Annotated in this window: 109 protein-coding genes and 1 other RNA gene (1 of these 110 running past the window's edge); 35 read left to right on the top strand and 75 right to left on the bottom strand. The window is 62.4% G+C overall.

The features are described from left to right. The 5 genes from QMX89_RS03315 to QMX89_RS03295 all read left to right on the top strand — a co-directional run. A protein-coding gene (locus tag QMX89_RS03315) for a GGDEF domain-containing phosphodiesterase (protein WP_282346813.1) crosses the window boundary here: on the top strand, positions 1-149 show its 3' end. Its footprint begins 1,921 nt before the window's first position; 149 of the gene's 2,070 nt are visible here — the last part of the coding sequence; its start codon lies off the left edge, out of view; it ends in the stop codon at positions 147-149. A 127-nt stretch (positions 150-276) separates the two neighbouring features. Further along, entirely contained in the window at positions 277-1,629 is a 1,353-nt protein-coding gene (locus QMX89_RS03310) for an imelysin family protein (protein WP_049860648.1), read from the top strand. A gap of 160 nt (positions 1,630-1,789) precedes the next feature. Next, the gene (locus QMX89_RS03305) at positions 1,790-3,217 is read left to right on the top strand and encodes a di-heme oxidoredictase family protein (RefSeq protein WP_282346807.1); all 1,428 of its coding nucleotides are present in this window, start codon (positions 1,790-1,792) and stop codon (positions 3,215-3,217) included. Positions 3,218-3,242: 25 nt separating this feature from the next. After that, the gene (locus QMX89_RS03300; protein WP_090356563.1) at positions 3,243-4,307 is read left to right on the top strand and encodes an imelysin family protein; all 1,065 of its coding nucleotides are present in this window, start codon (positions 3,243-3,245) and stop codon (positions 4,305-4,307) included. A 2-nt stretch (positions 4,308-4,309) separates the two neighbouring features. After that, a complete protein-coding gene (locus QMX89_RS03295) occupies positions 4,310-5,419 on the top strand; it encodes a DUF1513 domain-containing protein (RefSeq protein ID WP_282346804.1) in 1,110 nt (369 codons plus the stop codon). Between the two features lie 20 nt (positions 5,420-5,439). On the opposite strand, the gene QMX89_RS03290 is transcribed toward QMX89_RS03295, so the two are convergent. The 9 genes from QMX89_RS03290 to QMX89_RS03250 form a co-directional block, all read right to left on the bottom strand. After that, positions 5,440-5,667: a hypothetical protein gene (locus QMX89_RS03290; protein WP_049860644.1), complete on the bottom strand. Its 228-nt coding sequence runs from the start codon at positions 5,665-5,667 to the stop codon at positions 5,440-5,442. Continuing rightward, a complete protein-coding gene (locus QMX89_RS03285; RefSeq protein WP_236707130.1) occupies positions 5,667-6,368 on the bottom strand; it encodes a lipopolysaccharide kinase InaA family protein in 702 nt (233 codons plus the stop codon). The genes QMX89_RS03290 and QMX89_RS03285 overlap by 1 nt, the downstream gene beginning before the upstream one ends. A 20-nt stretch (positions 6,369-6,388) precedes the next feature. Next, a complete protein-coding gene (locus tag QMX89_RS03280; protein WP_049860642.1) occupies positions 6,389-7,069 on the bottom strand; it encodes a class I SAM-dependent methyltransferase in 681 nt (226 codons plus the stop codon). Between the two features lie 147 nt (positions 7,070-7,216). Further along, positions 7,217-8,506, bottom strand: a complete 1,290-nt coding sequence (locus QMX89_RS03275) for a HAMP domain-containing sensor histidine kinase (RefSeq protein WP_282346801.1) — start codon at positions 8,504-8,506, stop codon at positions 7,217-7,219. After that, positions 8,496-9,179, bottom strand: a complete 684-nt coding sequence (gene colR / locus QMX89_RS03270; protein ID WP_043186890.1) for a two-component system response regulator ColR — start codon at positions 9,177-9,179, stop codon at positions 8,496-8,498. The genes QMX89_RS03275 and colR overlap by 11 nt, the downstream gene beginning before the upstream one ends. 134 nt (positions 9,180-9,313) lie before the next feature. Continuing rightward, entirely contained in the window at positions 9,314-10,960 is a 1,647-nt protein-coding gene (groL, locus tag QMX89_RS03265) for a chaperonin GroEL (RefSeq protein ID WP_049860640.1), read from the bottom strand. 45 nt (positions 10,961-11,005) lie between these two features. After that, positions 11,006-11,299: a co-chaperone GroES gene (locus QMX89_RS03260; RefSeq protein WP_043186886.1), complete on the bottom strand. Its 294-nt coding sequence runs from the start codon at positions 11,297-11,299 to the stop codon at positions 11,006-11,008. Between the two features lie 248 nt (positions 11,300-11,547). Further along, positions 11,548-12,039 (bottom strand): FxsA family protein, encoded by a 492-nt coding sequence (locus tag QMX89_RS03255; RefSeq protein ID WP_282346797.1) that lies wholly within the window; start codon positions 12,037-12,039, stop codon positions 11,548-11,550. 156 nt (positions 12,040-12,195) lie between these two features. Continuing rightward, on the bottom strand, positions 12,196-13,203 hold the full coding sequence (locus QMX89_RS03250) for a DUF481 domain-containing protein (RefSeq protein WP_056845064.1): 1,008 nt from the start codon (positions 13,201-13,203) through the stop codon (positions 12,196-12,198). Between the two features lie 81 nt (positions 13,204-13,284). Between QMX89_RS03250 and QMX89_RS03245 the strand changes: the two genes are divergently transcribed. Both QMX89_RS03245 and QMX89_RS03240 read left to right on the top strand, forming a co-directional pair. After that, the gene (locus tag QMX89_RS03245; RefSeq protein ID WP_056845063.1) at positions 13,285-13,653 is read left to right on the top strand and encodes an MGMT family protein; all 369 of its coding nucleotides are present in this window, start codon (positions 13,285-13,287) and stop codon (positions 13,651-13,653) included. A gap of 41 nt (positions 13,654-13,694) precedes the next feature. Continuing rightward, complete coding sequence (locus QMX89_RS03240) at positions 13,695-15,233, top strand: AmpG family muropeptide MFS transporter (protein WP_056845062.1); 1,539 nt, start codon at positions 13,695-13,697, stop codon at positions 15,231-15,233. 56 nt (positions 15,234-15,289) lie between these two features. Here QMX89_RS03240 and QMX89_RS03235 read toward each other — a convergent pair whose 3' ends face one another. After that, positions 15,290-16,138, bottom strand: a complete 849-nt coding sequence (locus tag QMX89_RS03235) for a mechanosensitive ion channel family protein (protein WP_049860635.1) — start codon at positions 16,136-16,138, stop codon at positions 15,290-15,292. A 100-nt stretch (positions 16,139-16,238) separates the two neighbouring features. Then, positions 16,239-16,718, bottom strand: coding sequence for a YajQ family cyclic di-GMP-binding protein (locus QMX89_RS03230; RefSeq protein ID WP_049860634.1), 480 nt, complete (start codon positions 16,716-16,718; stop codon positions 16,239-16,241). A gap of 203 nt (positions 16,719-16,921) precedes the next feature. Here QMX89_RS03230 and QMX89_RS03225 point away from each other — a divergent pair, with 203 nt between their 5' ends. The 3 genes from QMX89_RS03225 (at position 16,922) to QMX89_RS03215 (ending at position 20,526) form a co-directional block, all read left to right on the top strand. Continuing rightward, the gene (locus QMX89_RS03225; protein ID WP_282346938.1) at positions 16,922-17,833 is read left to right on the top strand and encodes a putative 2-dehydropantoate 2-reductase; all 912 of its coding nucleotides are present in this window, start codon (positions 16,922-16,924) and stop codon (positions 17,831-17,833) included. A 105-nt stretch (positions 17,834-17,938) separates the two neighbouring features. After that, entirely contained in the window at positions 17,939-19,954 is a 2,016-nt protein-coding gene (locus QMX89_RS03220) for an ATP-binding protein (protein WP_049860632.1), read from the top strand. 2 nt (positions 19,955-19,956) lie between these two features. After that, entirely contained in the window at positions 19,957-20,526 is a 570-nt protein-coding gene (locus QMX89_RS03215; RefSeq protein WP_282346791.1) for a cob(I)yrinic acid a,c-diamide adenosyltransferase, read from the top strand. A 42-nt stretch (positions 20,527-20,568) separates the two neighbouring features. Here the strand turns inward: QMX89_RS03215 and QMX89_RS03210 are convergent, their stop codons facing one another. The 3 genes from QMX89_RS03210 to secA all read right to left on the bottom strand — a co-directional run bounded on the left by QMX89_RS03210 (position 20,569) and on the right by secA (position 25,682). Next, the gene (locus QMX89_RS03210; protein ID WP_282346789.1) at positions 20,569-21,510 is read right to left on the bottom strand and encodes a Nudix family hydrolase; all 942 of its coding nucleotides are present in this window, start codon (positions 21,508-21,510) and stop codon (positions 20,569-20,571) included. Positions 21,511-21,578: 68 nt separating this feature from the next. Continuing rightward, the gene (gene argJ, locus QMX89_RS03205) at positions 21,579-22,796 is read right to left on the bottom strand and encodes a bifunctional glutamate N-acetyltransferase/amino-acid acetyltransferase ArgJ (RefSeq protein ID WP_282346788.1); all 1,218 of its coding nucleotides are present in this window, start codon (positions 22,794-22,796) and stop codon (positions 21,579-21,581) included. A gap of 144 nt (positions 22,797-22,940) precedes the next feature. Then, on the bottom strand, positions 22,941-25,682 hold the full coding sequence (gene secA, locus QMX89_RS03200) for a preprotein translocase subunit SecA (RefSeq protein ID WP_090356544.1): 2,742 nt from the start codon (positions 25,680-25,682) through the stop codon (positions 22,941-22,943). A gap of 308 nt (positions 25,683-25,990) precedes the next feature. Between secA and QMX89_RS03195 the strand changes: the two genes are divergently transcribed. Next, positions 25,991-26,446, top strand: a complete 456-nt coding sequence (locus QMX89_RS03195; RefSeq protein ID WP_049860627.1) for a DciA family protein — start codon at positions 25,991-25,993, stop codon at positions 26,444-26,446. A gap of 110 nt (positions 26,447-26,556) precedes the next feature. On the opposite strand, the gene lpxC is transcribed toward QMX89_RS03195, so the two are convergent. From lpxC to rsmI, 18 genes are all read right to left on the bottom strand, one after another. Further along, positions 26,557-27,468: a UDP-3-O-acyl-N-acetylglucosamine deacetylase gene (gene lpxC / locus QMX89_RS03190; protein WP_049860626.1), complete on the bottom strand. Its 912-nt coding sequence runs from the start codon at positions 27,466-27,468 to the stop codon at positions 26,557-26,559. 112 nt (positions 27,469-27,580) lie between these two features. After that, complete coding sequence (gene ftsZ / locus QMX89_RS03185; RefSeq protein ID WP_122741486.1) at positions 27,581-28,774, bottom strand: cell division protein FtsZ; 1,194 nt, start codon at positions 28,772-28,774, stop codon at positions 27,581-27,583. 52 nt (positions 28,775-28,826) lie between these two features. Beyond that, complete coding sequence (ftsA, locus tag QMX89_RS03180; protein ID WP_043186854.1) at positions 28,827-30,083, bottom strand: cell division protein FtsA; 1,257 nt, start codon at positions 30,081-30,083, stop codon at positions 28,827-28,829. 14 nt (positions 30,084-30,097) lie between these two features. Further along, a complete protein-coding gene (locus QMX89_RS03175) occupies positions 30,098-30,967 on the bottom strand; it encodes a cell division protein FtsQ/DivIB (protein WP_122741485.1) in 870 nt (289 codons plus the stop codon). Between the two features lie 4 nt (positions 30,968-30,971). After that, on the bottom strand, positions 30,972-31,931 hold the full coding sequence (locus QMX89_RS03170; protein WP_056845054.1) for a D-alanine--D-alanine ligase: 960 nt from the start codon (positions 31,929-31,931) through the stop codon (positions 30,972-30,974). After that, a complete protein-coding gene (gene murC / locus QMX89_RS03165; RefSeq protein WP_049860622.1) occupies positions 31,928-33,373 on the bottom strand; it encodes a UDP-N-acetylmuramate--L-alanine ligase in 1,446 nt (481 codons plus the stop codon). The genes QMX89_RS03170 and murC overlap by 4 nt, the downstream gene beginning before the upstream one ends. Continuing rightward, complete coding sequence (gene murG / locus QMX89_RS03160) at positions 33,366-34,442, bottom strand: undecaprenyldiphospho-muramoylpentapeptide beta-N-acetylglucosaminyltransferase (RefSeq protein WP_282346765.1); 1,077 nt, start codon at positions 34,440-34,442, stop codon at positions 33,366-33,368. The genes murC and murG overlap by 8 nt, the downstream gene beginning before the upstream one ends. Continuing rightward, positions 34,432-35,643, bottom strand: coding sequence for a putative lipid II flippase FtsW (gene ftsW, locus QMX89_RS03155; RefSeq protein WP_177327964.1), 1,212 nt, complete (start codon positions 35,641-35,643; stop codon positions 34,432-34,434). The genes murG and ftsW overlap by 11 nt, the downstream gene beginning before the upstream one ends. Continuing rightward, positions 35,643-36,989 carry a UDP-N-acetylmuramoyl-L-alanine--D-glutamate ligase gene (gene murD / locus QMX89_RS03150; protein ID WP_282346763.1) on the bottom strand — a complete coding sequence of 449 codons (1,347 nt, stop codon included), beginning with the start codon at positions 36,987-36,989 and terminating at the stop codon, positions 35,643-35,645. The genes ftsW and murD overlap by 1 nt, the downstream gene beginning before the upstream one ends. 5 nt (positions 36,990-36,994) lie before the next feature. Then, the gene (gene mraY / locus QMX89_RS03145; protein ID WP_043186836.1) at positions 36,995-38,077 is read right to left on the bottom strand and encodes a phospho-N-acetylmuramoyl-pentapeptide-transferase; all 1,083 of its coding nucleotides are present in this window, start codon (positions 38,075-38,077) and stop codon (positions 36,995-36,997) included. Beyond that, entirely contained in the window at positions 38,077-39,444 is a 1,368-nt protein-coding gene (gene murF / locus QMX89_RS03140; protein ID WP_049860618.1) for a UDP-N-acetylmuramoyl-tripeptide--D-alanyl-D-alanine ligase, read from the bottom strand. The genes mraY and murF overlap by 1 nt, the downstream gene beginning before the upstream one ends. Next, entirely contained in the window at positions 39,437-40,900 is a 1,464-nt protein-coding gene (locus QMX89_RS03135) for a UDP-N-acetylmuramoyl-L-alanyl-D-glutamate--2,6-diaminopimelate ligase (RefSeq protein ID WP_282346762.1), read from the bottom strand. Before QMX89_RS03135 ends, murF begins: the two co-directional genes overlap by 8 nt. After that, the gene (locus QMX89_RS03130; protein ID WP_282346936.1) at positions 40,900-42,645 is read right to left on the bottom strand and encodes a penicillin-binding transpeptidase domain-containing protein; all 1,746 of its coding nucleotides are present in this window, start codon (positions 42,643-42,645) and stop codon (positions 40,900-40,902) included. Before QMX89_RS03130 ends, QMX89_RS03135 begins: the two co-directional genes overlap by 1 nt. Beyond that, positions 42,645-42,938: a cell division protein FtsL gene (ftsL, locus tag QMX89_RS03125; RefSeq protein ID WP_049860615.1), complete on the bottom strand. Its 294-nt coding sequence runs from the start codon at positions 42,936-42,938 to the stop codon at positions 42,645-42,647. The genes QMX89_RS03130 and ftsL overlap by 1 nt, the downstream gene beginning before the upstream one ends. Beyond that, positions 42,935-43,876, bottom strand: a complete 942-nt coding sequence (gene rsmH, locus QMX89_RS03120) for a 16S rRNA (cytosine(1402)-N(4))-methyltransferase RsmH (protein ID WP_282346934.1) — start codon at positions 43,874-43,876, stop codon at positions 42,935-42,937. The genes ftsL and rsmH overlap by 4 nt, the downstream gene beginning before the upstream one ends. A 2-nt stretch (positions 43,877-43,878) precedes the next feature. Continuing rightward, positions 43,879-44,334 (bottom strand): division/cell wall cluster transcriptional repressor MraZ, encoded by a 456-nt coding sequence (mraZ, locus tag QMX89_RS03115; protein ID WP_049860613.1) that lies wholly within the window; start codon positions 44,332-44,334, stop codon positions 43,879-43,881. Between the two features lie 324 nt (positions 44,335-44,658). Next, positions 44,659-45,031: RNase P RNA component class A (rnpB, locus tag QMX89_RS03110), an RNA gene on the bottom strand. A gap of 76 nt (positions 45,032-45,107) precedes the next feature. Beyond that, a complete protein-coding gene (gene rsmI, locus QMX89_RS03105) occupies positions 45,108-46,010 on the bottom strand; it encodes a 16S rRNA (cytidine(1402)-2'-O)-methyltransferase (RefSeq protein WP_082223640.1) in 903 nt (300 codons plus the stop codon). Positions 46,011-46,174: 164 nt separating this feature from the next. Between rsmI and QMX89_RS03100 the strand changes: the two genes are divergently transcribed. The 4 genes from QMX89_RS03100 (at position 46,175) to QMX89_RS03085 (ending at position 49,613) form a co-directional block, all read left to right on the top strand. Next, positions 46,175-47,950: a penicillin-binding protein activator gene (locus QMX89_RS03100; protein WP_282346753.1), complete on the top strand. Its 1,776-nt coding sequence runs from the start codon at positions 46,175-46,177 to the stop codon at positions 47,948-47,950. Further along, complete coding sequence (locus tag QMX89_RS03095) at positions 47,950-48,321, top strand: YraN family protein (protein ID WP_282346751.1); 372 nt, start codon at positions 47,950-47,952, stop codon at positions 48,319-48,321. The genes QMX89_RS03100 and QMX89_RS03095 overlap by 1 nt, the downstream gene beginning before the upstream one ends. Positions 48,322-48,444: 123 nt before the next feature. Then, complete coding sequence (locus QMX89_RS03090) at positions 48,445-49,038, top strand: phosphoheptose isomerase (protein ID WP_043186809.1); 594 nt, start codon at positions 48,445-48,447, stop codon at positions 49,036-49,038. Further along, entirely contained in the window at positions 49,035-49,613 is a 579-nt protein-coding gene (locus tag QMX89_RS03085; RefSeq protein ID WP_282346750.1) for a BON domain-containing protein, read from the top strand. The genes QMX89_RS03090 and QMX89_RS03085 overlap by 4 nt, the downstream gene beginning before the upstream one ends. Before the next feature lie 69 nt (positions 49,614-49,682). Here the strand turns inward: QMX89_RS03085 and QMX89_RS03080 are convergent, their stop codons facing one another. The 7 genes from QMX89_RS03080 to rplM all read right to left on the bottom strand — a co-directional run bounded on the left by QMX89_RS03080 (position 49,683) and on the right by rplM (position 54,363). Continuing rightward, on the bottom strand, positions 49,683-50,117 hold the full coding sequence (locus tag QMX89_RS03080; protein WP_049860609.1) for a ClpXP protease specificity-enhancing factor: 435 nt from the start codon (positions 50,115-50,117) through the stop codon (positions 49,683-49,685). 17 nt (positions 50,118-50,134) lie between these two features. Continuing rightward, the gene (locus tag QMX89_RS03075; RefSeq protein ID WP_049860608.1) at positions 50,135-50,752 is read right to left on the bottom strand and encodes a glutathione S-transferase N-terminal domain-containing protein; all 618 of its coding nucleotides are present in this window, start codon (positions 50,750-50,752) and stop codon (positions 50,135-50,137) included. 87 nt (positions 50,753-50,839) lie between these two features. Next, positions 50,840-51,577, bottom strand: coding sequence for a cytochrome c1 (locus QMX89_RS03070; RefSeq protein ID WP_282346745.1), 738 nt, complete (start codon positions 51,575-51,577; stop codon positions 50,840-50,842). Beyond that, a complete protein-coding gene (locus QMX89_RS03065) occupies positions 51,574-52,788 on the bottom strand; it encodes a cytochrome b N-terminal domain-containing protein (protein ID WP_282346743.1) in 1,215 nt (404 codons plus the stop codon). The genes QMX89_RS03070 and QMX89_RS03065 overlap by 4 nt, the downstream gene beginning before the upstream one ends. Next, positions 52,788-53,396 carry a ubiquinol-cytochrome c reductase iron-sulfur subunit gene (petA, locus tag QMX89_RS03060; protein ID WP_282346741.1) on the bottom strand — a complete coding sequence of 203 codons (609 nt, stop codon included), beginning with the start codon at positions 53,394-53,396 and terminating at the stop codon, positions 52,788-52,790. The genes QMX89_RS03065 and petA overlap by 1 nt, the downstream gene beginning before the upstream one ends. 131 nt (positions 53,397-53,527) lie before the next feature. Then, positions 53,528-53,920 (bottom strand): 30S ribosomal protein S9, encoded by a 393-nt coding sequence (gene rpsI / locus QMX89_RS03055; protein ID WP_049860604.1) that lies wholly within the window; start codon positions 53,918-53,920, stop codon positions 53,528-53,530. Between the two features lie 14 nt (positions 53,921-53,934). Continuing rightward, positions 53,935-54,363: a 50S ribosomal protein L13 gene (rplM, locus tag QMX89_RS03050; RefSeq protein ID WP_043186791.1), complete on the bottom strand. Its 429-nt coding sequence runs from the start codon at positions 54,361-54,363 to the stop codon at positions 53,935-53,937. Between the two features lie 250 nt (positions 54,364-54,613). On the opposite strand from rplM, the gene QMX89_RS03045 reads away from it, so the two are divergent. Both QMX89_RS03045 and QMX89_RS03040 read left to right on the top strand, forming a co-directional pair. Continuing rightward, positions 54,614-55,654 (top strand): NADP(H)-dependent aldo-keto reductase, encoded by a 1,041-nt coding sequence (locus QMX89_RS03045; protein WP_282346736.1) that lies wholly within the window; start codon positions 54,614-54,616, stop codon positions 55,652-55,654. 290 nt (positions 55,655-55,944) lie between these two features. Beyond that, positions 55,945-56,841, top strand: coding sequence for a GlxA family transcriptional regulator (locus QMX89_RS03040; protein ID WP_282346932.1), 897 nt, complete (start codon positions 55,945-55,947; stop codon positions 56,839-56,841). A gap of 126 nt (positions 56,842-56,967) precedes the next feature. Here QMX89_RS03040 and zapE read toward each other — a convergent pair whose 3' ends face one another. The 3 genes from zapE to QMX89_RS03025 form a co-directional block, all read right to left on the bottom strand. Then, positions 56,968-58,062 (bottom strand): cell division protein ZapE, encoded by a 1,095-nt coding sequence (gene zapE, locus QMX89_RS03035; RefSeq protein WP_049860601.1) that lies wholly within the window; start codon positions 58,060-58,062, stop codon positions 56,968-56,970. 85 nt (positions 58,063-58,147) lie between these two features. Further along, a complete protein-coding gene (locus QMX89_RS03030) occupies positions 58,148-59,497 on the bottom strand; it encodes a tryptophan--tRNA ligase (RefSeq protein WP_282346735.1) in 1,350 nt (449 codons plus the stop codon). A gap of 34 nt (positions 59,498-59,531) precedes the next feature. After that, a complete protein-coding gene (locus QMX89_RS03025; protein ID WP_282346734.1) occupies positions 59,532-60,161 on the bottom strand; it encodes an alpha/beta fold hydrolase in 630 nt (209 codons plus the stop codon). Between the two features lie 139 nt (positions 60,162-60,300). Between QMX89_RS03025 and QMX89_RS03020 the strand changes: the two genes are divergently transcribed. Further along, entirely contained in the window at positions 60,301-60,738 is a 438-nt protein-coding gene (locus tag QMX89_RS03020; RefSeq protein ID WP_049860598.1) for a DUF1043 family protein, read from the top strand. A gap of 107 nt (positions 60,739-60,845) precedes the next feature. On the opposite strand, the gene QMX89_RS03015 is transcribed toward QMX89_RS03020, so the two are convergent. From QMX89_RS03015 to QMX89_RS03000, 4 genes are all read right to left on the bottom strand, one after another. Next, positions 60,846-65,450 carry a hypothetical protein gene (locus QMX89_RS03015; protein WP_282346732.1) on the bottom strand — a complete coding sequence of 1,535 codons (4,605 nt, stop codon included), beginning with the start codon at positions 65,448-65,450 and terminating at the stop codon, positions 60,846-60,848. A 130-nt stretch (positions 65,451-65,580) separates the two neighbouring features. Then, the gene (cysN, locus tag QMX89_RS03010) at positions 65,581-67,479 is read right to left on the bottom strand and encodes a sulfate adenylyltransferase subunit CysN (protein WP_282346731.1); all 1,899 of its coding nucleotides are present in this window, start codon (positions 67,477-67,479) and stop codon (positions 65,581-65,583) included. 14 nt (positions 67,480-67,493) lie between these two features. Beyond that, positions 67,494-68,411, bottom strand: a complete 918-nt coding sequence (gene cysD, locus QMX89_RS03005) for a sulfate adenylyltransferase subunit CysD (RefSeq protein ID WP_056845033.1) — start codon at positions 68,409-68,411, stop codon at positions 67,494-67,496. A gap of 216 nt (positions 68,412-68,627) precedes the next feature. After that, positions 68,628-69,386, bottom strand: a complete 759-nt coding sequence (locus QMX89_RS03000) for a Nif3-like dinuclear metal center hexameric protein (protein WP_192065152.1) — start codon at positions 69,384-69,386, stop codon at positions 68,628-68,630. A gap of 114 nt (positions 69,387-69,500) precedes the next feature. Between QMX89_RS03000 and algW the strand changes: the two genes are divergently transcribed. Next, on the top strand, positions 69,501-70,664 hold the full coding sequence (algW, locus tag QMX89_RS02995) for a Do family serine endopeptidase AlgW (RefSeq protein WP_282346726.1): 1,164 nt from the start codon (positions 69,501-69,503) through the stop codon (positions 70,662-70,664). Between the two features lie 206 nt (positions 70,665-70,870). Here algW and QMX89_RS02990 read toward each other — a convergent pair whose 3' ends face one another. The 13 genes from QMX89_RS02990 to QMX89_RS02930 all read right to left on the bottom strand — a co-directional run bounded on the left by QMX89_RS02990 (position 70,871) and on the right by QMX89_RS02930 (position 81,908). Next, positions 70,871-71,779 (bottom strand): pyridoxal-phosphate dependent enzyme, encoded by a 909-nt coding sequence (locus QMX89_RS02990; RefSeq protein WP_282346725.1) that lies wholly within the window; start codon positions 71,777-71,779, stop codon positions 70,871-70,873. Continuing rightward, a complete protein-coding gene (locus QMX89_RS02985; RefSeq protein WP_282346724.1) occupies positions 71,776-72,969 on the bottom strand; it encodes an MFS transporter in 1,194 nt (397 codons plus the stop codon). The genes QMX89_RS02990 and QMX89_RS02985 overlap by 4 nt, the downstream gene beginning before the upstream one ends. A 63-nt stretch (positions 72,970-73,032) precedes the next feature. Beyond that, the gene (locus QMX89_RS02980; RefSeq protein WP_282346722.1) at positions 73,033-73,758 is read right to left on the bottom strand and encodes a serine O-acetyltransferase; all 726 of its coding nucleotides are present in this window, start codon (positions 73,756-73,758) and stop codon (positions 73,033-73,035) included. Between the two features lie 264 nt (positions 73,759-74,022). Further along, entirely contained in the window at positions 74,023-75,066 is a 1,044-nt protein-coding gene (gene hisC / locus QMX89_RS02975; RefSeq protein ID WP_282346720.1) for a histidinol-phosphate transaminase, read from the bottom strand. A 2-nt stretch (positions 75,067-75,068) separates the two neighbouring features. Beyond that, complete coding sequence (hisD, locus tag QMX89_RS02970) at positions 75,069-76,397, bottom strand: histidinol dehydrogenase (RefSeq protein ID WP_056845027.1); 1,329 nt, start codon at positions 76,395-76,397, stop codon at positions 75,069-75,071. A 125-nt stretch (positions 76,398-76,522) separates the two neighbouring features. Then, positions 76,523-77,158 carry an ATP phosphoribosyltransferase gene (gene hisG / locus QMX89_RS02965; protein ID WP_043186752.1) on the bottom strand — a complete coding sequence of 212 codons (636 nt, stop codon included), beginning with the start codon at positions 77,156-77,158 and terminating at the stop codon, positions 76,523-76,525. A 69-nt stretch (positions 77,159-77,227) separates the two neighbouring features. Further along, positions 77,228-78,493, bottom strand: a complete 1,266-nt coding sequence (gene murA / locus QMX89_RS02960; RefSeq protein ID WP_043186747.1) for a UDP-N-acetylglucosamine 1-carboxyvinyltransferase — start codon at positions 78,491-78,493, stop codon at positions 77,228-77,230. Between the two features lie 22 nt (positions 78,494-78,515). Next, complete coding sequence (locus tag QMX89_RS02955; RefSeq protein ID WP_043186744.1) at positions 78,516-78,755, bottom strand: BolA family protein; 240 nt, start codon at positions 78,753-78,755, stop codon at positions 78,516-78,518. A 113-nt stretch (positions 78,756-78,868) separates the two neighbouring features. Further along, a complete protein-coding gene (locus tag QMX89_RS02950; RefSeq protein WP_282346712.1) occupies positions 78,869-79,171 on the bottom strand; it encodes an STAS domain-containing protein in 303 nt (100 codons plus the stop codon). Further along, positions 79,171-79,824: an ABC transporter substrate-binding protein gene (locus QMX89_RS02945; RefSeq protein ID WP_049860589.1), complete on the bottom strand. Its 654-nt coding sequence runs from the start codon at positions 79,822-79,824 to the stop codon at positions 79,171-79,173. Before QMX89_RS02945 ends, QMX89_RS02950 begins: the two co-directional genes overlap by 1 nt. Before the next feature lie 10 nt (positions 79,825-79,834). Continuing rightward, complete coding sequence (gene mlaD / locus QMX89_RS02940; protein ID WP_049860588.1) at positions 79,835-80,302, bottom strand: outer membrane lipid asymmetry maintenance protein MlaD; 468 nt, start codon at positions 80,300-80,302, stop codon at positions 79,835-79,837. Continuing rightward, positions 80,302-81,099 carry a lipid asymmetry maintenance ABC transporter permease subunit MlaE gene (mlaE, locus tag QMX89_RS02935; RefSeq protein ID WP_049860587.1) on the bottom strand — a complete coding sequence of 266 codons (798 nt, stop codon included), beginning with the start codon at positions 81,097-81,099 and terminating at the stop codon, positions 80,302-80,304. Before mlaE ends, mlaD begins: the two co-directional genes overlap by 1 nt. After that, complete coding sequence (locus QMX89_RS02930) at positions 81,099-81,908, bottom strand: ATP-binding cassette domain-containing protein (RefSeq protein WP_049860586.1); 810 nt, start codon at positions 81,906-81,908, stop codon at positions 81,099-81,101. Before QMX89_RS02930 ends, mlaE begins: the two co-directional genes overlap by 1 nt. 234 nt (positions 81,909-82,142) lie before the next feature. Here QMX89_RS02930 and QMX89_RS02925 point away from each other — a divergent pair, with 234 nt between their 5' ends. The 10 genes from QMX89_RS02925 (at position 82,143) to QMX89_RS02880 (ending at position 89,179) form a co-directional block, all read left to right on the top strand. Further along, the gene (locus QMX89_RS02925; RefSeq protein WP_282346703.1) at positions 82,143-83,117 is read left to right on the top strand and encodes a KpsF/GutQ family sugar-phosphate isomerase; all 975 of its coding nucleotides are present in this window, start codon (positions 82,143-82,145) and stop codon (positions 83,115-83,117) included. Positions 83,118-83,134: 17 nt separating this feature from the next. Next, positions 83,135-83,671, top strand: coding sequence for an HAD family hydrolase (locus QMX89_RS02920; RefSeq protein ID WP_049860584.1), 537 nt, complete (start codon positions 83,135-83,137; stop codon positions 83,669-83,671). Positions 83,672-83,679: 8 nt separating this feature from the next. After that, positions 83,680-84,252, top strand: coding sequence for an LPS export ABC transporter periplasmic protein LptC (gene lptC, locus QMX89_RS02915; protein ID WP_049860583.1), 573 nt, complete (start codon positions 83,680-83,682; stop codon positions 84,250-84,252). Further along, positions 84,239-84,784 carry a lipopolysaccharide transport periplasmic protein LptA gene (gene lptA / locus QMX89_RS02910; protein WP_049860582.1) on the top strand — a complete coding sequence of 182 codons (546 nt, stop codon included), beginning with the start codon at positions 84,239-84,241 and terminating at the stop codon, positions 84,782-84,784. The genes lptC and lptA overlap by 14 nt, the downstream gene beginning before the upstream one ends. Further along, a complete protein-coding gene (gene lptB / locus QMX89_RS02905; RefSeq protein ID WP_049860581.1) occupies positions 84,784-85,509 on the top strand; it encodes an LPS export ABC transporter ATP-binding protein in 726 nt (241 codons plus the stop codon). Before lptA ends, lptB begins: the two co-directional genes overlap by 1 nt. A gap of 163 nt (positions 85,510-85,672) precedes the next feature. Continuing rightward, complete coding sequence (locus QMX89_RS02900) at positions 85,673-87,166, top strand: RNA polymerase factor sigma-54 (RefSeq protein WP_049860580.1); 1,494 nt, start codon at positions 85,673-85,675, stop codon at positions 87,164-87,166. A 78-nt stretch (positions 87,167-87,244) separates the two neighbouring features. After that, the gene (gene raiA / locus QMX89_RS02895; protein ID WP_049860579.1) at positions 87,245-87,553 is read left to right on the top strand and encodes a ribosome-associated translation inhibitor RaiA; all 309 of its coding nucleotides are present in this window, start codon (positions 87,245-87,247) and stop codon (positions 87,551-87,553) included. A gap of 12 nt (positions 87,554-87,565) precedes the next feature. Beyond that, positions 87,566-88,030 carry a PTS IIA-like nitrogen regulatory protein PtsN gene (gene ptsN, locus QMX89_RS02890; protein WP_049860578.1) on the top strand — a complete coding sequence of 155 codons (465 nt, stop codon included), beginning with the start codon at positions 87,566-87,568 and terminating at the stop codon, positions 88,028-88,030. 2 nt (positions 88,031-88,032) lie between these two features. Continuing rightward, positions 88,033-88,890 (top strand): RNase adapter RapZ, encoded by an 858-nt coding sequence (gene rapZ, locus QMX89_RS02885; RefSeq protein ID WP_049860577.1) that lies wholly within the window; start codon positions 88,033-88,035, stop codon positions 88,888-88,890. 16 nt (positions 88,891-88,906) lie between these two features. Continuing rightward, the gene (locus tag QMX89_RS02880) at positions 88,907-89,179 is read left to right on the top strand and encodes an HPr family phosphocarrier protein (protein WP_049860576.1); all 273 of its coding nucleotides are present in this window, start codon (positions 88,907-88,909) and stop codon (positions 89,177-89,179) included. A 70-nt stretch (positions 89,180-89,249) separates the two neighbouring features. Here QMX89_RS02880 and QMX89_RS02875 read toward each other — a convergent pair whose 3' ends face one another. The 6 genes from QMX89_RS02875 to pmbA all read right to left on the bottom strand — a co-directional run bounded on the left by QMX89_RS02875 (position 89,250) and on the right by pmbA (position 94,478). Beyond that, on the bottom strand, positions 89,250-90,143 hold the full coding sequence (locus QMX89_RS02875) for a ZIP family metal transporter (protein WP_049860575.1): 894 nt from the start codon (positions 90,141-90,143) through the stop codon (positions 89,250-89,252). Positions 90,144-90,151: 8 nt separating this feature from the next. Next, a complete protein-coding gene (locus QMX89_RS02870; RefSeq protein ID WP_049860574.1) occupies positions 90,152-90,763 on the bottom strand; it encodes a superoxide dismutase in 612 nt (203 codons plus the stop codon). Positions 90,764-90,765: 2 nt separating this feature from the next. Further along, positions 90,766-91,218 carry a hypothetical protein gene (locus QMX89_RS02865; RefSeq protein ID WP_049860573.1) on the bottom strand — a complete coding sequence of 151 codons (453 nt, stop codon included), beginning with the start codon at positions 91,216-91,218 and terminating at the stop codon, positions 90,766-90,768. A 30-nt stretch (positions 91,219-91,248) separates the two neighbouring features. Further along, on the bottom strand, positions 91,249-92,625 hold the full coding sequence (locus QMX89_RS02860; protein ID WP_282346683.1) for a class II fumarate hydratase: 1,377 nt from the start codon (positions 92,623-92,625) through the stop codon (positions 91,249-91,251). Continuing rightward, a complete protein-coding gene (locus QMX89_RS02855; RefSeq protein WP_282346682.1) occupies positions 92,618-93,013 on the bottom strand; it encodes a FagA protein in 396 nt (131 codons plus the stop codon). The genes QMX89_RS02860 and QMX89_RS02855 overlap by 8 nt, the downstream gene beginning before the upstream one ends. 118 nt (positions 93,014-93,131) lie before the next feature. Then, the gene (gene pmbA, locus QMX89_RS02850) at positions 93,132-94,478 is read right to left on the bottom strand and encodes a metalloprotease PmbA (RefSeq protein ID WP_282346681.1); all 1,347 of its coding nucleotides are present in this window, start codon (positions 94,476-94,478) and stop codon (positions 93,132-93,134) included. Between the two features lie 108 nt (positions 94,479-94,586). Between pmbA and yjgA the strand changes: the two genes are divergently transcribed. Next, positions 94,587-95,108: a ribosome biogenesis factor YjgA gene (gene yjgA, locus QMX89_RS02845; protein ID WP_049860569.1), complete on the top strand. Its 522-nt coding sequence runs from the start codon at positions 94,587-94,589 to the stop codon at positions 95,106-95,108. Positions 95,109-95,149: 41 nt separating this feature from the next. Here the strand turns inward: yjgA and tldD are convergent, their stop codons facing one another. The 7 genes from tldD to mreB form a co-directional block, all read right to left on the bottom strand. Further along, on the bottom strand, positions 95,150-96,592 hold the full coding sequence (gene tldD, locus QMX89_RS02840) for a metalloprotease TldD (RefSeq protein ID WP_049860568.1): 1,443 nt from the start codon (positions 96,590-96,592) through the stop codon (positions 95,150-95,152). A gap of 254 nt (positions 96,593-96,846) precedes the next feature. Then, positions 96,847-100,662 carry a YhdP family protein gene (locus tag QMX89_RS02835; protein WP_282346676.1) on the bottom strand — a complete coding sequence of 1,272 codons (3,816 nt, stop codon included), beginning with the start codon at positions 100,660-100,662 and terminating at the stop codon, positions 96,847-96,849. Positions 100,663-100,726: 64 nt separating this feature from the next. Next, entirely contained in the window at positions 100,727-102,184 is a 1,458-nt protein-coding gene (gene rng / locus QMX89_RS02830; RefSeq protein ID WP_049860566.1) for a ribonuclease G, read from the bottom strand. 61 nt (positions 102,185-102,245) lie between these two features. Continuing rightward, on the bottom strand, positions 102,246-102,833 hold the full coding sequence (locus tag QMX89_RS02825; RefSeq protein WP_049860565.1) for a nucleoside triphosphate pyrophosphatase: 588 nt from the start codon (positions 102,831-102,833) through the stop codon (positions 102,246-102,248). A 36-nt stretch (positions 102,834-102,869) separates the two neighbouring features. Beyond that, positions 102,870-103,358, bottom strand: coding sequence for a rod shape-determining protein MreD (gene mreD, locus QMX89_RS02820; protein ID WP_049860564.1), 489 nt, complete (start codon positions 103,356-103,358; stop codon positions 102,870-102,872). After that, a complete protein-coding gene (mreC, locus tag QMX89_RS02815) occupies positions 103,358-104,407 on the bottom strand; it encodes a rod shape-determining protein MreC (RefSeq protein ID WP_082223639.1) in 1,050 nt (349 codons plus the stop codon). The genes mreD and mreC overlap by 1 nt, the downstream gene beginning before the upstream one ends. A 136-nt stretch (positions 104,408-104,543) precedes the next feature. Further along, on the bottom strand, positions 104,544-105,581 hold the full coding sequence (gene mreB, locus QMX89_RS02810) for a rod shape-determining protein MreB (RefSeq protein WP_008371426.1): 1,038 nt from the start codon (positions 105,579-105,581) through the stop codon (positions 104,544-104,546). Positions 105,582-105,786: 205 nt separating this feature from the next. Here mreB and gatC point away from each other — a divergent pair, with 205 nt between their 5' ends. The 5 genes from gatC to QMX89_RS02785 all read left to right on the top strand — a co-directional run bounded on the left by gatC (position 105,787) and on the right by QMX89_RS02785 (position 110,580). After that, positions 105,787-106,074, top strand: coding sequence for an Asp-tRNA(Asn)/Glu-tRNA(Gln) amidotransferase subunit GatC (gatC, locus tag QMX89_RS02805; protein ID WP_122741448.1), 288 nt, complete (start codon positions 105,787-105,789; stop codon positions 106,072-106,074). 17 nt (positions 106,075-106,091) lie between these two features. Next, the gene (gene gatA / locus QMX89_RS02800; protein ID WP_282346652.1) at positions 106,092-107,543 is read left to right on the top strand and encodes an Asp-tRNA(Asn)/Glu-tRNA(Gln) amidotransferase subunit GatA; all 1,452 of its coding nucleotides are present in this window, start codon (positions 106,092-106,094) and stop codon (positions 107,541-107,543) included. Between the two features lie 11 nt (positions 107,544-107,554). Continuing rightward, on the top strand, positions 107,555-109,000 hold the full coding sequence (gene gatB, locus QMX89_RS02795; protein WP_192001296.1) for an Asp-tRNA(Asn)/Glu-tRNA(Gln) amidotransferase subunit GatB: 1,446 nt from the start codon (positions 107,555-107,557) through the stop codon (positions 108,998-109,000). 149 nt (positions 109,001-109,149) lie between these two features. Next, complete coding sequence (locus tag QMX89_RS02790) at positions 109,150-109,497, top strand: septal ring lytic transglycosylase RlpA family protein (protein ID WP_049860757.1); 348 nt, start codon at positions 109,150-109,152, stop codon at positions 109,495-109,497. A gap of 48 nt (positions 109,498-109,545) precedes the next feature. Continuing rightward, positions 109,546-110,580, top strand: a complete 1,035-nt coding sequence (locus tag QMX89_RS02785; RefSeq protein ID WP_282346642.1) for a calcium/sodium antiporter — start codon at positions 109,546-109,548, stop codon at positions 110,578-110,580. Positions 110,581-110,590: 10 nt separating this feature from the next. Here QMX89_RS02785 and QMX89_RS02780 read toward each other — a convergent pair whose 3' ends face one another. The 3 genes from QMX89_RS02780 to kdgD all read right to left on the bottom strand — a co-directional run bounded on the left by QMX89_RS02780 (position 110,591) and on the right by kdgD (position 114,039). Next, positions 110,591-111,943, bottom strand: a complete 1,353-nt coding sequence (locus QMX89_RS02780) for an amino acid permease (protein ID WP_049860559.1) — start codon at positions 111,941-111,943, stop codon at positions 110,591-110,593. A gap of 45 nt (positions 111,944-111,988) precedes the next feature. Beyond that, on the bottom strand, positions 111,989-112,930 hold the full coding sequence (locus QMX89_RS02775; RefSeq protein ID WP_049860558.1) for an AEC family transporter: 942 nt from the start codon (positions 112,928-112,930) through the stop codon (positions 111,989-111,991). A gap of 197 nt (positions 112,931-113,127) precedes the next feature. After that, complete coding sequence (kdgD, locus tag QMX89_RS02770; protein ID WP_056845005.1) at positions 113,128-114,039, bottom strand: 5-dehydro-4-deoxyglucarate dehydratase; 912 nt, start codon at positions 114,037-114,039, stop codon at positions 113,128-113,130. Positions 114,040-114,362 lie beyond the last annotated feature (323 nt).

Here is a 114,362-nt window from a genome sequence, read left to right as displayed (position 1 = left end):
AGCAGGAGGCCTATATCGTCGCCCAGGGTTGCCACGAAGGTCAGGGCTACCTCTACAGCAAGCCGCTGGCGGCGCGTGAGTTGACGGCCCTGCTCAAGCAATCGGAGCGCAGCCGTACCCACCTCACCTCGACGCCGTCGCAGAGTTAGCGCAACGCGTCAGCCTGAAGCTTTTTTCACATTAGCCCTTTACAGAAAATGCATATCTTTCGCATTATGGCGCAGTTTTGCGCGCCCTCCGCGCGCCCGCTCGCCACTCTTGACGCAGGATTTCGCCATGATTCGTACGCCCCTGGCCACCGCCAGTCTGCTGGCCATCGCCATCGCTCTTGCCGGCTGCGACAGCAAGGACAAGCAAACCACCACCGCCGCCCAGACCCCAGCCCCGGCCGCCTCCGCGCCGGCGGCCCCGGCTGCGGTGCCCACGGCTTCCGGCACCCTCGACGAGGCCGCGGCCAAGGCCGTGGTCGCCCACTACGCCGACATCGTGCACGCCACGTTCGAAGATGCCCTGACAACTGCTCAGGCATTGCAGAAAGCCGTCGACGCCTTCCTTGCCGCGCCCAGCGACGCCACCTTGAAAGCTGCGCGCGATGCCTGGGTTGCCTCGCGTCCTTCGTACCTGCAGACCGAGACCTTTCGTTTCGGCAATACCTTGATCGATGACTGGGAAGGTCAGGTCAACGCCTGGCCCCTGGACGAAGGCCTGATCGACTACACCGACAAGAGCTACGAGCACGCCCTGGGCAACCCCGGCGCTACCGCCAACATCATCGCCAACAAAATCATCCAGGTCGGTGAAGACAAGGTCGACGTCAGCGACATCACGCCCGAGAAGCTCGCCAGCCTGAACGAGCTCGGTGGTTCGGAAGCCAACGTCGCTACCGGCTACCACGCCATCGAATTCCTGCTCTGGGGCCAGGACCTCAACGGTACCGGCCCAGGCGCCGGCAACCGTCCAGCGTCCGACTACCTGGAAGGCGCCGGTGCCACCGGTGGCCACAACGACCGTCGTCGTGCCTACCTCAAGGCCGTTACCGACCTGCTGGTCAGCGACCTCGAAGAGATGCTCGCCAACTGGAAACCCAATGTCGCCGACAACTACCGCGCCACCCTGGTGGGCGAGCCGGTCGACAGCGGCCTGCGCAAGATGCTCTTCGGCATGGGCAGCCTGTCCCTCGGCGAATTGGCCGGCGAGCGCATGAAGGTCGCCCTGGAAGCCAACTCGCCGGAAGACGAGCACGACTGCTTCAGCGACAACACGCACAACTCGGCGTTCTACAACGCCAAGGGTATCCGCAACGTCTACCTGGGCGAGTACACCCGTACCGACGGCACCAAGCTGACCGGTGCAAGCCTGTCCTCGCTGGTGGCCAAGGCCGACCCGGCCACCGATACCGCGTTGAAGGCCGACCTGGCCGACACCGAAGCCAAGATGCAGGCCATCGTCGACCGCGCCAACAAGGGCGAGCACTTCGACCAACTGATCAGCAGCGATAACGCCGCCGGCCAGCAAGTGGTGCGCGATGCCATCGCCGCCCTGGTCAAGCAGACCGGCGCTATCGAGCAGGCCGCCGGCAAACTGGGTATTACCGATCTCAACCCGGACACCGCCGACCACGAGTTCTGATCGATCCGGGCTGCACCGACAGGCACTCGCGCGTCCGGTGCAGCCCGTTCACCCAAGGCTCGAAAGCCCGTACAGGCGAAGCGGGCGGCGAGTCCGCTGCCCGCCAGGCTTTCACAGCCCCATCGCCAACTATTCAACCGATTCCCACAGCTTCCAGACCATGCGCACAGCCCTGCCCTGCTTCGTCTCTCTGCTTCTGGCCTGCGGCCTGGGCGGGTGCGACGACGCCCCGCGCTTCACCCAGGCCGAACCTGGCGAAGCGAACAGCGCGGGCCAGGCCACGGTGCGCAAATTCGACGTCAACGCCTACTCCATGCCTTCGGCCAATCTGTCACCGGTCCGGCGCCTGGATTTCAGCGTGGGCAACAGTTTCTTCCGCAGCCCGTGGGTCATCGCGCCATCCACCACCACCGCGCGCGACGGCCTGGGGCCGCTGTTCAACACCAATGCCTGCCAGAACTGCCACATCAAGGACGGTCGCGGCCACCCGCCCGAGGACGACGCGCTGAGTGCCGTGTCGATGCTGGTACGCCTGTCGCTGCCCGACAGCCCGAACTACCTGCGCGAGATCGAGCGCCTGGGCGTGGTGCCCGAACCCGTCTATGGCACGCAATTGCAGGACATGGCCATCCCCGGTCACGCCCCTGAAGGCAAGGTGCGGGTGACCTACCAGAGCGTGCCGGTGCGCTTCAAGGACGGAACCCAGATCGAACTGCGCAAGCCGCAGTTGCAGATCAGCCAACTGGGCTACGGCGATCTGCATCCCGAGACACGCTTCTCCGCGCGGATCGCGCCACCGATGATCGGTCTGGGCCTGCTCGAAGCGATCAGCGAGCAGGACATCCTGGCCAATGCCCGCCACCAGGCCGAGAGCGCCGGCCCGATCAAGGGCCGACCCAATCAGGTATGGGACGATGCCCAGAACCGTACCGTGCTCGGCCGCTTCGGCTGGAAAGCCGGGCAGCCCAACCTGAATCAGCAGAATGTGCATGCCTTCTCCGGCGACATGGGGCTGACCACTTCGCTGCGTCCGTTCGATGAGTGCACGGCGGCGCAAACCGCCTGCCGCGGGGCGATCAATGGCAATGGCCCGGGCGGCGAACCCGAAGTCAGTGATAACATTCTGCGCCTGGTGCTGTTCTACACCCGCAACCTGGGCGTACCGGCGCGGCGCGACGTCGACTCCGCGCAGGTGCTGGCCGGCAAGAATCTGTTCTACCAGGCTGGCTGTCAGGGTTGCCATGTGGCGCAATACACGACGGCCAGCGACGCCGCGGAACCGGAGTTGCGCAACCAGACGATTCGCCCCTATACCGATCTGCTGCTGCACGACATGGGCCCCGGCCTTGCCGACGGACGCAGCGAGTTCAAGGCCGGCGCACAGGACTGGCGGACGCCGCCGCTGTGGGGCATCGGCTTGAGCGAAACGGTCAGCGGGCACAGCCAGTTCCTTCACGACGGCCGTGCGCGCAACCTGCTCGAAGCCGTGCTGTGGCATGGCGGCGAGGCCGAAGCGGCCAAACAGCAGGTATTGCAATTCGACGACCAGCAGCGCGCTGCGCTGCTGGCGTTCTTGAACTCTCTCTAGATGACTACACGTTTCAGGAGCCTACATGTTCCGTCCCAAGCTGCTCTTCACCGGCCTCGCCGCCCTGGCACTGGGCGCCTGCTCGCCCCAAGACCAGCAAGCCGTCACCAGCGCCGCCATCGCCAAGCAGGTCATCCTGCCGACCTACAGCCGTTGGGTAGAAGCCGATCGGCAACTGGCCGCCAGCGCCCTGGCGTTCTGCCAGGGCTCCCAGCCACTGGACGCCGCGCGCGCTGATTTCCTCAAGGCGCAAAAAGCCTGGGCCGAACTGCAACCCTTGCTGATCGGCCCGCTGGCTGAAGGCAACAAAGCCTGGTCGGTGCAGTTCTGGCCGGACAAGAAAAACCTGGTCGGGCGCCAGGTCGAGCAGCTCGCCAACGCCGAGCAACCCATCGATGCACAGAGCCTGGCCAAGGCCAGCGTGGTGGTGCAGGGCCTGTCGGCGTACGAGTACATCCTTTTCGACAGCAAGCCGGAAATTGCCGATGCCGCGCAGAAGGCTCGCTATTGCCCGCTGCTCACTGCCATCGGCGAGCACCAGAAAGCACTGGCCGAAGAGATTCTCGCCAGTTGGAACAGCGCCGACGGCATGCTTGCGCAGATGACCAAGTTTCCCAACCAGCGCTACGCCGATTCCCACGAGGCCATCGCCGACGTCCTGCGGGCCCAGGTCACCGCACTCGACACCCTGAAGAAGAAGCTCGGCGCGCCCATGGGCCGCCTCACCAAGGGCATCGCCCAACCCTACCAGGCCGAAGCCTGGCGAAGCGCCCAGTCGATACACAGCGTGCGTGCCAGTCTGGCGGCCGCGCAGACCGTCTGGGTCGGCGTCGACAACAAGGGCCTGCGCGGCCTGCTACCCAGCGACCAGAAAGCCTTGGCCGACAAGATCGATGCGGCCTACGCCACGTCCATGAAGCTGCTCGACAGCAACACGCGCAGCCTGGGCGACCTGCTTGGCGACGATGCTGGCAAACAGTTTCTCAACACCCTCTACGACAGCCTCAACGTGGTCCACCGCCTGCACGAAGGCGAGTTGGCCCGCGCCCTGAACATCCAGCTGGGCTTCAATGCCAACGACGGTGACTGACGATGATCGCACGCTCGGCGCAGAAGCTGACCCAAGTGCTGCTCAAGGCCCTGACTCTGGGCAATTGGACACTGTCCAGGCACGCACAGCGTGAACCGCTGTTGCTGTCGGCCCGGGACGATGCCGATGGCGGGCACTTCGCCGTGGGTTATCGGCTGGACGGCCGTGAGGTGTTCTCCACCCAGGTCGGCCAACGCTGTCATGACATCGTCGACCACCCGACTTTGCCGGTGGCCCTCTTCGTCGCGCGTCGTCCCGGCACTCAGAGTTACCTGATCGACCTGCGCGATGGGGCGCTGCTGCAAACCCTGGAATCGCGCCCTGACCGGCACTTCTATGGCCACGCCGTGATTCACAAGGACGGCGAATGGTTGTATGCCACCGAGAACGACACCACCGATCCAGGCCGTGGCGTGCTGGGTGTCTATCGCTTCGTCGACGGGCGCCTGGTGCACAGCGGCGAGTTGTCCACCCACGGTATCGGCCCGCATCAGGTGTCATGGATGACGGACGGCGAAACCCTAGTGGTGGCCAACGGTGGCATCCGCACCGAAGCCGAAAGCCGGGTCGAGATGAATCTGGACGCCATGCAGCCCAGCCTGGTGATGATGCGCCGCGATGGCTCGCTGCTGAGCAAGGAATGCCTGGAGCAGCCGATGAACAGCGTGCGGCATCTGGCGATCAGTGCCGACGATACCGTGTTCGCCTGTCAGCAGTTCATGGGCCCGAGCCACGAGAGCGCCCCGCTGCTGGCCGTCAAGCGACCGGGCCAGGCCTTTCAGGCCTTCCCTGTTTCGCTGGAACAATTGCAGTCGATGGGGCACTACACCGCCAGCGTCGCAGTACACAGCGAACTGCGCCTGGTGGCACTCACCGCGCCCAGGGCCAACCGTTTCTTCATCTGGGACATGGACAGCGGTGCGGTGAAGCACGACGGCACCTTGCCCGATTGCGCGGGCGTCGGTGCCGTGGAAGATGGTTTCGTGGTGACCTCGGGGCAAGGCCGCTGCCGCTACTACGACTGCCGCGCTCCACAGCTGGTGGGAGCGCCGCTGCAACTGCCGTCGGGGCTTTGGGACAATCACCTGTACCTGCACCTGAACGTGGCTTGAATGCAGGTGAGCTGGGTGCCTTACCCCTGAGTGCGTACGCCCTGGCTCAGGCCAAGCATGAACAGGATGAAATCCTTGTCCGGAGTGACGGCCATCTGCGCCTTCTGGGAGCGCGGCAACGGACAGTTGCCCTCGCCGTGGGCAGCGCTGAGGATGGCCGAGCGCGGTTGTTCCCACGCTGCTACCGCCGCGGTGGCCACGCCTAGCGCCGCCACCAGAAACAAACCTCGTGCGATTTCTAGTTTCATCACTGTAAACCTTTGATGGAGCTGCCGAATGCCGCCTCATAAAGGTAGATCAGCTTGCGCCAGTCCGGATCACTGAACGACGAATGGCGACGCAGCTGCTTCATGTCGTGTGAGGCCGCCTGCTGAGCGGTCATGCGTTGACGGCACTTCTCCAGGTCCAGCAGCGCCACTTCACCGCGCGCATTGCTACCTTCGCCCGTGACCCGGACGAATACGTGCTTGATGTAGATACAGCTGTGTTGCCAGCGTCCGCGGTGCATGCGCGCCAGGTTGGTCGCCAGGCTCTGCAGGACCTGTTCGTAGACTGCTTCGCCATGACGCTCGCGACCGCCGCCCTGCAACCAATGCTCGAACTCTTCGAAACCGTCCAGCGACTTCGTCACCAGCAGTGCTTGCCACTCGTTGTTCTCGTCGCGCTGGGTGCCACAGAAGATCATCTTCGGCACGTTGACGTCCAGTTGGTAGAGCGCGGTCAACGCATCGCGTTCGCGCAATACCGTGGGACGACCGAACGGGTGCAGCCAGCTGCGATAGATGTGTCCGACCTGACGTTTGACGTAGATCATCTGCCCGTCGGCCGCGAACAGGCGTTGCACGCCGCTTTCGCCGCCACGGCGCACGTTGGGCTCCTCCACCCACGCGCCCTGCTGCCGCCAGTAGTGATCGAAGCCGGCCTTGCCGCTTGCCGTGCCTGCCGTCATGCCCTCAACCGCCATCCTGCTTACCCCTTACGTAGAACATATACTCGCCACATGGCGTACATCGGCAAAAAGTCCAGGCGCTCCTGAATACGGAAACCGGCCTGGATGAACTCCGCTTCCACGGTTGCCGCAGGCAACACGAAGCGGTTCTGATACTCGTCCTGATCGTTGCGCAGACGTCGACGCTGTTCGGCCCGCTCACGCTTCCAGGCCTTGAAGTTGCCGTCGACCCACAGCGACAACACCACGCTGTCACGGGTTACCCGGTGAAACTGCCTGAGAATGGTCAGGCGGTGTTCGGCTTCACCGATGTGGTGCAGCAACCTCATGCAAAAGATGCTGTCTACCGAATTGTCCGGCAGCGCAATATCGAACGCCGAGGTCTGCAACGGCTGAACCCGCTCCACGATCTCCTTGGGTTGCGAGGCGCACGCCGTTTCGACCATCGCCGCCGAATTGTCCGCACCGATGATCACGCGGTTGTGCTTCTCGGCCAGCAGCGGCCAGAAGCGACCGGCACCACATGGCAGGTCCAGCACCAGGCCGGGCTCGCCGACCAGCGCGAGTGCCTTGCGCGCCAGTTGCTCGTCGCGCCTGTGTGACATGCGTCGAGCAAAACTGTTGCGGTGTTTATCAAAATATTTTTGCGCGTGGGCGCGGTCATACTTCTCGGAAAATTCCAACTTGACGGGATCGGACATGGGGCACGCCTCTAGGACAGATGGCGCACACCTTATTCATCCAACCGTCATGGCCAGGTCATGTCACTGTGAAAAATTTGTCAGAAATTTCCTAGGTGATACAGGATATTTCCTACAGTAATGGCACGCGGCAGTTGGAAGCAAGCATCAAGCCAATGCTTGTTTGCCCAATCCAAGTTCAATGGTGAAGCGACAGCCGTGCGGTTCGACAGGCTCCAACTGAACCTGCCAGCCCTGGTCTTCGCAGATGCGCTGAACCAGCGACAACCCCAGGCCCAGCCCCTCTCCGCGCTTTTCAGGGCCGCGCACGAACGGCTGGAACATGGCCTCTCGCTGAGCCTCGGGAATGCCCACGCCGCTGTCTTCCACATGGAAGCTGGTTGCGTCGAGCGTCAGGCGGATGAAGCCTTGGTCGGTGTAATGCAGCGCGTTGCGCAACAAGTTACCCATCACGGCGTGTAGAAAGGTACCGTTGTAGGTCTGCGCCAAAGGCGTTCCAGCAACGAACTCCAGGCTCAGGCCCTTCTTTTCGATCGCCGGTCGCCACTGCGTCATCAGGTCTTCGGCGACCTGCCCCAGGGTGGCTGGTGCCACGCGGCCGCTGTCATCGCGCTGAGCGCGCGCCAGCATCAGGAAAGTCTGCACCAGATCGCGCATGTCCTCGCAGGCCCGCGCGATGCGCTGTACCTGGGCGCGCGATCGCTCGGGCAGTGCCGGATTTTCCAGCAGCAGTTCGCAGGAACTGGCCAGTACCATCAGCGGCGTGCGCAATTCATGGCTGACGTCGCTGGTGAACAGGCGCTCGCGGGTCAGTGCATCGCGCAGGCGGCCAAGGGTGGCATCGAACGCCACGGCCAGCTCACCGACTTCGTCGGCCGTGTAGTCCGGCGCCAGGGGCGGCGCCATGCCGAGGATCTGATCACGATGGCGGACCTGACGCGCCAGGCGCACGACGGGCGCCATGACCTTGCGCGCCAGCACCCAGCCGAGAAAGATCGCCAGGGCCAGGCTGAGAACGAAACCCACCAGTACCACGGCGAACAGCACGCGCTCACGCTCTTCGAAATCGCTCTGGTCCTGCAACAGGGCGTAGCGACGCCCGTCGACCACCTGGATCATCGCGTGATAGGACAGCTTGTCGCGAAACACCTCGTGGAAGCCGACCGGCAAGTGTTTCACGTCCGGCGCCAGCTCGAATTCGCCGGGACCTCCATCGTAGTAGAACAACTGGTCGGGTTCGGGGCGGTGGCTCCAGTCGGCGCCGTTGTCCATCAGCAGCAGGCGCTGCAGGTCGCCGCCCAGGCCTGCGGAAATCAGCCGCTCCTCGACCAGGTGCACGGTGGCCACGATACCGACCGCGAAAGCGCCCGCCACCAGGGCGCTCATCAAGGCAAAGGCGATGATGATGCGTTGTGCGAGGCTCTGCTTAAACTCCATCGCGGCCTTCGGCGAGGCGGTAACCCACGCCATGCACGGTATGAAGCAGGGGCTTGTCGAACGGTTTGTCGATCACCTGCCGCAACTGGTGGACGTGACTGCGCAGGCTGTCGCTGTCGGGGCAGTCATCGCCCCACAGGGCTTCTTCCAGCACTTCGCGGCGCAGCACATGGGGGCTCTTCTGCATCAGCACGGCGAGCAGCTTGAGGCCCACCGGGTTGAGCTTGAGCAGGCGGCCCTCGCGGGTGACTTCCAGGGTGTCGAGGTCGTAGATCAGATCGCCGACCTGCAGCGAGCGACGACCACCGCCCTGGGCACGGCGCAGGACCGCTTCGATGCGCGCCGCCAACTCGGACAGCGCGAACGGCTTGAGCAGGTAGTCGTCGGCACCGGAACGAAAGCCCTGCAGGCGGTCATCGAGCTGATCGCGTGCAGTGAGCATGATCACCGGCGTATCGCGTCGGGCATCCTCGCGCAGGCGTTTGCACAGCGTATAGCCGTCGATGCCCGGGAGCATGATGTCGAGCACGATCAGGTCGTAATGTTCGGTGGCCGCCAGGTGCAGGCCGGACAGACCGTCCTGGGCGCAGTCGACGGTGTAGCCCTTCATACCCAGGTAATCGGCCAGGTTGGCCAGGATGTCGCGGTTGTCTTCAACCAATAGGATTCGCATGGGCAGATCTCCGAGTGCTGCTGTCGCCCCGACGGGGCTCGCGCAGCTTATAGGCTGGGCAGGCATAAAAAAACCCCGGCCATGACTGGCCGGGGTTTTTCTTACCTGTAAACAGGTAGAGCGCGAGGGCTCGCTTACATCATGCCGCCCATGCCACCCATGCCGCCCATGTCTGGCATGCCGCCGCCAGCTGCGCCTTCGGCTTTCGGCTTGTCAGCGATGGCTGCTTCGGTCGTCAGGATCAGACCACCGATGGAAGCTGCAGCCTGCAATGCCGAACGGGTCACCTTGGTAGGATCCAGGATACCCATTTCGATCATGTCGCCGTAGACGCCAGTTGCAGCATTGTAACCGTAGTTACCTGCGCCGTTCTTGACTTCGTTGACCACAACGCTTGGCTCGTCGCCGGAGTTGGCAGCGATCTGGCGCAGCGGTGCTTCGACTGCGCGACGCAGTACAGCGATACCGACGTTCTGGTCGGCGTTGTCGCCGGTCAGGTTGGTCAGCGCTTCCAGAGCACGGATCAGCGCAACGCCACCGCCAGGAACCACACCTTCTTCGACGGCTGCGCGGGTTGCGTGCAGGGCGTCTTCAACGCGGGCTTTCTTCTCTTTCATTTCAACTTCGGAACCAGCGCCTACCTTGATCACTGCAACGCCGCCAGACAGCTTGGCCAGACGTTCCTGCAGTTTTTCACGGTCGTAGTCCGAGGAAGTTTCGCCAATCTGCTGACGAATCTGGTTGATACGGGACTGGATGTCGCCTTCAACGCCAGCACCGTCAACGATGATGGTGTTTTCCTTGGAGATGGTCACGCGCTTGGCGCTGCCCAGGTTCTCCAGGGTGGCACTTTCCAGGCTCAGGCCGATCTCTTCGGAGATGACGGTGCCGCCGGTCAATACGGCGATGTCCTGCAGCATGGACTTGCGACGGTCACCGAAGCCAGGCGCCTTGACGGCAGCGACTTTGACGATACCGCGCATGTTGTTCACGACCAGAGTCGCCAGGGCTTCGCCTTCGACGTCTTCGGAAACGATCAGCAGCGGACGGCCGGCCTTGGCAACGGCTTCCAGCACCGGCAGCATTTCGCGGATGTTGGAGATTTTCTTGTCGACCAGCAGGATCAGCGGGCTGTCCAGCTCGGCAACCATGGTTTCCGGCTTGTTGACGAAGTACGGCGACAGGTAGCCACGGTCGAACTGCATGCCTTCTACGACCGACAGTTCGTTTTCCAGGCCAGTGCCTTCTTCAACGGTGATCACGCCTTCTTTACCGACTTTTTCCATGGCTTCGGCAATGATGTCGCCGATGGAGCTGTCGGAGTTGGCGGAGATGGTGCCGACCTGAGCGATAGCCTTGGTATCGGCACATGGTTTGGACAGGTTTTTCAGCTCAGCAACGACGGCGATGGTCGCTTTGTCGATGCCGCGCTTGAGGTCCATCGGGTTCATGCCTGCAGCGACGGCCTTGTAGCCTTCGTTGACAATGGCTTGAGCCAGAACGGTAGCGGTAGTGGTGCCGTCGCCTGCGTCATCGTTGGCACGGGAGGCAACGTCTTTGACCAGCTGCGCGCCCATGTTTTCGAAACGGTCTTCGAGCTCGATTTCCTTGGCAACGGAAACGCCGTCCTTGGTGATGGTCGGGGCGCCGAAGCTTTTCTCGATGATCACGTTACGGCCTTTCGGGCCCAGGGTCGCTTTTACCGCGTCAGCCAGGACGTTGACGCCAGTGAGCATTTTCTTGCGGGCGGAGTCGCCGAATTTAACTTCTTTAGCAGCCATGATCGATTTCCTTGAATACTGGGGAGTAACGGGCGTTCAGTGGTATCAGCCTTCGACGACGGCGAGGATTTCGTTCTCGCTCATCACCAGCAGGTCTTCACCGTCGACCTTGACGGTGTTGCTGCCCGAGTAAGGGCCGAAGACCACCTTGTCACCCACCTTGACGGCCAGCGCGCGGACTTCGCCGCTATCCAGGATCTTGCCGGTGCCCACTGCGACGATTTCGCCACGGTTGGGTTTTTCAGCGGCCGAACCTGGCAGAACGATACCGCCAGCGGTTTTGGACTCTTCTTCGCTGCGACGGATAACGACGCGGTCATGCAGAGGGCGAAGCTTCATTGTCGATCTCTCCTAATTATGGTTTTCATCGGCCGGTGTGTACCGGCGGCGTGGATCTTCCGGCGTAACCGGTCGCGTCTGGCAATGCAAGACGCGGAAACATGTGTGGCGCTGATGCCACAAACCTTGCGGTGACCCATACATGAGGTCGACGCGCGGGATTACAAGGGCCAGGGTTAAAAATTTCCATGCCGACGGCCAAAAGAAACGGCGCCCGAAGGCGCCGTCGACACGCTGCAAGGCATTTTTCAGCGATCGGTACGCCCTGTTTCGCGTCCGACCACTTCACCTTCGATGACCTCGCCTTCGATCACGTGGGCGCGATAGGCCTGGGTCGAACCACCCGAGGGTGGCATGTCATCGGCGAACGCGCGCTGGCGCATGGCCTGCGCCTGGGCCCGCTCACGCACCTTGCGGATCAGGAAATGCCGGGTAAAGGGCAGCAGGCACAGCACGCCGAACACATCGGTGATGAAGCCGGGCACGATCAGCAGGACACCGCCCATTGCGGTAACCAGGCCATTGAACATCTGCTCGGCAGGCAGCTCGCCCCGCTGCAGACTGGCGCGGGTGCGCAGAACCGTGGCCAGGCCGGCCACGCGCATCACCAATACACCCAGCACCGAGCCGGCAATGATGAGCAACAGCGCGGGGAAAAACCCGATTGCAGTGCTCAACTTGAAGAAGACGTACAGTTCCAATACGGGGAACAACAGGAACAGCAATAGAAAAGCGCGCATCAAATGGTTTCCTCTACGGAAGAATGCCTTCCAGTAGACCCTAGATGACGTCAATAAATCGTTAATTCAAGGCAGGGGCGAATCGATGGCACCGCACATGCCCGCAAAACCCGCGTCCCTCGCGGCCTGGCGGACATGTGTCGGCGTATTGCAAGGTTACCAGGCGACGCCGAAACCGGCCGTGTAACGGGTGCTGTCGAGGTCGGCGCCACTGGTGCCGCTGACCAGGTCCTTCTCGGCCTTGAGATTGAGCGATGCCCATTCGGTAACCTTGTAGCGCAGGCCCACTTCGGCATCCAGGCTGTAATCGGCCACGTTGCTGATCGGCTTGCCGAGTTCGCCGTTGGTGAAGAACTCCACCGTCTTGCCGATCAGGTAGCGGTTGTAGTCCCACTTCATGGCCACGGAATAGAAGTTGTCTTTGTCGCCGTCGGCGTATTGGAAGTCGGTGCGGTTGAACAGGCCGCCCAGCGAGAACGCCCCGAGCTCGTCATCCCAGAACTGGTAGCCAGGGCCGGTACCGATGGTGCGCTGGCGCTCCAGGTCTTCGATCTTGTCGCGCTTGTAATCCAGGCGCCCCTGCCAGAACCACTGATCGGTGAAGAAGCGGTCGAGGGAGTATTCCAAGGCGAAATTGTCGGTGGTGACAACGCTGTCCTGGGACTCGCGGTTGTACTCGCCCGAGCCGATGTGGCGCCACTTGCCGTGCCGGGCGGTGGTCTTGAAGGCGACGTTATAGTCGTCGGTATCGGTTTCGGCGCGCTTGTAGTCCAGGCCCATGTCGACATTGCCCTTGATCTGCAGGTCGGTGACCACGGGCTTGGGCTTGATGATCTGCTGGATGCTGGCCAGTTCGACGGTCTTGGGCGCCTCACCGTTCTGCAGGATGACCTTGCCATCCTCGGCGGCTTTGATCGACTTGGGTTTCTCGCCCATGTAGTCATCCTGCTTGACCAGAAGCTCTTGATCGCTCTCCATGGTCTTGATCTGTTTCCAGTCCAGCGGAATCGAGCCGCCGTATTCGGTCTTGATCATCAGCTTGCCACCGTCGAACACGGTAATCTTGCCGGAAATGCGGTCACCGTTTTTCAGCCAGACCGTATCGGCAAAGGTCGCGGTAGAAGTGGAAGCCAGGGCAAGGCACAGCAGGGTTCTAGGCAACATAGGCAGATTCTGGGGGCTCTGATGTGTAGGAAATGCGGCATTATTCGGTAGGACTAGATCCGAGCAAGGACAGACACCCAGATGACAGACGAGTTCAATTCTCAACTGCAGAATGACCCCGATCAGGCCGCGGCCATTCGCCGCACCGCGCTCTACACCGTGCTGGCCCAAGTGCCAGAAGGCAAAGTCGTGACCTATGGGCAGCTCGCCGAACTGGCCATGCTCGGTCGCGCGGCGCGCTGGGTCGGGCGAACCTTGAGCCAACTGCCGGACGGCACCCGTCTGCCCTGGCATCGCGTGGTCGCCGCCGGCGGGCGGCTGAGCCTTGAGGCGGGAACGTCCAGCGGCGCCGAACAACGGGCGCGCCTGCGCAGCGAAGGCGTACTGATCATGAAGAATCGCGTCGATATGGCACGCCATGGCTGGCGTCCAGAGCAAGCATGCGGTTAGAGTGCGCGCTTTGTTTCGCAAACTGAGGCAGATTCCAGCCCATGCCCCGTAAAACCTGGCGCGCCGCGCTCGCCGCTTATGCCAGCCCTTCCACCGTTGTGCTTCTGCTGCTCGGTTTCGCTGCCGGCCTGCCGTACATGCTGGTGTTCTCGACCCTCTCGGTGTGGTTGCGTGAAGCAGGCGTCGCCCGTGAAACCATCGGCTATGCCAGCCTCATCGGTCTGGCCTATGCCTTCAAATGGGTATGGTCGCCGCTGCTCGACCAATGGCGGTTGCCGCTGCTCGGCAAGCTGGGGCGGCGGCGCTCCTGGCTGGTGCTGGCACAGGCACTGGTGATTCTCGGTCTGGTGGGCATGAGTTTCTGCGATCCGCAAAAGCATCTGTCGTGGTTGATCGCCATCGCCGTCGTGGTCGCCTTCGCCTCGGCCACCCAGGACATCGCCGTGGATGCCTACCGCCTGGAGATCGCCGAAGATCAGCGCCAGGCCGCCCTCGCTGCCAGCTACATGGCCGGTTACCGTGTGGCCGCGCTGTTGGCCACCGCCGGTGCCCTGTATTTCGCCGAAGGCTTCGGCTCCACGGGATTCGCCTATCTGCATCAGGCCTGGGCCAACACCTATCTGTTGTTCGGCTTGTTGATGGTGCCAGCGCTGATCACCACCCTGGTCATGCGTGAACCGCCAGTGGCCCTGCGCACGCAATTGTCGGCGGCGCGCTATGGCTTCAGCCATCAATTGATGTCGGTGTTCGTGCTGATCGTGCTGCTGGTGTCGGTACCGGCCATGTTCACCCAGCTGTACAACACCGATTTCGCCAGCGTGCTGTTCGGCAGCCAGAGCCTGATCGACCTGCTGCTCGAAGACCGGGCATTTCTGCGTGCCCTGCTCTACATCATTCTGACCGCCGCGTGCCTGTCGTCGGTCGGTCGCCGCGGGCTGGCGCCGGTGCTGACCCCGGTCAACGACTTCATTCTGCGCTACCGCTGGCAAGCCTTGCTGCTGCTGGGGCTGATCGCGACCTATCGGATGTCCGATACGGTCATGGGGGTCATGGCCAACGTGTTCTACATCGACCAGGGCTTCACCAAGGACCAGATCGCCAGCGTCAGCAAGATCTTCGGCCTGATCATGACCCTGCTCGGCGCCGGCTTCGGCGGCTTGCTGATCGTGCGCTTCGGCATCCTGCCGATCCTGTTCATCGGCGGCATCACTTCGGCCGGGACCAATTTGCTGTTCCTGATGCTGGCCGACATGGGGCCGAACCTGAAGATGCTGGTCTTGACCATCTCGCTGGACAATTTCAGTTCCGGCCTGGCCACCTCGGCCTTCGTCGCCTACCTGTCGAGCCTGACCAACCTCAAGTTCTCGGCCACGCAATATGCGCTGCTGAGCTCGATCATGCTCCTGCTGCCGCGCCTGATCGGTGGTTATTCAGGGGTCATGGTCGAGAAGTTCGGCTATCACAACTTCTTCCTGATCACCGCCCTGCTCGGCGTGCCGACGCTGCTGCTGATCGCCCTGCACTGGAAGCAGGAGAATGCGCGCATCGCCCGCGAGGGGCCCGACGAAGAAGCGACGTGACAAAAAAGCCCCGGCCATGACGACCGGGGCTTTTTCGTTACGCCTCGCAAGACGGCTCAGCCTGGCTGCTTGGCTTCTTCCTGCATCACGCGGATGACCCGCTGCGGGAACGGAATGTCGATACCCTCGGCGCGCAGGCGATCGCGAATCTCGCCGTTGAGCATGTTGGTCACTCCGCCGAAGTCGCCGGTGTTCACCCATATGCGCAGGGACACGGTGATCGAGCTGTCGCCCAGGGCGGCCACCACGGCCTCGGGTGCCGGCGTCTGCAACACGCGCGGGTCCTTGGCCAGGTCCAGCAGGATCTCGCGGGCCTTCTGCAGGTCGGCGTCGTAGTCCACGCCGATGTCGAAGGTGATCTTGCGCGTGGGCTGACGGTTGGTGTTGGTGATGATGCCGTTGGACAGATTGCCGTTGGGCAGGATCACCGTGCGGTTGTCGCCGGTGCGCAATACGGTGTGAAAGATCTGGATGGAGTCGACGGTACCGCTCACACCCTGAGCTTCGATCCAGTCACCAATACGGAAAGGACGAAACAGCAGGATCAGCACGCCGCCGGCGAAGTTCGCCAGGCTGCCTTGCAGGGCCAGACCGATGGCCACGGTCGCACCACCGATGGCGGCGACGAACGACGTGGTTTCGATGCCGATGGTCGAGGCGACGCTGACCAACAGCAGAATCTTCAGAACGACGTTGGCCAAGGTGCCGATGAAACGCTGCAACGCCAGGTCGATATGCCGCAACGCCAAGAGTTTCTGCAGGCTGGCGGTGACCCTGTTGATCAGCCACCACCCTACACACAGCACCACCAGCGCCAGGACGACCTTGCTGGCATATTGCATGACCATCGGAATCCAGGCTTGTGAAGCCTTTACCAGATGATCGACTTCTGCGTTCAAATCCATGGGGTTCTCCTACCACCGTAATACACGTATGCCCCCGACCACATGGGATCGCGTCCCTCGGGGGCACCTGCTCCGACGCCTCGGGCAGCCCAAGGTTTCATCAATCGCGGAAGTTGTTGAACTGCAGGGGCATGCCGAATTCCTTGGCGCGCAGGGCGGCAATCGCCTCCTGCAGGTCATCACGCTTCTTGCCGGTGATGCGCACCTGCTCACCCTGGATGGCCGCTTGCACCTTGAGCTTGGCATCCTTGACGTGGGCGACGATCTTCTTCGCCAGCTCCTTTTCGATGCCTTCGCGCAGCACGGCTTCCTGCTTCATTTCCTTGCCCGAGGCATAGGCGTCCTTGATCTCGAGGCACTGCACGTCGATCTTGCGCTTGACCAGGGCCATCTTGAGGATCTCGATCATGGCTTCGAGCTGGAACTCGGCTTCGGCGGTCAGGGTGACCGTGAGGTCCTTGAAGGCGAAGCTGCCTTTGCCTTTGAGGTCGTAACGGCGATCCAGCTCCTTGATGGCGTTGTCGACCGCGTTGGTGACTTCGTGCTTGTCCAACTCGGACACTACGTCGAACGAGGGCATGTGTTTTCTCCGGAAAATGATCGGCGGCTCGTTGGAAGAAGGAGCGCGCCTGGCTTGACGATTGAAATGCCCGCTCATTATAAGGGAGCCGGCATTGTGAAAGGCCACCTGCGGCTTGAATTCAGGCGCGGGTTATCCATTTTTCGAGCGAGTCTGCGATGCGCGAGCAACACCCCACCCATGATCCTGCGACCGAGCAGCCAGTGGATCGGACCTGGCATGTGCTGGGCGTCGGCAGCCTGGGCGTGTTGTGGGCGTGCCGACTGGCTCGTGCCGGTGTGCCGGTGCATCTGCTGCTGCGCGATGCCGCACGGGTGCAGGCGTACCTCCAGGCCGGTGGGCTGAGCTTGACCGAAGGCGCGCAGACCCATGTTCACCTGCTGCCCGCCACGAGCGTCGCCGGTGATGGACCGATCACGCGTCTGCTGCTGGCGTGCAAGGCTTACGATGCGCAGGCGGCCGTCGCCAGTGTCGCCGCGCGCCTGGTGCCGGGCGCCGAAGTGATCCTGTTGCAGAACGGCATGGGCAGTCAGCAAGCGGTAGCGCGGATGCTGCCGCACACACGCTGCATCTATGCTTCGACGACCGAAGGGGCCTATCGCGCTGGTGACTTCCAGGCGGTCTTCGCCGGGCAGGGACTGACCTGGCTGGGTGATGCCGACCCAAACTGCGCAGAGGCTCCGACGGCGCTGCTGGCCGACCTGGCTCGGGCTGGCATCGCGCATCAGTGGACAGACGCTATCGAATCGCGCCTGTGGCGCAAGCTGGCCCTCAACTGCGCGATCAATCCGCTGACCGTGTTGTATGGCTGTCGCAACGGGGCGTTGGCCGATCACCCTGACGAAGTGACCGCGCTGTGCGCCGAGCTGGCACGACTGCTGCGAGCGTGTGGCCAGGCAGACGCCGCCGACGGGCTGCATGAAGAGGTGCTAAGGGTCATCCAAGCGACGGCTGCCAACTACTCTTCGATGTATCAGGACGTCGACCAGGGTCGCCGAACCGAGGTCGACTACCTGCTGGGCTACGCCTGCGCAGCAGCGCTCGACCGGCAGTGCGAGGTGCCGGGTCTACACACATTGCAGGCACGACTGATCAAGGCCCTGCACAAGCCCTGAAGCCGCGTCGCTCCTTTCTCGGCCAATAAGCGCTCTCACGGTGCCTGCAGCACACTTTGCTACACTGCGGCTCTGCCCTGCACTGCCTTGGAAGCGATCACACCCATGCCCCTGCGCCAGAGACTCGAGAACCTGCCGGTTGGCCAGAAACTGCTGGCCGCCCTGCTGGTGCTGTTGACCACCGTGCTGCTGGTCGCCAACCTGACGTTCATCAGCGCGGCCTATTGGATCTCCCAGGAGAGCATGGCACCCCAGGCCCTGCAAACCATTGGCCGGCTGCTGGCCAACCCCAGCCTCGCGCAGCGGGCGGTGGGCTCGCCGCAGGAAGCCGAGGCCCTGCTCGAAGAACTCAATGGCTATTCGCCACTGCGCGCCGCCGCCATCTACGATGCCCAGGGCGAGCGCCTGGCCCAGTTGCAGCACGGCGATCGATTGAAGATGCCCGCGCGCTTCGACAGCATCGAAAGCTGGCGTTCCACCGAATTCCGCAGCACCCAGTTGGTGCCACTGCCCAACGCCGGCCATCTGTTGCTGGTGGCCAGCAGCGAGCTGCCCGTGGCGTTCTACACCGGCACCCTCACTGCGAGCCTCGGCATCCTGGTGTTCAGCGTGCTGTTGTGGCTGGTCATCGCCCGGCAGATCAAGCGCCTGATCACCCAGCCCATCTATCGCCTCGAAGAACTGTCGCGCCAGGTCACCCGCGAGGAGAACTACGCCCTGCGCGCAGGCCGCGGCAACCATGACGAGATCGGCAGTCTGGCGGAAGCCTTCAACACCATGCTCTCGCGCATCGAGGCGCGCGAACAGCAGCTCAAGCGAGCCCGCGACGAGTCTCAGGCGGCCTACGACCAGGCCCAGGGACTGGCCGAGGAAACCCGCCACACCAACCGCAAGCTCGAACTCGAAGTCCAGGTGCGCAGCAAGATCGAAAAGAAGCTCACCGGTTTCCAGAACTACCTCAACAGCATCATCGACTCCATGCCGTCGGCACTCATCGCCCTCGACGAGCAACTGTACGTCACCCAATGGAACCAGGAGGCCAGCGCCCTTTCCGGCACGCCGCTGGACGAGGCGCTGAATCAACCGATCTTTCTCGCGTTCGCCCCACTCAAGCCGTTCCTGCCGCAACTAAAGACCACCGTGGAACAACACACGGTGGCCAAGATCGAGCGGGTGACCTGGGTCAAGGACGACACGCCGCGCCATTACGCGCTGACCTTCTATCCGCTGATGGGCGGTGCCGGCCGCGGGGTGGTGATTCGCATCGACGACATCACCCAGCGCCTGTCGCTGGAAGAAATGATGGTGCAGTCGGAAAAGATGCTTTCGGTCGGCGGCCTCGCAGCGGGGATGGCCCACGAGATCAACAACCCCCTGGGCGCGATCCTGCACAACGTGCAGAACGTCAGGCGGCGCCTCTCGGCCGACCTGCCGAAGAACCTCGAACAAGCCAGCGACGCCGGTATCGATCTGGCCGCGGTGAACGCCTACCTGCAAGGACGAGAAATTCCGCAGCTGCTCGACGGCATCCAGCAGGCCGGCGCACGGGCCGCGAAGATCGTCACCCACATGCTCAGCTTCAGCCGCCGCAGCACTCGGGAAATGGCGCCCTGCGAGCTGCCGGCGCTTATCGATCAAGCCGTGGAAATCGCCGGTAACGACTTCGACCTGGCGATCGGCTTCGACTTCAAGGGGCAGAACATCGTGCGCCAGTTCGACCCGGCGCTGGGTCCGGTGCCCGGCACGGCCAACGAACTGGAGCAGGTGCTGCTCAACCTGCTGAAGAATGCCGCCCAGGCCATTCATCAACGCAGCGACGAACAGGAACCGGGACGCATCACCCTGCGCACGCGACTGAACCCGCCATGGGCGGAAATCCAGGTCGAGGACAACGGCGTGGGGATGCCCGAGAGCGTGCGCAAGCGCATCTTCGAACCGTTCTTCACCACCAAGGAGATCGGCCAGGGCACCGGGCTGGGCCTGTCGGTGTCCTACTTCATCATCACCAACAACCACAAGGGCCAGATGGAAGTGCAGTCCAGCCCCGGCCAGGGTACCTGCTTCACGCTGCGCCTGCCATTGGCCGGCAATCCGCTGCCCCTCACCACCACGGAGATATGAGCATGGGCTTTCGCCTGTCGAAGATTTACACGCGCACCGGCGACCAAGGTGAAACCGGGCTCGGCGACGGCCGTCGGGTGCCCAAGGACCATCCCCGCGTGGAGGCCATCGGCGAAGTCGACAGCCTGAACAGCCAGTTGGGCGTGCTGCTGGCGGGGCTGGCCGACGATTCGCGGCTGAACGAGGTCAGCGAGGTGCTCGCGCCCTGTCAGCATCGGCTGTTCGATCTGGGTGGGGAGTTGGCCATGCCTGCGTATCAGGCGCTGGATGCAGCTGAGGTAGAGCGCCTGGAGGCTGCCATCGATACCTGGAACGACGAGCTGGGCCCGCTGGAAAATTTCATTCTGCCGGGAGGCTCGCTGCTGATTGCCCAGGCCCATGTATGCCGCAGCCTAGCGCGTACAGCCGAGCGTCGCTGTCAGCAGCTCAACGCGGTGGAGCCGTTATCGGCGGTGAGCCTGGCGTACATCAACCGGATGTCCGATCTGCTGTTCGTGGCTGCGCGAATCATTGCTCGGCGTGAGGGTATTCCCGAGATTCTCTGGCAGCCAGCCAAATCGAGTGAACGCTGACGCGGCTTGCGCCGCTGCTACAAGGGGTGCGCGGAGCGGTTGTCAGGACGGCCAGAAAGCGCGGATGCCTGCGACACCTTGGGCACCGGTCTCCCAGGCTTTCGCCTGATCCTGCGGCCCCAGCCCGCCCAGCAGGAACACTGGCTGGTTGAAGCCCTCGATCAAACCACGTGCCTGATCCCAGCCCAGCGGCTGCGCATCGGGATGGGTCAGGGTCGGTTGCACGGGCGACAGGGTGACGAAATCAACACCCATCTGCTGCGCCAACGCTAGCTCTTCGGCATCGTGACAGGACGCGGCCAGCCAACGCTCGGCGGGGAACGGTCGGCCTTTGCTGGCGTATTTGCGCAACTGCGCCGAGGTCAGGTGCCACCCGGCCGAAGGAAAATCGCCCAGCCACTCCAATGGCCCCTTGAGCATCAACTGGGCCTTGCCTGCACACAATCCGACCGCATCCACCGCCAGGTCGCGGTACTGCGGATCGTAGCCATTGGGTGCGCGCAGTTGCAGCAGCTTGATGCCACCGGCGATCGCCTTCTGCATGCCGCGCAGCAGGGTCGAGTTGTCCAGCCCGTCCGGGGTGATCAGGTATTCGCCCGGCAGACTGGCCGCTGCGACGATTGGCCGATTGGCCTCGGGAAACGCGTAGCCCGGCAGCTCGCGCGCCTTGACCCATGCCAACGGCTGGCCTTCGACACCATGGGGTTCACCCGTGAACGCGGTGACTTCCCAGACATCCAGTAGGACCTGCTTGTCGGCGTAGTCGTGATGCACCTTGATCAACGGCCGCGCCAGGCTGACCTCGATCCCCAACTCCTCGCGCAACTCGCGGGCCAGCGCCGCCTGCACCGTCTCGCCGGGCTCGACCTTGCCACCGGGAAACTCCCACAGACCGCCCTGGTGCTGGGTATCGCCGCGACGGGCAATCAGAATGCGCTGATCCGCGCCACGGATCACCGCGGCGGCTACATGTATTCGTTTCACTCGATCTCCAGACCGCGCTGAGCTGCCAGTGCCCGGATGCCCCTGCAAGGCGCAGCCGGGCGCGCCAGTCAGGTGCGGTATTCGGCGTTGATCTTCACGTACTCGTGGGACAGGTCGGTGGTCCAGATGGTCTCGCTGCAATCGCCGCGACCCAGCTCGATCCGAATGCCGATCTCTTCCTGCGCCATCACCGCCGAGCCCTGTTCTTCGGTGTAGCTGGGGGCACGGGCGCCATGGCTGGCGATGCACACATCGCCCAAGAACACGTCGATCTTGCTGACATCCAGCTCCGGCACACCGGCACGGCCCACAGCGGCCAAGATGCGCCCCCAGTTCGGATCGGAAGCGAACAGCGCCGTCTTGATCAGCGGCGAGTGGGCCACTGTGTAGGCCACGTCCAGACACTCCTGGTGGTTGCCGCCGCCGTTGACCTGGACCGTGACGAACTTAGTCGCCCCCTCGCCGTCGCGCACGATGGCCTGGGCCACTTCCATGCACACCTCGAGAACCGCCTGCTTGAGCGCTGCGAACAGCGGCCCGCTGGCCTCGCTGATTTCCGGCAAGGCCGCCTGCCCGGTGGCGACCAGCATGCAGCAGTCGTTGGTCGAGGTGTCGCCGTCGATGGTGATGCGGTTGAACGACTTGTTGGCACCGTCGCGCAGCAAATCCTGCAGCACACCCGGCGCGACCTTGGCGTCGGTGGCGATGTAGCCCAGCATGGTCGCCATGTTCGGGCGGATCATGCCGGCGCCTTTGCTGATACCAGTCACGGTGACGGTAACGCCCTCGTGCTGGAACTGGCGACTGGCGCCCTTGGGCAGAGTGTCCGTGGTCATGATGCCGGTGGCCGCAGCCGCCCAGTTGTCGATCGACAGATCATCGAGCGCGGCCTGCAAGGCCCCTTCGATCTTCTCGACGGGCAGTGGCTCGCCGATCACGCCGGTGGAGAACGGCAGCACGGCGCTGGCGTCCACGCCCGCCAGTTCGGCCAGACGCGCCGTGGTGCGCTCGGCCGCGGCCAGACCCGGCTCGCCGGTCCCGGCGTTGGCGTTGCCGGTATTGGTCAACAGATAACGCACGGGGCCACCCACGCGCTGCTTGGACACAATGACCGGTGCCGCGCAGAACGCATTCAGGGTGAACACGCCGGCGACGCTGGAACCCTCGGCGCAACGCATGACCACAACGTCCTTGCGTCCGGGGCGTTTGATACCGGCGCTGGAGATGCCCAGCTCGAAACCCGGAACCGGATGCAGCGTGGGCAAGGGACCAAGACCAACAGCCATGTGAGCACTCCTTTGAGGAATCTGCGGCGTATCGTCGACGCCGCCAGTAGAGGGACGAACGCCGCGATCCGTACGCGGGCACCCATCCCGGGAACCAGCGTCAGTCGCGGCGCGATGTTGCTGCAAAAGCCTGTCGGAGCGCGATCAGTCGATCTTGCCGTGGCAATGCTTGAATTTCTTGCCCGAACCGCACCAGCACAACTCGTTGCGGCCCAGCTTCTGGTCATTGCGCACTGGCTCCGACACGGTGGCGGCAACGACTTCGGCGTCTTCGGCCAACACTTCGGGCTGATCCAGGCCAGGCGCCGGAGCGTGTTCGAACTGCATGCGCGCCGCCAATTCCTCGGCATCGCGACGCAGACGCGCTTCTTCCTCGACCGGATCTTCGCGGCGCACCTGCACATGCGACAGCACACGGATGGTGTCGCGCTTGATCGAATCGAGCAGCTCCTGGAACAGGCTGAACGACTCGCGCTTGTACTCCTGCTTCGGGTTCTTCTGGGCGTAGCCGCGCAGGTGAATACCGTGGCGCAGGTGGTCCATGGTCGACAGGTGATCTTTCCACAGGTCATCGAGAACGCGCAGCAGGATCTGCTTCTCGAAGGTGCGCAGGGCATCGGCGCTGGCCTGATCTTCCTTCTCGGTGTAGGCCGCCAGCAACTCGACCATGACCTTCTCGCGCAGGGTCTCCTCGTACAGCTTGTCGTCCGCATCCAGCCACTGCTGGATCGGCAGGCTCACGCCGAAATCGGTCTGCAAGGCCGCTTCCAGGCCTGGAACATCCCACTGCTCGGGCAGCGACTGTGGCGGAATGTGCTGGGAGAACAGCTGACCAAGGACTTCCTGGCGGAAGTCGGCAATGGTGTCACCGACATTGTCGGACGCCAGCAGGCTGTTGCGCATGTGGTAGATGACCTTGCGCTGCTCGTTGGCGACGTCGTCGAACTCCAGCAATTGCTTGCGGATGTCGAAGTTGCGGCCTTCGACCTTGCGCTGGGCCTTTTCGATCGCGTTGGTGACCATGCGATGCTCGATGGCTTCGCCGGACTGCATGCCCAGCGCCTTCATGAAGTTCTTCACCCGGTCGGAGGCGAAGATGCGCATCAGGCTGTCTTCCAGCGACAGGTAGAAGCGGCTGGAACCGGCGTCACCCTGACGACCGGCACGGCCACGCAGCTGGTTGTCGATACGGCGCGACTCGTGACGCTCGGAAGCGATGACGTGCAGACCACCGGATTCGAGCACCTGCTGATGACGCTTCTGCCAGTCGGCCTTGATCTGTGCGATCTGCTCTTCGGTCGGGTTTTCCAGGGAGGCGACTTCGACTTCCCAGTTGCCGCCCAGCAGGATGTCGGTACCGCGACCGGCCATGTTGGTGGCGATGGTCAGCGCGCCGGGACGACCGGCCTGAGCAATGATCTCCGCCTCCTTCTCGTGGAACTTAGCGTTGAGCACCTTGTGCTCGATGCCTTCCTGGTTGAGCAGGCGCGACATGTGCTCGGAGGTTTCGATGGTTGCAGTACCGACCAGCACCGGACGGCCCTGGGCCATGCTTTCCTTGATGTCGGTAACGATGGCGGCGTACTTCTCGTCCGCAGTCAGATAGACCAGGTCGTTGAAGTCCTTGCGCGCCAGCGGCTTGTTCGGCGGGATCACCATCACGTTGAGCTGGTAGATCTGGGCGAACTCGAACGCTTCGGTGTCGGCCGTACCGGTCATGCCCGAGAGCTTGTTGTACAGGCGGAAGTAGTTCTGGAACGTGGTCGAGGCGAGGGTCTGGCTCTCGGCCTGGATGTTCAGGTTTTCCTTGGCCTCGATAGCCTGATGCAGGCCTTCGGACAGGCGACGGCCGGGCATGGTGCGACCGGTGTGCTCGTCGACCAGCAGGATCTGCCCGTCCTGGACGATGTACTCGACGTTGCGGTTGAACAGCTTGTGCGCACGCAGGCCGGCGTAGACGTGGGTCAGCAGGCCCAGGTTGTGCGCCGAGTAGAGGCTCTCGCCCTCGGCCAGCAGGCCGGCGCGGGTGAGCATTTCCTCGATGTACTGGTGACCGGCTTCGTTGAGTTCGACCTGACGGGTCTTCTCGTCGATGCTGTAGTGGCCTTCCTTGGTGACCTGGCCCTCGACTTCCTCGATGTGCTGCTCGAGTTGCGGGATCAGGCGGTTGATCTCGGTGTACAGCTTGGAGCTGTCTTCGGCCTGGCCGGAGATGATCAGCGGCGTACGGGCTTCGTCGATCAGGATGGAGTCGACTTCGTCGATCACGGCGAAATTCAGCTCGCGCTGGAATTTCTCTTCCATGCTGAACGCCATGTTGTCGCGCAGGTAGTCGAAACCGAATTCGTTGTTGGTGCCGTAGGTGATGTCGGCGGCATAGGCCAGACGCTTCTCTTCCGGCGGCGCGAACGGCGTGACCACGCCGACGGTAAGGCCCAGGTATTCGTACAGCGGACGCATCCAGTTGGCATCGCGACGCGCCAGGTAGTCGTTGACCGTGACCACGTGCACGCCCTTGCCGGACAGTGCGTTGAGGTACACGCCCAGGGTCGCTACCAGGGTCTTGCCTTCACCGGTGCGCATTTCGGCGATCATGCCTTCGTGCAGGGTGATGCCACCGATCAGCTGGACATCGAAGTGCCGCATACCCATGACGCGCTTGCCGGCTTCGCGGCAGACGGCGAAGGCTTCGGGCAGCAACTGGTCGAGGGTCTCGCCTTTTGCCAGGCGGGCCTTGAACTCTGCGGTCTTGGCGCGCAGCTGCTCGTCCGAAAGGGCCACCATCTGCTCTTCGAAGGCATTGACGGCTTGTACCGTCTTGAGCATGCGTCGTACTTCACGCTCGTTCTTGCTTCCAAAAAGTTTCTTTAACAAAGGCGCAAACATATTGGCAGGATCTTCCACACATAGGGATGGAGGGCGGCCCCGTGAGTCGCCCGTGCAGCCCTCATGGCCGCATGCGAACGAGCATTCTACCCGGAAACGATGGAGAGGAAAGTGGCGCGATGTCCACGATGCTGGCACAGCGTTGTAATGGGGCGGCTTTACAATAAGGGCTTTTTCGCCAACTTCAACCCGCAAGGTGCAGATGTCATCCATTCAAACGCCGCGAGCTGGCCTGTGTCGTCCATGTGAAACGGTGTGGGCGAGGGATTCTGTTAACATGCCGACTCAGTAACTTCAGGTGTATCCCCATGGTCTTTCGCCCCCTGCCCGCTCGGGCACCGGCAGTCCTGCTGCGCGAAGCCAAACCGCTCAAGGCCTTGTTCAGCCAGGCTCAGCGCCTGTCGCATCTGCAGCGCCTGTTCGAGAGCCAACTGCAGCCGGCGGCGCGCGAGCATTGCTACGTCGCCTCGTGGCGCGAGGGCAGCCTGTTGCTGATCGTCACCGACGGCCACTGGGCCACGCGCCTGCGCTACCAGCAGAAGCGCCTGCAACGCGATCTTCAGGCGCTGGAGGAATTCAGCAGCCTGACGCGCATCCTGTTCAAGGTGCAGCCGCCCACCGTGCAGAGCAAGGCCGGCGCGCGCAGCATCGACCTGTCGATCAGCGCGGGCGAGAACATCCAGGCGACCGCCGAGGGCATCAGCGATCCCAATTTGCGCGCGGCGCTGGAACGTCTGGCAGCTCACGCCAAGCGGCCACGCTGAGCGCTCGCCACGCCCCGGCCGTCCTCCCGCCCCGCCCCAAAAAACAACACCCAAAAAAAAGCCACCCAATGGGTGGCCTATAAATGTGAAACCAGAAAAGAGAGGTTGTATCAACCCAACGCAGCTGGCCGCATGTAAGAGATCGGTACCGTGCTGGCATCTTCGAACGTAACCACTTCCCAGGCGTCATCCTGCTCGAGCAGACGACGAAGAAGCTGGTTGTTCAGTGCGTGGCCCGACTTGTAGCCACGGAATTCGCCAATCAGGCTGTTACCCAGCTGATAGAGATCGCCGATTGCATCGAGAATCTTGTGTTTGACGAATTCGTCTTCGTAGCGAAGACCGTCCTCATTCATGACGCCTGCCTCGTCCACCACGATAGCGTTTTCAACGCTGCCGCCCAGTGCACGATTGTGCTTGCGCAGGTATTCAAGGTCGCTCATGAAGCCGAACGTGCGCGCCCGACTGACTTCCTTCACGAAGGACGTGCTGGAAAAGTCGACGCTGGCGGTCTGGGTGCGATCCTTGAAGACAGGATGATCGAAATCTATTTCGAAGCTCACCTTGAACCCTTCGAAAGGCAGGAAGGTGGCGCGCTTGTCGCCCTCCGTCACTGTCACTTCACGCAGGATCCGGATGAATTTCTTCGGCGCGTCCTGTTCTTCCAGGCCAGCCGATTGAATCAGGAATACGAAGGGTCCGGCACTGCCATCCATGATCGGCACTTCGGACGCGGAGAGCTCGACGTAGGCGTTATCGATTCCCAGGCCCGCCATGGCCGACAGTAGATGCTCTACGGTATCGACCTTGACATCGCCATTGACCAAAGTGGTGGACATCGTGGTGGCGCCGACATTGTGGGCGCGCGCAGGAATCTGCACGACCGGATCGAGGTCGACACGGCAGAACACGATGCCGGTATCCACGGGCGCGGGCTTCAAGGTCAGGTAGACCTTCTCACCGGAGTGCAAGCCGACGCCTGTGGCACGGATAATATTCTTCAGGGTGCGTTGTTTAATCATGGCATTGGCCGCTTCAGCGCAAATTGCGAACTGGTATCAACAAAGGCTGGCGATGATAGCAGACCGAACCTTTGCTGAACACCAATCACCCTAATACCCCTGATAAATTGCATCAATCGGCCTGACGACGCAGGAAGGCCGGGATGTCCAGATAATCCAGATCATCCTGAGGGTTCAGCTTGGCCGCAGCGGCCGTCCCGGCGTGCGCCTGGTTGCGCATCACGGTCGGGCGATCCAGGTCGCGGTAGTTCACCGATGGAGCGTCCTGACGAGCAGGCTGCTGCGAAGGTGGAGGCGTCTGCGCTGCGGTCTGCATGGTGTTGTCGATGACCTTCACAGGCTTCTCGATCTTCGCGCCCAGGCCGGTGGCCACGACGGTAACGTGCAGTTCGTCGCGCATGTCCGGATCGATCACGGTACCGACCTTGACCATCGCGTGGTCGGAGGCGAACGCTTCGATGATGCTACCCACGTCGGAGTATTCACCCAGCGACAGGTCGGGACCTGCGGTGATGTTGACCAGGATGCCGCGAGCGCCCTGCAGGTTGACGTCTTCGAGCAGCGGGTTGCGAATGGCCGCTTCGGTGGCCTCGCGCGCGCGGTTCGGACCGCTGGCGCAGCCGGTACCCATCATCGCCATGCCCATTTCGCTCATCACGGTACGCACGTCGGCGAAGTCGACGTTGATCATGCCCGGACGCTTGATGATGTCGGAGATACCGCGAACGGCACCAGCCAGCACGTCGTCAGCCTTGGCGAACGCCGACAGCAGGCTGGCGTCCTTGCCCAGGATGGTCAGCAGCTTCTCGTTGGGAATGGTGATCAACGAGTCGACGCTTTCGGACAGCATGCGGATGCCTTCATCGGCGATCTGCATGCGCTTGCGGCCTTCGAAGGGGAACGGACGGGTCACGACCGCAACGGTCAGGATGCCCATTTCCTTGGCCACTTCGGCGATGATCGGTGCAGCACCGGTACCGGTACCGCCGCCCATGCCGGTGGTGATGAAGACCATGTTGGTGCCTTGCAGCACTTCGGCGATGCGCTCGCGGTCTTCCATCGCGGCCTGACGGCCGACTTCGGGGTTGGCGCCAGCGCCCAGGCCCTTGGTGACGCCGGTACCCAGTTGCAGGATCGTGCGTGCGCCGATGTTCTTGAGTGCCTGAGCATCGGTGTTGGCGCAGATGAATTCAACGCCTTCGATGTTGCTCTTGACCATGTGGTTGACGGCGTTGCCGCCGCCACCGCCGACACCGATAACTTTGATTACCGGGCTTTGCGGGATGTTGTCTACGAGTTCGAACATGTGCCCTCTCCTTTCTCTATTTGTGTGCGCCTACCGCTACTGCCGTTTTGAATCAGAAATTGCCTTGCACCCAACGCTTCAGCCGTTCCAGCACCGGAGCCTTGGTGTCATCGCTATAACTGCTGCTGTTGCTGATGCCTGACAGGTTCAAGCCATCGGATTGCTTTTGCAGGCCGTACATCAGCAGGCCCACGCCGGTGGAATAGATCGGGTTGCTGATGACGTCACTCAGCCCCCGTACGCTATGCGGCACGCCCAGGCGCACCGGCATGTGGAAGATTTCTTCGGCCAGCTCGACCGCGCCTTCCATTTTTGCCGTACCACCGGTCAGCACGATGCCGGCCGGGATGAGGTCTTCGTAGCCGCTGCGACGCAGCTCGGCCTGGATCAGGGTGAACAGTTCGTCGTAGCGTGGCTCGACGACTTCGGCCAGCGCCTGGCGCGACAGCTCGCGCGGCGGACGGTCGCCGACACTGGGCACCTTGATGGTTTCGCCGGCACCGGCCAGCTTGGCCAGGGCGCAGGCGTAACGGATCTTGATCTCTTCGGCGTACTGCGTGGGGGTCCGCAGGGCCATGGCGATGTCGTTGGTGACCTGGTCGCCCGCAATGGGGATGACTGCGGTGTGACGGATGGCGCCTTCGGTGAAGATGGCGATATCCGTGGTACCGCCGCCGATGTCGACCAGGCACACGCCCAGTTCTTTCTCGTCATCGGTCAGCACCGAGTAGGCCGAGGCCAACTGCTCGAGGATGATGTCGTCGATTTCCAGGCCGCAGCGACGAACGCACTTCTCGATGTTCTGAGCCGCGTTGACGGCGCAGGTCACCACGTGAACCTTGGCTTCCAGACGCACGCCGGACATGCCCAGGGGCTCGCGCACGCCTTCCTGGTTGTCGATCACGTAATCCTGCGGCAGGGTGTGCAGGACGCGCTGGTCGGCCGGGATCGCCACGGCCTGGGCCGCGTCCAGAACGCGTTCCAGGTCAGCCGTGCTGACCTCACGGTCGCGAATGGCCACGATCCCGTGGGAGTTCAGGCTGCGAATGTGGTTACCGGCAACGCCGACGAACGCCGAGTGAATGCGGCAACCGGCCATCAGCTGGGCTTCTTCGACCGCACGCTGGATCGACGCCACGGTCGACTCGATGTTCACCACCACGCCCTTCTTCAGGCCGCGCGAGGGATGGGTGCCGATCCCCACGATGTCCAGCGTACCGTCGGCCGCGACTTCGCCCACCAGCGCCACCACCTTGGAGGTACCGATGTCCAGCCCGACGATCATTTTGCCGCTTTGCACGTTTGCCATGGTCCTGCCTCTTGTCAATTCTTCGCGACGGCGGGCTTGTCCGCCGTCGGGGCGCTCGGTTCACGCCAGCCCACGGCCAGGCCGTTGGCATAACGCAGGTCGATACGCGCGATATTCGTGATCTGGTCTTTGAGTGTCTTGTCGTAAATGGCGATAAAGCGGCGCATTTTTTCCATCAAGTGGTCACGTCCCAGCAACAGCTCGATGCCTGGGCCGGCGCTTCCTGCGCCTGTGGTGAGAAACCAGCTGCCGCGTTCGGTCAGTTCCAGCCGGGCTACCGAATAGCCCAGCGGACGCAACATCTGACTCAGCACCTGGTATTGCTGCATCACCTGCTGTTGGGCCCGTGCCGGGCCGAACAACTGCGGCAAGTGTTCGTAGTTGCCCAGTTCGCGAGGCGCGAACGCCTGGCCCTGGTTGTTGAGCAGTGACTCGTTGCCCCAGCGCGCGACCGGCAGTTGCTCTTCCAGGCGAATCACCACCTGGTCGGGCCACACCCGGCGCACTTCAGCGTGGGCGATCCAGGGCATGGTCTCCAGCTCGGTGCGCATGCGGGTCAGGTCGATGCTGAAGAACGTGCTGCCGACGTAAGGCTGGATACGCTCCTGCACCGACTGCTGGTTGATGTAGGCCAGGTCGCCCTGCACCGACACCTTGGTGATCGGGCGGTCGGCGTAGGGCATCAGGTACTGGGCGCCTTCATAGGTGCCAAAACCCAGACCCACCAGCAGCACCGGCCACATCAGCTTCTTGAAGATACTGAAGTTGGCCTTGGGCAGACGCACCGACAGTGGCTCCTTGGCCACCATGCGGCTTGCACCCCGCGGCACCGGCTTGTTGCGACCGATGGCAGGTGACTGATGGCGAATCATTGGGCCGTGCATGGTCTTACCCTCGCGCCTTGCAACTGGCGGCAAGAATCGCCAGCACCAACTGCTGGAAATCCAGGCCAGCCGCTTTCGCCGCCATGGGCACCAGGCTGTGATCGGTCATGCCTGGAGCGGTGTTGACTTCCAGCAGCCAGAAACGGCCCTGCTGGTCCTGCATCACGTCCACGCGCCCCCAGCCCTGAATGCCGATGGCATCGCAGGCGCGCGCGCAGAGGTCGATGAGTTCCTGCTCCTTGGCGGGCGCAAGGCCACAGGGAACGCGGTACTGGGTATCGTTGGCGACGTATTTGGCGTCGTAGTCGTAGAACGTGTGGGGTGTGCCCAGCGCGATGGCAGGCAGCATCTGGCCACGCAGCGTCGCGACAGTGAACTCAGGGCCCTGGACCCATTGTTCGACCAGCACTTGTGAGTCGTAGGTGCTGGCGGCTTTCCAGGCGTCGACCAGTTCGTCGACGCTGTTCACCTTGGCCATCCCGATGCTTGAACCTTCATGGGCGGGTTTGACGATCAAAGGGAAGCCCAGTTCCCCGGCCGCGAAAATACAATCCTGTTCGCTCGCCAGCACGGCATGCGCCGGGGTCGGCAAGCCGAGGCTCTGCCACACCTGCTTGGTGCGCAGTTTGTCCATCGCCAGGGCGCTGGCGAGGATGCCGCTGCCGGTGTAGGGAATGTCCAGGCACTCGAGCAGGCCCTGCATGCTGCCGTCTTCGCCGCCGCGGCCGTGCAGGATGATGAAGGCATGGTCGATCTTCTGCGCTTGCAGGCGTGCCAGCAGGTCATCGCCAACGTCGATACCGAACGCGTCCACGCCAGCGCTCTGCAAGGCCTCCAGGCACGCGGCGCCCGATTTCAGCGACACCTCGCGCTCGGCGCTCTTGCCGCCGTAGAGCACGGCCACGCGACCGAAGTCACTGGGCATGATCTGCGAACGCAGGGTGTTGATATCCAGAATGTTCATTGCGATTTCTCCGAGGCCTGCGCGAACAGCGGGCTTTTGAGCAACTGCGGGGCAAGGCCGCCGATGTCGCCGGCGCCCTGGCAGAGCAGGATGTCACCGGCGCGCAGCAACGGCTTGACCAGTGGCGCCAGCTCGACGCCGCGTTCGATATAGATGGGGTCCAGCTGGCCACGCTGGCGGATGCTGTGGCACAACTGACGGCTATCGGCGCCCGGGATCGGCTCTTCACCGGCCGGGTAGACCTCCATCAGCAGCAACACATTGGCGTCGGCGAGCACTTGTACGAAATCGTCGTACAAGTCGCGCGTGCGGCTGAAGCGGTGGGGCTGATATACCATCACCAGACGTTTATCGGGCCAGCCGCCGCGCACGGCAGCGATCACGGCCGCCACTTCGCGGGGGTGATGGCCGTAGTCGTCGACCAGCATCACGCTGCCGCCCTCGACCGGCAGTTCGCCGTACACCTGGAAGCGTCGGCCGACGCCCTGGAATCCGGACAGGCCTTGGACGATGGCGCTGTCGCTGATGCCTTCGTCGGTGGCGATGGCGATCGTTGCCAGGGCATTGAGCACGTTGTGGTTGCCTGGCATGTTGACCGACACGTTGAGCGGCTCGCGGTCGCGTCGCAGCACCGTGAAGTGGGTCAGCATGCCTTGCTGGCGCACGTTGATGGCACGCACGTCGGCTTCTTCGCTGATGCCATAGGTCAGGGTCGGACGGGCGATCTGCGGGAGGATCTCGCGCACCACCGGGTCATCCAGGCAGACCACGGCCAGGCCGTAGAACGGCAGGTTGTGCAGGAACTCGACGAAGGTCTTCTTCAATACGTTGAAGTCGCCGCCGTAGGTCGCCATGTGATCGGCGTCGATGTTGGTGACCACGGCCACCAGCGGCTGCAGGTGCAGGAAGCTGGCATCGGACTCGTCGGCTTCGGCGATCAGATAGCGACTGGTGCCCAGCTGGGCATTGGTGCCAGCCGCATTCAGACGACCACCGATGACGAACGTGGGGTCAAGGCCACCGGCTGCGAACACCGAGGCGATCAGGCTGGTGGTGGTGGTCTTGCCATGGGTCCCGGCCACGGCGATGCCGTGCCGATAGCGCATCAGTTCGGCGAGCATCTCGGCGCGCGGTACCACCGGAATCCGGCGTTCCAGCGCAGTGGCGACTTCCGGGTTGCTGGTATTGACGGCACTGGAGACGACCAACACGTCGGCGCTGGCGGCGTTTTCGGCACGGTGGCCGATGAAGATCTGCGCACCGAACGACGTCAGTCGCTCGGTCACCGGCGAAGCTTTGAGGTCGGAACCCGAGACGTCGTAGCCCAGGTTCAGCAGCACCTCGGCGATGCCGCACATGCCCACGCCGCCGATGCCGACGAAATGGATACGACGAATACGGCGCATTTCCGGTTGCGGAATGGCTTTCTGGTTCTCAACCATGGGCCACCTCTAGGCAGACGTCGACCACATTGCGCGTGGCATCGGGTTTGGCCAGGCGGCGAGCAGTGCTCGCCATGCTCATGAGTTTTTCGGGTTGCATCAAAACCTCTTTCAGGCGCTCGGCAAGTTGCGCCGCGCCGGTTGTCGCTTGTGGCATGAGGAAGGCAGCGCCTTCGCGGGCCAGATAATCGGCATTGCGTGTCTGGTGATCGTCGATCGCGTGGGGCAAAGGCACCAACAGCGACGGCAGACCGGCGGCGGCCAGCTCGCTGATGGTCAACGCGCCCGCGCGGCAGACCACCAGGTCGGCCCAGCCATAGGCTTGGGCCATGTCCTTGATGAACGGGGCAACCTGCGCCTCGACACCGGCGGTGCGATAGCGCTCGGCGGTGATCTCATCGTGTTTCTTGCCAGCCTGGTGAAACACCTCAGGCCGGTATTGCGCCGGAACCTGCGCCAGGGCCTCGGGCAACAGCTTGTTCAACGGCTCGGCGCCCAGGCTGCCGCCCAGGACCAGCAGCCGTGGCTGGCGCCCGATCAGGGCCTGGCGCGGGGTTTCCATGAACAACTCGCTGCGCACCGGATTTCCGGTGGTCCGGCGCTTGGCCGAAGCGGCGAAGGTGTCGGGGAAAGCTTCGCAGACTCGGCTGGCGAAAGGCACCAACAGGCGATTGGCGGTACCGGCCACGGCATTCTGCTCATGGACGATCACCGGTACACCGGCCAGCCGCGCGGCCACGCCGCCAGGGCCGGTCAGGTAACCACCGAAGCCGACCACGCACACCGGTCGCAGTTGGGCAATGATGCGGCGCGCCTGAACCACGGCCTTGCAGATGGCGAACGGCGCCTTGAGCAGGGCCAGTCGGCTCTTGCCACGCACACCGCTGACATCGATCAAATGCAACGGCAGGCCGTTGGCCGGCACCAGTTCGTTCTCGATACCGCGCGGCGTACCCAGCCAGTGCACGCTGAAACCGCGCGCCTGGAACTCGCGCGCACAGGCCAGGGCCGGGAACACGTGTCCGCCGGTGCCGCCAGCCATGATCAGCACATTGCCTTTACCGGCCATGGGGCGTCTCCTCGGCGAAATCGCTCTCGCTGAATTCCACCTCTTCGCTACCCAGGTGCGAGCGGCTTTCCCACTCGATGCGCAGCAACAGCCCCAGACAGGCGCAGCAGATGACCAGCGAGCTGCCGCCGTAGCTGAGAAACGGCAGGGTCAGACCTTTGGTGGGCAGCAGGCCGACGTTCACGCCGATGTTGATCAGGAACTGACCGATCCACAGGAACGACAGGCCATAGGCCACGTAGGCGGCAAAGTACTGCTTGGCCCGCTCGGCCCAGAAACCGATGTACATACCGCGGATACAGACGAACACGAACAGCGCCACGGTGCACAGCGAACCCACCACGCCCAGCTCTTCGGCGAGCACCGAGAACACGAAGTCGGTGTGGGCTTCGGGCAGGTAGAACTGCTTTTGCACGCTGTTGCCCAGCCCAACGCCGAACCACTGGCCACGACCGAAGGCGATCAGCGCCTGGGTCAATTGATAACCGGAGCCGAACTGGTCGCTCCACGGGTCGGTGAAGGTGATCAGACGCGCCATGCGATACGGTTGGGCCTGAACCAGCACGAACACCGCACCCACCGCCAAGGCCACCATCAGGGCGAAACGGAACAGGCCTACACCACCCAGGAACAGCATTGCGGCTGCGGCACCCATCATCACCACCGTGGCGCCGAAGTCAGGCTCCATCAGCAGCAGTCCAGCCATCGGCAGCAACACGAAGAACGGCTTGAAGAAGCCCATCCAGCTGTCGCGCACTTCCTGCTGACGACGCACCAGATAGCCTGCCAGGAAGATCACCACGAACACCTTGGCGATTTCCGAAGGCTGGACGTTGAACATGCCGAAGCCGATCCAGCGCATGGACCCGTTCACCTCGCGACCGATGCCGGGCAGCAGCACCATCACCAGCAAGCCGAATGCAGCGATCAGCAGCGTACCGCCTATGCGCTGCCAGGTAGCGATAGGCACCATCATGGTGACGATGCAGGTGCCGATACCGATCACCAGATACACAAGGTGGCGAATCATCATCGACAACGAGTTGCCCGAGTTGACCGCCGCCACTTCCGAAGAAGCCGAGGTGATCATGACCAGACCGAGGCCCAGCAGCGCCAGGCAACCGGCCAGCATGGCGAAGTCGATATCGATCCCGCGACCGCTGATCAGCGGCGAGGGGAATGGCTTGATGACACCAAAGATCATGACAAGCCCTCTACGGCATGGGCGAACAGTCGCCCGCGTTCTTCATAATTCTTGAACATGTCCAGACTCGCGCAGGCCGGTGACAGCAGCACGGCATCACCGGCCCGGGCCAGTTCGGCGCAGCGCTGAACCGCTTCCTCGATCGAGGCGACGTTGACCTGGGCAACGCTTGGCCCGACAACGGCCGCAATACGGCCGGCATCGCGACCCAGCAGTACCAGAGCACGGCAATGACGCTGGATAGGCTGGCCGAGCGCGGTGAAATCGGCGCCCTTGCCGTCGCCGCCTGCGATCAGCACAAGCTGGCCTTCGATATCGGCGCCCAACCCTTCGATAGCGGCAATCGCAGCACCGACGTTGGTCGCCTTGGAATCGTCGTACCAGGCCACGCCATCGCGCTCGCGCAGCCACTGGCAGCGGTGCGTGAGCCCGGTGAATTCACGCAGGCTGGCCAGCATGGCGTCGAACGGCAGACCCACCGCGTGTCCCAGGGCGAGCGCAGCCAGGGCATTGGCCTGGTTGTGCGCGCCACGGACCTTGAGTTCGCTGACCGGCATCAGGTTCTCGAACTCGTAGGCCAGGTACTTCTGCCCGCCTTCCTCGCGCAGGCCGAAAGCCTTGAAGTCCGGCTTGTTCAGGCCGAACGTCCAGCACGGCATGCCCTCGCCGATCAGCGGCCGGCTCAGGGCATCCTGACGATTGAACACGACCTTGCGGGCGCCGCGGAAAATCCGATGCTTGGCCAGGTGATAGGCCGGCAGCCCGCTGTAGCGATCCATGTGGTCTTCGCTGACGTTGAGCACCGTAGCCACTTCGGCATTGAGCTGATGGGTGGTTTCCAGCTGAAAGCTCGACAGTTCCAGCACGTACAGCTCGACGTCGTCATCGAGCAGATCGAGCGCTGGCTGTCCCAGGTTGCCGCCCACCGCCACACGCTTGCCGGCCGCAGCGGCCATTTCGCCTACCAGCGTGGTCACGGTGCTTTTGGCGTTGGAGCCGGTGATCGCCACGATCGGAGCCTTGGCATGACGGGCAAACAGGTCGATATCGCCGGACAGGTGCACGCCTCGCGCCGCTGCCTGCTGCAGGGCGGGAGTCGCCAGTGCCAGACCGGGGCTCACGTAGAGCTCATCGGCGCGGCACAGGAATTCCACGTCCAGCTCACCGCAACGGACTTCCACCTGCGGATAGTCGCGACGCAGCGTCGCCAGTTCCGGCGGCGCTTCGCGTGTATCGGCCACGGCAAACGCCACGCCCTGACGTGCGAGGAAGCGCACCAGGGACATGCCGCTCTTGCCGAGGCCGACAACGATGCGGAAGTGGGAAGAAGCGATCAGAGACACTCGTTCTACCTCAGCTTCAGGGTGGCAAGGCCGATCAGCACCAGAATCACGGTGATGATCCAGAAGCGTACGATGACCCGCGGTTCGGGCCAGCCCTTGAGTTCGAAATGGTGGTGAATCGGCGCCATGCGGAACACACGGCGACCGGTGAGCTTGAACGAGGCGACCTGGATCACCACCGACAGCGTCTCGACGACGAAGATGCCGCCCATGATGAACAGGACGATCTCCTGACGCACGATCACCGCGATGGTGCCCAGGGCTGCGCCCAGCGCCAGCGCGCCGACGTCGCCCATGAACACCTGGGCCGGGTAGGTGTTGAACCACAAGAAACCCAGGCCGGCGCCGATCAGGGCACCGCAGAAGACGATCAGCTCACCTGCACCTGGCACATAGGGAATCAACAGGTATTCGGCGAATTTAACGTTGCCCGACAGGTAGCAGAAAATCCCCAGGGCGCCGCCGACCATCACCGTCGGCAGGATCGCCAGGCCGTCGAGGCCGTCGGTGAGGTTGACCGCGTTGCTGGAGCCAACGATGACGAAGTAGGTCAGCACGATGAACCCGGCACCCAGCGGAATGCTGGCGTCCTTGAGCATCGGGATGATCAGGGTGGTTTCCACCGGGCTATTGGCGGTCATGAACAGAAACACCGCAGCCCCCAGGCCGAACACCGACTGCCAGAAATATTTCCAGCGGCTGGGCAGGCCGCGGGAGTTCTTCTCGATCACCTTGCGATAGTCGTCCACCCAGCCGATGCCGCCGAACAGCAGGGTGACGATGAGCACGACCCAGACATAGCGGTTGGACAGGTCAGCCCACAGCAGCGTGCTGATGGCGATGGCCGAGAGAATCAGAGCGCCGCCCATGGTCGGCGTACCGGACTTGGACAGGTGCGATTGCGGACCATCGTTGCGTACCGCCTGGCCAATCTGACGAATCTGCAGGGTGCGGATCATCCAGGGGCCCAGCCAGAGGGCCAGCGACAGCGCGGTCAGTACACCCAGAATCCCGCGCAGGGTCAGGTACTGAAAGACCGCGAAGCCTTTATAGAACTGTTGCAGAAATTCTGCCAGCAGCAGCAACATCAGTGTTTCTCCCCGCCAGAACCACACAGCGCCACCACGATGTTTTCCATCGCCGCGCTGCGTGATCCCTTGATCAAAATAGTGGTATTGGAACCCTGCTCGGCGGCCAGCGCCGCGATCAGGTCTGCCTGATTGGCGAAGTGCTGCCCCTGAGCACCGAACGCGGTCACCGCGTGGCGCATCAATGGACCGACCGCGTACAGCGCGTCGACCTTGCCGACGGCATATTCACCTACCTGGCGATGGCCGGCTTCGGCCCAGGCGCCCAGTTCGCCGATATCTCCGAGGACCAGGACGGTGCGCCCGGAAAAGCCGGCGAGTATATCGATTGCCGCGCACATCGAGGTGGGATTTGCGTTGTAGGTGTCGTCGATGACCCGCGCGCCGTTGAGGGCGAGCTGCGCGACCGTGCGGCCCTTGACCGGCTGCACCGCATTCAAGCCCGTCTGAATGCCGGCCAGCGTCACGCCCAGAGCCTGCGCCGCCGCCGCTGCCGCCAGGGCGTTGAGCACGTTGTGGGTGCCGAGCAAATTGAGCTGGACGAACACTTCGCCTTCCGGCCCGTGCAGGGTGAAGGACGGGCAACCACGCGCATCGCTGTGCCGGGCACTGGAATGAAAATCCGCCACGGCGTTGTCCAGCGAGAACGTCAGCACGGCATGCTGACCGGCGCGTGCCTGCCAGATCGGGAAAGCCTTGTCGTCGAGGTTGAGCACGGCCTTGCCACCCTCGCCCAGGCCTTCGAGGATCTCGCCCTTGGCCTCGACGATCTTGTCCGGACCGCCGAACTCGCCCACATGGGCGGTGCCGGCGTTGGTGATGAGCGCCACGTGTGGACGGGTCAGACCAACGGTGTAAGCGATTTCGCCCACCCGCGATGCACCCAGCTCGATCACTGCCGCAGTGTGCTGCGGCGCCAGTTCGAGCAAGGTCAGCGGTGCGCCCAGGTCATTGTTCAGATTGCCACGGGTGGCCAGCACCGGGCCTTGAGTACGCAGAATGCTGGCAAGCATTTCCTTGACCGTGGTCTTGCCGCTCGAACCGGTGATGGCAGCCACGGGGCGAGTGAACGCGGCGCGGTTCAGTGCGCCGAGCTGGCCCAGCGCCAGGCGAGTGTCGGCCACGACCAACTGCGGCAGTGTGGAGCCTGGAACTTCGCGCTGCACCAGCGCGGCTACCGCACCCTTGGCGGCGACGTCGTCGAGGTAGTCGTGACCATCGAAACGAGGGCCGACCAATGCGACGAACAGATCGCCTGCAGCGATGGCCCGACTGTCGATACTGACACCGTCGAAGCGCGCGTCGTCACCCGGCACACGGCCGTGCAGAGTGTCTGCCAGTTGGCTGAGCGTCATGGCGTCAAGCATCGGCCGCCCCCCATGCAGCCAGAGCCTGCTCGGCCTGCTGCAGGTCGGAGAACGCATGACGCTCGCCGTTGATCTCCTGATAGTCTTCATGGCCCTTGCCAGCCAACACGATGACATCGTCGACCGAAGCCGAATCGATCAGTTGAGCAATGGCGGCTGCCCGGCCCGCCACGAAGGTCGCGTTGGCCGCACTGGAAAAACCGGCACGAATGTCGTCGAAGATGCGCAGTGGATCTTCGCTGCGAGGGTTGTCGTCGGTGACCAGCACGCGGTCGGCCAGGCGCTCGGCAACTTCGGCCATCAACGGACGCTTGCCACTGTCGCGGTCGCCGCCACAGCCGAAAAGACACAGCAACTGGCCCTTGGCGTGGGGCCGCAAGGCCTGCAAGACCTGGTCCAGGGCATCGGGCGTGTGCGCGTAGTCGACCACCACCAGGGGCTTGTCGCCGCCGCCCAGACGCTGCATGCGGCCTTGCGGTCCCTGCACTTGGCGCATCACCTTGAGCACGTCGTCCAGCGGGTATTCCATGCCCATCAGGGCACCGACTGCAGCCAGTACGTTGCTCAGGTTGAAGCGCCCGAGCAGGCTGCTGCGCAGGCTGTATTCACCGTGTGAGGTCACCAGCGTGGCGCGCACACCGTGGTCATCGAATTGCGCGTCGCGGCAGTACAAGGTCGCGCTGCTGTCGCTGAGGCTGTAGGTGATCAGCCGCGACTCGTGATCCTGCTCGGCCAATTCGAGACCGAACGCATCGTCCAGATTCAGCACGCGGCACTTCAGGCTCGGCCAGGCGAACAGTCGGGCCTTGGCTTCTGCGTAGGCCTGCATGCTGCCGTGGTAATCCAGATGGTCGCGGGACAGGTTGCTCAGTACGGCGATGTCGAAATCCAGCGCGGCTACGCGGCCCTGATCCAGTGCGTGCGAAGACACTTCCATGGCCACGGCGTGAGCGCCGCCCTTTTTAAGATCGTACAGTGTGGACTGCACGGCGATCGGGTCGGGAGTGGTCAATCGGCCGCTCTGCAAGGCACCGTAGAAACCGGTGCCCAAAGTACCGATCAGGCCGCAGTGCTCGCCCAGGGCGTCGAGCGCCTGAGCCACCAACTGGGTGATGCTGGTCTTGCCATTGGTACCGGTGACGCCAACCATACTCACCGAGCGGCTCGGCTCGCCGTAGAAACGCCCGGCGATGCTCGACAACTGCGCGATCAGCCCTTTTACCGGAATCAGGGGCACGTCGGTGAGCGGCAGTACGGTGGCGCCTTCCACTTCATAGGCCACGGCGGCGGCGCCCAGCTTGAGGGCATCGGTGATGTGCGCTCGGCCATCGACCTTGCTGCCGGGTACGGCCAGAAACAGATCGCCCGGACGCACGTTGCGGCTGTCCAGGGTCAGCTCGCGAATCATCGGATCGCGGCTGGCTTCGGAAAAAAGCTTGCTCAGGGGCATGGTCATCAGCCGCGCCCTCCTTTTATCAATGGGGTCGCCGGTGCGGCGTTGACCTGCTGCTGCGGCACCGGCGACGGCAGGTTGTCAGGTTGCACGTTCATCAGGCGCAGCGTGCCGGACATCACCTTGCTGAAGACCGGGGCGCTGACCAGGCCACCGTAATAGCCGCCCTTGCTCGGTTCGTCGATGACCACAACGATCGCGTAGCGTGGGTCGCTCATCGGGCCGAAGCCTGCGAACAGCGAGCGGTAGGCATTCTCGGTGTAGCCGCGCGAGCCGATGGTGGCCTTGCGCGCGGTACCCGACTTGCCCGCCACGTGATACGAAGGCACCCGCGCGCGATACACGCCGCGGGTGTCTTCGATGACTTGCTGGAGCATGCCTTGCACGGTCTTGGCGACCTTCTCGGGAATCACCTGCGCCGCGGTCGGCGGCTGGTCGCTCTTGAGAATGGTCAGAGGCACGATACGGCCGTTGTTGGCGATGGCCGCATAGGCGTGCACCAATTGCAGCGCCGTCACCGACAGGCCGTAGCCGTAGGACAGCGTGGCGGTCTCGGCCTTGCGCCATTCACGGTGGTTGGGCAGGTTGCCGACGCGCTCGCCCGGGAAGCCCAGGCCGGTGTACTGGCCCAGGCCGACCGCGGACATGACGCGATAGATGCTCTCGCCGCCAATGTCGAAGGCCACCTTGCTCATGCCCACGTTACTGGAGTTGATCAGAATCCCGGTCAGGTCAAGCACCGGACCTTCGGTCTTGGTCACGTCCTTGATGGTGTAGCGACCGATCTGCAGCGTGCCTGGGTACACGTCGACCTTGTCGCTGGGTTTCCAGCGACCGGTTTCCAATGCCGCGCTCATGGAGATCGGCTTCATGGTCGAGCCCGGCTCGAACACGTCGATGATCGCACGGTTACGCATGGCCGCCGGCAGCATGGTGCGGCGGTTGTTGGGGTTGTAGGTCGGCTGGTTGACCATGGCCAGCACTTCACCGGTTTTCACGTCCATGATGACCATGCTGCCGGCCTTGGCTTCGTTCTCGGTGATAGCGTTGCGCAGCTCGCGGCTGGCCAGATACTGCAGACGCAGGTCGATGGACAACGCCAAGGTCTTGCCGGCCTTGGCGTTCTTGGTGACTTGGACGTCCTTGATCAGCCGACCACGGCGGTCCTTGATGACCTGACGCTTGCCGGGTACGCCGGCGAGCCACTCGTCATAGGCCAGCTCGACGCCTTCACGGCCGTGATCGTCGAGGTCGGTGAAGCCGACCATGTGCGCGGTCACGTCGCCCGCCGGGTAGAAACGACGGAATTCCTCGATGCCGTAGACACCGGGGGTTTTCAGGTCGAGTACCGACGCGCCTTGTTCGGGGGTCAGGCCGCGGACCAGGTAGATGAATTCCTTGCTCGCCTGAGCTTCCAGACGCTCGGCCAGAGCCTTGGGGTCTTGCCCGAGCGCGCGTGCGAGCGCAGGCCACTTGTCCTTGGCCAGCTGCATTTCCTTGGGGTTGGCCCACAGGGTGGTCACCGGCGTACTCACGGCCAGAGGCTCGCCATTGCGGTCGGTGATCAGGCCGCGATGCGCAGGAATGGGGATGTGCCGCATGCTGCGCGCGTCGCCCTGACCGATCAGGAAGTCACGATTGATCACCTGCAGGTAGACGATCTGCGCAACGATGCCGCCGACCAGCAGCAGGAGCAGGCCGACCATCAGGCGGAACCGCCACGGGAACAGTGCCCCGTCGAGCTTCATCATGGCGACACCATGCGAATTTCAGTGGCATCCGGGATGCGCATCTTCAACTGTTCGGTGGCCAGGGATTCGATACGGCTGTGTGCGGTCCAGGTGCTTTGTTCCAGGATCAGGCGACCCCATTCGGCCTGCGCCTTGTCGCGCTCGCTCAGCTCGCCGTACAGCGTGTTGAGCAACTGCCGATTGATGTGCGCGCTGTAGGAAACGCCAATGGCCGACACCAGCACGGCGACGAACAGCAGCAGCATGAGGAAACTGCCGCCCGGTAGCGGCTTGTTGAGCAGCTTGCTCATCGCAGCTTCTCCGCGACACGCATGACGGCACTGCGCGAGCGCGGGTTGGCCTTGAGCTCGGCTTCGGAAGCGAATTGCGCCTTGCCATGCAGCTTGACCTTGGGCACGAAGGCTTCGAACCGCACCGGCAGGTTGCGCGGCAGGTTGTCGGCTTCGCCCTTGGTGAGCTTGCGCATGAACAGTTTGACGATGCGGTCTTCCAGGGAATGGAAACTGATCACCACCAGGCGACCGCCGATTTCCAGGGCGTCGAGCGCAGCGTCCAGGCCCGCCTCGAGATCGGCCAGCTCGTTGTTGACGTGGATACGCAGTCCCTGGAACGCGCGAGTTGCAGGGTTCTTGCCCTTCTCCCACGCCGGGTTGGCGACCTTGAGCACTTCGGCCAGGTCGGCGGTGCGCTCGAACGGCTGCACTTCGCGGCGCTCCACTACCGCACGGGCCATGCGACGAGCGAACCGCTCTTCGCCGTATTCCTTGAACACGCGGGCGATTTCCTCCTCGGCGGCGGTCGCGATGAACTGCGCCGCACTTACACCCCGTGTCGGGTCCATGCGCATGTCCAACGGGCCGTCGTGAAGGAAACTAAAGCCGCGCTCGGCATCGTCGAGTTGCGGCGAGGAAACGCCCAGGTCGAGCAGGATGCCGCTGACCTTGCCATGCATGCCGCGCTCGCGCACTTCGGCACCGAGCTCGGCAAAGCTGCGCTGTACAATGACAAAGCGGCCGTCTTCGGCCGCCAGCGCTTGCCCGGTGGCAATCGCTTGAGGGTCCTTGTCGAACCCCAACAGGCGGCCATCGGGCCCCAGGTGCTGCAGGATCAGGCGGCTGTGGCCACCCCGGCCGAAAGTGCCGTCCAGATAGCAACCATCGTCGCGCACGGCCAGAGCCTCGACAGCTTCGTCGAGCAGCACGGTGATGTGATTGAAGCCGCTATCAATAGTCACAAGATCAAATCACGCAATTCTTCGGGCATGGCGCCCGGTTGTTGTATAGCTGCAAGGTCTGCCGCACTTACGGCATTCCACGCACCCTCGTCCCACAATTGAAACTTGTTCAGTTGGCCGACCAGCATCGCGTGCTTGTCCAGCCGGGCGTACTCGCGAAGACGCGGGGGCACCAGAAAACGTCCACTGCCATCGAGTTCGAGGTCGACGGCATTGCCGATGAGCAGGCGTTGCAGACGGCGGTTGCTTTCCACCAACGATGGCAAGGCCCGCAGCTTGGCCTCGATGAGTTCCCATTCATCCAGTGGATAGACACACAGGCAAGGGTCGACGGTATCGACCGTGATGATCAGCTGACCGGAGCATTTGGAATCCAACTCGTCACGATACCGACTCGGCATGGCGAGCCGTCCCTTGGCATCGAGGTTGATCGGATTAGCTCCACGAAACACGTCGCGTTTCCCCTGAACTCAGATTTTTAAGCTCGAAAAACCCACTTTTCGCCACTTCCCGCCACTCGCGCACACTATAGGAACCCCCCTACCACACCGTCAAGGCGCGTCTGTAGGGAAAAGCCTTATAGATCGGAGATTTAGAACACAAAAGGAAGGGAAAGCGGTATTTGAGACACGCAAGGGAGGGATAAAGCCGTTAGAGTTCAAGCATCTGCGTCTTGAACTTAAAGTAGAGTCTCAAGACTAAGAATTTTTCGACATTACCGGAGGGGATTTGGTTGCCTTTTTTTGCGGGGAATACAGCAGTACGCGAAGTAAAAGGTGGAGAGTCGATCTGTAAGCCGGGTTTTGTCGAGGACAGTCATTCCTCTACGATGGCCATCGCTGGACACCTCTAGCAACCTACCCGGTTCCAACGCGGGCCGCGCCATATGGAACCCTATTTGGTCTTGCTCCGAGTGGGGTTTACCTAGCCACGAACTGTTGCCAGACGTGCGGTGCGCTCTTACCGCACCTTTTCACCCTTACCGGCGCTTGCGCGCTTAGGCGGTTATTTTCTGTGGCACTTTCCGTAGGCTCGCGCCTCCCAGGCATTACCTGGCACTCCGCCCTATGGAGCCCGGACTTTCCTCCCCCCGCTTGCCCAGCAACGAGTTGCGGAACAAAAACGGGCAGCGACTGTCCGATCGACTCTCCGGCGCGCAGGTTAACGACATGCACCGGCCAGGACAAGCTTTAATCGCACCAATCCGGTCATACCTGGGCCGGAATCACGTCTTCTGCTTTTCCAGCGCCACTTGATAGAGCAGATTCTTGCGCACGCCAGTGATCTCTGCCGCCACGGCAGCGGCGCGCTTGAGCGGCATTTCCGCCAGCAGCACATCCAGAATGCGCATGACCTCAGTGCTGACCGCCTCATCACTGACCGGCGCGGTCCAACCTGCCACCAATACCACGCACTCGCCCCGCTGCTGATTGCTGTCGGCTTCCACGAATGCACGCAGCTCTGCCAGCGGCAAACCCTTGAGGGTTTCGAAGGTTTTCGTCAGTTCGCGCGCCAGCAATGCCGGACGCTCGCCGCCGAAGACCTTTTCCATGTCCTGCAGGCATTCGAGTATGCGATGGGGCGCTTCGTAGAAGATCAATGTGCGCGGCTCCTCCCTCACCTGCTCAAGGCGCGCGCAGCGACCGGCGGTCTTGGCGGGCAGAAAACCTTCGAAGATGAAACGGTCCGACGGCAAGCCTGCAGCCGACAGGGCTGCGATCAGCGCGCAGGGACCGGGCACCGGCACCACTTGCACACCCGCGGCACGCGCCTGACGCACCAGGTGATAACCGGGATCGGAAATCAGCGGCGTACCCGCATCGGAAATCAGCGCCACGTCATCGCCGGCCAACAATCGCTGGATGAAACGGCTGCCTTCGTCCCGCTCGTTGTGTTCGTGGCAGGCGGCCAGCGGCGTATTCAATCCGAAGTGCTGCATCAGGCGCACCGAATGACGTGTGTCCTCGGCTGCAATCAGCGCCACCTCGCCCAGGATCTTCAGCGCACGTGCGCTCATGTCGTCCAGATTGCCGATGGGCGTGGCCACTACATAAAGTGTGCCCGGGGTGGAATTAGAAGCGCTTGAAGCAGTCACAGCACACACCTTGTCGTTCGGCCAAACCCGCATTGTACAGGCTCTACGCCACCCAGTGCTTGCCCAGCGATCCGGCGCAGTCGACGTGAAACATTTGCTCGTCCTATATAAGGACGGACTAGCCTTCTTCGTCGCACCCTGGCCGATGCTTGGGTACACTTGCCCGTCTATTGATCGAGTAAATCAGGAAGATATCCATGACAGCCTGCCTGCGGCTTCTATCTGCCCTATGCCTCGCCGCCTTGCTGGCTGCGTGCGCCAGTTCGCCTTCATCCAATCTCGGTGAGCTGCCCCGCACACCGGACGCCACCGTGGAACAGTTGCTCGAACGCGCCAGCGCCAGCAAGTCGTCGGAAGAGGCGGCGGTCCTGCGCCTGAGCGCGGCGGATAAGGCCGCTCGCCAGGGCGACTCGGCTCGCGCTACCCAGATCCTGCAGCAGGTGCGCATCGAACTGCTCAAGCCGGGCCTGCAGATACTGGCCAGCACCTTGAACGCGGAGCTGGCACTGATGCGCAATGACGCCAAGGCCGCGCTGGCCGCGCTCGATCATCCAAGCCTGCAGCGCCTGGGCGAGTTGCCCGCCGACCAGCAGGTGCGTACCCACCTGGTTCGTGCTCGCGCACTGGAAGCCGATGGCCAGATCCTGGCTGCCGCACGCGAGCGGGTGTTCATCGCGCCCCTGCTCAGTGGTGACGCCGCCGCCCAGAACCATGAGGCCATCTGGGCCTTGGTGGGCTCGCTGCCCGTCGAGCAACTACAGAATCAAGGCACCGACGACTTCGCCGGCTGGTTGAGCCTGGCCCTGGCGGTCAAATCCGCCGGCACCCTGGAACAGCAGCAAGCAGCCATCGATACCTGGGTAGCCCAACACGCCGCCCATCCGGCCGCGCGACAGCTGCCTGCGCCTTTGGTCAAACTCAAGGCCCTGGCCAGCCAGCCCCTGACTCGCATCGCCCTGCTGCTGCCGCAGGATGGGCAGCTTGCAGGCGTGGCTCGCGCCCTGCGCGAAGGCTTCATGGCGGCCTACTATCAGGCCCAGCAAGCCGGTCAGAAGCCGCCGGTGATCGACGTGATCGACAGTTCGCGCCTGACTTCGCTCGACGATTTCTACCGCCAGGCTCAGGCCCAAGGCGTGCAACTGGTGATCGGCCCGCTGGAAAAGCCACTGGTCAAACAGCTGGCCGCACGTGCGCAATTGCCCCTTCCGACCCTGGCACTAAACTACAGCGACACCAACCAGATGGGGCCGCCCCAGCTGTTCCAGTTCGGTCTGGCCGCCGAAGACGAAGCGCGCGAAGTGTCGCGCCGTGCCCGCGCCGATGGCTTGCACAGCGCTGCTGCGATGATCCCCAAGGGTGACTGGGGTGACCGGGTGCTCAACGCCTTCCGCCAGGACTGGGAAGCCAACGGCGGTACCCTGGTCGCAGCCCAGCGCGTTGACCAACCGGTGCAGCTGGCGCAGCAGATCGCCGACATGCTGAACGTGCGCAATGCCGGCAGCGGCGGACAAGCCTCGCGCCGCCAGGACATCGACTTCATCTTCCTGGCCGCCACGCCTCAGCAGGCCCAGCAGATCAAGCCGACGCTGAACTTCCAGTACGCCGGTGATCTTCCGGTCTACGCCACCTCGCACGTGTTCAGCGCCAGTGGCGACCAGGCTCAGTACAACGACATGACCGGCATTCGCTTCTGCGAAACGCCCTGGCTGCTCGACGCCAGCAATCCACTGCGTCAGCAGGTCACTCGGCAGTGGCCACAGGCCAACGGCAGCATGGGCCGGCTGTACGCCATGGGCGTGGACGCCTACACCCTGGCCGCCCGTCTGGGCCAGCTCAAGGCCTTGCCTGACAGCCGCGTCGAAGGCTTGTCCGGCAACCTGGGCATGGGCGCCAACCAACGCATCGAACGCCAGCTGCCCTGGGCGCAGTTCGTCGGTGGCCAAGTCCAGCGCCTGCCCAACACCACGCCGTAATGTCGCTGAACCCCCGACAGAAGGCGGGTCGCGAGGCCGAGCAGCAGGCCCTGGAGCACTTGTGTGCACAGGGCCTGGAGCTGCTGGCGCAGAACTGGTTGTGCAAGCGAGGCGAGCTTGATCTGGTCATGCTAGAGGGCGATACAGTAGTATTCATCGAGGTCCGCTATCGCCTGCACGCACAATGGGGTGGAGCATTGGCCAGCATCGATGCCCGCAAGCGCGAAAAGCTGGTGTTGGCCGCGCAGTATTTCCTCCTCAAGGAAACACGCTGGGCCCAACATCCATGCCGTTTCGACGTGATTGCCCTGGAAGGCAGCGGTAGCCAGGCCACACGCCTGAACTGGATACGCAATGCCTTCGACAGCTGATACCTGACACCCCAGCCACGCGTTCTCGCTCTTTGCTTTGCGGGCTGCACATTCTTGTTGTGCCGGGAACCGCCGCCGCGTTGCGGTCTTGCCCGACCAGCCGCTTTACTTAAGGTCACCTTGATGGACATGCAATCCCGAATTCGCCAGCTTTTCCAGGCCAGTATCGATACCAAGCAACAGGCGATGGAAGTCCTTGCACCGTACATCGAACAAGCCAGCCAGGTCATGGTCGGCGCCCTGCTCAGCGACGGCAAGATGCTGTCCTGCGGTAACGGCGGCTCGGCCGGCGATGCCCAGCACTTCTCATCCGAGCTGCTCAACCGCTTCGAACGGGAACGCCCCAGCCTGCCCGCCATCGCCCTGACCACCGACAGCTCGACGATTACCTCGATCGCCAACGACTACAGCTACAACGAGGTATTCTCCAAGCAGATCCGCGCGCTGGGACAGCCCGGCGACGTGTTGCTGGCCATCTCCACCAGCGGCAACTCGGCCAACATCATCCAGGCCATCCAGGCCGCCCACGACCGTGACATGGTGGTGGTTGCCCTGACCGGCCGCGACGGGGGTGGCATGGCCTCCCTGCTGCTGCCTGAAGACGTCGAGATCCGCGTGCCTGCCAACGTCACGGCACGCATTCAGGAAGTTCACCTGCTGGCGATCCACTGCCTCTGCGACTTGATCGACAGCCAACTGTTCGGGAGTGAAGAATGAAGCGTACCCGCCTTGCCCTAGTGGCCCTGAGCCTGGCCTTGAGCGTCACCGGCTGCAGCTCGGTCCTGACCGCCACCCGCGATAACCCGATCGACGATGACCGCGGTACCCGCACCCTGGGCAGCAAGATCGACGACTCGCTGATCGAAACCAAGGTGTCGGTGAATATCGCCAAGGCCAATATCGATCTGGACAAGAATTCCCACATCGTCGTGACCAGCTACAACGGTGTGGTCCTGCTCGCCGGCCAGACCCCGCGCGCCGAGCTCAAGACCCTCGCCGAGCAGGCGGCCAGTGAAGTTCAGCGGGTCAAGAAAGTGCACAACGAAATCCAGGTGCTGGCGCCGTCTTCGCTGCTGGCGCGCAACAACGACGCCTGGCTGACCACCAAGATCAAGACCCAGATGCTGGCCGACAGCGCCATCCCAGGCTCGCGCATCAAAGTGGTTACCGAGAACGGCATCGTCTACCTGCTGGGTCTGCTGACCCAGGCCGAGGCTACCCGGGCCACCAACCTGGTCCAAGGCGTTTCCGGTGTGCAGAAAATCGTGAAATTGTTCGAGTACATCGACTGACTGTCGACGCCGCCCTTCCTGGGCAGTGCGAGCGCAACAAAAAAGGCGATCCTTGCGGATCGCCTTTTTTCATTTCACCACTTTCAGGCTTGGACGCCCGGTAGGCCGTGGCGGGGGGTTTCCGGGTGGAGGGACATCGTCGTCTGATTCGACGATGTCCTCGAATTCGGCGTCGTCCTCCTCGTCCAACTCCGGCGACTCCAGGTCGAAGACCATGCCCTGGCCGTTCTCGCGGGCATAGATGCCAAGGATGGCGCCTGTAGGCACGAACAGCGTGTGCGATACGCCACCGAAACGACCGTCGAAACTGACCGCTTCGTTATCCATATGCAGGTTGCGTACGGCGCTGGGCGACACGTTCAATACGATCTGGCCATCGCTGGCAAAACCTTGCGGGACCCGTACCGAGGGATACTCGGCATTGACCAGCATGTGGGGGGTGCAGTCATTGTCGACGATCCACTCGTACAGCGCGCGGATCAGATAGGGACGACTGGAGTTCATCAACGGCTCCTCAAAACCTAGCGCATTTCACGTTCAGCGGCAGACAGGCTGGCCTTGAAGGCCTCCCGTGCGAACTGACGTTCCATATAGTCGAGCAGCGGCTTGGCGGGCCGCGGCAGTTCGATACCCATGATCGGCAAGCGCCAGAGTATCGGCAGTAGACAGCAGTCGACCAGACTTTGCTCATCGCTGAGGAAGCAGGGCTTGTCAGCGAACAGAGCCGACACGCCGGTCAGGCTTTCGCGCAGCTCCTTGCGCGCCTGGACGCGGGCGGCTTCCTTGCTGCGCGGATCCAGGATCAGATCGGCCAGGCCGCACCAGTCCCGCTGGATGCGGTGGATCAGCAGTCGGCTGTTGGCGCGCGCCACCGGATACACCGGCAACAGCGGCGGATGGGGATATCGTTCGTCGAGGTATTCCATCACCACGGTCGATTCGAACAGGGCCAGGTCCCGGTCGACCAGCGTCGGCGTGCTGCCGTAGGGGTTCACTTCGATCAGCCGGGGTGGCAGACGACCGCCTTCCACGTTGATGATCTCTGCGCTGACGCCTTTCTCGGCGAGAACGATGCGCACCCGATGAGAATAGTGGTCGGCGGGGTCGGAGTAACAGGCCAACCGATTGGTCACGCCCATGGCGGTCCTCCTCGCGTATAGAGTATGAATGCAAAAACGAGCGACCCCAGCAGGGGACGCAAGCAAGCCGCGAAGTTTACCGCACTTTCAACCCACGTCCTTCCAGTATTCGCGTTTCAGCAAGTAAGCGAGGAGGATCAGCACCGCCAGGTACAGCAATACGTACAAGCCAATCTGCCGGCTTTTGGTCTGTACCGGGTCGGCCGAGTAGGCCAGGAACGCCACCAGGTTCCTGACCTTGTCGTCGAATTGCCGAGCGTCGAGGCTACCGGTACCGGGTGTGACGCGCAGACGCGTGCACGGTTGCGCCGTCGGCTCGGCACAGTCGAGTACCTGACGGCCCTGCAGGCTTTCCAGCACATTAGGCATGCCGACGTTGGGGTAGACGGTATTGTTCACACCCCAGGGCCGCGCCGGGTCGGCGTAGAAGCCCTGCAGGTAGGCGTACAGCCAGTCGGTACCCCTCACGCGAGCGATCAGGGTCAGGTCGGGGACCTCGGCGCCGAACCAGGCCTTGGCATCTTCCGGCAGCAAACGTGTCTGCATGGGGTCGGCAATACTCGCCCCTGCTGGCGCCAAGGTCTGCAACATCTGTTCATAGGGTATGCCCAAATCGTCGGCCACCGTCTGGTACCGCTGAAATTGCGTGCCATGGCAGCCCATGCAATAGCCGACAAAGGTGTTCGCACCGTCGCGCAAAGCAGCCTTGTCGGTCATGTCGATCACGTCGATCACCATAGGTTGCACGCCAGAGGGGACGGGTGCCGCAAGGACCGTCAGCGGCGACAACAACAGCAGCAGCACAAATGCAATCAGCGCTTTCATCGGCTTGGAATCCGATCGGGCACCGGCCGGGTGATTTCCCGACGCGTGTACAGCGGCATCGCCAGGAAATAGCCAAAGTACAGCACCATGCACACCCGCGCCGCCCAGATCGTGGCGGTCGTGGCCGGTTGCATACCCAGGTAGCCCAGCGCCACGAACGCCAGGCAGAACAACGCCAATGCAGCGCGGCTGAACCCTCCCTTGTAGCGCATCGACTTCACCGGACTGCGGTCCAGCCAGGGCAGCACGAACACAATGGCGATCGCCAGGCCCATGGCGCACACGCCCATGAGCTTGTCGGGCACGGCGCGCAGAATCGCGTAGAACGGGGTGAAGTACCAGACGGGGGCAATGTGCTCCGGCGTCTTGAGCACGTTCGCGGGCTCGAAATTGGCCGGTTCCAGAAAGTACCCGCCCATCTGCGGAAAAAAGAACACCACGGCACTGAACACGAACAGAAACACCGCCACCCCGAGCAGATCCTTGACCGTGTAGTAGGGATGAAAGGCAATGCCGTCCAGCGGCTTGCCGTCCGCGTCGCGCAGGCGCTTGATGTCGATGCCGTCGGGGTTGTTCGAGCCCACCTCGTGCAGCGCCAGAATGTGCAGCACCACCAGCGCCACGATCAGCAGCGGCAAGGCCACCACATGCAAGGCAAAGAAACGGTTCAAGGTCACGCCCGAGACCAGGTAGTCGCCGCGGATCCACTGGGCCAGATCGGCGCCCACGATAGGGATGGCACCGAACAGCGAGATGATCACTTGCGCGCCCCAGTACGACATCTGCCCCCACGGCAACAGGTACCCCATGAAGGCCTCCGCCATCAGCAGCAGATAGATCGACATGCCGAACACCCACACCAGCTCGCGCGGTTTCTGATAGGAGCCATACAGCAGGCTGCGGAACATGTGCAGGTAGATCACGATGAAGAATGCCGAAGCACCGGTGGAATGCAGGTAGCGCAGCAGCCAGCCATATTCGACGTCGCGCATGATGTACTCGATGGACGCGAAAGCTCCCTCGGCCGTGGGCGTGTAGTTCATGGTCAGCCAGATGCCGGTGAGCAACTGATTGAGCAGCATCAGCAGCGCCAGAGATCCGAAAATGTAGAAAACACTCAGATTCTTCGGGACGTAGTACTGGCTCAGGTGGTTGCGCCACACCCTGCCCACCGGCAGGCGCGCTTCGATCCACTGCAACAGGCCTCGCATCAGGCACTCTCCCCATCGATGCCCAGCACGAGCACATCGGCACTTTCGTAGTAATGCGGTGGCACGGCGAGGTTCAAGGGTGCGGGCTGTGCCTTGTAGACACGCCCAGCCAGATCGTAGTGCGAGCCATGACAGGGGCAGAAATACCCGCCCTGCCAGTCCGGCCCCAGGTCGGCTGGCGCCACCTCGGGCCGGAAGGTGGGCGAGCAACCCAGGTGGGTGCAGATGCCGACCACCACCAGCACCTCGGGCCGGATGGCGCGCAACGCGGCGTCGACATACGTTGGCTGGTCCGAATCGCGCGATTCGGGATCGGCCAGATGGTCAATGTCGTGGGCAAGATTGTCGAGTACCTGTGGCGTGCGCCGGCAGATGAATACGGGTTGGCCACGCCAGCGGGCGACCATCTGCTGCCCAGGCTCGATCTTGGCAATGTTGACCTTGACCGGCGCTGCTGCGGCGCGAGCCTTGGCGCTGGGTTGCCATGAAGCCACGAACGGCACCGCTGCGCCGACCGCACCGGCAGCGCCCACCAGCGCCGTGGTTCTGACTAGAAAGCGACGGCGACCCTGGTCGATGTCACACACCCCGCCCTGCTCGTCCGCCATCCTCTACCTTAGCCTGCTGCAACAGGCATCTGCATTGTCCAGCGCGCAGTGTACCAGCGCCTTTGACGGATTGACGGGCGAAAAAAAACCCGGCTCGCGAGAACCGGGTTTTTCTGGAACGAAGACGCGAATTAACGCTTCGAGTACTGCGGACGCTTACGCGCTTTACGCAGACCGACTTTCTTACGTTCAACTTCACGAGCATCGCGAGTCACGAAGCCTGCTTTACGCAGGGCCGGACGCAGTGCTTCGTCGTAGTCCATCAGTGCACGGGTGATACCGTGACGGATCGCACCGGCCTGACCGCTGACACCACCACCGATGACGGTGACGTAGATGTCGAACTTCTCGGTGTTCTCGGTCAGCTCCAGCGGCTGGCGAACTACCATGCGGGCAGTTTCGCGACCGAAGAAGGTGTCCAGAGTGCGATTGTTGATGGAGATGTTACCGGTGCCCGGACGCAGGAAAACGCGAGCGGTTGCGGTCTTGCGACGGCCAGTGCCGTAATTTTGAGTCGCCGACATAATGAACTATTCCGTTAAAACTTCAGTTCTTGGGGCTGCTGAGCAGTATGAGGGTGAGCAGCGCCCGCATAGACTTTCAGCTTACGGTACATGTCGCGACCCAGCGGGTTCTTGGGCAGCATGCCCTTAACCGCGGTCTCGAGCACGCGCTCTGGCGCCTTGGCGATCAGCTTTTCGAAGTTGATCGACTTGATACCGCCCGGGAAACCGGAGTGGGAGTAGTAGATCTTGTCAGTGGTTTTGGCACCAGTGACACGCACCTGCTCGGCGTTGATGACGACGATGTAGTCGCCGGTGTCAACGTGAGGAGTGTACTCAGGCTTGTGCTTGCCACGCAGACGGCTCGCGATTTCTGTAGCCAGACGACCCAGGGTCTGACCAGCAGCATCAACGACGAACCAGTCGCGCTTTACTGTTTCCGGTTTAGCAGTAAAAGTTTTCATTCTTTATAGCCTCAGGGGCCGCCCAGCAAAAAGAGACGGCGGATCTTACTGAATAGTGCTTACTTTGACAAGTCAAAGGCAGCCGGGCACGGGACACTTTTGGGGGGCTCGGGTCTTCGCGTCACATACACGGCAAAATTCTTCCGGGAGGGGGGCATCACTTCCACTTCACAGAGAGGGGCCGAATTATCCAGATTGCGAAAAAAATATCAACCTGCTTTTATGATTCCTTTGCCAAGAGGAGTCACCGATGCACTATCGCAAGCTGGGACGTACCGATCTGAACGTGAGCGCGCTGTGCCTGGGCACGATGACCTGGGGCGAGCAGAACACCGAGGAGCAAGGCTTCGCGCAGATAGAAAGGGCCAAGACGGCCGGCATCAATTTCCTCGACACGGCGGAAATGTACCCCGTGCCACCGCGTCCGGAAACCTATGCCGCCACCGAGCGGGTGATCGGCAACTGGTTCAAGCGCCAGGGCGACCGCGCCGACTGGATCCTGGCGAGCAAGATCGCCGGCCCCGGCAACGGCATCAGCCATATCCGCGATGGCCAGCTTAAATTCAACCGCGAGCACATCGTCGCGGCCCTGGATGCCAGCCTGCAGCGGTTGCAGACCGACTGGATCGACCTCTATCAGTTGCACTGGCCGGAACGCAGCACCAACTTCTTCGGCAAGCTGGGCTATCAGCACACCCAGGACCACCTCGACACACCGTTGCAGGAAACCCTGCAGGTGCTCGACGAACAGGTCAAGGCCGGCAAGATCCGGCATGTCGGGCTGTCCAACGAAACGCCGTGGGGCACGATGAAGTTCCTGGGTCTGGCCGACAGCGGCAACCTGCCCCGCCCGGTGTCCATCCAGAACCCGTACAACCTGCTCAACCGCACCTTCGAGGTCGGCCTGGCCGAAGTGGCGATCCGTGAGCAGTGCGGGCTGCTGGCCTACTCGCCCCTGGCGTTCGGCATGCTTTCGGGCAAGTTCGAGAACGGCGCACGTCCGGCCGGCAGCCGTCTGGCGCTGTTCAGCCGTTTCACCCGCTACGCCAACGACCAGGCCATCGCTGCCACCAGCCGCTACGTGGCGCTGGCCCGCGAACACGGTCTGGACCCGGCGCAGATGGCCCTGGCCTTCGTGACCGCGCAGCCGTTCGTGACCAGCAACATCATCGGCGCGACCTCGCTGGAACAACTGGACAGCAACCTGGCGAGCATCGATCTGCAACTGTCCGAAGAGGTGCTGGCGGGTATCGAGGCGATCCACAAGGCGCAGCCGAATCCGGCGCCGTGACTTTCGATTGCTGCTGTTGCTGATGGCCTCTTCGCGGCCACTGGCCGCTCCTACAGGGATCTGAACATCTTTCGTAGGAGCGGTCAGCGGCCGCAAAGGGATCAATACCCTTCCCCTTCGCGACCTCGCTTGAATCCAGCGGCACTTCGGCCATATCCTGACCGCTTTCACCCCACAAGAATAAAATCATGATCTTCACGCCCCACACGCCTGCGCTGCGGCGCGTCTGCATTCTGGCCACCGATCAAGTCATGGCCTCGACCCTGATGCAGGCCAAGGACTTCTTCCACATGGCCAGCCTGCGCTACGGCAAGCAGCTGGGCCTGGACCGCCATGCGCTCTTCGAGACCCGCCTGGTCAGCCCGGACGGGCTGCCGGTGCGCAGTTTCAGCGAGGTCATGCTGCCGGTGGACGGTGGTCTGGAAGACGCCGACCTGATCATCCTGCCCGCTTGCTGGGGCGACTTCGACAGTGCTGCGGCGCGCTACCCGCAGGTGCTGCCCTGGCTGTGCGCCCAACACGGCCGCGGCGCGGTCCTGTGCGGTGAGGCCAGCGGCGTGTTCTGGCTGGCTGCCAGCGGCCTGCTGGACGGCAAGGAAGCGACCACCTACTGGCGCTTCTTCGAAGAATTCAAGCATCGCTTTCCCGGCGTTCGCCTCAATCAGGACAAGCACCTGACCGACGCGGACAACCTCTTCTGTGCCGGTGGGCCGGTGTCGGCCTGCGACCTGTACATTCATCTGATCGAGCGGTTCTGTGGCGCTCATGTAGCCCAGGCGGTGTCACGCGACACCCTGTACGAAGTGCAGCGCAGCTATACGCCTGGACGCATTGGCTTCGGTGGCCAGAAGCTGCACCGTGACGTGCCGATCCTGCACATCCAGCAATGGCTCGAAGAGCATTTCGCCGAGAAATTTCGTTTCGAGGACGTAGCCCGCGAGCGCGGCATGAGCATCCGCAACTTCATGCGTCGTTTCCACGCCGCCACTGGCGACAAGCCGCTGCATTACCTGCAGCGGCTGCGCATCGAAACTGCCAAGGGCCTGTTGTCAGGTACCCGCAAGAGCGTCAAGACGATCAGCTATGAAGTGGGGTACGACGATGCGAGCTTCTTCGCGCGGCTGTTCCGCCAGCACACCGAACTGTCGCCCAATGGCTATCGGCAGCAGTTCATGCAGGCGGCTTGAGGAAGCATCGCGGTGCGCCCTTCGCGGCCACGGACCGCTCCTACGGGGAATTATTCGCGGCCGCTGACCGCTCCCACGGACAATTGTAGGAGCGGTCAGCGGCCGCGAATCGGGCGCTGCGGTCTGTCAGGGCTTGTGCGCTCGGGACAGGAACTCGTGGGACTGCATTTCCAGCAGGCGGCTCAAGGTGCGCTGGAACTCGAAGTTCAGGCGACCACCGGTGTACAGGTCCTTGAGCTCCACTTCAGCCGAGATGATCAGCTTCACGTTGCGATCGTAGAACTCGTCGACCATGTTGATGAAGCGGCGAGCGATGTCGTCGGTGGTCACGCTCATCTGCTCGACACCACTGAGCAGTACGGCATTGAAGATCTTGCCCAGCTCGATGTAGTCGTTCTGGCTGCGTGGGCCGTCGCACAGCTCGCGGAATTCGAACCAGGCCACATCATCACAGGTGCGCAGCGCGCGGATCTCGCGATTCTCGATCATCAGGGGGTCGTTCTCGACCACCTTGGTGCTGTTGTGGGTCAGCGCCTTGAAGCTTTCGCGCATGCTCGCCTGGGCGGCTTCGTTGAGCGGTGAGTGGAACAGCTCGGCCTGCTCCAGGTGACGCAGGCGATAGTCGACGCCGCTGTCGACGTTGACGATCTCGGTGTGCTCCTTGATCAGCGCGATCGCCGGCAGGAAGCGCGCTCGTTGCAGACCGTCCTTGTACAGGCCGTCAGGCACGATGTTGGAGGTCGCCACCAGCGTCACGCCGTTCTTGAACAGCTCTTCCATCAAGGTGCCCAGGATCATCGCGTCGGTGATGTCCGAAACGAAGAATTCGTCGAAGCAGATCACCCGCGCCTCGTCGGAGAACCGCTTGGCGATCACCGTCAGCGGGTTCTTCACGTCCTTGAGGGTTTTCAGTTCCTCGTGCACGCGCTTCATGAAACGGTGGAAGTGCGTACGCACTTTCTGCTCGAACGGCAAGGCGTCGAAGAAGGTGTCGACCAGGTAGGTCTTGCCGCGGCCGACGCCGCCCCAGAAGTAAATCCCCTTGACCAGCTTGGGTTCCTTCTTGCCGAACAGCTTGCCGAACACGCCAGGTTTGCTGTGCCCGGCGGCGACCAGATCGTCGTACAGACGCTGCAGGTGGCGGACGGCATTTTCCTGGGCGGCGTCGTGGAAGAATTCGGGACGTTTGAGATCGGCTTGGTATCGTTCTAGGGGCGTCATATTCGTTAGCAAGGCAACAAAAACGGGCCGTCACTGTAGCGACGGCCCAGGATAATGGCAATGAGCTTTGCGACAGGGTGTCGCATCACTCCCCTTGGGGCTGCAGTGCCTTGCGCAACGCCTGAATGGCGGTATCGCGGGCCTCTGTCGTGGTGAACGCCGGGCCATCGGCCACGCAGGTGTCGTCCAGCCACAGCGTGAAGCTTTCGGCATCGCTGCGGATGTCCAGTTCACCGCCCTGCTGCAATTGCTTGCTGACCTGCCCGGCCGCCTTGCCGTCGGCGAAGCTGCGCGACAGCAGCAGTTGCTCGCCGCTGGCGTCGAGCAGACGGAAGCGGAAGCTGCCGTCGTCGTCACGGAAGCTGACGAAGCGTGCAGCCTTGGCGGCTTTCTTCTTGCCTGCCGTGGTCACCTGCACCTGCTCGCGGAAGGAGCGCAGCCCCACCGCCTCGCGCAGCTCACCCAGGAACGGCGTGGCAACGGCTCGCGCTTTGGCGGCGCCGGCCAGGAGGATGTCTTCCAGTTCCGCCGGGCGCTCGATGAAGTGGTGATAACGCTCGCGGGCTTCACCCAGCTCGGCATCGAGCAGGTTGAACAGGCGCGCCTTGGCCTCGCCCCAACCCAGCCCCTCACGCAGTGCGGCATGGAACTCGGCACTCTGCTCAGGCGTGGCGAAGGCCTGGAACAAGGTGAACAGGTGCGAATCGTCCGGGTCCTTGGCTTCGCCCGGCGCGCGCGAGTCGGTGACGATGCGCGAGAGGGCGTCTTTCATGTCCTTGGCGCTGGTGAACAACGGAATGGTGTTGTCGTAGCTCTTGGACATCTTGCGCCCGTCCAGGCCGGGCAAGGTGGCGACGCTTTCCTCGATCAACGCCTCGGGCATGACGAAGAACTCGCGGCCCTTGCCGAACAGGTGGTTGAAGCGCTGGCCGATGTCGCGGGCCATCTCCACGTGCTGGATCTGGTCGCGGCCGACCGGCACCTTGTGCGCATTGAACATCAGGATGTCGGCGGCCATCAGCACCGGATAGCTGTACAGGCCCATGGAGATGCCGGCATCGGGGTCCTCACCGGTTTCGACGTTCTTGTCCACCGACGCCTTGTAGGCATGGGCGCGGTTGAGCAGGCCCTTGGCGGCCACGCAGGTCAGCAGCCAGGTCAGTTCCGGGATTTCCGGGATATCGGACTGCCGATAGAACGTCACCCGCTCCACATCCAGACCCGACGCCAGCCAGGTGGCCGCGATTTCCAGACGCGAGCGCTGGATACGCAGCGGGTCATCGCATTTGATCAGGGCATGGTAATCGGCCAGGAAATAGAACGAGTCAGCGTCACTCTGGCGACTGGCAACGATCGCCGGGCGGATGGCGCCGGCATAGTTGCCAAGGTGAGGCGTGCCAGTGGTGGTGATACCGGTCAGGATACGAGTGGTCATGGGTCGATTCTTGTTCAGGAGCCGTGGACGGGCATCAGTTCGAAAGACGCGGCAGCAGCAGATCCTTGAGGTCGGTCAGCTTGCCGTGGAAAAAGTGCCCGCATTCTGCCACTTTCAGCAGCTCGTGGGGGCGCTCGAGCTTGTCGGACCAGTCGTAGACGAGCTGTGGATCGACCACTTCGTCGGCATCCGGCTGGATCACGGTCAACGTGGCCTGCTGCGGCAAGCGCTCGGTTAGCCGCATCACCGCTGGAGCGACCATGAACAACTGCTGCACCGCCTCGCCTTCAGCCTCCAGGCGGCCGGCCAGGGTGGCTGCCACGAAACCGCCAAAGGAAAAGCCCAGAATCGTCAGCGGCAGTTCGGGGTGTTTCGCTCGAAGCCAGCGGGCCACGGCCCAGGCATCGCCGACTTCGCCGCTGCCCATGTCATGGCTTCCGGCGCTGGCGCCGACGCCGCGGTAGTTGAAGCGCAGCGTCAGCATGCCGGCATCGCGAGCGGTGCGTTGCAAGGTGGACACCACCTTGTTGAGCATGGTCCCGCCCTGTACCGGATTGGGGTGGCAGATCAAGGCGATGCCCGTAGCATCGGCGGTGTCGAGGTACAACGCTTCGAGTGGGCCCTGCGGGCCGTCGATGAAAACTGCGGTTTCGCGGATGAGCAAGGGGTGAACTCCGTGACCCCAACAGGGGTCGACTCGTCTAGCTGGAAGATTCTGGCCTGTGAAATTGCGCAAGTGCGCGGTATACAGCGCAGGTCCGAGCCGTTAACGTAAAGCAAAGCCGTTTATAGAGGAAGGACTCGTGGAACTCTCGCTCTTAGTTTGGTTGTTGCCAACCCTGGCCCTGGTGGTCGGTGTGGTCATCGGTTTTGCCGTCGCGCGCCTGGCACCCCGTGCCGTGCCCAATGGCACACAGCGTCAGCTCGATGATATCCAGGAACGTTTCGATACCTACCAGAACGAGGTGGTCACCCATTTCAACAGCACCGCGATCCTGGTCAAGAAACTGACCCAGAGCTATCAGGAAGTGCAGGACCACCTGGCCGAAGGCGCCGACCGTCTGGCCCTGGACGAACTCACTCGCCAGCGCCTGCTCGCCGCCCTGCATTCGGACGCGCCGCAGCCCCACCGCGAGCGCCTGACACCGCCGCGCGATGCCGAGCCACCTCGCGACTATGCGCCCAAGGCAGCGAACTCGCCTGGCATGCTGGACGAGCAATACGGCCTGAAGCGCAAGTAAGGCGGCCCGTTCGATCAGTGTGAAGAATGCGGCAAAAAAAAACGGGGCCTGAATCATCAGGCCCCGTTTTTTTCATGCCCCGGCCAACGATGGGCCGAGCGCCAGGCTCAGAGCGCCAGGTACACTTCATCGTAAGGCGGCGCGATTTCGCTGCGCAGTATCCCGATCCATTTGCCGTGGGTTGCTTCGTCGGTCTTTTGTTTCTCGATTCCGTCGAAGCGTTGCTCCACGGTTTTCAAGTGTGCCGCGGTGTAGGCATCACGAGGGCCGCGTGGATGCGCGTAGTGAAAGTGGGCGTACCACAAGGGTTTTCCCGCCGTATCGGCCACCAGGTATTCCTCCAGATAGCCGGGCGAGCGTTTGAGCTTGCTGCGAGCCCCCACGCGGCTGATCCGTGCTGCACCCTGACGGTACAGGTAGTCAACCCGAGCCGCCGCCGGGGGCTGCCACTTGACCATATGAATGCGGATCAGGCGTCCTTGCTCGATCAACTCGGCGGCCTTGTCACGAAACAGCTGCGCGCGACCATGGGCTGATGTCTGCTGGCTGGTGGCCTCGTCCACCTCATTGTCGCGGGTCAGTTGCTGTTCGACGGCATCGGCCGCCTCATTCAACTGCTGTGCATACAGCCGTAGCCGATCCTCGACCTCCACCGGCAGATAGGGCTTTTGCGCTTCCTTCCAGGCCGTACGGGTCTGCTGGTCGGCACCGTGCAACAGCTGGTTGCCACGCCGGATCGCCACGTTCAGCGAGCGGCCCGCCGGTCGTGGACGCGCCACCTCGGGTGTTTTCAGCGCCTCCCAATCAGCCTGTGCCGGATCCTTGCCAAACGAGGCCAGAACTTTCTTTTCGATGGGGTCGATCACGTCGACGATGTCGCGATCGGTGACGGCAACCTTGGTCCGACGCTGCCCGACCACCAACCCTCTGTGACGGGTCACGAAGATGTTCTTGTGACGCGCCTGCTGGCGCTGCTTGCGGGTCATCTTGAACTGTTCGCGGATCAGCGGCACCAGCGCGGCCTGGGCACTGTCGCGCAACTCCTGAATCAGGCCGGCCAGGCGCAGACGCGCAGGCTCGTGCAACTGCTCGCCATGCTCATTGGTATAGAACGCCAGGGATTGCTGGGCAGCCTCATATTGCAGGTCCAGACTGTTGAGCAATTCGACCCGATCGTTGAGGGAGTATTCGGCGGTTTCTTCCAGCGCGGCATGGGTCTGCGCCGCCAGGCGAACCGGCTCGGCCACCGAGTCCATCATCCGATCAGCCACTTGCGAGGTGGCGATATGGCGGATGCTGGTCAGCGCCAGGCCATCCACCAGCAGGCCGATCCAGCGTCGGATCGACAAGGCCTCGATCCAGTTTGCGGCCAGTTTCTCCAGTGCTGTCGCGCCTTCGATCGGCATGCGCCGCAGCTGCTCTTTCCACTGGGTGAGTTCTTTGCTCAGTTGAACCTGCTTGTCGAGGATATCGATACTGTCGCTGACATAATCGAAAAACAGTCGAGACTGCTGCTCGCTCATGTCTGAGCCGTCCAGAAGCGCACTGATGTCATCGGCCCTGTCGCGATAATCCAGACTTTTGTAGCGCAGGTTGATGACCTCTTCCTGGCCCACCTCACACAATTGGAACAGCAGGCTGGCCTGCTCCTTGGCACGGTTGCCGTAGGGCTCGAGCTGGTTGAGCTCCAGACTGACCGCAAGTACCTGGCGCAACGCGGCCAGATAATTGCCGGTCGCCTCGCTCAGGGCATTGCGCAGCCCTCTGAGGCGTTCGCTGTCCTTAGCCTCGAAGGCACGGTTGACCTTGCGCAACACCGCGTTGACCTGTTCGTGCAAAGACGAGCGCTTCTGATTGAATTCAATGATCTGCTGGTCACAGGCCTGCATCCGCTGTCGATTGGCTGCCCGCAGTGCCGCAATGCTGCGCTTGGGTCCACCGCCGCGCAGACGCAGGTGCAGATCCAGACGCCAGCGCCCGACTTCATCGCGCTCCACCCAGGGCCCCGGTGTCTGCGGGCGAGCGGCATCGATGATGCGCACCCGCCCATCATCGACCATGACCTGATAGAAATGCCCCTCCAGTGGCAACAACCAGCGCTCACCATCCAGGTACAAACCGCGCAACGCACCATGTGGCAGGGGCTCGGGCATCGGCTGCGGAGCAGCAACGCGGTAGCTGGCCAACGCAGTGGCATCCTCGGGGCTGAGCCGGTGCTGGGCACGCGCCCAGGAAAAACTCAGGTGCGCGTTGGCGTCGAAGGCCTGCACCGGTGTCAGTGATAACTGCGTCGTCACCACCGCCTTTGCAGGTACGGGCAGTACCGGCTGGCGAAACTCGCGGATCGCCATGGCCCGCTCGGAGGTATGAATCAGCAATACCAACGCAATGTTGAAGAGCAGGTCCACCAGTTGATCATCTGCCGCAGTCTTGTCGCCGCTGGCCTGCGCGACCAGCGTGACGTTGCTCGCGGCCATGGCCTGGATCAGCCAGCCGGCGGTGGCCAAGGGTCCCGAAAGAACGGGCAAGAGCGCGTTGAACACGGTCCAGCCCAGCGCGCGATAACCGATCCAGCGGCTTTCCTCGCTGGAAATCGACTGCCGATCAGCCACCGTAATCAGGGCATTCGCGCTGCCCTGGTACAGCTCGGCCAATACATCGCCACCCAGGGCGATGCCCTTCAAGGTGGCTGCAACAGGAACGCTGAGCGGCGCATAGTCCGAACCTTGGCCGAACCGCACCAGGTGCGGCTGATGAAAGCCACCGTTGGCGTATCGGGCACGGGCCGGGGCATCGAGCCAGTCGAGCACGCTACGCTGCACCTCGCCCTCCTCGGCGATGGCCTCGAACAGAGCCGCGCGGTCCGAGTATTGGATCAACGTCGGCTGCATGAGCGGGCGGTACAGCACCTGCAGACCGGAACCGTCGGTGGCGGCGATGACATACATGTTGCAGACCCTGTCGACCTTCATGTCCGCCCCGGGCAGTATGCCGAGCGCCTGAATGCCCACACTGATGCCTTCGATTTCAGGGTTGCCTGCGACTTCCATGACCCCGGCCACGTACTTCCAGCCCAGGCGGGTGAATCCGCACAGCCCGCGAATGCTGTTTTCCAACGCCAGCATGGGCAACTGACACTGCAACTGACTGGTGAACAATGCCTGGCGCCGAGTGGACTCGCCGGGGTTCTGCAGCAGTTTCTCCTTGAGCAACGCCAGGTAGCCGCCTGCGGCGTCGGTCCTGGTGACCAAGGCCTGGATACTGGTCTCGTCGACCCAGGCAGGCAGCGTGACACCCGCCTTGGGCTGGATCAGCAAGCGCCCCTGAGGTCGGCCCGAGAGGTTGTAAAGAGCAAGGTCCACAAGGCTGATGACATGATCCTCCAAGGTCATGTCACCGGCATTGACGATGCTCAACTGCGCGTTCGGCACCGTCAGGATATGCACTTCGATGTCATCGACAGCGCCGAGCATTGCATGCGGATGGTCCAGGGCGATCTGTCTGATCAGCGCTTGTTCGGCAAAGTCGGTGATGGTGGGGATGCCGTCCAGAAACGAGGCCTGTTGCTGCTGTTCGCGCAAGGTGGCCAACGTTGCCAGGTACAACGAGAACTCTCGGCGTTGCGCGTCATCGGCCTTCGTCAGCCATGCTGGCAAACCCGCTTGCACGGCTTGCAGGCGGGCGCGCTCTTCGGCGCTGTCGATATCGAACAGGCATGTCACATGCTCGGTGCCCCGCTCCAGAGCCCCTGCCCCGAGGCCATTGGTTCGGCAATAAGTCCCCAGTGTCTGCACCGCTTCGAGTTGTTGCTCCAGAATGGCCTGGGCCTGCGCCTCGAAGATGTTGCCCGTGGGCGAATACAGCGCCAGCTCCAGCGCCGGGCCGGTGACCGCATGCCCCAGGTGCATGGCGAATGCATCGGCCATCGCCTGTAAGGTCGGGAAGCTCTCAAGCCCGTTGACCGGGGTGTACATCAGCAACACTTCGCCGCCCTGGCTGCCGACCCGCCGGCGGATGATCAAGGCGTGGGTGAGTTCGGCGTGGCGCTGCAACGGCACGCCCATGGCCTGGACACTGACCAGGCTCGCTTCGATGGTGTCTGCAGCGTACAGCGCGCGCTGACGGGCGCCTGGCATCGTGACCAGCAGCATGGCAGTAGCGCCTTGGTCGTTGCTCAGGCGACCTGCCGTCTGCTCGCGTTCGATGCTGTGCTGGAGCCTGGACTGCAGCGCGCTGCCCAGCCATTGCCAGCGATTGCCTCCTGCCGACTCGGTCGCGTCCCAGTAAGTACACAACGCTTCGCTGTAGGCTTGCAGTATCTGCGGGCCCCACTCGTTGACGATGCCCTGCACCTGAGTCATGTCCACGGCCAGCGCGCTCGGGTTTTCGGCACCTGCCTGTGCAGTGAGAAAGTGGTAGCCCTGAACGAGAATGATGTTTTCATCATGCAGAAAGCGGTCGATCAGGGCATCGGCCAGCAACAGCTTGCGGTACCCCGCGAACGATGCCGCGCTCGTTGGGCCGATGGGCTCGAACAGATGAACATGGGAAAAATCCACATCCAACTTCGGGTACTGGACGGCGAACTGTGTTTTCAGGACCTGCAGCGCGACATCGCGCAACGAGGGGCGGCTGGCGAAACGCTTGCTGACACTGCTGGCCATGGGGGCGGATCGAGCGATTTCACCGCTCAGGGAAAGAAGATGGGTCACGGGGGCTGGCGCCTTCAAGAATGTATGAAAGCGCATCAGGCACCGTTCAGCGCCCTGCCCGGTGGTAGACAGTTAGTCACCGTAAACAAAAGACCCCGCCGTGGCGGGGTCTCTTGTCGTTTCGCAAGGCTTAGATCGCGCCGCGGCTGCGCAGCAGATCCAGGACTCGCTTGACGCCTTCCTCGACGGACGAGGCCTGGGTATCGATCACCAGATCGGCATTCAACGGCACATCGTAGGGGAAAGACTCGCCCGGGATGTTGTCCTGATCCGCAGCGTACAGACCCTGAGGGTCGCGTTCGCGGCAGACCAGCGGCGAGGCCTGGACGTAGACGGTCAGCAGCCGATCGCTACCGATCAGGTCACGCGCCTGCTCACGGCCGGCTGCATCCGGCGCCACGAAGGCGGCCAGGGTCACCAGCCCTGCTTCGTTGAACTGGCGCGCCACGTGAGCGGCACGACGCCAGTTTTCGGTACGCCCGGCGCGGTCCTGTGGCAGACCTTTGTTCAGGTCATGCCGCAGGTTCTGGCCATCGAGCACGAACACTGCGCGGCCCATGTCGAACAGCTTGCGCTCGACGGCGTAGGCCAGGGTGCTCTTGCCCGCGCCCGACAGACCGCTGAACAGCACGGTAGCCGGTTGCTGACCGAAGCGCTGGGCACGCTCCTCAGTGGTTACATGAGCGGAGCGACCGTGGGACTCGCCGCCCTGGGTGGCGACTGCCGGTGCGATGATCATGCCGGCGCCGACGGTGCCGTTGGTCAGGCGGTCGATGATGATGAACGCGCCGGTGGTGCGGTTGCTGTCGTAACCGTCCAGAGCGATGGCGCTGTCCAGCGACACCTTGACCTTGCCGATCTCGTTGAGCTGCAGCGCACTGGCCGGGCCTTCGGCCAGGGTGTTGACATCGACCTTGTGCACGATGCTGGCGATCGAGCCCGGCACGTAGCTGGTGGCCCGCTTGATGTCGTACTTCTTGCCCGGCAGCATCGGCTCTTCGGCCATCCACACCAGCATCGCTTCGAAGCTGTCGGAGACGGTCGGCACGTTGGCGGCATGCACCAGCAGGTCGCCACGGGAGATGTCGATCTCGTCTTCCATGGTCAGGGTCACGGCCTGGCCGGGACCGGCGTGTTCCAGCTCACCCTCGAAGGTGACGATGGATTTGACCCGGCTGCTCTTGCCCGAAGGCAACACCACCACTTCGTCGCCCTTGTGCACGATACCGCTGGCCAGGGTGCCGGCGAAGCCGCGGAAGTTCAGGTTCGGTCGGTTGACGTACTGAACCGGGAAACGCAGGTCGTCGAAGTTGCGATCGGCCGCCACTTCCACGGTTTCCAGAATCTCCATCAGGGTCTGGCCGGTGTACCACGGCGATTGCTCGCTGCGGTTGACCACGTTGTCGCCCTTGAGCGCCGACATCGGCACGAAGGCCAAGGTGGTCGGTTGCAGGCCGATGGCTTCGGCGAACTTGAGGTAGTCGGCCTTGATCTGCTCGAACACGCCCTCATCGAAGCCCTTGAGGTCCATCTTGTTGATGGCCACAACGATGTGCTTGATGCCCAGCAGGGACGCGATGTAGCTGTGCCGGCGGGTCTGGGTCTGCACGCCGTAGCGGGCATCGACGAGGATGATCGCCAGGTCGCAGGTGGACGCGCCGGTGGCCATGTTGCGCGTGTACTGCTCATGGCCCGGGGTGTCGGCGATGATGAACTTGCGCTTGGCCGTGGAGAAATAGCGGTAGGCGACATCGATGGTGATGCCCTGCTCGCGCTCGGCCTGCAGGCCGTCGACCAGCAGCGCCAGGTCGACTTCTTCACCCGTGGTGCCGGATTTCTTCGAGTCGCGGGTGATGGCTTCCAGGTGATCTTCGTAGATCATCTTGGAGTCGTGCAGCAGGCGCCCGATCAGGGTGCTCTTGCCGTCGTCGACGTTGCCGCAGGTAAGGAAGCGCAGCAGTTCCTTGCGTTCGTGCTGGGCCAGGTAGGCGAGGATGTCCTCGCTGATCAATTCGGATTGGTGCGACATGTTCTGACCCTGCTTTAGAAGTAGCCCTGACGTTTCTTGTCTTCCATGGAACCGGCGCCATCGTGATCGATGACCCGGCCCTGGCGCTCGGACGTTCGCGTCAAGAGCATTTCCTGGATGATGTCGGTGAGGCTTTCGGCCTCGGACTCCACCGCGCCCGTCAACGGGTAGCAGCCAAGGGTACGGAAACGCACTTTCTTCTTGACGATGCTGGCCTTCTCTTCCTCGCTGAGGTGCTCGAGGATCCGGTCGTCATCGATCATGATCAGCGTGCCGTTCTTCTCGATCACTTCACGTTCGGCGGCGAAGTACAGCGGCACGATCGGGATGCCTTCCAGGTAGATGTACTGCCAGATGTCGAGCTCGGTCCAGTTCGACAGAGGGAACACACGGATCGATTCGCCCTTGTTGACCTTGCCGTTGTAGACGTTCCACAGCTCTGGGCGCTGATTCTTCGGATCCCAGCGGTGCTTGCTGTCCCGGAACGAGTAGACCCGTTCCTTGGCCCGCGACTTCTCTTCGTCGCGGCGCGCGCCACCGAAGGCGGCGTCGAAGCCGTGCTTGTCCAGCGCCTGTTTCAGGCCCTGGGTCTTCATGATGTCGGTGTGCTTGGAGCTGCCGTGGGTGAAGGGGTTGATGCCCTGCGCCACGCCCTCGGGATTGACGTGCACCAACAGGTCCAGGCCTAGTTCCTCGACCATGCGATCGCGGAACTTGTACATTTCCTGGAACTTCCACTGGGTGTCGACGTGCATCACCGGGAACGGCAGCTTGCCGGGGAAGAAGGCCTTGCGCGCCAGATGCAGCATCACGGCCGAGTCTTTGCCGATGGAGTACAACATCACCGGGTTATCGAACTCAGCGGCCACCTCACGAATGATGTGGATGCTTTCCGCCTCCAGCTGTTTCAGATGCGTCAGTTTGTCGACCATGGCTACTCACGGAATACAGTCTTTATGGACGGCCTGCGGGCCGTGTTCGAGCCGGGCACTTTAACACGGCGTATGGATGGGTCGTGGGAGGTGGTTAGATCGAAGGGGTATATCAATATGCCTTGTGGTTTGGAGGTTCCGGCATGGCTCCCCCCCTTCGCGGTCGCAATGTGGGAGCGGGTCTCTGCCCGCGAATCGGGCACTACGGTCCAGCTATCAGATGGGATTGGGACAGTCGATGAACACATGCTCGAGCGCAAAGCGCCGTGCCAGGTAATCACCCAGCGCCTGGACCCCATAGCGTTCGGTGGCATGATGCCCGGCGGCGATGAAGCTGATGTCGTTCTCGCGCGCGCTGTGAAAAGTCTGCTCGGACGCTTCGCCACTGATGTACAGGTCGACACCGGCCGCAATCGCACGGTCGATGTAGCCCTGCCCGCCACCGGTGCACCAGCCCACGCGCCGGATCTTTTCGCTGCCTTCGATCAGCAACGGCTCACGGCCCAGCACTTCCTGCACGCGGCGAGCGAAGTCGCGCGGGTGCATCGGTTCAGGCAATGAGCCGATCAGCCCCACCACGCGGCTGTCGGCCGGGTCCAGCGGACCTTCCACCGTGAGCTCCAGCTGCCGCGCCAGCTGCACGTTGTTGCCCACTTCGGCGTGCACATCCAGCGGCAGGTGATAGGCCAACAGGCTGATGTCGTGCCTGAGCAACGTCTTCAGACGTCGCTGTTTCATGCCGACCACACAGGGGTTCTCGCCCTTCCAGAAATAGCCATGATGCACCAGCACCAGATCGGCCTTGGCTTCCACCGCGGCATCGAGCAACGCCTGGCTTGCCGTGACCCCGCTGACGATACGCATGACCTGCGGGCGCCCTTCCACCTGCAAACCATTGGGACAGTAATCCTGGATCTTCGCGCTGCCCAGATAACGGTCGGCTTCTTCGACCAACGTGTTCAGTGCCACAGCCATAAAAGTCTCCACAAAGGCAGTTCAGCGCGGCGCAAGCGCCCGTATAATGCCGGCCATTATGGCGCCGCTGCGCGTCGAAGAAATAGCCCCTCGCTCCCTTCCAGGATTGTCCCCATGTTCAAGGCCTTGCGCTTCTTTGGTTGGCCGCTGTTGACCGGCATATTGATTGCCCTGCTGGTTATCCTGCGCTTTCCGCAATGGGTGGGCCTGCCCAGCCAGGACGTCAACCTGCAGCAGGCGCCGCAAAGCGCCAGCGTCATCCAGGGCCCGGTGTCCTACGCCGACGCCGTGGCGATTGCCGCCCCCGCCGTGGCCAACCTGTACACCACCAAAGCGGTCAACAAGGGCGCTCACCCGCTGTTCGAAGATCCGCAGTTCCGCCGCTTTTTCGGCGACAACCTGCCCAAGCAGCGGCGCTGGGAATCGAGCCTGGGCTCGGCGGTGATCATGAGCCCGGAAGGCTACCTGCTCACCAACAACCACGTGACCGCAGGTGCCGACCAGATCGTGGTCGCCCTCAAGGACGGCCGTGAAACCCTCGCCCGGGTGATCGGCAGCGATCCGGAGACGGACCTGGCAGTGCTCAAGATCGACCTGAAGAACGTTCCGGCCATCACCATCGGGCGTTCCGACGGCATCCGCATCGGCGATGTCGCCCTGGCCATCGGTAACCCTTTCGGGGTAGGCCAGACGGTGACCATGGGTATCATCAGCGCCACCGGCCGCAACCAGCTGGGCCTCAACACCTACGAAGATTTCATCCAGACCGATGCGGCGATCAACCCCGGCAACTCCGGCGGCGCCCTGGTGGATGCCAACGGCAACCTGACCGGCATCAACACGGCGATCTTCTCAAAGTCTGGGGGTTCGCAGGGCATCGGCTTCGCCATCCCGACCAAGCTGGCGCTGGAGGTGATGAAGTCGATCATCGAACATGGCCAGGTGATTCGCGGCTGGCTGGGCATCGAAGTGCAGCCGATGACCGAGGAGCTGGCCGAGTCGTTCGGCATCAAGGACCGGCCAGGCATCGTGGTCGCAGGCGTCTTCCAAGGCGGCCCGGCACAGAAAGCCGGTTTGCAACTGGGCGACGTCATCCTCAGCATCAATGGCGAGGCGGCCGGCGATGGACGTCGGTCGATGAATCAGGTGGCCCGCACCAAGCCAGGCGACAGGATCGCCATCCAGGTGATGCGCAAGGGCAAGGAGCTCACCTTGAACGCCGAGGTGGGCCTGCGCCCGCCACCGGCGCCGGCGGCGGTGAAGAAGGAAGAGAACTAACGATTGTGGGGTAAAGCAAGGATCTGTGTTTACCTGCTCCACTTTCTAACCTTCTTCAGAAAGAGAGGTCTGGATAGAGCGCCCCGTCAGCACGGATCTTCGCCTACCTGAAAAGAGGATAGAGCCAGCAGCGGCTTTCCTATTTCCAATAGAAAACAGGCACTTCTGAAACAGCACCAAGCCCTCCAATAGCAGCCTATAGGTTTCTACGACGCCAGCTTGCTAAATTTGGCTGTTATATCTGAATACCAATAACCGCCGTCATAAGCGATGCAAGCAACAAGCGTGTCTCTGTGGTCAACTTTACGATGCAAGCGCCGAGCCACTGCCAGGCATCCCGCGGAGCTGTTACCGATGTAAATCCCTCGCTGCGCATATGCCCACCGCTGGGTGTCGATCATCTCTTCAATGGTCACTTTTTGAACGGAATACACCAGACTCCAGTCCAGGAACGGCGGAGCAACACCTACTGACATACCTTCTAGCCGATGATCCCTAAACTCGCCTAAACGGGTATCACACTCTTCAGGTTCTACCAAATGGGCCTGTACTGTAAATCCGCTTCCAGACAACGCACGACAAACGCCTGTGAAGCTAGCCCCCGTACCAGCGCATCCGATGAACAATATTTTTTGAGCATTGCTGATAGCTCGAATCTGATCTGCAAGCTCTCGTCCCGTTTCTATCTGGTGAGCCTCTAAACCTAAGGCATTGCTAAACTGATCGGTATAAAAATATTGTTTACTGCCGCAGTCTCGGTGACTGAGATAGTGATCAACTACCTCAGCCGGCGTTGCCCCTTTCTCCAGCATATCATGACCAATCAGTTTGGCCCCGAGACCAGCGAGCAGTTCTTTTTTTCTGGCGCTATAACCCAGTCCTATTGCCAACTCTACCTGTACACCATAAGGCTGGCATGCTGCCAGAAGGCCGAACCCGAAATTACCGCCCGTTTTTTCAATGACGGTTGTCCGGCCAGGTACAATGCGACCCGAACCTATGGAAGACTCGACTATATGGCGCGCCGCTCTATATTTATGGCTCCCTCCCGGATTATTCATCTCCAACTTCATGAGAAGCCCAGGACACATCATCAAACTTTGGCTGAGTGTCATTTCACCACCTGCTTCTTGGCCGCGGTTCGACGTGTGACTGTAATGAAATAAGCGATGAGTGCCAACATCAGCATCGCCACACCAGCGTTGGTACCGCTCCACCCTACCATGGCGAGTAGCAGGCCTGGAAGAAACGCCCCAGCAGTCGCCATAACGGCGATAACAAGGTCATTGACACCTTGGACCTTGATGGGCTCTCTGTTGCCTTCAAGTCGAAGGGCAAGCATCGCGCCTCCTGCCACATAGGTGAAGTTCCAACCCACACCTAACACAACCAATGCAATCAATATGGAAGCCTGCGATAGGTAAAGAAAATTGATCATGGCGGCCGTTGCCAATAGCACTAGCCCTAGCAACACCATCCGATTGACGCCCATTCGGGCAATCAGATATCCAGTGATGAAGGAAGGCGCAAACATAGCGAACACGTGCCACTGAACAGCGACACCGATGACCTGAAAATGCGTATGCATAGCCGCCATCTGCAACGAGGCTTGGATCATGAGCAAATTCATGAGCCCATACCCCATTGCCGCAAAAATGATAGGCGGCGCAAGATCCCAGTCAAAACTGTTTCGAAGAGGCGCAGGTATCGCGCTATTAGCTGAATGTTTCGTCTCAGCTATTGGCGTCATCTGATTAACAGTGGCGGATATGACCGCCAGCAGCACAAAAAAACCGTAGCACAGCGCGAACTCGCTGAAGTCACCCACGGAACGAAGCGAAGTCGCCACCCATGGACCAATGAAGGCTGCCACAACGCCTCCAGCCACGACCAAGGAAATCGCCTTTGCCTTCAGTTTGGCACTGAGCCCATCGGTTGCGGCAAATCGATTGAAGTTTGCGAAGGCAATGTACCCTCCTAGTGCGGCGTGAGCAGCCATGAGCCAATAAAAGCTACCTGTCTGCAGGGCATAAAAGCCGGTGATTCCAGAGACCGCCAGCGCCAAACTGCCTAAATGAAAACCAGCCCGGCGGCCATAGACGCTCATAAATTTCGATGCTGGGTAGGTTGCTAACATCAGAGAAAAAAACTGCATGCCATAGGGTAAAGTTGACCACGCCGGCGAGGGCGCGAGTTGAGCGCCTATCACGGCCGCCATTGTCACCGACATAACGGCGGCCGTGAGATTGGCAGACTGGGCCATGAAATAAAGATATGTTTTTACGGGAAGCCTATCAAAACTCATACGTATTCCTTTTCTTATAATTTTATCTATGGCTTTTCTGATAATGCACGCGCCAGCTAAAGATCAAGTGCTGCGCCTTATCGACCTCACCACATTTTTGGTACCATCGAGCGTTACTCGGTGCTGAGCTGGGACATCCTCCGAGATAAGACAATGTGCACCAATCATCGTATCATCCCCAATCGAAACCGGACCTAAAATACTTGCAAACGCACCGACTTGAACACGATCCCCCAACGTTGGATGGCGCAAGCAAGGCGGATTATTACAAATGCTCCGCGCTCCCAAAACAACGCCTCCCAAGATATAGCAGTCATGTCCGATTTTCGTTGTTTCTCCTATGACAGTGCCATATCCATGATCAAGAACAAAACGATTACCAATCTCACACCTGAAGTGAATTTCAGCCCCCGACAAGAGCTTTCCTCGCCGACTAAGCAACCCTGCATAAACAACAGCACTCGCTGAGTCAGCCGAAGCTAACGGCAGCTTATAAACATAATTCGCCAATCGGTAGTGCAACACTGCCGCGTAAGAAGTGTAAGTTCTCGCTATAAATTCAAGGTCACGTTGAGAGGCTGGATCTTTCGACGCGAATGCTTTCAAGTCTTCATAGGCGGCTTGTATAACAGAACTTAAATCTTGCCTCCTTAATATCTCAACGGCATCTTCTTTGGCAATGCATTCGAGCACAGCCGCTTTCAGAAATTGCTCTACCGTGCACTGAGCAAGCCTGTGCTGCTCAGCTGTGAACGTGAGTTTTAGCGATTCTTGTTGTTGTATATCCATTGATGTGCTCCGCAAAGCGCTCAAGAAGTTGTGCAGCTTGCACAACACAGGCTCAAAGAGGAATTTTGAATTGTTTCCTTATGCGAAGGTACAGGTACCTTACACACGCCCCATGGCCAAGGACAATGACAAGGAACAGAGATCGCGGTTTCGGGGCAGGCTGGGGATAGGTGTCAGATTAATATGGATCGCTGAGATCGCGTTACCGTCCTATGGCCCCTCCTTTCGGGGGGGACCAAGGACAACGCAGAGCCCCTGCGTGACTTACAGCGCGTCCAGCAACGCCTGATTCTGCTCCGGCGTACCAATGCTGATGCGCAGAAACTGGGCAATGCGTTCCTGTTTGAAGTGCCGCACGATCACACCTTTCTCCCGCAGGCGAGCGGAGATGCCTGCCGCGTCCTGTTTGGGATGACGGGCGAAAATGAAGTTGGCCGCCGAAGGCAGCACGTCGAACCCACGCTGATGCAGCCCTTCGACCAGTTTTTCCCGGCTGGCGATGACCTTGGCGCAGGTGTCTTCGAAGTAGGCCGTGTCGGCGAAGGCCGCAGCGGCACCGGCGACGGCGATGCGGTCGATCGGATAGGAGTTGAAGCTGTTCTTGATGCGCTCCAGCGCCTCGATCAGATCTGGATGCCCCACCGCCAGGCCGACCCGCAGGCCGGCCAACGAGCGTGATTTGGACACGGTCTGGGTGACCAGCAGGTTCGGATAGCGATCGACCAGTTTGATCGCCGTTTCGCCACCGAAGTCGACGTAGGCTTCGTCCACCACAACGACCGAGTCCGGGCTGGCCTTGACGATCTGCTCGACTGCCTCCAGCGGCAACAAGCAACCGGTGGGTGCGTTCGGGTTGGGGAAGATGATCCCGGCGTTGGGCTTGGCATAGTCGTGCGCACGGATCTGGAACTGGTCATCCAGCGGCACGGCCTCGAAGGGAATGCCATACAAACCGCAGTAGACCGGATAGAAGCTGTAGCTGATGTCCGGAAACAGCAGCGGTTGGTCATGCTGGAACAAGCCGTGGAAGATATGCGCCAGCACCTCGTCCGAACCATTGCCCAGAAACACCTGGTTGGTCTGCACACCGTAATAGTCCGCCACGGCTTGCTTGAGCAGATCGCTGTTGGGGTCCGGGTACAGGCGCAGGGCATCACTCAACTCGGCGCGCATGGCTTCGATCGCCTTGGGCGATGGGCCGTAGGGGTTCTCGTTGGTGTTGAGCTTGACCAGGTTGGCGACCTTGGGTTGCTCGCCGGGCACGTAGGGCACCAAGTCCTTGACGAAAGGGCTCCAGAATTTGCTCATGCTCACTCCCCTTTTGCCAGATCGGATTGAATACGGTATTCGGCGCTGCGGGCATGGGCGCTCAGGGATTCACCCCGGGCCAGTACCGAAGCGGTCTTGCCCAGTTCGGAAGCCCCCTGCTCGGAGCAGAAGATGATCGACGAACGCTTCTGGAAGTCATAGACCCCCAAGGGCGAGGAAAAGCGCGCCGTGCCGGACGTCGGCAGCACATGGTTGGGACCTGCGCAGTAGTCGCCCAGCGCTTCACTGGTGTGACGACCCATGAAGATGGCACCGGCGTGACGTATCTGCGGCAGCCAGGCCTGAGGATCTTCGACCGACAACTCCAGGTGCTCCGGCGCGATGCGGTTGGCCACTTCGATGGCCTGCTGCATGTCGCGGACCTTGATCAACGCGCCACGGCCGTTGATCGAGGTATTGATGATCTCGGCACGCTCCATGGTCGGCAGCAACTTGTCGATGCTGGCCGCGACCTTGTCGAGGAACTCCGCATCGGGGCTGACCAGAATCGCCTGGGCGTCTTCGTCGTGTTCGGCCTGGGAGAACAGATCCATGGCGATCCAGTCCGGATCGGTGCCGCCGTCGCAGACCACGAGAATCTCGGAGGGACCTGCGATCATGTCGATCCCGACCTGGCCGAACACATGGCGCTTGGCCGTCGCCACATAGATGTTGCCAGGGCCGACCACCTTGTCCACCCGCGGCACGCTTTCAGTGCCGTAGGCCAGGGCCGCAACGGCCTGGGCGCCGCCGATGGTGAACACGCGGTCGACCCCGGCGATGCAGGCCGCTGCCAGTACCAGTTCGTTGACCTCGCCTCGCGGCGTGGGCACGACCATGACCACTTCGGTCACGCCCGCCACCTTCGCCGGAATGGCATTCATCAGCACTGACGAGGGGTACGACGCCTTGCCGCCAGGCACATACAGGCCGGCGCGATCCAGCGGCGTCACTTTCTGGCCGAGCACAGTGCCATCGGCTTCGGTATAGCTCCAGGAGTCCTGCTTCTGCTTTTCGTGATACAGGCGCACCCGCTCGGCGGCGGTTTCAAGCGCTTCGCGCTGGGCCTCGGTGATGCGCGTGAGCGCCAGTTCCAGGCGCTCGCGCGGCAGGATCAGGTCGGCCATCGACGCCACCTGCAGACCATCGAAGCGCTCGGTGAACTCGACCAGCGCAGCATCGCCCCGCTCGCGCACGGCCTTGATGATGTCCAGCACCCGCTGATTGACCGAATCATCGGACACACTTTCCCAGCTCAACAGATGGTCCAGATGGCGGGCGAAGTCCGGATCAGTGGCATCGAGTCGGCGAATAGCAGTGGAAGCGGTCATGGCGGGCCTCAAATAATGGCAATTGCTCAAGCGCCGATAGATTACCAATCGATCCACATGGGCACTTGAGTTATTTGGCTATGATGCGGATAGACGGGCGCGGGTTGCGAACCCGCGCGGGAAAGTCAGCCGCGGTGTCGCGACTCCACTGCCTTGCGCAGGGTGTCGATCAACGCCTGGATGCGGGCGTGCTGCATCTTCATGGAGGCTTTGTTCACCACCAGCCGGGAGCTGATGTGGGCGATCAATTCCTGAGGTTCCAGGCCATTGGCGCGCAGGGTGTTGCCGGTGTCGACGACATCGATGATCTTGTCGGCCAGGCCCACCAGCGGTGCCAGCTCCATGGAGCCGTACAGTTTGATGATATCGACCTGACGACCCTGCTCGGCATAGTAACGCTTGGCAACGTTGACGAACTTGGTGGCGACGCGCAGACGACCCGTGGGCTCGGCGGCACCGATGGCGCCCGCCGTCATCAGCTTGCACTGGGCAATCTGCAGATCCAGCGGCTCGTACAGGCCCTGGCCGCTGTATTCGAGCAGGACATCCTTGCCGGCAACGCCCAGGTCGGCAGCACCGTGTTCGACATAGGTCGGCACATCGGTGGCGCGCACGATCAGCAGGCGCACATCGTCCTGGGTCGTGGGAATGATCAGCTTGCGGCTCTTGTCCGGGTTTTCGGTGGGCACGATGCCCGCCTCGGCCAGAAGCGGCAATGTATCGTCAAGAATGCGGCCTTTGGACAACGCAATGGTCAACATGGGAAACGTCAGTCCTTACAGGAAAGTTTCTGGCAACGCCCGGGCGCATCCCTGCGCCCGGCTCGCTTATCAGCCCGGTACGCGACGGATCTTGGCGCCCAGCATCTGCAGTTTTTCTTCGATGCACTCGTAGCCACGGTCGATGTGGTAGATGCGGTCGATCAGGGTATCGCCTTCAGCCGTCAGCGCGGAAATCACCAGGCTGGCCGAAGCCCGCAGGTCGGTAGCCATGACGGGCGCGCCCTTGAGCTTTTCGGCACCGGTGACGATGGCTGTGTTGCCTTCGACCTGGATCTGCGCGCCCATGCGGTGCATTTCGTACACGTGCATGAAGCGGTTTTCGAAGATGGTCTCGATCACCGCGCCCGTGCCTTCGGCAATGGCATTGAGCGAGATGAACTGCGCCTGCATGTCGGTGGGGAACGCAGGGTATGGCGCGGTACGGACATTGACCGCCTTGGGCCGCTTGCCGTGCATGTTCAGTTCGATCCAGTCGGCGCCCGTGGTGATCTCGGCACCCGCTTCGCGGAGCTTCTCCAGCACCGCTTCGAGGATGGTCGGATCGGTGTCCTTGACCTTGACCCGGCCGCCGGTGCAGGCCGCAGCCACCAGGTAGGTGCCGGTCTCGATGCGATCGGGCATGACCTTGTAGGTCGCCGAGTGCAGACGCTTGACGCCATCGATGGTGATGGTGTCGGTGCCTGCGCCCTGGACATTGCCGCCCATGGCGTTGATGAAGTTGGCCAGGTCGACCACTTCCGGCTCGCGCGCGGCGTTCTGCAACACGCTGCGACCGTTGGCCAGCGCCGCAGCCATCATGATGTTCTCGGTACCGGTCACGCTGACGGTATCGAAGAAGAAGTTGGCACCGCGCAGACCGCCCTCGGGGGCCTTGGCCTTGATGTAGCCGGCTTCCACGTCGATCACGGCGCCCATGGCTTCCAGACCACGGATGTGCAGGTCGACCGGACGCGAGCCGATCGCGCAACCGCCGGGCAACGCCACTTCGGCCTCACCGAAACGGGCGACCATCGGGCCCAGCACCAGGATCGAGGCGCGCATGGTCTTGACCAGTTCGTACGGCGCAACCAGGGTCTTGATGGTGCGCGGATCGATCTCCACCGCCAGCTTCTCGTCGATCACCGGCTCGATGCCCATGCGGCCGAACAGCTCGATCATGGTGGTGATGTCGTGCAGGTGCGGCAGATTGGCGACCGTCACCGGCCCATCGGCCAGCAAGGTAGCGGCCAGGATCGGCAAGGCGGAGTTCTTCGCCCCGGAAATGCGGATTTCGCCATCAAGGCGAACGCCGCCAGTAATAATCAGTTTGTCCATTGGAGTCTCGACGCGGGGTGGCTCAGGAACGCTCAGCCCAGGCTGCGCTGCTGAAGAATTTCATGGTGATCGCATGGATGCTGCCATCGGCGATCCATGGGTTCAAATGAGCATAGATCTGTTGCTGGCGCTTGACCGGACTGAGCGCAGTCAGCTCGTCACTGATCACGTTCAGCTGGAAATTGCAGCCTTCGCCTTCGACTTCCACCTGCACTCCGGGCAGTTTGGATTCAAGGAAACCCTTCACTTCTACAGCCTGCATGCTCAACCTCGATCGGCGCCCTGTGCGCGCGGGTCGGCCATCATACAAAAAAGCCCTCCGACTGCGAACCCCGGATTCACGGGATCAGGTCAGAGAGCTGTTACGACGGCCAATCAATTCTGTGAAAAGAAGTCGCTCATGCCAGTGACCTGAGCGATCTGACGCATGTCGTGCGGCAATGCCTGAACCCGCACGCTCTTGCCAGCGGCCTGCGCATCGCGCATGAAGCCCAGCAGCAGGGACAAGCCCACGCTGCTCGACTTTTCCACGCCGGTGCAGTCGATGATCAGCGCGGCGTCCTGGCTGGACTGGATCAGTGCCTGCCCCTGCTTGCGCAGGGCCGCACCGCAGCGGTAATCCAGCACACCGGCCAGGCTCAGCTGATCGCCCGACAGTTCGACACGACCCTGTTCCATCACTGCGCGCTCGTCGGTGCAGCTTTGTCGGTCACTTCCTTGGCCTTGGCGACTTCGCCAGCCCAACCATCGATGGTCTTGTCCAGGTCGTTGCCGTTACGCTGCATACTGTCGGCGAACTGATCGCGGAACAGCTTGCCGATGTTGATGCCGTTGATGATGACGTTACGCACCTTCCACTCGTTGTTCAGGTTTTCCAGGGTGTAGGAAACCGGATACACCGCCCCGCCCGTGCCTTTGACCTGCATGTCGACGCTGGTGCGCGTACCGCTTTCGTCCTTGGCCGGACCCACGGTGATGCCCTGGTTGTTGTACTCGAGCAAGGCGTTACCGTAGAACTGCATCAAGCTGCGCTTGAAGTTTTCCTGGAACCGGGCCATCTGCGCAGGGGTAGCCTTGCGCGAATACTTCACGGTCATGATGCTGCGCGAAATGCCATCGGCGTCGACCACGGGACCAACGATGGTGTTGAGCGCGTCGTAGAACGCCTGCGGATTGCTGCGGTAGGTGTCGCGGTTCTTTTCCAGATCCGACAGCAATCGGTCGGTGACGCCCTGCACCACCTGATGTGCGGACACCGCAGGCGCTGCATTGGCCCACATCGGCAGCAGAGCCACCAGAACCAGCAGGCTGCGTCGCATGATCGAAAACATGGATAACTCCTTATTTGGCATCTTTGCTGACTGTATTGAGCAGGAACTTGCCGATCAGGTCTTCGAGCACCAGGGACGACTGGGTGTCATGGATGGTACCGCCGTCGGCGAGCAAGGCCTCTTCGCCACCCACACTGATACCAATGTACTTCTCGCCCAGCAGACCCGCAGTCAGGATGGAAGCAGTGGAGTCGGTGGGCAGGTTGTCCACTTTCTTGTCCAGCTGCAGGGTCACCCTTCCGGTGAAGGTGTCGCGATCCAGATCGATGGCCGTGACCTTGCCGATGGTCACACCGGCCATGGTCACCTTGGCTCTGACAGTCAAACCGGCGATATTGTCGAAATAGGCATAAAGTTTGTAGCTCTCGGTGTTCGCGCTGGTGGACAGACCACTGACACGCAAGGCCAACAGCAGCAAAGCCAGGATACCGGCCAGAAGGAACAGGCCGACTCCGACTTCCATTGATCGGTTTTGCATCAGAAATCTCCAAACATCAGGGCGGTCAGAATAAAGTCCAGGCCCAGGACGGCCAGCGACGCATAGACCACGGTCTTGGTGGTGGCGCGGCTGATGCCCTCGGACGTGGGTTCACAGTCATACCCCTGGAACACGGCGATCCAGGTGACGACGAAAGCGAATACCAGGCTCTTGATCACACCGTTGAGCACGTCATCGGTGAAATTGACGCTGTTCTGCATGTTGGCCCAGAACGATCCTTCGTAGACCCCCAGCCAATCGACGGCCACCCAGGATCCACCCCAGATACCGACGACGCTGAAGATCATGGCCAGCAGCGGCAGGGAAATGAAACCGGCCCACAGCCTTGGCGCAACGATGTACTTGAGCGGGTCGACGCCGATCATTTCCAGGCTCGACAACTGCTCGGTCGATTTCATGTTGCCGATCTCGGCAGTCAGTGCCGACCCTGCGCGACCGGCGAACAATAGAGCGGTCACCACCGGCCCGAGTTCACGCAACAGCGTGAGCGCGACCATTTGTCCGACCGCCTGCTCGGAGCCGTACTTGGCCAGGATGCTGAAGCCCTGCAACGCCAGTACCATGCCGATGAACACACCGGACACGACAATGATCAGCAGCGACATCACACCCACGGAATACAGCTGCTTCATCAGCAGTTGAAAACCGCCACCGATCCCGCCGCGGCCCACCAGCGCGTGACCCAGGAACAGCCCGGAACGCCCCAGGATGCCGACCATGTCGATGGCCGATCGACCGAACAGGCGCACTCGCTCCATGATTGATTTCTTGCGCATCAACGCTTCCCCAGCAGATCGGCGCGGTAATCGGGCGCGGAAAAATGAAAAGGCACGGGGCCGTCGGGATCGCCCTTCATGAATTGACGGACGCGCGGATTGTCCGACGCCATCAGTGCCTCGGGCGTACCATGACCCAGCACCTGACCATCGCCGACCACATAGATGTAGTCGGCAATGCTCGCGGTTTCCGCCAGGTCGTGGGAGACCACGATACTGGTGATGCCCAGGGCATCGTTGAGCAGACGGATCAGCCGGACCAACACGCCCATGGCGATCGGATCCTGGCCGACGAACGGTTCGTCGTACATCAGTATCTGCGGATCCATGGCAATGGCACGGGCCAATGCGACACGACGCTTCATGCCACCGGACAATTCGTCGGGCATCAGTTCGATGGCGCCACGCAGCCCGACGGCCTGCAGCTTCATCAGAACGATGTCGCGGATCATGTCTTCGGGCAGGTCGGTATGCACCCGCAGCGGGAAGGCCACGTTCTCGAACACGTCCAGGTCGGTGAACAGCGCTCCGCTCTGGAACAGCACGCCCATGTGCTTGCGCGCATCGAACAGGTCGCTGCGCGATAGCTTGGGCAGGTTCTGGCCATTGACCCAGACCTCGCCGCCGGTGGGTCGCAGCTGGGCGCCCATCAGACGCAGGAGCGTCGTCTTGCCGCTACCTGAAGGCCCCATGATACCGGTGACCTTGCCGCGAGGAATGCGGATATCGACATCGTTGAAAATGCTCCGCGCACCGCGCTTGAAAGAAACCCCTTTCAGCTCGACCGCGTAGGCGCTATCGGCACTCATTTAAACTCCTTGCAGTGCAACCTTACCCTCGGACGCTCATCTTCTGACCGAAGACACTTGGCGCGGACAGGCCGAACAAGCGGCGAACTATAGCATTGCAGACAGGTGCCGCCCAAGATCGATCCATTGGCGTGCCGTGTCGTTGATTTGTACAGGCCGCAAAATAGGCAGGTGAGTCGCTCGCCCATTCCCGCTATAATCGCCGCCTTTTCACCGGGCCTACCGATTTTCGCCATGAGCCAGACCAGCGACCTGATCCAATCCGCGCACCGCACCATCCGTCTCGAGATCGAAGCGGTAGAGGGCCTGCTTGCCCATATCGATGCCGATTTCGTGCGCGCCTGCGAACTGATCCTCGAAAGCGACGGCCGCGTGATCGTGCTGGGCATGGGCAAATCCGGGCACATCGGCAACAAGATCGCCGCGACCCTGGCCAGCACCGGCACCCCGGCGTTTTTCGTGCATCCTGCCGAGGCCAGCCACGGCGACATGGGCATGATCACCCGCCAGGACGTCATCCTGGCCCTGTCCAACTCCGGTTCGACCGCAGAAATCGTCACACTGCTGCCTTTGATCAAGCGCATGGGCATTCCCATGATCAGCATGACCGGCAACCCCGACTCGCCCCTGGCCCAGGCCGCCGAGGTCAACCTCGACGCCCGTGTCGCCCAGGAAGCCTGCCCGTTGAACCTGGCACCGACCTCCTCCACCACGGCGACCCTGGTGCTGGGCGATGCCCTGGCCATCGCCCTGCTCGAGGCGCGAGGCTTCACCGCCGATGACTTCGCCTTCTCCCATCCCGGTGGCGCCCTGGGTCGTCGCCTCCTGCTCAAGGTCGAACACGTCATGCATACCGGCACTGCGCTGCCACAGGTAGCACGCGGTACGCTGCTGCGCGATGCGCTGATGGAAATGACCCGCAAGGGGCTGGGCATGACCGCCGTCCTGGAGGCCGACGGTCGCCTGGCCGGGATCTTCACCGATGGCGACCTGCGGCGCGCATTGGATCGCACCATCGATGTCCACAACACTCGAATCGAAGACGTCATGACTTCCCACGGCAAGACCGCACGCGCCGACATGCTGGCCGCCGAGGCGCTGAAGATCATGGAAGACAACAAGATCAACTCACTGGTCGTGGTCGATGATCAGGACTGTCCGGTAGGCGCCTTCAACCTGGGCGACCTGCTGCGCGCGGGAGTCATGTAATGACCGGAAATGACGCAATGACCGATACTGGCAGCAGCGAGCTTCTGCAACGTGGCAAGGCCATCAAGCTGGCCGTATTCGACGTCGACGGCGTACTGACCGATGGCCGCCTGTATTTCCTGGCCGACGGCAGCGAGTTCAAGAGCTTCAGCACGCTGGATGGCCAAGGGATCAAGATGCTCATCAACAGCGGCGTGACCACTGCGATCATCACCGGCCGCAGCAGCCCGGTGGTGGAGCGGCGCGCCCGCAACCTGGGCATCGCCCACCTGTTCCAGGGCCGCGAAGACAAACTCGTGGTCCTCGATGGCCTGCTCGCCGAACTGGGTCTGAGCTATGAGCAAGTGGCCTATCTGGGTGACGACCTGCCCGACTTGCCGGTGATTCGCCGGGTGGGGCTGGGCATGGCAGTGGCCAATGCCAATGCGTTCGTGCGCGAGCATGCCGACGGTGTGACCCAGGCCAGTGGTGGCATGGGCGCAGCGCGCGAGTTCTGCGAGCTGATCCTGGCTGCCCAAGGCAATCTCGAAGCGGCCCGCGCCGCCTACCTGTAGGGCCCGACATGCTGAACAAGAAAATCCGCAATATCGTGATCCTGGGTGTGCTGGGATTGCTGTTCGCCGCCATCGGCTACTGGGACATCAGTCCGGAGCGTTTCCTCGACCAACCTGCCGCGGCCGTCGACGAAAGCCAGATCGATTACTACGCTATCAACGCGAAGGCTCGCCAGTACCTGCCCGACGGTGGCGTGCAGTACGACATGACCGCCGACAAGGTCGAGCACGTCAAGACCTCGCAGGTGACCTTGCTGACCAAGCCCGACATGCAGCTGTACCGCGGCACTGTCTATCCATGGCACGTGACCAGCGACCGTGGCGAGGTCAATCCCGATGGCAGCCAGGTCGAGCTGATCGATTCGGTTCGCATCGCGCGCACCGACCAGAAAAGCCGCGCCACGCTGATCACCAGCTCGCGCATGACCGTTTTCCCACAGAAGCAATATGCGCAGACCGACCAAGACGTTAGAATCGACGGCGCCGGTGGCGTGTCGACGGCCAAGGGCATGAAAGCGTATCTGAATGACAGCAAGATCAACTTGCTGTCCAACGTAAGAGGACAGTATGAGGCTCGTTAAAACCCTCCCCTTTTTGCTCAGCCTGAGCGCAGCACTGGGAAGCGCGAGCGCCTGGGCACTGCCCACTGACCGCGATCAGCCCATTCATATCCAGTCCGACGATGCCCAGCTCGACGACAAACAGGGTGTGGCGACCTACAAGGGCAATGTGATCATTACCCAGGGGTCGATGAAGATCACCGGCAACACCGTGACCATCACTCGCAACGCCACCGGCGACGTGGACGTGTTCACTGCCGTCGGCAACCTGGCCTATTACGAGCAGAAACCTGCAGTGGACAAGCCCATCGTGCAGGCCTACGGCGTGACCATCCAGTACTTCGCGGCGCAGAACCGCATCGTGCTGATCGACAAGGCCAAGGTCATCAACGACGGCAACACCTCCGAAGGCGAGAAGATCGTCTATGACACGGTGCGTCAGGTGGTCAACGCTGGCCGTGCCACGGGCAGCAAGGTCACCACGCCTCGTCCGCGGATCGACATGGTGATCCAGCCCAAGAAGAAATCCGACGCACCGCAGAAGGCCCAGTAATGGCAGTCCTGAAAGCGCAGCACCTGGCCAAGAGCTACAAGAGCCGACAAGTCGTACGCGACGTGAGCCTGTCCATCGAAAGCGGACAGATCGTCGGCCTGCTGGGCCCCAACGGTGCCGGCAAGACCACCTGCTTTTACATGATCGTCGGCCTGGTGCAGGCCGACCAGGGTCGCGTCCTCATCGACGACCTGGATGTCAGCCACCAGCCAATGCACGGCCGCGCCCGTTCGGGTATCGGCTACCTGCCGCAGGAAGCCTCGATCTTCCGCAAGCTGTCGGTGGCCGACAACATCATGGCCATCCTGGAAACCCGCAAGGAACTCGACGCCGCGGCCCGTCTGGCCGAGCTCGAAGGCCTGCTGCAGGAGTTCCACATCACGCACATTCGCGACAACCTGGGCATGAGCCTCTCGGGTGGTGAACGCCGCCGCGTGGAGATCGCGCGGGCACTGGCCACCGCGCCCAAGTTCATCCTACTGGACGAACCCTTTGCCGGTGTCGACCCGATTTCGGTCGGCGACATCAAACAGATCATCCACCACCTCAAGACCAAGGGCATCGGCGTATTGATCACCGACCACAACGTCCGCGAGACCCTGGATATCTGTGAAACGGCCTATATCGTCAATGATGGCCAGTTGATCGCCGAAGGCGATGCCCAGACCATCCTGGCCAACGATCTGGTCCGCGAAGTCTACCTGGGCCACGAGTTTCGCTTGTAAAGCCCAAGGGCGCCATCGCCCTCCTGCGGGCATTAATTTTCATGGCGCCCTAGGCAAACACTCAGGTTTCAGGCATATAATTTGCTTACGACATAAGCCGGGTACCTCGGTACCCGTAGTAGAAGGCGCTTCGCGCCGGCGACCAAGGTGTTAAGTTCCTGCCATGAAACCATCGCTCGTCCTACGTATGGGCCAGCAACTGACGATGACACCGCAGTTGCAACAGGCCATCCGCCTTCTCCAGCTATCGACCCTGGACCTCCAGCAGGAAATCCAGGAAGCGCTGGAATCCAATCCCATGCTCGAACGCCAGGAAGAAGGCGACGACTTCGACAACAGCGACCCGCTGGCCGACAACATCGAGCAGAAGCCGACCCAGGAAATCCAGGAACCGAGCTTCCAGGAGTCTGCGCCGACGGTGGACAACCTCGAGGAAGGCGACTGGAACGAGCGCATCCCCAACGAATTGCCGGTCGACACAGCCTGGGAAGACATCTACCAGACCAGTGCCAGCAGCCTGCCGAGCAACGATGACGACGAGTGGGACTTCACCACCCGCACGTCGGTCGGCGAGAGCCTGCAGACGCACCTGTTGTGGCAGCTGAACCTGGCGCCCATGTCCGATACCGATCGGCTGATCGCCGTGACCATCATCGACTGCATCAACAATCAGGGTTATCTGGACGAGACGCTGCAGGAAATCTGCGACTCGTTCGACCCCGAGCTGGACATCGAACTGGACGAGATCGAAGCAGTGCTGCATCGCATCCAGCAGTTCGAACCGGCCGGCATCGCCGCCCGCGACCTGAGCGAATGCCTGACGCTGCAACTGCGCCAGCTACCGGCCAAGACCCGCTGGCTGGCCGAAGCACAGCGTCTGGTGAGCGATTTCATCGATATGCTGGGCTCGCGTGACTACAGCCAGCTGATGCGCCGCATGAAGCTCAAGGAAGACGAACTGCGCCAGGTCATCGAACTGGTGCAGAGCCTGAACCCGCGGCCCGGCTCGCAGATCGAATCCAGCGAACCCGAATACGTCGTGCCCGACGTCATCGTGCGCAAGGACAACGACCGCTGGCTGGTCGAGCTCAATCAGGAGTCGGTCCCGCGGCTGCGGGTCAATCCGCAGTACGCCGGCTTCGTGCGGCGCGCCGACACCAGCGCCGACAACACCTTCATGCGCAACCAGCTCCAGGAAGCGCGCTGGTTCATCAAGAGCCTGCAAAGCCGCAACGAAACCCTGATGAAAGTTGCCACCCAGATCGTCGAGCATCAGCGTGGCTTCCTCGATTACGGCGACGAGGCCATGAAGCCCCTGGTGCTGCACGACATCGCCGAGGCGGTGGGCATGCACGAGTCGACCATTTCTCGGGTGACCACGCAGAAATACATGCACACGCCGCGTGGCATATACGAGCTGAAATACTTTTTCTCCAGCCATGTCAGCACCTCCGAGGGGGGCGAATGCTCCTCCACCGCGATCCGCGCGATCATCAAGAAACTGGTCGCCGCCGAAAATCAGAAAAAGCCGTTGAGTGACAGCAAGATCGCTGGTTTACTGGAGGCACAAGGCATCCAGGTAGCCCGCCGAACGGTCGCCAAGTATCGCGAGTCCCTAGGGATTGCGCCGTCCAGCGAACGCAAGCGGTTGATGTAGCCCTGCGATGTGCCACAGCGTTCCAGTGGCAGGCACCCAAGCCTGCTTCTTTATGCAATGGCAATAAGGAGAAGCGGTATGCAAGTCAACATCAGTGGACACCAACTGGATGTGACCGAACCCCTGCGAACCTACATCGGGGAAAAACTCGAGCGTCTCGAACGCCACTTCGACAAGATCACCAACGTGCAGGTGATCATGGAGGTCGAGAAGCTCAAACAGAAAATCGAAGCCACCCTGCGCATACCCGGTGGCGAGGTGGTTGCCAACGCCGAACATGACGACATGTACGCGGCCATCGATCTGCTTACCGACAAGCTGGATCGCCAACTCAAAAAGCATAAGGAAAAACAGCAGAGTCTGTTGCAAGGCGCGACTGCTCGCTGACACTCCCCACCCATGATCCGATTAGAAACCATCCTGACCCCCGGCCGTTCACGTGTGAACGTGCCGGGCGGCAGCAAGAAGAAAGCACTCGAAGAGATCGCCAACCTGATCGGTCGTGAAGTGCCATCGCTCGACACCCAAACCGTGTTCGAAGCGCTCATTGCCCGTGAAAAACTGGGCTCCACCGGATTCGGTAACGGCATCGCCATACCGCATTGCCGGCTCAAGGGCTGCGATACGCCGGTCAGTGCCCTCGTTCACCTGAGCGCGCCGATCGACTACGACGCAATCGATGGCGCCCCCGTCGACCTGCTATTCGTGCTTCTGGTGCCCGAAGCGGCTACCGATGCGCACCTGGAATTGCTCCGCCAGATCGCCAGCATGCTCGATCGCAAGGAAGTGCGCGAAAGACTGCGTTCGGCGCCCAGCAATCAAGCCTTGTACCAAGTGGTACTGGACGAACAGAACGGTCGTTAACCATGCGTTTGATCATCGTCAGTGGTCGCTCAGGCTCAGGCAAGAGCACTGCCCTGGATGTTCTCGAAGACAACGGTTTCTATTGCATCGATAACTTGCCGGCTGGGCTGCTGCCCGAACTGGCCGAGCGTGCGTTGATCCACACCGAACTGGCGCAGCCCCAGGTGGCGGTATCGATCGATGCGCGTAATCTGCCCAGCCATCTGTCACGCTTTCCGCAGTTACTGGCTGAAATGCGCGCCAAGCACATCCAATGCGATGTTCTGTACCTGGACGCCGACGAAGAAACGCTGCTCAAGCGCTTCTCCGAGACCCGACGTCGACACCCTCTGAGCAACAGCAACCGCTCGCTGGCCGAAGCCATCCGGGTGGAAAGCGATCTGCTCGGGCCTATCGTCGACTTGGCCGATCTCAAGATCAACACCACCAGCCTCAACCTCTACCAGCTACGCGACGCCATCAAGGTGCGGCTGCTGAACAAGCCGGAGCCGGGCACCGCGTTTCTGGTGGAATCGTTCGGCTTCAAGCGTGGCATGCCGATAGACGCCGACCTGGTGTTCGACGTGCGCTGCCTGCCCAACCCGTACTGGAAGCCGGAATTGCGCGAACAGTCCGGGCTCGATGCGCCGGTAGCCGAATACCTGGCAGCGCAGCCGGACGTCGAAGAGATGTATCAGGACATCTCCTCTTACCTGCTCAAATGGCTGCCCCGCTTTGCTGCCAGCAGCCGCGCCTACGTCACGATCGCCATTGGCTGTACAGGCGGGCATCATCGCTCGGTATACTTGACCGAGCGCTTGGGCCGATTGCTGCAGCAGTCGCTCAAGAACGTCCAGGTTCGCCATCGCGACCTCAGCTGAAAGGATCCCCCGCGCAATGCCCGCCCTCCAAGTAGAAATCATCAACAAGCTCGGCCTGCACGCCCGCGCCGCGGCAAAATTCGTCGGCGTCGCTGGGCGCTATCCCTGCCAGGTGCGTGTCGGTCGCACGCCAGAGTCACTGGTCGATGGCAAGAGCATCATGGGTGTGATGATGTTGGCAGCCGGCAAAGGCACCACCATTCACTTGCACACCGAAGGCGAGCAGGATCAGGAAGCGCTGGACGCCATCGTCAAGTTGATCAACGACAAGTTCGACGAAGGCGAGTAAGCCAGGCCAGCAGCCGAGAGGCGGGACCTGGGTGGCGGCCATCGAGCCCTCCGCCTCCCAGGTACCAGAGTCAAGACAACGCTGTGTCCATGACCATCATCAGACAGAAACCGACACACAGGCCCAGACTTGCCAGCTTGTGATGGCCGTTGCTGCGTGATTCGGGAATGATTTCGTGGGTCACGACCAGCAGCATGGCGCCGGCTGCAAAGGCCAGGCCCAGAGGTAGCAGCAGCTCGCCCATGCGCACCAGCCAGGCACACAGTACCGCAAACACCGGCTCCACCAACCCGGATGCGGCACCAATCAGGAAAGCCTTGTAGCGCGCCATGCCGGCCCCGGCCAGAACCAGCGCGATCACCAGCCCTTCAGGCACATCCTGCAAGGCAATACCCATCGCCAGGCTGTCGGCGTCGTGCATGCCGCCGCCTGCCGAAACGCCGATGGCCATGCCCTCCGGGATGTTGTGCGCGATGATGGCGATCACGAAGATCCAGATACGTGCCGGGATCACTGGCTGTTGCGTGGTGCCCACCAGGTAATCCGGGGTAACGCCGGATACCCTCCTGTCCACCAGGTACAGGCAGAAAGCTCCGGACATGATGCCCAGGCTCATCAGGGCACCAGCGCCCCAGCGCGAGAAACCGATCGCCGCTGCCGCATCCAGGCCGGGGATGATCAGCGAGAAGGCGGTAGCGGCGAGCATCACGCCGGCACCGAAACCCAGCAATGTATCGGCCACCGCGACGGGCATGCTGCGGATGACCAATACCGGAACCGCGCCCAAGGCGGTGCCCAAGGCGCAGATGGCACCGCCCTCGAGTGCGCGCAGGATGCGCGGTTCGAGGTCGAGCCAGTCCAGCAGCTCGCCCACCAGCAGGGCTGCGCCGGCCAGCAGCAACACCGTGCCCAGTGCCAGACGAAAACGGCGAACACTGGCCAGCGCGAAGGTCTGTGATCCCATGGCCAGACTCAGCTCAACGCGGCTTGGTAGCGCTTCTCGACATTGGCCCAGTCGACCACGTTGTAGAACGCATTGATGTATTCCGGCCGACGGTTCTGATACTTGAGGTAGTAGGCATGCTCCCAGACATCGAGCCCCAGGATGGGCGTGTTGCCATTCATCAACGGGCTGTCCTGGTTACCGCTGCTCTCCACCACCAGCTTCTTCTCCGGCGTGACGCTGAGCCAGGCCCAGCCGCTGCCGAAGCGACTCAGGGCAGCTTTGGTGAACGCTTCCTTGAAGGCGTCGAACCCGCCCAGTTCGGCATCGATGGCCTGGGCAACGCTGCCTTGGGGCTGACCGCCGCCATTGGGCGACATGACTTCCCAGAACAGGCTGTGGTTGGCATGTCCGCCACCGTGATTGGTAACGGCGCCACGCAGGTTTTCCGGCAGCTGCTTGACCGAGGCCACCAGCTTTTCTACCGGCCATTCTGCGTACTCGGTACCTTCGATGGCGGCGTTGACGTTGGTGATGTAGGTCTGGTGATGCTTGGTGTGGTGGATCTCCATGGTCGCGGCATCGATGTGCGGCTCCAGGGCGTCATAGGCATACGACAGGGCGGGCAAGGTATAGGGCATTTTCAGTGAACTCCGTAGGGAAGGTGATCGGATTGCGTGACCGCTGGCGCGACGTCGATGTCGGCGGCGCCACACAGCAACCGGTGGGTACGGGGGTATTCGCCATGCTGGCGAGTGAAGCCGAGCAGCTCGGCGTAGGTCTTGCCGGCATGACGCAACGCGGCCTCGCGCAACGCTGGCTGCAGCCGAGGGTCCTGCGTCGCACGCAACAAGCGTTCATGGATGGCGCACAGGTATTCGGCGCTTTCTTCGGGTTGATGCAGTTGCAGATGCAGGTCAGCCAGGTTGTGATGGGAAATGACGCACGCGGCCACCGCTTCGTCGACATCCGCCCAGCGTTCGAACAGCACCTGAGCCCAAGCGAGGGCTTGCAGGTAGTGTTCGCGCGCATCGATCAGCTCGCCCCGGACAAAGCAGGCGTTGGCCGTCTCCGTGATACGTTTCCAGTGCTGCATGGCGCAGGTCTCCCAGCAGTCGCCGAGCGGTCAGATACCGCCGGCTGTGAGCTTTTCCGGGTCGAGCAGGTCGCTGAGCTGCTCGCGGCTCAGGTCGGTGTGCTCCAGCGCGACGTCGATGATCGGCCGACCTTCCTTGTAGGCTAGCTTGGCAATCTGGGCAGCCTGCTGATATCCGATGATCGGATTAAGTGCCGTCACCAGAATCGGGTTGCGCCCGAGCGCTTCCTTGAGCTTGGCCTCGTTGACCTTGAACGTCGCGATCGCCTTGTCGCCCAGCAGACGACTGGCATTGGCCATCAGTTCGATGCTGGACAACAGGTTGTGGGCAATGATCGGCAGCATCACATTGAGCTCGAAATTGCCGGACTGACCGGCGATGGCGATCGCCGCGTCATTGCCTATGACCTGCGCCGCCACCATGGCGGTCGCCTCGGGAATCACCGGGTTGACCTTGCCCGGCATGATCGAGGAACCCGGTTGCAGGGCCTCGAGTTCGATTTCACCCAGGCCGGCCAGTGGCCCGGAGTTCATCCAGCGCAAGTCGTTGGCGATCTTCATCAGGGTGACGGCGGTGCCTTTGAGCTGGCCGGACACGGCCACTGCAGTGTCCTGGGAGCCGATCAGGGCGAACAGGTTCTGGCCTTGGGTGAACTCGACACCGGTCAGCTCGCCAAGGTGATGACAGAAACGCCGGGCGAACTCGGGATGCGCGTTGATCCCGGTGCCCACCGCCGTGCCGCCCTGTGCCAACGCCTGCAAGGCAGGCTGCAGCGCTTGCAGGTGGTCGATGTTGGCCTGGATCTGCGCAGCCCAGCCATGCAGCACCTGGCTCATGCGCACCGGCATGGCATCCATCAGGTGCGTGCGGCCGGTCTTGACGAAGGCGTGAACCTGCTCGGCCTTGGTCTGGGTGACCTGCACCAGGTGCCGCAGCGCAGGCAGCAGTTGTTCATGCACGGCCAGCGCAGCGCTCACGTGAATGCTGGTGGGAATGATGTCGTTGCTGCTCTGGCCGCAGTTGACGTGGTCGTTGGGATTGACCGGCTCGTCGACAAGGCGGCCCGCCAGGGTCGCGATGACCTCGTTGGCGTTCATGTTGGAGCTGGTGCCAGAGCCGGTCTGATAGATGTCGACCGGAAAGTGCTGCATGAAGTCGTCGGCCAGCAGTTGTTCGCAGGCACGCACGATGGCATCGCCCTGGCCGGCGCTGATCTGCGCAAGCTCGACGTTGGCCTTCGCCGCAGCGGCCTTGGCCAGGATCAGCGCGCGGATGAACTGGGTCGGCATGCGCTGCCGGCTGATCGGAAAATTGTCGACGGCCCGCTGGGTCTGGGCGCCATACAGGGCCGCCTCCGGTACCTGCAGTTCGCCCATGCTGTCACGCTCGATACGGGTGTTACTCATCGCAATATCCTTGCAGCAGATCAGTGAGTGGAATCGAAGGCAGCAGCTCGCAGCGCGCCAGCTGATGGGCGCAGTCCTGCCACTGGCGGACCTGGGCTGGCTGTGCCGCGCAATTGCGCAGGTCACGCAAGGGCCGCCAGGCCTGGTCCAGACACAGGCTGCGCCAGTGCCACGGCAGGGCTTGATCGAGGGCGGTAGCGAGCATCAGGCGAAAGGCGCCGTGAGCCACGGACCAGGAAGAAGTCGGGGTAAAGCGCGCCAGGTAGCGGCCTTGGGCGAGGTAGTGTTCGATGAGTCGCGGCTCGTCGGGCGCCAGCGCGCAACGGATTTGCAGGCCGAGCCAATGCCAGTTTTCGAGATGGGCGAATTCGTGAACGGCAGAACTCATCGGCGCACCTTTTTGCCGGAATGAGTTTTATTATTGATTGATATTGAGAATCAACACAAGCGCCCATGTGGGCACCTGTGCTGCAAACCGTGCCGGCCGCGACGGACCGGCGGTAGGATCAGCTGCCGGCGACTGTCATGCGCTCGATCAGGACCGAGCCTGTGCGAATGTTGCTGCGCAGCTCCAGATCGTTACCCACGGCGACGATCTGTTTGAACATGTCGCGCATGTTCCCGGCAATGGTCACTTCCTGGACCGGGAACTGGATCTCGCCATTTTCGACCCAGAATCCGGCAGCACCGCGCGAGTAGTCGCCGGTGACCATGTTCAGGCCGTGGCCCATCAACTCGGTGACCAGCAAGCCACGCCCCATGCGCCGCAGCAGCGCTTTCTGGTCTTCGTCGCCATGGGTCACGAACAGGTTGTGCACGCCACCGGAGTTGGCGGTGCTGGGCAGGCCCAGCTTGCGCCCCGAATAGGTACTGAGCACATAGGAGACCAGTTCACCGTTCTCCACGAACGGCTTGGCGTAGGTGGCCAGGCCATCGCCGTCGAACGCTGCGCTGCCCATGGCACGCATCAGGTGCGGACGCTCGTCCAGGGTCAGCCACTCGGGGAACAGGCGCTGCCCCATCGCCCCTTCCAGGAACGAGGACTTGCGATACAGATTGCCCCCGGAAACGGCGGCCAGGAAATTGCCGAACAAGCCCCCAGCCAGCTCGGCTGAAAACAGCACCGGTACCTCGCAGGTCGGCACCGGACGTGCGCCCAATCGGGCCGCAGCCCGCTGTGCGGCGCGCTGGCCGATGGCAACAGGATCGGCGAGCAATTCGCCCTGACGATTGACGTCGTACCAGTAGTCACGCTGCATCTGCCCGTTGGCTTCGGCGATCATTACGCAGCTGAGGCTGTGCCGGGTCGACGCATAGCCGCCGATGAAACCATGGCTGTTGCCGTACACGCGGCAGCCCTGGTGGGTGTTGAGCGTGGTGCCGTCGGCGTTCTTGATCAGGGGTTCGGCATCGAAGGCGGCCGCTTCGCAGGCCAGGGCCTTTTCGATGGCCTGCTCGGGCGTGATGTCCCAGGCGTGGTAAAGGTCGAAGTCCGGCTGCTCGCGCGCCATCAGGGCGGCGTCGGCCAGGCCCGAACTTTCATCTTCGGAGGTGTGCTTGGCGATCGCCAGCGCCGCGGCGACGGTTTCGCGAATGGCCTGTGAACCGCTGGCCGAAGTGCTGGCCGAGCCCTTGCGCTGGCCAACGTACAGCGTGATGCCAAAGCCCTGGTCGCGGTTGAACTCGACAGTTTCCACCTCGCGCTGACGCACCGACGTGGACAGGCCCTGTTCCAACGAAACCGCCACTTCACAGGCACTGGCGCCCTGGCGTTTGGCTTCGTCGATGATCTGCTGCACTTGCTCCTGCAGGACGGGCAGTGCCTGCGGGCCGACGCTCTGGGGTGCGTTCATGGTGTTCTCCACTCAAATTCGGGTTTCGGCGCGGGCCGATCTACGGCCGGGCCAGACAAGCGGCCCCCGACTGGTTATCATGGCGGCGTTTATTTGCGGACGGCCCCCATGGTTGATTCTTACGACGACTCCCTCGACGAGGGAAAAAGCAAAACTCAGGTCAAGCGCGAACTGCATGCGCTGACCGATCTGGGCGAGCGGCTCACCACGCTCAAGCCGGACATGCTCGATCGCCTGCCCCTGACCGACGCTCTGCGGCGGGCACTGGGCGACGCCTCCAAGCACACGGCGCATATCGCGCGCAAACGTCACATCCAGTTCATCGGCAAGCTGATGCGCGACCAGGACATCGAGGCGATTCTGGTGCTGCTCGATCAACTGGACGCCTCCACCCGGCAGTACAACGAACGTTTCCACAACCTGGAGCGTTGGCGCGATCGATTGGTAGCAGGCCCGGACCAGGTGCTGGAGGCGTTCTTCGCCGAGTACCCGGAAACCGACCGCCAACACCTGCGCAACCTGGTCCGCCAGGCCCAGCACGAGACGGCTCACAACAAGCCGCCCGCCACCACGCGCAAGATCTTCAAATACATCCGCGAGCTGGACGAAACCCAACGCGGCCTGCGCTGACAGGCCCGCGGGCAGGCCATCCGGCTTGCCCGTCACCCGCATCAGGCGCCGGTTCCGCCCACCGTGATCGCATCGATCTTCAAGGTGGGCTGACCGACACCGACCGGTACCGACTGGCCGTCCTTGCCACAGGTGCCCACGCCACTGTCCAGTGCCAGGTCGTTGCCGACCATCGACACCTTGCTCATCGCTTCCGGACCATTGCCGATCAACGTCGCGCCCTTGACTGGCGTGGTGATCTTGCCGTCTTCGATCAGGTAGGCTTCGCTGGTCGAGAAGACGAACTTGCCGCTGGTGATATCCACCTGTCCGCCGCCAAGGTTGGCGCAGTAGATGCCTTTCTTCACCGAAGCGATGATCTCGGCCGGATCGCTCTCGCCCGCCAGCATGTAGGTGTTGGTCATGCGCGGCATGGGCAGGTGCGCATAGGATTCGCGGCGACCGTTGCCGGTGGCGGCGACGCCCATCAACCGCGCATTGAGTTTGTCCTGCATGTAGCCCTTGAGCACGCCGTTTTCGATCAAGGTGGTGCACTGGGTCGGCGTACCTTCGTCATCGACGCTCAGCGAGCCGCGACGCCCGGCCAGCGTGCCATCGTCGACGATGGTGCACAGGCTCGATGCCACCTTCTCACCGACGCGACCGCTGTAGGCCGAACTGCCCTTGCGGTTGAAGTCGCCTTCCAGACCATGCCCGACCGCCTCGTGCAGCAACACCCCAGACCAGCCGGCGCCCATCACCACGGGCATGGTGCCTGCCGGTGCCGCCACCGCTTCGACGTTGACCAGAGCCTGGCGCAGCGCCTCGCGGGCATAGCCCATGGCGCGGTCTTCGGCGAGGAAATAACGGTAGTCGGTACGTCCACCACCGCCATGGCCACCGCGCTCGCGACGACCGTTGTGCTCGACGATGACACTGACGTTAAAACGCACCAGTGGCCGCACGTCCGCCGCCAGGCTGCCATCAGCGGCCGCGACCAGAATTCTTTCCCAGACCCCGGCCATGCTCACGGTGACTTGCTGGATACGGGGGTCCAGTGCACGGGTGGCGGCGTCGACACGCTTGAGCAGGTCGACCTTTTCGGCGCGGGTAAGCACTTCCAGTGGGTTGTCCGGACCGTACAGCTGGCTGACCACCGGACTGCTGAAGGCCTGCACGCGGCCATTCTGGCCGGCGCGGGAGATCGAGCGCGCCGCGCGCGCGGCCTGCACCAGCGCATCCTGGGTGATCGCGTTGCTGTAGGCGAAGCCGGTTTTTTCCCCGGACTGGGCGCGTACGCCCACGCCTTGGTCGAGGTTGAAACTGCCTTCCTTGACGATGCCGTCTTCCAGCGCCCAAGACTCGGAAATCTGACCCTGGAAATACAGGTCGGCCGCGTCGATGCCCGGGCCGGCCAACTCGCCCAGCACCGATTGCAGGCTGTCGAGCGTGAGGCCGCCGGGGGCCAGCAGGTGGTCGCTGACGGTGGATAACATCTGGCTCATATTTACTCCGCGCTGTTCGCAGGGCGCGTCGCGCGCTGCGGGATAGATGCTCGCAGTTCGCTTAGCGGCGCTGCGTCAGTAGGTGCTCGCAGGCCGCGAGGCGGTCTGCGCAAACGGATGCTCGCGAGTCGCCTGAGGCGATGCGCGCGATGCGGGTGTCGGTGACGGATGAACACTACATGCGTCCGCCCCGACACGTTTTCAATACCCGGCCTGGCCCAGCCGTCCGATACACAGCCAAGGCTACCGCCCCTTCAGCCACCGAAAGGCTTGACCAGGGTCATCTGCGGATCCTTCCACGAACCCTCGATGCGATACTGCACACTGGCAAAGCGCGCCACGCGGTCGCCGAGCAGCTTGTTCACCACGAACAGGGCGCCGCCGACCACCGGCGCGCCCACCAGAACCGCAGCCAGCGGCAGGCTGTTGGTGATCGGCAAGGCGACCTGCACCTTGGCGTTGACGCCGTCGCGGACCATGTCCAGGGTACCGTCCAGATCGATGTCGGTACTGGGGCCGCGCAGGGTGATCGGGGTTCTCGTCACGTACACCCCTTCGCTGGCCACCAGCAGGCCCTTGACTCGATCGTAGCTCAAACCCTTGCCCAGCACATCGGAGAAATCCAGGCGCAGACGGCGACCGATCGCATTGAAGTTGAGCAGACCGAACACGCGCAGGGCCTGCGCACCGCCTTCGACTTCGACGAACTGGCCGTCACGCAGGGTGGCGTCCAGGTTGCCGGAAAAACGCTTGAGTCCCACCCAGGCCGGCGAACCGGGCCAGCGGCCGTCGGCATCCAGATGGAACGACTCGCTGGTCACGGTGGGCGCGAATTTCCAGGCCTGGAGCACGTCGGCCAGGTTCTTGCCCTGCAGCCGTCCGCGGAACCAGGTGCTGGAAGCTCCCGGCGCGCCTTCCCAGGTCGCCGCACCTTGCAGCATCAAGCCCTTGAGCCCCAGGTCGAGGTCGTTGAGGGCGACACCACGGGCGGTCGGGCGCAGCTTCAACGACCAACTGCCGACCAGTTCCGAACCCTGCAACAGCTGGCGAATCCTGACATTGACCGCCGGTATCTTGCGCGGATCGACATTGGCCAGGGGATCAGGCGACTCGACCGGATTGTCAGCCTTGACCGCGTTCGGATCGACCGGCGGCAAGCGCACGGTGTCAAGGTCGACATTGATCGGGGTCGCCTTGCCATCGGGTACATCGACCCTGCCAGTGATTTGCTGGCTGGCCACAGCGAGGTGCCAGGCGCCGGGGCTGCGGTTGAGCTGTACCCGCGCCTGATCGAGTTGCTGGCTGAACCCCTTGAGCGTGCCGATCTGCAAGTCGACGGCATTGATGACCTGGCTGGCGGTGCCACTCGGATTGCCGCCCGTGTAGTTCTCGGCCTGCTGCTGCCACGGCTCCAGGTCCAGGGTCGGCAACGCGCCACGCACCCGCAGGCCCTGGGTCGCAGGAAGCTGCGGCGTGCCGGCGCCGACCAGCAATTCGCCGCGGCCGCTGGCCAGGTCGTTGGGCGGCGCGGCGTAGGCGAAGCTGGCGATGTCGGCGTAGGTGACGTCGAAGCGACGCTCACGGCCTTGCAGGTTCATCACGAAGGCCGTGGGACGGGCCACGGAACGCGCTTTGCCAAAGGGTGCGGGCAAGTCGATGTCGACGCCCTTGAGGTCGGAGTCGACGCGAAGCTGGCTGTCGCTGCCCAGTTTGAGCTGCAACTGGTAGGCGATATCGCCGGACGCCGGCACGGCCTGCTTGACCTGCAACCAGTCGACCAGGCGTTTCACCGGGATCTGGCTGTCGGCGACGATGCGCGTCAATGGCGCGCCCGGCTTGCCCTCGGCCATGATCTGCGCCTTCACCGGCTGATCGAAGGCCTGGGCCGTGACGCCCTCGCCACTCAGGCCCTTGTCAAAGTCGAAACGGAATGTCCCGCCCAGTTGACTCAGCGCAAGCTCGGGCGACTTGATCTTCAGGCGCGCCGCACGGGTACTGAAGTCGACCACCACCTTGGGCTCGTGCCCCTTGACCAGCGGGATGTCGAGTTCCAGCTTGCCCTTGAGCGGGCCCTCGCCTTGCCAGCCAGCGAAGATGTCGGCGGTACCGATCGGAGCGGTCTGCAGGATCTTCAACCCGTCAGCCAGGCCGCCGTCGAAATTGCCATTCACGAACAAGTGGCTGTCCTGACCGACCGGCACGTGGGGCACGCTGACCGCAACGTCGCTGACCTTGGTGTCGAGAATCTGCCCACGGTCAGCCAGGATGCGCACGTCGCCGTCCTGGATGTAGACATTGCCTGCGACCTTGCGCGCCTCCGGCCAGCCGGGCTGGAAGGCCAGGGTCACGTCATGGACCTTGAAAAACAGGGTGATGCTGCGCGAATGGGCCTCGGCTGCACTGGCCAGCGAGCCTTGGTACTGGAAGTAACCCTGGTCGACCGCGCCGCGTTTGATCGCCGTGCGCAGCCACTGGTCGACCGACGGGCTGAGCACCTTGGGCAGGTATTTGCTGGTGTAGGCGCCATCGCCGTCGACCAGGCCAACCCGCAGGTCCATGTAGGGCTCGGCCTCGTGATGCAACGGCAGGCGAATGAGGAAATCGGCCGCGATCTTGGCCTCCTCGCCCAGCACACGAATAGCCGGCGCGATCAAGGTGAAAGCGTGATCGTCGAGCTTGAAGTTCAGCCGGGCGTTAGCCTTGAGGTAATGCCAAGGTTTTTCGAAGATGGGACTCAGGTGCAGCATGAACTTGTCGCTGTCCAGGCGCAGTTCGCCTTGGCCGATGTCGCCAATCAAACTGCCACTGACATTGTCTGCTGCTGGAGCACCGTAGTAGGCATCGAAGCCGACATTCTCCAGATTGGCGGCGTAGCTCAGGCGCTCGGCACCCGTGGCCTTGGGACGAACGTCGAGGGAAAGGTTGCGCACCACGCCGGTGAAGTTCAGGCCGTTGACGATGGCCGCCACCTGTTTGGGCAGGGGTGCCAGCGCGTCGAGCAGTGGCGTGATCGGGGTCAGGTCGAGGCGATCGGCCTGCACACGCCACTGCTCCTGACTCGACGGCGTTGCCGCGCGCTGCTGCAGCGCCAGATGGCTTTGCCATGGCTTGCCGTCCAGCGTCATGGCGAGGGTTCCCAGGTTCACGTCGAAACCGTCGGTGTTGCGCTGCATCCACGCCTTCAGCGTGAGATCGGCGATGGTATACGGCTTGTGGTCGCCATAAGCGCCCTTGAACGCCGGCGCATCGAGTTGAACCACGGCTCGCTGGACATTGGCGTCTGCCCAGTCCACCCAAACCTCGCCCCCCGCCTTGAACTGGTCAAGCTGCCAACCCTGGGTATAGCGGCGTGGCAGCCACTTTGCCCAGTCGCTCTGCGGCAGATTCGCGTAGGCCTGGGCGCGGCCGTCGCGCCAGTGTTCGGCGCGCACCTGAGCCTCGACGTTCAGCGCCAGCGGCTGACCGTCGGGCAGGTGCAGGCGCAGGTCCAGACGCTGGCGCTCGTCAGCGGTGCGCAGACTCAGGCCGACATAGGTGAGGGTCAGTGGATCATGCTCGAAGGGTTGCAGGGTCAGTTGGCTGTCGAGCACCGACAACTGCTCGACCTGTTGCATCTGCTGCAACGTGCGCTGCACGTCGAAGGCCTGATCCGGTTGCTGGGGCACGCCCTTGACCGACCACTTGCCCGTGGCGTCCTCGACGGCGCTGAGCTGCACGCCGCCCAGCTCGAGATGGGCAATGCGCACCGCACGCGCCAACAGGCTGCCCCACAAGTCAGGCACCACCTTGACCTGATCCAGGCGCAGCGCGTTGCTGCCCTCGCCCACCTGCACATCATGAATCAGCAGCACTGGCGCCAGACGGTTCCAACGGCCTTCCAGGCTGCCGATGCGCACCGGCATGCCCAGCGCCTCGCTGGCACGCGCCTCGATCTGAGCATCGTACTCGGCCACCAACGGAATCAACTGCCGACCCAGGCTGACATAGAGCGCCAGCAACACCAGCAGCACGGCGCACAGTGCCAGGGCCCAACGGATCAAGCCCCCGAGCGCAGCACTCACACGGACCATGCAGGCACGCTCCGGCAATGTACCGCGTCAGCCCTACAGGTCGAGAATCGTTCCACTGGCCGTTTCAGAGCAGCACCACATCATATTGTTCCTGGGAATACATGGACTCGACCTGGAAGCGAATGGTTCGTCCGATGAACGCTTCCAGTTCGGCCACATTGCCGGATTCTTCGTCGAGCAGACGGTCGACCACTTTCTGATTGGCCAGCACACGATAGCCTTCGGCCTGATAGGCACGGGCCTCACGCAGGATCTCGCGAAAAATCTCGTAACACACTGTCTCGGGGGTTTTCAGCTTGCCGCGGCCCTGGCAGCAAATGCAGGGCTCGCACAGCACCTGCTCGAGGCTTTCCCGGGTGCGCTTGCGGGTCATCTGCACCAGACCCAGTTCGGTGATGCCAATGATGTTGGTCTTGGCGTGATCGCGCTCCAGCTGCTTCTCGAGGGTACGCAGAACCTGACGCTGATGCTCCTCATCTTCCATGTCGATGAAGTCGATGATGATGATCCCGCCGATGTTGCGCAGGCGCAGTTGCCGGGCAATGGCGGTGGCCGCTTCCAGATTGGTCTTGAAGATGGTTTCTTCGAGGTTGCGGTGACCGACGAAAGCGCCGGTGTTGACGTCGATGGTGGTCATCGCCTCGGCCGGGTCCACCACCAGATAGCCGCCGGACTTGAGCGGCACCTTGCGGTCCAGGGCACGCTGGATCTCGTCTTCCACACCGTACAGATCGAAGATCGGGCGCTCGCCGGGGTAATGCTCCAGGCGGTCGGCGATTTCGGGCATCAGCTCGGCAACGAACTGGGTGGTCTTCTGGAAGGTTTCCCGGGAGTCGATGCGGATCTTCTCGATCTTCGGGTTGACCAGGTCGCGCAGGGTGCGCAGTGCCAGGCCCAGGTCTTCGTAGATTTCAGTCGGGGCGCCGACGGTCTGGATCTGCGCATTGATCTGGTCCCACAGACGGCGCAGATAGCGGATGTCCATGAGGATTTCCTCGGCACCGGCGCCGTCGGCAGCGGTGCGCAGGATGAACCCGCCGACTTCCTGAATACCTTCTTTCTCGACGCAGTCGGCCACCACCTTCTTCAGGCGTTCGCGCTCGCTCTCGTCTTCGATCTTCAGGGAAATACCGACGTGCCGGGTGCGCGGCATGTACACCAGGTAGCGCGAAGGGATCGACAGCTGGGTGGTCAGGCGTGCGCCCTTGGAACCGATCGGGTCCTTGGTGACCTGCACCACCAGGCTTTGTCCTTCATGGACCAAGGCGCTGATGGTTTCCAGGCTCGAGCCTTCGCGCAGGGAGATTTCCGAGGCATGGATGAACGCGGCGCGGTCCAGGCCGATGTCGATGAAGGCGGCCTGCATGCCGGGCAGCACGCGCACGACCTTGCCCTTGTAGATATTGCCGACGATGCCGCGACGCTGGGTGCGCTCGACATGCACCTCTTGCAGGACACCGTTTTCCACCACGGCCACGCGCGATTCCATCGGCGTGATGTTGATCAGAATTTCTTCGCTCATGGCTGGGTCTCGTTCCTGGTGTCTTTATTGTAGTGGCGATGACGCGCCCGCAAGGCCCTTCTCAGGACGCTTGCCAGCAGGCGATGCCGTTGCGTTGCAGCAGCGCCGCGGTTTCGAACAAACCCAGACCGACGACGGCAGAATAACTGCCTTCGAGCTTTTCTACGAATATTGCACCCAGACCCTGAATGCCATAACCGCCCGCCTTGTCCGCTGGCTCGCCGCTGGCCCAATAGGCACGGGCCTCTGCCTCGTCAATAGGGCGGAAGGTGACCCGCGCCGACGCGGTGCAGGTGTCCATGCGCGCACCGTCGAACAGCGCCACAGTGGTGATCACCTCGTGAGTGCTGCCGGACAACAACGCCAGTATCGCCAAGGCATCGGCCTCGTCACGCGGCTTGCCGAGAATGCGGCCTTGAGCGATGACCGCCGTATCTGCGCCCAGCACATGACCGCTGCCTGGCTGCGGCAGCGACTCCCAGCCGGCGCGAGCCTTTTCTTCGGCCATGCGTTGTACGTAGGCAAAGCTGCCTTCACCGGCCTGCGGGGTTTCGTCGATGGGTGCCTTGACCACGGTGAACGGGACGCCGATCTGTGTCAGCAGTTCACGCCGTCGCGGCGAGCTGGAAGCCAGGTACAGGGTAGACATGCGAGGCGTCTCCGCGTCGGGCCGCGCACGGGCCCGTCAGTTGATGCCCAGGCGCTTGCGCAAGCCGCGCAGCAGATAGCTGACCCACGGCCAGAGCAAAGCGCTCATCAGCGCAGGCAGCAGCAGGGCCAAGGTAGGTTGACGGTTGCCGGTCAAGGCGCTCAGCCACAGCTGGACCAACTGCGCCAGGCCGAAGACCACGAGGATGACCAAGCTCTGCTGCCACATCGGGAAGATGCGCATGCGCTGGGCCAGGGACAGGATGAGAAAGGTGATGAGGCTGAGGATGAGCGCATTCTGCCCAAGCAGCGTGCCGAACAGCACGTCCTGCGCCAGCCCCAGGACCCAGGCGGTGGTCATGCCCACCTTGTGCGGTACCGAGAGCGTCCAGTAGGCCAGCAGCAGGGCCAGCCACAGCGGCCGCAATACTTCCATGAACTGCGGCATCGGCGACACGCAGAGCAACAGGCCGACAACGAAGGTCACCCAGATGACCCAGCCATTGCGCGAGCGAGTACCTACCATTATTGCCTCTCCCGTGTTGTAGCCGGCACGGACCGCGAAGGCGTCGCCGGGGTCGTGTGCGCGGGGGTGGCGGCCGGTGCTGTGCTGTGCGCGGGTGTGGCAGATGCGGGTGCAGCGGCAGCCGGCGCCGTGGTTGGCGTCGTCGGAGTGCTGGCTTCGGGTGCCGCGCCTTGGCGATCGGCGGCTTCCTGAGCCTGCGCGGCCTCGGTGGCGCGCTGCTCCGGTGACCGGCTGTCGCTGAACACCAGCAACAGATAGCGGCTGCGGTTCAGGGCGGCGGTCGGCACGGCGCGAACGATGGCGAACGGCTGGCCGGAATCGTGGATAACTTCCTTGACCGTGGCCACCGGATACCCGGCCGGGAAACGCTGCCCCAGGCCCGAGCTGACCAGCAGGTCGCCTTCCTTGATGTCGGCGGTATCGGCCACATGGCGCAGTTCCAGGCGTTCGGGATTCCCCGTGCCGCTGGCGATGGCGCGTAGGCCGTTGCGGTTGACCTGCACCGGGATGCTGTGGGTGGTGTCGGTGAGCAGCAGCACGCGCGAGGTGTAGGGCATCAGTTCGACCACCTGCCCCATCAGGCCGCGTGCGTCGAGCACCGGCTGGCCGAGCACCACGCCGTCGCGTTCGCCCTTGTTGATCAGGATGCGATGGGTGAACGGGTTCGGGTCCATGCCGATCAGTTCGGCGACCTCGACCTTTTCGTTCACCAGCGCCGAGGAGTTGAGCAACTCGCGCAGGCGCACGTTCTGTTCGGTCAGCGCCGCCAGCTTTTGCAGGCGACCCTGCAACAACAGGGCTTCGGTCTTGAGTTTCTCGTTTTCGGCCAGCAACTCGGTGCGGCTGCCAAACTGGCTGGCAACGCCTTCATAGAGCCGCTGGGGCAGATCGGTGACCCAATAGGCACGCATCAGCACCAGCGACATTTCGCTGCGCACGGGCTTGAGCACGGTGAAGCGCGCGTCGACCACCATCAGCGCGACCGACAGCACGACCAGCACCAAAAGGCGCACGCCCAGTGAGGGGCCCTTGGTGAAAAGCGGTTTAATAAGCCGCTCCTCCCAGGCAAATGTTCATGTGGTCATTCATGTGACGGCAAACCGGCCCGGATCGAAAGTACAGGACGCATACAGGTAGCATCGAAGACGCTACCTGTAAACGACCCCAGGAATCTTTCCCGCGAAGTTACTCGCTGGAGAGCAGATCCATGGTGTGCTTGTCCATCATTTCCAGGGCACGACCGCCACCACGAGCCACGCACGTGAGCGGGTCTTCGGCGACGATCACCGGCAGGCCGGTTTCCTGGGCCAGCAGCTTGTCGAGGTCGCGCAGCAGCGCGCCACCACCGGTCAGCACCAGGCCGCGCTCGGCGATGTCCGAGGCCAACTCCGGAGGCGACTGCTCCAGCGCGCTCTTGACCGCCTGCACGATCGTGGCCAGGGACTCCTGCAGAGCCTCCAGCACTTCGTTGGAGTTCAGGGTGAAGGCGCGTGGCACGCCCTCGGCCAGGTTGCGGCCGCGCACGTCGACTTCACGCACTTCGCCGCCCGGGTAGGCGGTGCCGATTTCCTGCTTGATGCGCTCGGCGGTGGATTCGCCGATCAGGCTGCCGTAGTTGCGACGCACGTAGGTGACGATGGCTTCGTCGAAGCGGTCGCCGCCCACGCGGACGGACTCGGCGTAGACCACGCCATTGAGCGAGATCAGGGCGATTTCGGTGGTACCACCGCCAATGTCGACGACCATCGAGCCGCGTGCTTCCTCGACCGGCAAACCTGCACCGATGGCGGCTGCCATGGGCTCTTCGATCAGGAACACTTCGCGGGCACCGGCGCCGAGCGCCGATTCACGGATGGCACGACGCTCCACCTGGGTGGACTTGCAAGGCACACAGATCAGCACGCGCGGGCTGGGCTGCAGGAAGCTGTTTTCGTGCACCTTGTTGATGAAATATTGCAGCATCTTTTCGCAGACGCTGAAGTCGGCGATGACGCCGTCCTTCATGGGGCGAATGGCGGCGATGTTGCCGGGGGTACGACCGAGCATGCGCTTGGCTTCGGTACCGACCGCAACGACACTTTTCTGATTACCGTGGGTCCGAATGGCCACAACCGATGGCTCATTCAGAACGATACCGCGCTCACGCACGTAAATAAGGGTGTTGGCAGTGCCCAGGTCGATGGAAAGATCGCTGGAAAACATGCCACGCAGTTTCTTGAACATGGGAAAAGGACCCTAGGCAACGCGTGGGTAAAAAAGTGCGGCAAACTCTAACAACGGCGGGGATTTTGGGCAAGGCGCCAATATGTTAAATTGGCTGTTTTTCCGGGCACGCCTGCACTCGATCGCGGCCATATGACCGCAGAAGTGCGATTGTGTTCCCCAAAACCACGGCTCTGCCGTATTTCATTTTCCACCGGAGACCCCCATGGCGCTTGAACGCTGCGACGTGGAAAAGATCGCTCACCTGGCTCGTCTGGGCCTGAATGACGCCGATCTGCCACGCACCATCGAAGCACTGAACAGCATTCTGGGCCTGGTCGACCAGATGCAAGCGGTCGACACCCGCGGCATCGAACCCCTGGCCCACCCACTGGAAGCCAGCCAGCGGCTGCGCGCCGATCAGGTGACCGAACGCAACCAGCGCGACGCCTACCAGGCCGTTGCGCCGGCGGTCGAGAATGGCCTGTACCTGGTTCCGAAAGTCATCGAGTAAAGGGAAAAGAGCCTGCCATGCATCAACTGACACTGGCCGAGATCGCCCGCGGACTCGCCGACAAGAAATTTTCCGCCGAAGAGTTGACCCGCACCCTGCTGGCGCGCATCGCCCAGCTGGACCCGCAGCTCAACAGCTTCATCACCGTCACCCCCGAGCACGCCATTGCCCAGGCACAGGCCGCCGATGTGCGCCGCGCCAACGGTGAAAGCGGTGCCCTGCTGGGCGTGCCGCTGGCCCACAAGGATCTGTTCTGCACCCAAGGCATCCGCACCAGCTGCGGGTCCAGGATGCTGGACAACTTCGAGGCGCCCTACGACGCCACCGTGGTGGCCAAGCTCAATGCGGCCGGCGCGGTCACACTGGGCAAGCTGAACATGGACGAATTCGCCATGGGCTCGGCCAACGAGAACAGCCACTACGGCGCGGTGAAGAACCCCTGGAACCTGGCGCATGTGCCCGGCGGCTCGTCGGGCGGTTCGGCTGCGGCCGTGGCCGCGCGTCTGCTGCCAGTGGCCACAGGTACCGACACCGGCGGCTCGATTCGCCAACCCGCCGCCTTCACCAATCTCACCGGCATCAAACCGACCTACGGCCGGGTGTCGCGCTGGGGCATGATCGCCTACGCCTCCAGCCTCGATCAGGCCGGCGTGCTGGCGCGCAACGCCGAAGACTGCGCCCTGCTCCTGCAAGGCATGGCGGGCTTCGATCCGCAGGACTCCACCAGTATCGATGAGCCGGTTCCGGACTACAGCGCCACCCTGGGCGACTCCCTGCAGGGTCTGCGCATCGGCGTGCCGAAGGAATACTTCGGTGCCGGCCTCGACCCGCGCATCGCCGAACGGGTACAGGCCAGCATCCAGGCGCTGGAAAAACTCGGCGCGGTGATCAAGCACATCAGCCTGCCAAACATGCAGCAGGCGATCGCCGCCTACTACGTGATCGCGCCGGCCGAAGCGTCCTCGAATTTGTCGCGCTTCGATGGCGTGCGCTTCGGCTACCGCTGCGAGAACCCCAAGGATCTGACCGATCTGTACAAGCGCTCGCGCGCCGAAGGCTTCGGCGCGGAAGTGCAGCGTCGCATCATGGTCGGTGCCTATGCCCTGTCGGCCGGCTACTACGATGCCTATTACCTGCAGGCGCAGAAGATTCGCCGTCTGATCAAGAACGATTTCATGGCCGCCTTCGAAGACGTCGACATGATCCTCAGCCCGACCACGCCGAACCCGGCCTGGAAACTGGGGGCCAAGAACGCCGATCCGGTGGCCGCCTACCTGGAAGACATCTACACGATCACCGCCAACCTGGCCGGCCTGCCCGGCCTGTCGATGCCGGCCGGTTTCGTCGATGGTCTGCCGGTCGGCGTGCAACTGCTGGCCCCTTACTTCCAGGAAGGCCGCCTGCTCAACGTGGCGCACCAGTACCAGCAAGTCACCGACTGGCACACTCGCGCGCCTGAAGGCTTCTAAGGAGAAACATCATGCAATGGGAAGTCGTGATCGGGCTGGAGATTCATACCCAGCTCGCCACCCAGTCGAAGATTTTCTCCGGCAGTTCCACCACCTTCGGTTCCGAGCCGAACACCCAGGCCAGCCTGGTCGACCTGGGCATGCCCGGCGTGCTGCCGGTACTCAACCAGGAAGCCGTGCGCATGGCCGTGATGTTCGGGCTGGCCATCGATGCCGAGATCGGCCAGCACAACGTGTTCGCGCGCAAGAACTACTTCTACCCCGATCTGCCCAAGGGCTACCAGATCAGCCAGATGGAGCTGCCGATCGTCGGCAAGGGCCACCTGGACATCACCTTGGAAGACGGCACGGTCAAGCGCATCGGCGTGACCCGCGCGCACCTGGAAGAGGACGCCGGCAAGAGCCTGCACGAGGACTTCAGCGGCAGCACCGGTATCGACCTCAACCGAGCTGGCACGCCGCTGCTGGAAATCGTGTCCGAGCCCGACATGCGCAGCGCCAAGGAAGCCGTGGCCTACGTCAAGGCGATCCATGCGCTGGTCCGCTACCTGGGCATCTGTGACGGCAACATGGCCGAAGGCTCGCTGCGCTGCGACTGCAACGTCTCGATCCGGCCCAAGGGCCAGGTCGAGTTCGGCACCCGCTGCGAGATCAAGAACGTCAACTCGTTCCGCTTCATCGAACGCGCCATCAACAGCGAGATCGCGCGCCAGATCGAGCTGATCGAGGACGGTGGCAAGGTCGTTCAGCAAACCCGCCTGTACGATCCGAACAAGGACGAGACACGGGCCATGCGCAGCAAGGAGGAAGCCAACGACTACCGTTACTTCCCCGATCCGGACCTGCTGCCGGTGGTGATCGAGGATTCGTTCCTGGAAACCACCCGGGCGACCCTGCCCGAGTTGCCGCCGGCCAAGCGCGAGCGCTTCCAGCGTGAGTTCGGTCTGTCTGCATACGACGCCAGCGTGCTGGCTTCGAGCCGCGAGCAGGCGGACTTCTTCGAGCAGGTCGTGGGCAGCTGCGGTGATGCCAAGCTGGCCGCCAACTGGGTCATGGTCGAGCTGGGCAGCCTGCTGAACAAGCAGGGCGTGGAAATCGAGGAATCGCCGGTCAGCGCGGCGCAACTGGGCGGCATGCTGCAGCGCATCAAGGACAACACCATCTCCGGCAAGATCGCCAAGATGGTCTTCGAAGCCATGGCCAATGGTGAAGGCGATGCCGACCAGATCATCGAGGCGCGCGGCCTGAAGCAGGTCACCGACAGCGGTGCCATCGAGAAGGTGCTGGACGAAGTGTTGGCCGCCAACGCCGAGCAGGTCGAACAGTACCGTGCGGCAGACGAGGCCAAACGCGGCAAGATGTTCGGCTTCTTCGTCGGCCAGGCCATGAAAGCGTCCAAGGGCAAGGCCAACCCGCAGCAGGTCAACGAGCTGCTCAAGAGCAAGCTGGCCGGCTGATGCAACAGCGCACCCCCTGTAGCCGCGGCGCAAGCCGCGTCCGGCCCCGAAGCAGTGAATCCTGTGGACCGTGGATACCGCCGACGCGGCTTGCGCCGCTGCTACGGGGGGTTTGTTCATTTGGGCGTCATGCCGTTTGTGCCGGCGCGATTGCGTTGTTGGCCGGTTGCGCCAGCCAGAACGGCATCATCGACCCCCGCGGTTACGACCGTGACGGGGTCGCCTCCTATTACGGCGCGCGCCACCATGGCGCTCGCACGGCCAGTGGCGAACGCTTCGATCAGCACGGCCTGACCGCGGCCCACCGCCAGCTACCGTTCGGCACGCGAGTGGTGGTGACCAACCTGGCCAACCAGCGCAACGTCATCGTGCGGATCAACGACCGTGGTCCTCAGTCACGCGGGCGCTTGATCGATGTGTCCAAAGGCGCCGCTGAAAAACTGGGCATGTTGCGCAGCGGCACCGCTCGCGTGCGCGTGCAAACCCTGCAAGACTGACTCGGAGCCGCCGTCATTTTCAATCTCGCCACCTTGCCCGGACCCACCTTGCTGCAATTGTTCGCAGGGCTGTTGCTGCTGATTGCCGGGGCCGAATGGCTGGTGCGCGGCGCCGTGCGCCTGGCGGCTGCGCTGAAGGTCAGGCCACTGGTGGTGGGCCTGGGCGTTGTGGCGCTGGGCAGCAGTGCGCCGCAGCTGGCGGTCAGCCTGCAGGCGACGTTCGTCGGTACGCCCGACATCGCCGTGGGCAGCTTGGTGGGCAGCAACATCTTCAGCTTGCTGGTGACCCTGGGGTTATCCGCGCTGATCATTCCGTTGCGGGTGTCCCGGCAACTGCTGCGGCTCGATATCCCGTTGCTGATCGGCGCCAGTGCGCTGGTATTCGGACTGGCCTTGAACGAGCAACTGGGGCGCCTGGAAGGCGGCATCCTGCTCTTGGGCCTGGTCTGCTACCTGGGCGTGCTATGGCGCCAGTCGCGGCATCCGGGCCGGGTGGCGACGCCACAGGGCACCGCCCCCTGGCTCAAGTGCCTGGGCATGATGCTCGGCGGTCTGCTGCTGTTGGTCGCCGGAAGCCACTGGTTACTGGAAGCGGCGCTGGAACTGGCCACCGATTTCGGCCTGTCGGATCGGGTGATCGGATTGACCATCGTGGCCGTCGGCACCTCTCTTCCGGAATTGGCCACCTCGCTCGTGGCCGCGTTGCGCGGTCACCGTGAGATTGCGGTGGGTAACGTGATCGGCAGCAACCTGTTCAACCTGCTCGGCGTGCTTGGCCTGACCGCCGTGCTGGCGCCAGCGCCCTTGAGCGTTTCGCCCAATGCGCTGGATTTCGACCTGCCGGTCATGCTGGGCGTCACGCTGCTGTGCCTGCCCCTGTTCTACTCGGGATACCGCGTCACACGGGTCGAGGGGCTGGTGCTGCTGGGGCTCTACGCTGCCTATGGCCTGCATGTAGTGACCTTCACCACGGGCATGCCGCTGGCGGCGAGACTGGAAGAGCTGATGCTGTTCTACGTGCTGCCGGTACTGGCGGCAGTGGTACTCTGGGGCACCCTGCGCGCCTGGCGTCGACAGCACTGAACGACGCGACCTACCCCTGACGCTTCTTGAACATCCAGGCCACGGCCAGTACCCCGAGCCATACGGGAATCAACAACACCGAAATGCGGATGCCTGGGGTCATGTACATGATCACCAGAATCGCTGCCAGGAACGCCAGGCATACCCAGTTGGTGATCGGGTAACCCCAGCTCGGAAAGAACGTTGCATGACCGTTGGCGCGCATGGCCTTGCGGAACTTCAAGTGCGTGATACTGATGATGCCCCAGTTGATGACCAGCGCAGACACGGCCAGCGCCATCAGCAAGCCAAACGCCTCGCCCGGCATCAGGTAGTTGATGAGCACGCTCAAGCCGGTTGCCAGCGCGGAAATCCCCAGTGCTTTCATGGGCACGCCACGACGGTTGACCTTGAGCAAGGTCTTGGGTGCGTCACCCTGCACCGCCAGGCCGAACAACATGCGGCTGTTGCAGTAGACGCAGCTGTTGTAGACCGACAGCGCTGCGGTCAGCACCACCACATTGAGTACGGTGGCCACTACGTTGCTGTCCAGCGCGTGAAAGATCATCACGAATGGACTGCCGCCCTCGACTACTTTTTGCCACGGGTACAGCGACAGCAGGATGGTCAAGGCACCCACGTAGAACAGCAGGATGCGGTAGATCACCTGGTTGGTGGCCTTGGGTATGCTGCGCTTGGGATCATCAGCTTCGGCGGCGGTGATGCCGACCAGTTCCAAACCGCCGAAGGAGAACATGATCACCGCCATGGCCAAGGTCAGGCCCCCGATGCCGTTGGGGAAGAAGCCGCCGTATTGCCAGAGGTTGGCGACGCTGGCATCGGGCCCGCCATTGCCGGTGGCCAGCATCCAGGCGCCGAAGCCGATCATGCTGACGATGGCCGCCACCTTGATCAACGAGAACCAGAACTCCATCTCTCCATAGATCTTCACCTGGAACATGTTGATCGCGTTGATCAGCACGAAGAACACCGCGGCCGAGGCCCAGGTGGGCACGTCCGGCCACCAGTACTTGATGTAGATGCCCACGGCGGTCAGCTCGGCCATGCCCACCAGCACGTACAGCACCCAGTAGTTCCAGCCGGACATGAAGCCGGCCAGGCCACTCCAGTAGCGGTTGGCGAAATGGCTGAAGGTCCCGGTGACCGGTTCCTCGACGACCATCTCACCGAGTTGACGCATGATGAAGAAAGCGATGAGGCCGCCGATGGCGTAGCCCAGGATCACCGAAGGGCCGGCCATACCGATGGTCTGGGCAATGCCCAGAAACAGGCCGGTGCCGATGGCGCCGCCCAGGGCAATGAGCTGGATATGCCTGTTTTTCAGACCCCGATGCAGACCTTCGGGGGTGGATTGATCATCCATTGCGGTTCCTTAGCGGGTAAATGCTTGCCGGTGGGCAAGCAGCGTCTAGATCCAGCCGCCCCACTGCAACAGGAAAATTCCGATATTGGTGGTGATGGCCGCCGCCAGGGTGGTGATCACGATGATGGCGGCGGCGAGCGAATAGTTGCCGCCGCTGGCCCGCACCATGACATAACCGACCGAGGCCGAAGGAGCGCCAATATACAGGAACAGAATGCCCAGTTCCGCCCCGCGAAAGCCCAACAGCCAGGCACCGAATGTACCGACGATCGGCAGCAGGATCATTTTCACCGCGCTGGCGCTCAAGGCCACCGAACCACTGCTGCGCAAGGCGGCCAGTGACAGGGTGCCGCCAATGCAGATCAGTGCCAGCGGCAGGCTCATCTGCGCGACGTAATCGGCAGAGGTCAGGATCCAGTTGGGGATGGGCACCTGCAGCCAGGCGAAGGGCACGGCCGTGACCACGCTGATGATCAGCGGGTTGACCAGGATGCTCTTGCAGATGCTCAAGGGGTCGGACTTGATGTTGGGGCTGTAGATCGCCAGCACCACGACGGACAAGGAGTTGTAGAGCACGATCACCAGGCCCGCGAGGATCGAGCCCAGAGAGATGCCGTAGTCACCATACATGCTGCCGGCCAGGGCCAGGCCGATGACGCCGTTGTTGCCGCGGAACGCGCCTTGGGTGAAGACGCCGCGATCGACCTCGGGACAACGCTTGGTGGCGATCCACCAGGCGATGGCGAAGCTGCCCACCGTGGCCACCACGAAATACACCAGCAAGCCGGGCTTGAGCGCCGAGCGCAGGTCGGCGTGGTAGATGCCCAGGAACAGCAAGGACGGCATGCAGACGTTGAACACCAAGGCCGAGGCGGTCTTGATGAAGTTGTCGTTGATCCACTCGATCCGCTTCAGCCCATAGCCCAAAAACAGCATGGCGAACACCGGAGCGGTCACGTTCAGAGTCTGCAGAAATAGGGCCAGCATGCCGGGGGAACCTGTTGCCTGGAGTCAGACGACAATGATAGCGAGGATAGGGGAATGAGGCGGGGAAATTCTGGCAAAGCGTGTGTATGCAGCAGCCCTTTGGCGGGCCCGCCCCGCTCCCACAGAGATCCCCAGCACCTGCAAGATCGCCGTAGGAGCGGTCAGCGGCCGCGAAAGCCGCACCGCGGTTCCGAAGCTTACTGCGGACCCATCTTGTCCATCAGCGCAGCGAGCATTTCATACTCTTCACCGGTCAGGTCGGTCAGCGGGGTGCGCACCGGACCTGCGTCGTAGCCTGCGATCTTGGCGCCAGCCTTGACGATACTGACGGCATAGCCCGACTTGCGGTTGCGGATGTCCAGGTAAGGCAGGAAGAAGTCGTCGATCAACTTGCCTACGGTGACGTGATCGTCAGCGGCGATCGCGTGGTAGAAGTCCATCGCGGTCTTGGGGATGAAGTTGAACACGGCGGACGAATAGACCGGCACGCCCAGCGCCTTGTAGGCAGCAGCGTAGACTTCGGCGGTCGGCAGGCCACCCAGGTAGCTGAAGCGATCGCCCAGGCGGCGACGGATCGACACCATCAACTCGATATCGCCCAGGCCATCCTTGTAGCCGATCAGGTTCGGGCAGGTTTCGGCCAGACGCTCCAGCAGCGGTGCGTTCAGACGGCAGACGTTGCGGTTGTAGACGATGACGCCGATGTTGACCGATTTGCACACGGCTTCGACGTGGGCGGCAACGCCGTCCTGGCTGGCTTCGGTCAGGTAGTGCGGCAGCAGCAACAGACCCTTGGCACCCAGGCGCTCGGCTTCCTGTGCGTATTCAATGGCCTGGCGAGTGGAACCGCCAACTCCAGCGAGGATAGGCACGCTGGTGGCGCAGGTGTCGACCGCAGTCTTGATCACTTGCGAGTATTCGCTGGCAGCGAGGGAGAAGAACTCACCGGTACCGCCGGCAGCGAACAGCGCGCTGGCGCCATAAGGGGCAAGCCATTCCAGACGCTTGATATAGCCCTCGCGGTGGAAGTCGCCTTGGGCAGTGAAGTCGGTTACCGGGAAAGACAGCAAGCCGTGATTGAGGATGGACTTTAGTTCTTGTGGATTCATTGTTTGAACACCCTGGGTCGCATGGAAAATTGAACAACCAAGCAGCCATGGCTGGCTGATGTCGTACGTCATCGTACAACTACTTTCTGTGTTCCTCAATAGGAGGAAAGAAGTATTTTGGTTTGTCGCGATGTGCCTTGGGCCCTGCATGTTACGCCGACGCGGCTTGCGCCGCTGCTACAGGGGTGCGGTACTTCTGTAGCAGCGGCGCGAGCCGCGTCAGGCTTCACCGCGGGGTATCAGACAGATCACCTTGTCCGCCGACGCGGCTTGCGCCGCTGCTACAGGGATCGCGGTACTGCTGTAGCAGCGGCGCGAGCCGC

It is taken from the genome of Pseudomonas sp. PS01301, from assembly GCF_029960215.1.
Lineage (GTDB): Bacteria > Pseudomonadota > Gammaproteobacteria > Pseudomonadales > Pseudomonadaceae > Aquipseudomonas > Aquipseudomonas coleopterorum.
Note: the sequence above shows the minus strand (reverse complement) of the source record. Positions and strands in the feature narration are given on the sequence as shown.

Coding starts and splice junctions, on each gene's coding strand:
- QMX89_RS03310 (WP_049860648.1), top strand. CDS start 277: ATGATTCGTACGCCCCTGGCCACCGCCAGTCTGCTGGCCATCGCCATC.
- QMX89_RS03305 (WP_282346807.1), top strand. CDS start 1,790: ATGCGCACAGCCCTGCCCTGCTTCGTCTCTCTGCTTCTGGCCTGCGGC.
- QMX89_RS03300 (WP_090356563.1), top strand. CDS start 3,243: ATGTTCCGTCCCAAGCTGCTCTTCACCGGCCTCGCCGCCCTGGCACTG.
- QMX89_RS03295 (WP_282346804.1), top strand. CDS start 4,310: ATGATCGCACGCTCGGCGCAGAAGCTGACCCAAGTGCTGCTCAAGGCC.
- QMX89_RS03290 (WP_049860644.1), bottom strand. CDS start 5,667: ATGAAACTAGAAATCGCACGAGGTTTGTTTCTGGTGGCGGCGCTAGGC.
- QMX89_RS03285 (WP_236707130.1), bottom strand. CDS start 6,368: ATGACGGCAGGCACGGCAAGCGGCAAGGCCGGCTTCGATCACTACTGG.
- QMX89_RS03280 (WP_049860642.1), bottom strand. CDS start 7,069: ATGTCCGATCCCGTCAAGTTGGAATTTTCCGAGAAGTATGACCGCGCC.
- QMX89_RS03275 (WP_282346801.1), bottom strand. CDS start 8,506: ATGGAGTTTAAGCAGAGCCTCGCACAACGCATCATCATCGCCTTTGCC.
- colR (WP_043186890.1), bottom strand. CDS start 9,179: ATGCGAATCCTATTGGTTGAAGACAACCGCGACATCCTGGCCAACCTG.
- groL (WP_049860640.1), bottom strand. CDS start 10,960: ATGGCTGCTAAAGAAGTTAAATTCGGCGACTCCGCCCGCAAGAAAATG.
- QMX89_RS03260 (WP_043186886.1), bottom strand. CDS start 11,299: ATGAAGCTTCGCCCTCTGCATGACCGCGTCGTTATCCGTCGCAGCGAA.
- QMX89_RS03255 (WP_282346797.1), bottom strand. CDS start 12,039: ATGCGCGCTTTTCTATTGCTGTTCCTGTTGTTCCCCGTATTGGAACTG.
- QMX89_RS03250 (WP_056845064.1), bottom strand. CDS start 13,203: ATGTTGCCTAGAACCCTGCTGTGCCTTGCCCTGGCTTCCACTTCTACC.
- QMX89_RS03245 (WP_056845063.1), top strand. CDS start 13,285: ATGACAGACGAGTTCAATTCTCAACTGCAGAATGACCCCGATCAGGCC.
- QMX89_RS03240 (WP_056845062.1), top strand. CDS start 13,695: ATGCCCCGTAAAACCTGGCGCGCCGCGCTCGCCGCTTATGCCAGCCCT.
- QMX89_RS03235 (WP_049860635.1), bottom strand. CDS start 16,138: ATGGATTTGAACGCAGAAGTCGATCATCTGGTAAAGGCTTCACAAGCC.
- QMX89_RS03230 (WP_049860634.1), bottom strand. CDS start 16,718: ATGCCCTCGTTCGACGTAGTGTCCGAGTTGGACAAGCACGAAGTCACC.
- QMX89_RS03220 (WP_049860632.1), top strand. CDS start 17,939: ATGCCCCTGCGCCAGAGACTCGAGAACCTGCCGGTTGGCCAGAAACTG.
- QMX89_RS03215 (WP_282346791.1), top strand. CDS start 19,957: ATGGGCTTTCGCCTGTCGAAGATTTACACGCGCACCGGCGACCAAGGT.
- argJ (WP_282346788.1), bottom strand. CDS start 22,796: ATGGCTGTTGGTCTTGGTCCCTTGCCCACGCTGCATCCGGTTCCGGGT.
- secA (WP_090356544.1), bottom strand. CDS start 25,682: ATGTTTGCGCCTTTGTTAAAGAAACTTTTTGGAAGCAAGAACGAGCGT.
- QMX89_RS03195 (WP_049860627.1), top strand. CDS start 25,991: ATGGTCTTTCGCCCCCTGCCCGCTCGGGCACCGGCAGTCCTGCTGCGC.
- lpxC (WP_049860626.1), bottom strand. CDS start 27,468: ATGATTAAACAACGCACCCTGAAGAATATTATCCGTGCCACAGGCGTC.
- ftsZ (WP_122741486.1), bottom strand. CDS start 28,774: ATGTTCGAACTCGTAGACAACATCCCGCAAAGCCCGGTAATCAAAGTT.
- ftsA (WP_043186854.1), bottom strand. CDS start 30,083: ATGGCAAACGTGCAAAGCGGCAAAATGATCGTCGGGCTGGACATCGGT.
- QMX89_RS03175 (WP_122741485.1), bottom strand. CDS start 30,967: ATGCACGGCCCAATGATTCGCCATCAGTCACCTGCCATCGGTCGCAAC.
- QMX89_RS03170 (WP_056845054.1), bottom strand. CDS start 31,931: ATGAACATTCTGGATATCAACACCCTGCGTTCGCAGATCATGCCCAGT.
- murC (WP_049860622.1), bottom strand. CDS start 33,373: ATGGTTGAGAACCAGAAAGCCATTCCGCAACCGGAAATGCGCCGTATT.
- murG (WP_282346765.1), bottom strand. CDS start 34,442: ATGGCCGGTAAAGGCAATGTGCTGATCATGGCTGGCGGCACCGGCGGA.
- mraY (WP_043186836.1), bottom strand. CDS start 38,077: ATGTTGCTGCTGCTGGCAGAATTTCTGCAACAGTTCTATAAAGGCTTC.
- murF (WP_049860618.1), bottom strand. CDS start 39,444: ATGCTTGACGCCATGACGCTCAGCCAACTGGCAGACACTCTGCACGGC.
- QMX89_RS03135 (WP_282346762.1), bottom strand. CDS start 40,900: ATGACCATGCCCCTGAGCAAGCTTTTTTCCGAAGCCAGCCGCGATCCG.
- QMX89_RS03130 (WP_282346936.1), bottom strand. CDS start 42,645: ATGAAGCTCGACGGGGCACTGTTCCCGTGGCGGTTCCGCCTGATGGTC.
- ftsL (WP_049860615.1), bottom strand. CDS start 42,938: ATGAGCAAGCTGCTCAACAAGCCGCTACCGGGCGGCAGTTTCCTCATG.
- rsmI (WP_082223640.1), bottom strand. CDS start 46,010: ATGCGGGTTTGGCCGAACGACAAGGTGTGTGCTGTGACTGCTTCAAGC.
- QMX89_RS03100 (WP_282346753.1), top strand. CDS start 46,175: ATGACAGCCTGCCTGCGGCTTCTATCTGCCCTATGCCTCGCCGCCTTG.
- QMX89_RS03095 (WP_282346751.1), top strand. CDS start 47,950: ATGTCGCTGAACCCCCGACAGAAGGCGGGTCGCGAGGCCGAGCAGCAG.
- QMX89_RS03090 (WP_043186809.1), top strand. CDS start 48,445: ATGGACATGCAATCCCGAATTCGCCAGCTTTTCCAGGCCAGTATCGAT.
- QMX89_RS03085 (WP_282346750.1), top strand. CDS start 49,035: ATGAAGCGTACCCGCCTTGCCCTAGTGGCCCTGAGCCTGGCCTTGAGC.
- QMX89_RS03080 (WP_049860609.1), bottom strand. CDS start 50,117: ATGAACTCCAGTCGTCCCTATCTGATCCGCGCGCTGTACGAGTGGATC.
- QMX89_RS03075 (WP_049860608.1), bottom strand. CDS start 50,752: ATGGGCGTGACCAATCGGTTGGCCTGTTACTCCGACCCCGCCGACCAC.
- QMX89_RS03070 (WP_282346745.1), bottom strand. CDS start 51,577: ATGAAAGCGCTGATTGCATTTGTGCTGCTGCTGTTGTTGTCGCCGCTG.
- QMX89_RS03065 (WP_282346743.1), bottom strand. CDS start 52,788: ATGCGAGGCCTGTTGCAGTGGATCGAAGCGCGCCTGCCGGTGGGCAGG.
- petA (WP_282346741.1), bottom strand. CDS start 53,396: ATGGCGGACGAGCAGGGCGGGGTGTGTGACATCGACCAGGGTCGCCGT.
- rpsI (WP_049860604.1), bottom strand. CDS start 53,920: ATGTCGGCGACTCAAAATTACGGCACTGGCCGTCGCAAGACCGCAACC.
- rplM (WP_043186791.1), bottom strand. CDS start 54,363: ATGAAAACTTTTACTGCTAAACCGGAAACAGTAAAGCGCGACTGGTTC.
- QMX89_RS03045 (WP_282346736.1), top strand. CDS start 54,614: ATGCACTATCGCAAGCTGGGACGTACCGATCTGAACGTGAGCGCGCTG.
- QMX89_RS03040 (WP_282346932.1), top strand. CDS start 55,945: ATGGCCAGCCTGCGCTACGGCAAGCAGCTGGGCCTGGACCGCCATGCG.
- zapE (WP_049860601.1), bottom strand. CDS start 58,062: ATGACGCCCCTAGAACGATACCAAGCCGATCTCAAACGTCCCGAATTC.
- QMX89_RS03030 (WP_282346735.1), bottom strand. CDS start 59,497: ATGACCACTCGTATCCTGACCGGTATCACCACCACTGGCACGCCTCAC.
- cysN (WP_282346731.1), bottom strand. CDS start 67,479: ATGTCGCACCAATCCGAATTGATCAGCGAGGACATCCTCGCCTACCTG.
- cysD (WP_056845033.1), bottom strand. CDS start 68,411: ATGGTCGACAAACTGACGCATCTGAAACAGCTGGAGGCGGAAAGCATC.
- QMX89_RS03000 (WP_192065152.1), bottom strand. CDS start 69,386: ATGGCTGTGGCACTGAACACGTTGGTCGAAGAAGCCGACCGTTATCTG.
- algW (WP_282346726.1), top strand. CDS start 69,501: ATGTTCAAGGCCTTGCGCTTCTTTGGTTGGCCGCTGTTGACCGGCATA.
- QMX89_RS02990 (WP_282346725.1), bottom strand. CDS start 71,779: ATGACACTCAGCCAAAGTTTGATGATGTGTCCTGGGCTTCTCATGAAG.
- QMX89_RS02985 (WP_282346724.1), bottom strand. CDS start 72,969: ATGAGTTTTGATAGGCTTCCCGTAAAAACATATCTTTATTTCATGGCC.
- QMX89_RS02980 (WP_282346722.1), bottom strand. CDS start 73,758: ATGGATATACAACAACAAGAATCGCTAAAACTCACGTTCACAGCTGAG.
- hisC (WP_282346720.1), bottom strand. CDS start 75,066: ATGAGCAAATTCTGGAGCCCTTTCGTCAAGGACTTGGTGCCCTACGTG.
- hisD (WP_056845027.1), bottom strand. CDS start 76,397: ATGACCGCTTCCACTGCTATTCGCCGACTCGATGCCACTGATCCGGAC.
- hisG (WP_043186752.1), bottom strand. CDS start 77,158: ATGTTGACCATTGCGTTGTCCAAAGGCCGCATTCTTGACGATACATTG.
- murA (WP_043186747.1), bottom strand. CDS start 78,493: ATGGACAAACTGATTATTACTGGCGGCGTTCGCCTTGATGGCGAAATC.
- QMX89_RS02955 (WP_043186744.1), bottom strand. CDS start 78,755: ATGCAGGCTGTAGAAGTGAAGGGTTTCCTTGAATCCAAACTGCCCGGA.
- QMX89_RS02950 (WP_282346712.1), bottom strand. CDS start 79,171: ATGGAACAGGGTCGTGTCGAACTGTCGGGCGATCAGCTGAGCCTGGCC.
- QMX89_RS02945 (WP_049860589.1), bottom strand. CDS start 79,824: ATGTTTTCGATCATGCGACGCAGCCTGCTGGTTCTGGTGGCTCTGCTG.
- mlaD (WP_049860588.1), bottom strand. CDS start 80,302: ATGCAAAACCGATCAATGGAAGTCGGAGTCGGCCTGTTCCTTCTGGCC.
- mlaE (WP_049860587.1), bottom strand. CDS start 81,099: ATGCGCAAGAAATCAATCATGGAGCGAGTGCGCCTGTTCGGTCGATCG.
- QMX89_RS02930 (WP_049860586.1), bottom strand. CDS start 81,908: ATGAGTGCCGATAGCGCCTACGCGGTCGAGCTGAAAGGGGTTTCTTTC.
- QMX89_RS02925 (WP_282346703.1), top strand. CDS start 82,143: ATGAGCCAGACCAGCGACCTGATCCAATCCGCGCACCGCACCATCCGT.
- QMX89_RS02920 (WP_049860584.1), top strand. CDS start 83,135: ATGACCGATACTGGCAGCAGCGAGCTTCTGCAACGTGGCAAGGCCATC.
- lptC (WP_049860583.1), top strand. CDS start 83,680: ATGCTGAACAAGAAAATCCGCAATATCGTGATCCTGGGTGTGCTGGGA.
- lptA (WP_049860582.1), top strand. CDS start 84,239: ATGAGGCTCGTTAAAACCCTCCCCTTTTTGCTCAGCCTGAGCGCAGCA.
- lptB (WP_049860581.1), top strand. CDS start 84,784: ATGGCAGTCCTGAAAGCGCAGCACCTGGCCAAGAGCTACAAGAGCCGA.
- QMX89_RS02900 (WP_049860580.1), top strand. CDS start 85,673: ATGAAACCATCGCTCGTCCTACGTATGGGCCAGCAACTGACGATGACA.
- raiA (WP_049860579.1), top strand. CDS start 87,245: ATGCAAGTCAACATCAGTGGACACCAACTGGATGTGACCGAACCCCTG.
- ptsN (WP_049860578.1), top strand. CDS start 87,566: ATGATCCGATTAGAAACCATCCTGACCCCCGGCCGTTCACGTGTGAAC.
- rapZ (WP_049860577.1), top strand. CDS start 88,033: ATGCGTTTGATCATCGTCAGTGGTCGCTCAGGCTCAGGCAAGAGCACT.
- QMX89_RS02880 (WP_049860576.1), top strand. CDS start 88,907: ATGCCCGCCCTCCAAGTAGAAATCATCAACAAGCTCGGCCTGCACGCC.
- QMX89_RS02875 (WP_049860575.1), bottom strand. CDS start 90,143: ATGGGATCACAGACCTTCGCGCTGGCCAGTGTTCGCCGTTTTCGTCTG.
- QMX89_RS02870 (WP_049860574.1), bottom strand. CDS start 90,763: ATGCCCTATACCTTGCCCGCCCTGTCGTATGCCTATGACGCCCTGGAG.
- QMX89_RS02865 (WP_049860573.1), bottom strand. CDS start 91,218: ATGCAGCACTGGAAACGTATCACGGAGACGGCCAACGCCTGCTTTGTC.
- QMX89_RS02860 (WP_282346683.1), bottom strand. CDS start 92,625: ATGAGTAACACCCGTATCGAGCGTGACAGCATGGGCGAACTGCAGGTA.
- QMX89_RS02855 (WP_282346682.1), bottom strand. CDS start 93,013: ATGAGTTCTGCCGTTCACGAATTCGCCCATCTCGAAAACTGGCATTGG.
- pmbA (WP_282346681.1), bottom strand. CDS start 94,478: ATGAACGCACCCCAGAGCGTCGGCCCGCAGGCACTGCCCGTCCTGCAG.
- yjgA (WP_049860569.1), top strand. CDS start 94,587: ATGGTTGATTCTTACGACGACTCCCTCGACGAGGGAAAAAGCAAAACT.
- tldD (WP_049860568.1), bottom strand. CDS start 96,592: ATGAGCCAGATGTTATCCACCGTCAGCGACCACCTGCTGGCCCCCGGC.
- QMX89_RS02835 (WP_282346676.1), bottom strand. CDS start 100,662: ATGGTCCGTGTGAGTGCTGCGCTCGGGGGCTTGATCCGTTGGGCCCTG.
- rng (WP_049860566.1), bottom strand. CDS start 102,184: ATGAGCGAAGAAATTCTGATCAACATCACGCCGATGGAATCGCGCGTG.
- QMX89_RS02825 (WP_049860565.1), bottom strand. CDS start 102,833: ATGTCTACCCTGTACCTGGCTTCCAGCTCGCCGCGACGGCGTGAACTG.
- mreD (WP_049860564.1), bottom strand. CDS start 103,358: ATGGTAGGTACTCGCTCGCGCAATGGCTGGGTCATCTGGGTGACCTTC.
- mreB (WP_008371426.1), bottom strand. CDS start 105,581: ATGTTCAAGAAACTGCGTGGCATGTTTTCCAGCGATCTTTCCATCGAC.
- gatC (WP_122741448.1), top strand. CDS start 105,787: ATGGCGCTTGAACGCTGCGACGTGGAAAAGATCGCTCACCTGGCTCGT.
- gatA (WP_282346652.1), top strand. CDS start 106,092: ATGCATCAACTGACACTGGCCGAGATCGCCCGCGGACTCGCCGACAAG.
- gatB (WP_192001296.1), top strand. CDS start 107,555: ATGCAATGGGAAGTCGTGATCGGGCTGGAGATTCATACCCAGCTCGCC.
- QMX89_RS02780 (WP_049860559.1), bottom strand. CDS start 111,943: ATGGATGATCAATCCACCCCCGAAGGTCTGCATCGGGGTCTGAAAAAC.
- QMX89_RS02775 (WP_049860558.1), bottom strand. CDS start 112,930: ATGCTGGCCCTATTTCTGCAGACTCTGAACGTGACCGCTCCGGTGTTC.
- kdgD (WP_056845005.1), bottom strand. CDS start 114,039: ATGAATCCACAAGAACTAAAGTCCATCCTCAATCACGGCTTGCTGTCT.